Source organism: Massilia sp. UYP34, from assembly GCF_056279385.1.
In genome coordinates this window covers 1-115343 of sequence record NZ_JBWBRF010000009.1, presented here as the reverse complement: position 1 = coordinate 115343, position 115343 = coordinate 1, and the positions used below count along the sequence as shown (strand labels likewise).

Annotated in this window: 99 protein-coding genes and 1 tRNA gene (1 of these 100 running past the window's edge); 15 read left to right on the top strand and 85 right to left on the bottom strand. The window is 67.6% G+C overall.

What is annotated here, in order from left to right:
* From acnD to ACZ9AQ_RS15505, 5 genes are all read right to left on the bottom strand, one after another.
* On the bottom strand, positions 1-1294 hold the start of the coding sequence (acnD, locus tag ACZ9AQ_RS15525; protein ID WP_429204375.1) for a Fe/S-dependent 2-methylisocitrate dehydratase AcnD. It extends 1325 nt beyond the left edge of the window; only the first 1294 of its 2619 coding nucleotides appear in the window; the start codon lies at positions 1292-1294; its stop codon lies beyond the left edge, outside the window.
* Positions 1295-1305: 11 nt separating this feature from the next.
* Positions 1306-2466, bottom strand: a complete 1161-nt coding sequence (gene prpC / locus ACZ9AQ_RS15520) for a bifunctional 2-methylcitrate synthase/citrate synthase (protein ID WP_429204374.1) — start codon at positions 2464-2466, stop codon at positions 1306-1308.
* 15 nt (positions 2467-2481) lie between these two features.
* On the bottom strand, positions 2482-3372 hold the full coding sequence (gene prpB / locus ACZ9AQ_RS15515; protein ID WP_429204372.1) for a methylisocitrate lyase: 891 nt from the start codon (positions 3370-3372) through the stop codon (positions 2482-2484).
* A gap of 308 nt (positions 3373-3680) precedes the next feature.
* On the bottom strand, positions 3681-5342 hold the full coding sequence (locus ACZ9AQ_RS15510; RefSeq protein WP_429204452.1) for a cation acetate symporter: 1662 nt from the start codon (positions 5340-5342) through the stop codon (positions 3681-3683).
* Entirely contained in the window at positions 5342-5650 is a 309-nt protein-coding gene (locus ACZ9AQ_RS15505; protein ID WP_429204370.1) for a DUF485 domain-containing protein, read from the bottom strand. The genes ACZ9AQ_RS15510 and ACZ9AQ_RS15505 overlap by 1 nt, the downstream gene beginning before the upstream one ends.
* 161 nt (positions 5651-5811) lie before the next feature.
* Here ACZ9AQ_RS15505 and prpR point away from each other — a divergent pair, with 161 nt between their 5' ends.
* Entirely contained in the window at positions 5812-7431 is a 1620-nt protein-coding gene (gene prpR / locus ACZ9AQ_RS15500) for a propionate catabolism operon regulatory protein PrpR (protein WP_429204369.1), read from the top strand.
* On the opposite strand, the gene ligK is transcribed toward prpR, so the two are convergent.
* The 15 genes from ligK to ACZ9AQ_RS15425 form a co-directional block, all read right to left on the bottom strand.
* Positions 7419-8102 carry a 4-carboxy-4-hydroxy-2-oxoadipate aldolase/oxaloacetate decarboxylase gene (ligK, locus tag ACZ9AQ_RS15495; protein ID WP_429204450.1) on the bottom strand — a complete coding sequence of 228 codons (684 nt, stop codon included), beginning with the start codon at positions 8100-8102 and terminating at the stop codon, positions 7419-7421. The genes prpR and ligK overlap by 13 nt on opposite strands.
* 16 nt (positions 8103-8118) lie before the next feature.
* Positions 8119-9144 (bottom strand): amidohydrolase family protein, encoded by a 1026-nt coding sequence (locus ACZ9AQ_RS15490; protein ID WP_429204448.1) that lies wholly within the window; start codon positions 9142-9144, stop codon positions 8119-8121.
* Between the two features lie 30 nt (positions 9145-9174).
* Entirely contained in the window at positions 9175-10296 is a 1122-nt protein-coding gene (locus ACZ9AQ_RS15485) for a 4-oxalomesaconate tautomerase (RefSeq protein WP_429204367.1), read from the bottom strand.
* Entirely contained in the window at positions 10293-11525 is a 1233-nt protein-coding gene (locus ACZ9AQ_RS15480; protein ID WP_429204366.1) for a gallate dioxygenase, read from the bottom strand. Before ACZ9AQ_RS15480 ends, ACZ9AQ_RS15485 begins: the two co-directional genes overlap by 4 nt.
* A gap of 30 nt (positions 11526-11555) precedes the next feature.
* Positions 11556-12692 (bottom strand): Rieske 2Fe-2S domain-containing protein, encoded by a 1137-nt coding sequence (locus ACZ9AQ_RS15475; RefSeq protein WP_429204364.1) that lies wholly within the window; start codon positions 12690-12692, stop codon positions 11556-11558.
* 21 nt (positions 12693-12713) lie between these two features.
* On the bottom strand, positions 12714-13127 hold the full coding sequence (locus tag ACZ9AQ_RS15470; protein ID WP_429204362.1) for a nuclear transport factor 2 family protein: 414 nt from the start codon (positions 13125-13127) through the stop codon (positions 12714-12716).
* Entirely contained in the window at positions 13114-13851 is a 738-nt protein-coding gene (locus tag ACZ9AQ_RS15465; protein WP_429204361.1) for an alpha/beta fold hydrolase, read from the bottom strand. The genes ACZ9AQ_RS15470 and ACZ9AQ_RS15465 overlap by 14 nt, the downstream gene beginning before the upstream one ends.
* 7 nt (positions 13852-13858) lie before the next feature.
* Positions 13859-14815 carry a PDR/VanB family oxidoreductase gene (locus tag ACZ9AQ_RS15460; protein WP_429204359.1) on the bottom strand — a complete coding sequence of 319 codons (957 nt, stop codon included), beginning with the start codon at positions 14813-14815 and terminating at the stop codon, positions 13859-13861.
* A 34-nt stretch (positions 14816-14849) separates the two neighbouring features.
* Positions 14850-16046, bottom strand: coding sequence for a formaldehyde dehydrogenase, glutathione-independent (gene fdhA / locus ACZ9AQ_RS15455; protein ID WP_429204357.1), 1197 nt, complete (start codon positions 16044-16046; stop codon positions 14850-14852).
* 62 nt (positions 16047-16108) lie between these two features.
* Positions 16109-17227, bottom strand: coding sequence for a porin (locus ACZ9AQ_RS15450; protein ID WP_429204355.1), 1119 nt, complete (start codon positions 17225-17227; stop codon positions 16109-16111).
* Positions 17228-17338: 111 nt separating this feature from the next.
* Positions 17339-18064, bottom strand: a complete 726-nt coding sequence (locus ACZ9AQ_RS15445; RefSeq protein ID WP_429204354.1) for an ABC transporter ATP-binding protein — start codon at positions 18062-18064, stop codon at positions 17339-17341.
* Complete coding sequence (locus ACZ9AQ_RS15440; protein WP_429204352.1) at positions 18057-18806, bottom strand: ABC transporter ATP-binding protein; 750 nt, start codon at positions 18804-18806, stop codon at positions 18057-18059. The genes ACZ9AQ_RS15445 and ACZ9AQ_RS15440 overlap by 8 nt, the downstream gene beginning before the upstream one ends.
* The gene (locus ACZ9AQ_RS15435) at positions 18803-19822 is read right to left on the bottom strand and encodes a branched-chain amino acid ABC transporter permease (protein WP_429204351.1); all 1020 of its coding nucleotides are present in this window, start codon (positions 19820-19822) and stop codon (positions 18803-18805) included. The genes ACZ9AQ_RS15440 and ACZ9AQ_RS15435 overlap by 4 nt, the downstream gene beginning before the upstream one ends.
* Positions 19819-20694 carry a branched-chain amino acid ABC transporter permease gene (locus tag ACZ9AQ_RS15430; protein ID WP_429204350.1) on the bottom strand — a complete coding sequence of 292 codons (876 nt, stop codon included), beginning with the start codon at positions 20692-20694 and terminating at the stop codon, positions 19819-19821. The genes ACZ9AQ_RS15435 and ACZ9AQ_RS15430 overlap by 4 nt, the downstream gene beginning before the upstream one ends.
* 171 nt (positions 20695-20865) lie before the next feature.
* Positions 20866-22041 carry an ABC transporter substrate-binding protein gene (locus ACZ9AQ_RS15425; RefSeq protein ID WP_429204348.1) on the bottom strand — a complete coding sequence of 392 codons (1176 nt, stop codon included), beginning with the start codon at positions 22039-22041 and terminating at the stop codon, positions 20866-20868.
* 325 nt (positions 22042-22366) lie between these two features.
* On the opposite strand from ACZ9AQ_RS15425, the gene ACZ9AQ_RS15420 reads away from it, so the two are divergent.
* The 4 genes from ACZ9AQ_RS15420 (at position 22367) to ACZ9AQ_RS15405 (ending at position 26997) form a co-directional block, all read left to right on the top strand.
* Positions 22367-23398 (top strand): aromatic ring-hydroxylating dioxygenase subunit alpha, encoded by a 1032-nt coding sequence (locus ACZ9AQ_RS15420; RefSeq protein WP_429204347.1) that lies wholly within the window; start codon positions 22367-22369, stop codon positions 23396-23398.
* A gap of 20 nt (positions 23399-23418) precedes the next feature.
* The gene (locus ACZ9AQ_RS15415) at positions 23419-24216 is read left to right on the top strand and encodes a GntR family transcriptional regulator (protein WP_429204345.1); all 798 of its coding nucleotides are present in this window, start codon (positions 23419-23421) and stop codon (positions 24214-24216) included.
* A 223-nt stretch (positions 24217-24439) separates the two neighbouring features.
* Complete coding sequence (locus ACZ9AQ_RS15410; protein ID WP_429204343.1) at positions 24440-25819, top strand: pyridoxal-phosphate dependent enzyme; 1380 nt, start codon at positions 24440-24442, stop codon at positions 25817-25819.
* A complete protein-coding gene (locus ACZ9AQ_RS15405) occupies positions 25816-26997 on the top strand; it encodes a trans-sulfuration enzyme family protein (protein ID WP_429204341.1) in 1182 nt (393 codons plus the stop codon). The genes ACZ9AQ_RS15410 and ACZ9AQ_RS15405 overlap by 4 nt, the downstream gene beginning before the upstream one ends.
* A 113-nt stretch (positions 26998-27110) precedes the next feature.
* Here the strand turns inward: ACZ9AQ_RS15405 and ACZ9AQ_RS15400 are convergent, their stop codons facing one another.
* The gene (locus ACZ9AQ_RS15400) at positions 27111-28694 is read right to left on the bottom strand and encodes a methyl-accepting chemotaxis protein (protein ID WP_429204340.1); all 1584 of its coding nucleotides are present in this window, start codon (positions 28692-28694) and stop codon (positions 27111-27113) included.
* Between the two features lie 218 nt (positions 28695-28912).
* On the opposite strand from ACZ9AQ_RS15400, the gene ACZ9AQ_RS15395 reads away from it, so the two are divergent.
* Positions 28913-29881, top strand: a complete 969-nt coding sequence (locus tag ACZ9AQ_RS15395) for an IS1595 family transposase (protein ID WP_429204339.1) — start codon at positions 28913-28915, stop codon at positions 29879-29881.
* 79 nt (positions 29882-29960) lie between these two features.
* Here the strand turns inward: ACZ9AQ_RS15395 and clpA are convergent, their stop codons facing one another.
* Together clpA and clpS are read right to left on the bottom strand one after the other, a co-directional pair.
* On the bottom strand, positions 29961-32261 hold the full coding sequence (gene clpA / locus ACZ9AQ_RS15390) for an ATP-dependent Clp protease ATP-binding subunit ClpA (protein ID WP_429204338.1): 2301 nt from the start codon (positions 32259-32261) through the stop codon (positions 29961-29963).
* Positions 32258-32560 carry an ATP-dependent Clp protease adapter ClpS gene (clpS, locus tag ACZ9AQ_RS15385; protein ID WP_020653505.1) on the bottom strand — a complete coding sequence of 101 codons (303 nt, stop codon included), beginning with the start codon at positions 32558-32560 and terminating at the stop codon, positions 32258-32260. The genes clpA and clpS overlap by 4 nt, the downstream gene beginning before the upstream one ends.
* A 317-nt stretch (positions 32561-32877) precedes the next feature.
* Between clpS and cspE the strand changes: the two genes are divergently transcribed.
* Entirely contained in the window at positions 32878-33081 is a 204-nt protein-coding gene (gene cspE, locus ACZ9AQ_RS15380; protein WP_020653506.1) for a transcription antiterminator/RNA stability regulator CspE, read from the top strand.
* 53 nt (positions 33082-33134) lie between these two features.
* On the opposite strand, the gene ACZ9AQ_RS15375 is transcribed toward cspE, so the two are convergent.
* Together ACZ9AQ_RS15375 and icd are read right to left on the bottom strand one after the other, a co-directional pair.
* Positions 33135-33452, bottom strand: coding sequence for a hypothetical protein (locus ACZ9AQ_RS15375; RefSeq protein WP_429204337.1), 318 nt, complete (start codon positions 33450-33452; stop codon positions 33135-33137).
* A gap of 28 nt (positions 33453-33480) precedes the next feature.
* Complete coding sequence (gene icd / locus ACZ9AQ_RS15370) at positions 33481-34746, bottom strand: NADP-dependent isocitrate dehydrogenase (RefSeq protein ID WP_429204336.1); 1266 nt, start codon at positions 34744-34746, stop codon at positions 33481-33483.
* 322 nt (positions 34747-35068) lie between these two features.
* Between icd and ACZ9AQ_RS15365 the strand changes: the two genes are divergently transcribed.
* On the top strand, positions 35069-35614 hold the full coding sequence (locus ACZ9AQ_RS15365) for a pseudouridine synthase (protein ID WP_429204335.1): 546 nt from the start codon (positions 35069-35071) through the stop codon (positions 35612-35614).
* Positions 35615-35666: 52 nt separating this feature from the next.
* Here ACZ9AQ_RS15365 and ACZ9AQ_RS15360 read toward each other — a convergent pair whose 3' ends face one another.
* Positions 35667-37898 carry an NADP-dependent isocitrate dehydrogenase gene (locus ACZ9AQ_RS15360; protein ID WP_429204334.1) on the bottom strand — a complete coding sequence of 744 codons (2232 nt, stop codon included), beginning with the start codon at positions 37896-37898 and terminating at the stop codon, positions 35667-35669.
* A gap of 400 nt (positions 37899-38298) precedes the next feature.
* Positions 38299-38565 (bottom strand): 30S ribosomal protein S20, encoded by a 267-nt coding sequence (gene rpsT, locus ACZ9AQ_RS15355; RefSeq protein WP_005669248.1) that lies wholly within the window; start codon positions 38563-38565, stop codon positions 38299-38301.
* A 258-nt stretch (positions 38566-38823) separates the two neighbouring features.
* On the opposite strand from rpsT, the gene murJ reads away from it, so the two are divergent.
* Positions 38824-40380, top strand: coding sequence for a murein biosynthesis integral membrane protein MurJ (murJ, locus tag ACZ9AQ_RS15350; protein WP_429204333.1), 1557 nt, complete (start codon positions 38824-38826; stop codon positions 40378-40380).
* Between the two features lie 13 nt (positions 40381-40393).
* Here murJ and ACZ9AQ_RS15345 read toward each other — a convergent pair whose 3' ends face one another.
* Genes ACZ9AQ_RS15345 through gspG form a run of 13 tightly spaced genes read right to left on the bottom strand, consistent with a single transcriptional unit; the run spans position 40394 to position 52705 of the window.
* The gene (locus ACZ9AQ_RS15345) at positions 40394-41026 is read right to left on the bottom strand and encodes a redoxin domain-containing protein (protein ID WP_429204332.1); all 633 of its coding nucleotides are present in this window, start codon (positions 41024-41026) and stop codon (positions 40394-40396) included.
* Between the two features lie 23 nt (positions 41027-41049).
* Positions 41050-43206: a protein-disulfide reductase DsbD family protein gene (locus ACZ9AQ_RS15340; protein ID WP_429204331.1), complete on the bottom strand. Its 2157-nt coding sequence runs from the start codon at positions 43204-43206 to the stop codon at positions 41050-41052.
* A gap of 31 nt (positions 43207-43237) precedes the next feature.
* The gene (locus tag ACZ9AQ_RS15335; protein ID WP_429204329.1) at positions 43238-43894 is read right to left on the bottom strand and encodes a type II secretion system protein; all 657 of its coding nucleotides are present in this window, start codon (positions 43892-43894) and stop codon (positions 43238-43240) included.
* On the bottom strand, positions 43894-44268 hold the full coding sequence (locus tag ACZ9AQ_RS15330) for a type II secretion system protein (RefSeq protein ID WP_429204328.1): 375 nt from the start codon (positions 44266-44268) through the stop codon (positions 43894-43896). Before ACZ9AQ_RS15330 ends, ACZ9AQ_RS15335 begins: the two co-directional genes overlap by 1 nt.
* A 5-nt stretch (positions 44269-44273) precedes the next feature.
* Positions 44274-44741 (bottom strand): type II secretion system protein, encoded by a 468-nt coding sequence (locus ACZ9AQ_RS15325; RefSeq protein WP_429204327.1) that lies wholly within the window; start codon positions 44739-44741, stop codon positions 44274-44276.
* Positions 44742-44758: 17 nt separating this feature from the next.
* Positions 44759-46813: a secretin N-terminal domain-containing protein gene (locus tag ACZ9AQ_RS15320; protein WP_429204325.1), complete on the bottom strand. Its 2055-nt coding sequence runs from the start codon at positions 46811-46813 to the stop codon at positions 44759-44761.
* Between the two features lie 29 nt (positions 46814-46842).
* Positions 46843-47388 carry a hypothetical protein gene (locus ACZ9AQ_RS15315; protein WP_429204324.1) on the bottom strand — a complete coding sequence of 182 codons (546 nt, stop codon included), beginning with the start codon at positions 47386-47388 and terminating at the stop codon, positions 46843-46845.
* Positions 47385-47969: a hypothetical protein gene (locus ACZ9AQ_RS15310; RefSeq protein WP_429204322.1), complete on the bottom strand. Its 585-nt coding sequence runs from the start codon at positions 47967-47969 to the stop codon at positions 47385-47387. The genes ACZ9AQ_RS15315 and ACZ9AQ_RS15310 overlap by 4 nt, the downstream gene beginning before the upstream one ends.
* Positions 47954-48499: a PilN domain-containing protein gene (locus ACZ9AQ_RS15305; protein ID WP_429204320.1), complete on the bottom strand. Its 546-nt coding sequence runs from the start codon at positions 48497-48499 to the stop codon at positions 47954-47956. The genes ACZ9AQ_RS15310 and ACZ9AQ_RS15305 overlap by 16 nt, the downstream gene beginning before the upstream one ends.
* Positions 48496-49335 (bottom strand): hypothetical protein, encoded by an 840-nt coding sequence (locus ACZ9AQ_RS15300; RefSeq protein ID WP_429204318.1) that lies wholly within the window; start codon positions 49333-49335, stop codon positions 48496-48498. Before ACZ9AQ_RS15300 ends, ACZ9AQ_RS15305 begins: the two co-directional genes overlap by 4 nt.
* A complete protein-coding gene (locus ACZ9AQ_RS15295; protein WP_429204317.1) occupies positions 49328-51034 on the bottom strand; it encodes a GspE/PulE family protein in 1707 nt (568 codons plus the stop codon). Before ACZ9AQ_RS15295 ends, ACZ9AQ_RS15300 begins: the two co-directional genes overlap by 8 nt.
* A complete protein-coding gene (locus ACZ9AQ_RS15290) occupies positions 51031-52221 on the bottom strand; it encodes a type II secretion system F family protein (RefSeq protein WP_429204316.1) in 1191 nt (396 codons plus the stop codon). Before ACZ9AQ_RS15290 ends, ACZ9AQ_RS15295 begins: the two co-directional genes overlap by 4 nt.
* A 37-nt stretch (positions 52222-52258) precedes the next feature.
* Positions 52259-52705, bottom strand: coding sequence for a type II secretion system major pseudopilin GspG (gene gspG, locus ACZ9AQ_RS15285; protein ID WP_429204315.1), 447 nt, complete (start codon positions 52703-52705; stop codon positions 52259-52261).
* Positions 52706-53112: 407 nt separating this feature from the next.
* On the opposite strand from gspG, the gene ACZ9AQ_RS15280 reads away from it, so the two are divergent.
* Both ACZ9AQ_RS15280 and ACZ9AQ_RS15275 read left to right on the top strand, forming a co-directional pair.
* The gene (locus tag ACZ9AQ_RS15280; RefSeq protein WP_429204314.1) at positions 53113-53844 is read left to right on the top strand and encodes an NF038120 family PEP-CTERM protein; all 732 of its coding nucleotides are present in this window, start codon (positions 53113-53115) and stop codon (positions 53842-53844) included.
* Positions 53845-53895: 51 nt separating this feature from the next.
* Positions 53896-57042 (top strand): S8 family peptidase, encoded by a 3147-nt coding sequence (locus ACZ9AQ_RS15275; protein ID WP_429204312.1) that lies wholly within the window; start codon positions 53896-53898, stop codon positions 57040-57042.
* 112 nt (positions 57043-57154) lie between these two features.
* Here ACZ9AQ_RS15275 and ACZ9AQ_RS15270 read toward each other — a convergent pair whose 3' ends face one another.
* Positions 57155-57568 carry a hypothetical protein gene (locus ACZ9AQ_RS15270; protein WP_429204310.1) on the bottom strand — a complete coding sequence of 138 codons (414 nt, stop codon included), beginning with the start codon at positions 57566-57568 and terminating at the stop codon, positions 57155-57157.
* Positions 57569-57882: 314 nt separating this feature from the next.
* Here ACZ9AQ_RS15270 and ACZ9AQ_RS15265 point away from each other — a divergent pair, with 314 nt between their 5' ends.
* Positions 57883-58218 carry a hypothetical protein gene (locus ACZ9AQ_RS15265; RefSeq protein ID WP_429204309.1) on the top strand — a complete coding sequence of 112 codons (336 nt, stop codon included), beginning with the start codon at positions 57883-57885 and terminating at the stop codon, positions 58216-58218.
* Positions 58219-58240: 22 nt separating this feature from the next.
* Here the strand turns inward: ACZ9AQ_RS15265 and ACZ9AQ_RS15260 are convergent, their stop codons facing one another.
* From ACZ9AQ_RS15260 to ACZ9AQ_RS15205, 12 genes are all read right to left on the bottom strand, one after another.
* Positions 58241-58861, bottom strand: coding sequence for an NF038129 family PEP-CTERM protein (locus tag ACZ9AQ_RS15260; protein ID WP_429204307.1), 621 nt, complete (start codon positions 58859-58861; stop codon positions 58241-58243).
* 12 nt (positions 58862-58873) lie between these two features.
* Complete coding sequence (locus ACZ9AQ_RS15255; RefSeq protein WP_429204305.1) at positions 58874-61855, bottom strand: ExeM/NucH family extracellular endonuclease; 2982 nt, start codon at positions 61853-61855, stop codon at positions 58874-58876.
* A 185-nt stretch (positions 61856-62040) separates the two neighbouring features.
* Positions 62041-62766, bottom strand: a complete 726-nt coding sequence (locus tag ACZ9AQ_RS15250; protein ID WP_429204303.1) for a PEP_CTERM-anchored TLD domain-containing protein — start codon at positions 62764-62766, stop codon at positions 62041-62043.
* Positions 62767-62820: 54 nt separating this feature from the next.
* The gene (locus ACZ9AQ_RS15245) at positions 62821-64239 is read right to left on the bottom strand and encodes a mannose-1-phosphate guanylyltransferase/mannose-6-phosphate isomerase (protein WP_429204301.1); all 1419 of its coding nucleotides are present in this window, start codon (positions 64237-64239) and stop codon (positions 62821-62823) included.
* Entirely contained in the window at positions 64236-65408 is a 1173-nt protein-coding gene (locus tag ACZ9AQ_RS15240; protein WP_429204299.1) for a nucleotidyltransferase family protein, read from the bottom strand. The genes ACZ9AQ_RS15245 and ACZ9AQ_RS15240 overlap by 4 nt, the downstream gene beginning before the upstream one ends.
* A gap of 16 nt (positions 65409-65424) precedes the next feature.
* Entirely contained in the window at positions 65425-66423 is a 999-nt protein-coding gene (gene galE / locus ACZ9AQ_RS15235) for a UDP-glucose 4-epimerase GalE (RefSeq protein ID WP_429204297.1), read from the bottom strand.
* A gap of 93 nt (positions 66424-66516) precedes the next feature.
* The gene (locus ACZ9AQ_RS15230; RefSeq protein ID WP_429204295.1) at positions 66517-67263 is read right to left on the bottom strand and encodes a WecB/TagA/CpsF family glycosyltransferase; all 747 of its coding nucleotides are present in this window, start codon (positions 67261-67263) and stop codon (positions 66517-66519) included.
* Positions 67264-67310: 47 nt separating this feature from the next.
* Positions 67311-69371 (bottom strand): heparinase II/III family protein, encoded by a 2061-nt coding sequence (locus ACZ9AQ_RS15225; protein ID WP_429204293.1) that lies wholly within the window; start codon positions 69369-69371, stop codon positions 67311-67313.
* A gap of 10 nt (positions 69372-69381) precedes the next feature.
* Complete coding sequence (locus ACZ9AQ_RS15220; RefSeq protein WP_429204291.1) at positions 69382-70482, bottom strand: glycosyltransferase; 1101 nt, start codon at positions 70480-70482, stop codon at positions 69382-69384.
* Positions 70483-70593: 111 nt separating this feature from the next.
* Positions 70594-71886, bottom strand: a complete 1293-nt coding sequence (locus tag ACZ9AQ_RS15215; RefSeq protein WP_429204289.1) for a phenylacetate--CoA ligase family protein — start codon at positions 71884-71886, stop codon at positions 70594-70596.
* Positions 71886-73106, bottom strand: a complete 1221-nt coding sequence (locus ACZ9AQ_RS15210; protein ID WP_429204287.1) for a glycosyltransferase — start codon at positions 73104-73106, stop codon at positions 71886-71888. Before ACZ9AQ_RS15210 ends, ACZ9AQ_RS15215 begins: the two co-directional genes overlap by 1 nt.
* A gap of 139 nt (positions 73107-73245) precedes the next feature.
* Complete coding sequence (locus tag ACZ9AQ_RS15205; RefSeq protein ID WP_429204285.1) at positions 73246-73758, bottom strand: MgtC/SapB family protein; 513 nt, start codon at positions 73756-73758, stop codon at positions 73246-73248.
* 157 nt (positions 73759-73915) lie between these two features.
* On the opposite strand from ACZ9AQ_RS15205, the gene ACZ9AQ_RS15200 reads away from it, so the two are divergent.
* Positions 73916-74344 carry a VOC family protein gene (locus ACZ9AQ_RS15200; protein WP_429204283.1) on the top strand — a complete coding sequence of 143 codons (429 nt, stop codon included), beginning with the start codon at positions 73916-73918 and terminating at the stop codon, positions 74342-74344.
* A gap of 22 nt (positions 74345-74366) precedes the next feature.
* Here the strand turns inward: ACZ9AQ_RS15200 and ACZ9AQ_RS15195 are convergent, their stop codons facing one another.
* The 32 genes from ACZ9AQ_RS15195 to ACZ9AQ_RS15040 all read right to left on the bottom strand — a co-directional run bounded on the left by ACZ9AQ_RS15195 (position 74367) and on the right by ACZ9AQ_RS15040 (position 111784).
* Positions 74367-75224 (bottom strand): beta-1,6-N-acetylglucosaminyltransferase, encoded by an 858-nt coding sequence (locus tag ACZ9AQ_RS15195; protein ID WP_429204281.1) that lies wholly within the window; start codon positions 75222-75224, stop codon positions 74367-74369.
* A 153-nt stretch (positions 75225-75377) separates the two neighbouring features.
* Entirely contained in the window at positions 75378-77612 is a 2235-nt protein-coding gene (locus ACZ9AQ_RS15190; RefSeq protein WP_429204279.1) for a heparinase II/III domain-containing protein, read from the bottom strand.
* Positions 77609-77926 (bottom strand): hypothetical protein, encoded by a 318-nt coding sequence (locus ACZ9AQ_RS15185; protein ID WP_429204277.1) that lies wholly within the window; start codon positions 77924-77926, stop codon positions 77609-77611. Before ACZ9AQ_RS15185 ends, ACZ9AQ_RS15190 begins: the two co-directional genes overlap by 4 nt.
* Positions 77907-78701 (bottom strand): glycosyltransferase family 2 protein, encoded by a 795-nt coding sequence (locus tag ACZ9AQ_RS15180; RefSeq protein ID WP_429204275.1) that lies wholly within the window; start codon positions 78699-78701, stop codon positions 77907-77909. The genes ACZ9AQ_RS15185 and ACZ9AQ_RS15180 overlap by 20 nt, the downstream gene beginning before the upstream one ends.
* Complete coding sequence (locus ACZ9AQ_RS15175) at positions 78637-79914, bottom strand: glycosyltransferase family 4 protein (protein ID WP_429204274.1); 1278 nt, start codon at positions 79912-79914, stop codon at positions 78637-78639. The genes ACZ9AQ_RS15180 and ACZ9AQ_RS15175 overlap by 65 nt, the downstream gene beginning before the upstream one ends.
* A 23-nt stretch (positions 79915-79937) precedes the next feature.
* The gene (locus tag ACZ9AQ_RS15170; protein WP_429204273.1) at positions 79938-81572 is read right to left on the bottom strand and encodes a lipopolysaccharide biosynthesis protein; all 1635 of its coding nucleotides are present in this window, start codon (positions 81570-81572) and stop codon (positions 79938-79940) included.
* Positions 81458-83038 carry an O-antigen ligase family protein gene (locus tag ACZ9AQ_RS15165; protein WP_429204272.1) on the bottom strand — a complete coding sequence of 527 codons (1581 nt, stop codon included), beginning with the start codon at positions 83036-83038 and terminating at the stop codon, positions 81458-81460. The genes ACZ9AQ_RS15170 and ACZ9AQ_RS15165 overlap by 115 nt, the downstream gene beginning before the upstream one ends.
* 18 nt (positions 83039-83056) lie before the next feature.
* On the bottom strand, positions 83057-83824 hold the full coding sequence (gene epsI, locus ACZ9AQ_RS15160) for an exosortase-associated protein EpsI, B-type (RefSeq protein ID WP_429204271.1): 768 nt from the start codon (positions 83822-83824) through the stop codon (positions 83057-83059).
* Positions 83821-84855 (bottom strand): exosortase B, encoded by a 1035-nt coding sequence (xrtB, locus tag ACZ9AQ_RS15155; RefSeq protein WP_429204270.1) that lies wholly within the window; start codon positions 84853-84855, stop codon positions 83821-83823. The genes epsI and xrtB overlap by 4 nt, the downstream gene beginning before the upstream one ends.
* Position 84856: 1 nt before the next feature.
* Complete coding sequence (epsG, locus tag ACZ9AQ_RS15150) at positions 84857-85726, bottom strand: chain length determinant protein tyrosine kinase EpsG (protein WP_429204268.1); 870 nt, start codon at positions 85724-85726, stop codon at positions 84857-84859.
* A 64-nt stretch (positions 85727-85790) separates the two neighbouring features.
* Positions 85791-87200, bottom strand: a complete 1410-nt coding sequence (epsF, locus tag ACZ9AQ_RS15145; protein WP_429204267.1) for a chain length determinant protein EpsF — start codon at positions 87198-87200, stop codon at positions 85791-85793.
* Between the two features lie 283 nt (positions 87201-87483).
* Positions 87484-88272: a polysaccharide export protein EpsE gene (epsE, locus tag ACZ9AQ_RS15140; protein WP_429204266.1), complete on the bottom strand. Its 789-nt coding sequence runs from the start codon at positions 88270-88272 to the stop codon at positions 87484-87486.
* 141 nt (positions 88273-88413) lie between these two features.
* A complete protein-coding gene (locus ACZ9AQ_RS15135) occupies positions 88414-89523 on the bottom strand; it encodes an EpsD family peptidyl-prolyl cis-trans isomerase (protein WP_429204264.1) in 1110 nt (369 codons plus the stop codon).
* A 34-nt stretch (positions 89524-89557) separates the two neighbouring features.
* Positions 89558-90610 carry a GDP-L-fucose synthase gene (gene fcl / locus ACZ9AQ_RS15130; protein ID WP_429204262.1) on the bottom strand — a complete coding sequence of 351 codons (1053 nt, stop codon included), beginning with the start codon at positions 90608-90610 and terminating at the stop codon, positions 89558-89560.
* Positions 90611-90894: 284 nt separating this feature from the next.
* Entirely contained in the window at positions 90895-92277 is a 1383-nt protein-coding gene (locus tag ACZ9AQ_RS15125) for an undecaprenyl-phosphate glucose phosphotransferase (protein WP_429204260.1), read from the bottom strand.
* Positions 92278-92295: 18 nt separating this feature from the next.
* Complete coding sequence (gene epsL, locus ACZ9AQ_RS15120) at positions 92296-93519, bottom strand: XrtB/PEP-CTERM-associated polysaccharide biosynthesis outer membrane protein EpsL (protein WP_429204259.1); 1224 nt, start codon at positions 93517-93519, stop codon at positions 92296-92298.
* A gap of 36 nt (positions 93520-93555) precedes the next feature.
* A complete protein-coding gene (locus tag ACZ9AQ_RS15115) occupies positions 93556-94281 on the bottom strand; it encodes a CAAX prenyl protease-related protein (RefSeq protein ID WP_429204258.1) in 726 nt (241 codons plus the stop codon).
* A gap of 58 nt (positions 94282-94339) precedes the next feature.
* Positions 94340-96268, bottom strand: a complete 1929-nt coding sequence (locus ACZ9AQ_RS15110) for an ATP-binding cassette domain-containing protein (RefSeq protein ID WP_429204256.1) — start codon at positions 96266-96268, stop codon at positions 94340-94342.
* Between the two features lie 125 nt (positions 96269-96393).
* Positions 96394-96468 (bottom strand) — tRNA-Arg (locus ACZ9AQ_RS15105).
* Positions 96469-96713: 245 nt separating this feature from the next.
* On the bottom strand, positions 96714-97241 hold the full coding sequence (locus ACZ9AQ_RS15100; RefSeq protein ID WP_429204254.1) for a MarR family winged helix-turn-helix transcriptional regulator: 528 nt from the start codon (positions 97239-97241) through the stop codon (positions 96714-96716).
* Between the two features lie 8 nt (positions 97242-97249).
* Positions 97250-98878: an AMP-binding protein gene (locus tag ACZ9AQ_RS15095; protein WP_429204252.1), complete on the bottom strand. Its 1629-nt coding sequence runs from the start codon at positions 98876-98878 to the stop codon at positions 97250-97252.
* Between the two features lie 117 nt (positions 98879-98995).
* Positions 98996-99736, bottom strand: coding sequence for a response regulator (locus ACZ9AQ_RS15090; protein ID WP_429204251.1), 741 nt, complete (start codon positions 99734-99736; stop codon positions 98996-98998).
* Positions 99737-99819: 83 nt separating this feature from the next.
* Entirely contained in the window at positions 99820-104163 is a 4344-nt protein-coding gene (locus ACZ9AQ_RS15085) for a hybrid sensor histidine kinase/response regulator (RefSeq protein WP_429204249.1), read from the bottom strand.
* 189 nt (positions 104164-104352) lie between these two features.
* Positions 104353-106209, bottom strand: coding sequence for a gamma-glutamyltransferase (gene ggt, locus ACZ9AQ_RS15080; RefSeq protein ID WP_429204247.1), 1857 nt, complete (start codon positions 106207-106209; stop codon positions 104353-104355).
* A gap of 65 nt (positions 106210-106274) precedes the next feature.
* Positions 106275-107033: a 3-hydroxyacyl-CoA dehydrogenase gene (locus ACZ9AQ_RS15075; RefSeq protein WP_429204245.1), complete on the bottom strand. Its 759-nt coding sequence runs from the start codon at positions 107031-107033 to the stop codon at positions 106275-106277.
* Positions 107034-107165: 132 nt separating this feature from the next.
* Complete coding sequence (locus ACZ9AQ_RS15070) at positions 107166-107684, bottom strand: hypothetical protein (protein WP_429204243.1); 519 nt, start codon at positions 107682-107684, stop codon at positions 107166-107168.
* A gap of 213 nt (positions 107685-107897) precedes the next feature.
* Positions 107898-108554 (bottom strand): adenylate kinase, encoded by a 657-nt coding sequence (gene adk, locus ACZ9AQ_RS15065; protein ID WP_429204241.1) that lies wholly within the window; start codon positions 108552-108554, stop codon positions 107898-107900.
* A 184-nt stretch (positions 108555-108738) separates the two neighbouring features.
* Entirely contained in the window at positions 108739-109503 is a 765-nt protein-coding gene (kdsB, locus tag ACZ9AQ_RS15060) for a 3-deoxy-manno-octulosonate cytidylyltransferase (protein WP_429204239.1), read from the bottom strand.
* 9 nt (positions 109504-109512) lie between these two features.
* Positions 109513-109683, bottom strand: coding sequence for a Trm112 family protein (locus ACZ9AQ_RS15055; RefSeq protein ID WP_005669111.1), 171 nt, complete (start codon positions 109681-109683; stop codon positions 109513-109515).
* Complete coding sequence (lpxK, locus tag ACZ9AQ_RS15050) at positions 109664-110689, bottom strand: tetraacyldisaccharide 4'-kinase (RefSeq protein ID WP_429204237.1); 1026 nt, start codon at positions 110687-110689, stop codon at positions 109664-109666. Before lpxK ends, ACZ9AQ_RS15055 begins: the two co-directional genes overlap by 20 nt.
* A gap of 49 nt (positions 110690-110738) precedes the next feature.
* On the bottom strand, positions 110739-111176 hold the full coding sequence (locus tag ACZ9AQ_RS15045) for an ExbD/TolR family protein (protein ID WP_429204446.1): 438 nt from the start codon (positions 111174-111176) through the stop codon (positions 110739-110741).
* On the bottom strand, positions 111176-111784 hold the full coding sequence (locus ACZ9AQ_RS15040) for a MotA/TolQ/ExbB proton channel family protein (RefSeq protein WP_429204235.1): 609 nt from the start codon (positions 111782-111784) through the stop codon (positions 111176-111178). Before ACZ9AQ_RS15040 ends, ACZ9AQ_RS15045 begins: the two co-directional genes overlap by 1 nt.
* Before the next feature lie 1064 nt (positions 111785-112848).
* On the opposite strand from ACZ9AQ_RS15040, the gene xseA reads away from it, so the two are divergent.
* Together xseA and ACZ9AQ_RS15030 are read left to right on the top strand one after the other, a co-directional pair.
* Entirely contained in the window at positions 112849-114210 is a 1362-nt protein-coding gene (gene xseA, locus ACZ9AQ_RS15035) for an exodeoxyribonuclease VII large subunit (RefSeq protein WP_429204234.1), read from the top strand.
* 104 nt (positions 114211-114314) lie between these two features.
* The gene (locus tag ACZ9AQ_RS15030; protein WP_429204233.1) at positions 114315-114893 is read left to right on the top strand and encodes a superoxide dismutase; all 579 of its coding nucleotides are present in this window, start codon (positions 114315-114317) and stop codon (positions 114891-114893) included.
* Positions 114894-115343 lie beyond the last annotated feature (450 nt).

The following is a 115343-nucleotide window of genomic DNA, read 5'->3' as shown; positions in this document are numbered from 1 at the left end:
CGCGGTTGGCGTTGCGCGCCAACAGGCCGGCGGCGATCATGTTGCGCGGATTATTGGTGTTGGTGCAGCTGGTAATCGCCGCGATGATTACGGCGCCGTCGGGCATCAGGCCCGGTTCGGCCTGCACCCGGTTCTCGGCCGTGTGGGCGATGCCGCGCGCCGCCAGTTCCGAGGTCGGCACGCGCTTGTGCGGGTTCGACGGCCCGGCGATATTGCGCACCACGCTGGAGAGGTCGAACGACAAGGTGCGTTCGTACTGGGCAGTGGCGAGGCTGTCGGCCCACAGGCCGGCCTGTTTCGCATAGGTTTCGACCAGGTGCACGGTCGCGTCCTCGCGGCCGGTCAGGCGCAGGTACTTGATGGTCTGCTCGTCGATGTAGAACATCGCGGCGGTGGCGCCGAATTCCGGCGCCATGTTCGAGATCGTGGCGCGGTCGCCCAGGGTCAGCGCGGAGGCTCCTTCGCCATAAAACTCGAGGTAGGTCGATACGACCTTCGACTGGCGCAGGAACTCGGTCAGCGCCAGCACGGTGTCGGTGGCGGTGATGCCGGGACCGGGTTTGCCGGTCAGTTCGACGCCGACGATGTCGGGCAGGCGCATGTACGAGGCGCGGCCGAGCATCACGCTCTCGGCTTCCAGCCCGCCGACGCCGATCGCGATCACGCCCAGCGCGTCGACCATCGGCGTGTGCGAGTCGGTGCCGACCAGCGTGTCCGGATAGGCCACGCGCCCTTCCACCTGGATCACGGGCGACATGCGTTCCAGGTTGATCTGGTGCAGGATGCCATTACCGGGCGGGATCACGTCGACGTTCTGGAACGCTCGCTTGGTCCAGTCGATGAAATGGAAGCGGTCTTCGTTGCGGCGATCCTCGATCGCGCGGTTCTTGGCGAACGCGTCCGGGTCGAAGCCGCCGCATTCGACGGCCAGCGAGTGGTCGACCACCAGCTGGGTCGGCACCACCGGATTGACCAGGGCCGGGTCGCCGCCTTGCGCCGCGATGGCGTCGCGCAGGCCAGCCAGGTCGACCAGCGCGGTCTGGCCCAGGATGTCGTGGCAGACCACGCGCGCCGGATACCAGGGGAAGTCGCGCTCGCGCTTGCGTTCGATGATCTGCCCCAGCGCCTGGTTCAGGAGGGCTGGATCGCAGCGGCGCACGAGGTTCTCGGCCAGCACGCGCGAGGTGTAGGGCAAGCCGTCGTAGGCGCCGGGTTCGATGGCGTCAACCGCGGCGCGCGTGTCGAAGTATTCCAGGTCGGTGCCGGGCAGCGGTTTCAGGTGATTCGCATTCATGACAAACCTCTTTATTTGCGCTCGGCCAGCGGCACGAACGCCAGGTCTTCGGGGCCGACGTAGTTCGCGCTCGGGCGGATGATCTTGTTGTCGATGCGCTGCTCGATGACGTGGGCGGCCCAGCCCGAGGTGCGCGCGATGACGAACAGCGGCGTGAACATGGCGGTGGGCACGCCCATCATGTGGTACGACACGGCCGAGAACCAGTCCAGGTTCGGGAACATCTTCTTGACTTCCCACATGACCGATTCGAGGCGCTCGGCGATGTCGAACATCTTCATCGAGCCGGCTTCGAGCGACAGCGAGCGCGCCACTTCCTTGATCACCTTGTTGCGCGGGTCCGAGATCGTGTACACCGGGTGGCCGAAGCCGATCACGACTTCCTTGTTGGCCACGCGGTTGCGGATGTCGGCTTCGGCTTCGTCGGCGTTTTCGTACCGCTTCTGGATGTCGAGCGCCACTTCGTTGGCGCCGCCATGCTTCGGACCGCGCAGTGCGCCGATGGCGCCGGTGATGGCCGAGTGCATGTCCGAACCGGTGCCGGCGATCACGCGGGCGGTGAACGTCGACGCATTGAATTCGTGCTCGGCGTACAGGATCAGCGAGGTGTGCATCGCCTGGACCCAGGACGGGCTCGGCTTGAAGCCGTGCAGCAGGTGCAGGAAGTGGCCGCCGATCGAATCGTCGTCGGTTTCCACCTCGATGCGGCGGCCGGCGTGGCTGTAGTGGTACCAGTACAGCAGCATCGAGCCGAACGAGGCCATCAGGCGGTCGGCGATGTCGCGCGCGCCGGCGAGATTGTGGTCGTCCTTCTCGGGCAAGGCGCAGCCCAGGACCGACACGCCGGTGCGCATCACGTCCATCGGGTGGGCGCCGGCCGGCAGCGCCTCGAGCGCGCTTTTCACCGCCTGCGGCAGGCCGCGCAGCGAACGCAGCTTCGCCTTGTAGCCACGCAGCTCGGCCTCGTTCGGCAGCTTGCCGTGCACCAGCAGGTAGGCGATCTCCTCGAATTCGCAGGCGTCGGCCACGTCCAGGATGTCGTAGCCGCGGTAGTGCAGGTCATTGCCCGATTTGCCGACCGAGCACAGCGCGGTATTGCCGGCGGCGACGCCGGACAGGGCCACGGATTTCTTCGGCTTGAAGGTCGGGGTCTCGTTGCTGATGGCGCTCATGTCCTGGTCTCCTGATTACTTGGCGTTGTTCTGGGCGAACAGCGCGTCGAGCTTCTGTTCATAACGATGGTAGTCGATGCGGTCGTACAGTTCGGCGCGCGTCTGCATGGTGTCGAGCACGTTCTGCTGGGTGCCGTCGCGCCGGATCGCGCTGTACACGTTCTCGGCCGCCTTGTTCATGGCGCGGAAGGCCGACAGCGGATACAGCACCAGGCCGACGCCCGCGCCCTTGAGCTCGTCGACGGTAAACAGCGGAGTCGCGCCGAACTCGGTGATGTTGGCCAGCACCGGCACCTTGACCGCATCCGCGAACCGTTTATACATCTCGAGGCTCGTCATCGCCTCGGGGAAGATCATGTCGGCGCCGGCTTCCACGCAGGCCACGGCGCGCTCGATGGCGGCGTCCAGGCCCTCCACTGCCAGCGCATCGGTGCGCGCCATGATCACGAACTCGTCGTACGGGCGTGCGTCGGCGGCGGCCTTGATGCGGTCGACCATCTCGTCCTTGCTGACGATTTCCTTGCCCGGACGGTGGCCGCAGCGCTTGGCGCCGACCTGGTCTTCGATGTGGCAGGCGGCGGCGCCGGCCTTGGCCAGGGTGCGCACGGTACGCGCGACGTTGAAGGCCGATGCGCCAAACCCCGTGTCGACGTCGACCAGCAGCGGCAGGTCGCACACGTCGGTGATGCGGCGCACGTCGATCAGGACGTCGTCCAGGTTCGAGATCCCGAGATCGGGCAAGCCCAGCGAACCCGCCGCCACGCCGCCGCCCGACAAATAGAGCGCCTTGAAGCCGGCGCGCTTGGCCAGCAAGGCGTGGTTGGCATTGATCGCGCCAACCACTTGCAACGGGGATTCTTCCTGGATTGCCCTGCGAAATGCTGCGCCGGCGGAGATGGAGGCCATGCTGTGTCCTTTCTGGTTCAGTCGATGTCGCCACTAGATATGCAAGCGGCGTGCCAGCGACAACAGGATGGCCATTGACTGAGTTTTTACTGTGAAATCAATGACTTGACCTGCCCATCATGAAGAGAATGGCGGCCGCGCTCCGTGCCGCCTGTGCATTCGTTTCAAATTGAAACGCCGATGTGAAATTGAAACACGGGCCTTCCCGCGCTTGAGCCCCGTAAGCGCACCCATTGATTCCAGCGACCGGGCGCACAATGAAAAAGGCGGCCCGCAGGCCGCCCTCGTTACCTCATGCTGCGCTGCGTTCAGTGTCCCGACGCACCCGCCGCTCCGATACCGGTCTCGGCGCGCACTTCCTGCGCCTCGAAGCCGGCGCGGTCGATGCGGGCACGCGGACCCTTGTCGGTGATCGAGAACAGCCAGATACCGAAGAAGCCCACCGACATCGAGAAGATCGCCGGCGAAGCGTACGGGAAGATCGCTGCGCTATTGCCCAGCACGTCGACCCAGACCGACTTCGACAGCACCGTCAGCACGACCGCGGTCGTCAGGCCCAGGAACCCGCCCACGGTCGCGCCGCGGGTGGTGCAGTCTTTCCACAGCACCGACATGAACAGCACCGGGAAGTTGGCCGAGGCGGCGATCGCGAAGGCCAGCGACACCATGAAGGCGACGTTCTGCTTCTCGAACGCGATGCCGAGCAGCACGGCGATGACGCCGAGGCAGAGGGTGGTGATCTTCGACACCTTCAGCTCGTTGGCGCTGGTTGCCTGGCCCTTCTTGAACACGGTGGCGTACAGGTCGTGCGAGACCGCCGAGGCGCCCGACAGGGTCAGGCCGGCCACCACCGCCAGGATGGTCGCGAAGGCCACGGCCGAGATGAAGCCCAGGAAGACGTCGCCGCCCACGGCTTGCGCCAGGTGGACCGCTGCCATGTTGTTGCCGCCCAGCAGTGCGCCGGCAGCATCCTTGAAGGCCGGGTTGGTGCCCACCAGCACGATCGCGCCGAAGCCGATGATGAAGGTCAGGATGTAGAAGTAGCCGATCCAGGTGGTGGCCCACAGCACCGACTTGCGCGCTTCCTTGGCGCTCGGGACGGTGAAGAAGCGCATCAGGATGTGCGGCAGGCCGGCGGTGCCGAACATCAGCGCCATGCCGAACGAGATCGCGGAAATCGGATCCTTGATGAAGCTGCCCGGGCCCATGATCGCGTCGCCCTTGGCGTGCAGCTCGGTGGCGGTCTGGAACAGCAGCGACGGGCTGAAGTTATAATGGGCCAGCACCGAGAACGCCATGAACGAGGCGCCCGACAGCAGCAGCACGGCCTTGATGATCTGCACCCAGGTGGTGGCGGTCATGCCGCCGAACAGCACGTAGACCATCATCAGCATGCCGACCAGCACCACCGCGATCCAGTAGTCCAGGCCGAACAGCAGCTTGATCAGCTGGCCGGCGCCGACCATCTGCGCGATCAGGTAGAAGGCCACCACGACCAGGGTGCCGGACGCCGCGAACACGCGGATCGGCTTCTGGGCGAAGCGGTACGAGGCCACGTCGGCGAAGGTGTAGCGGCCCAGGTTGCGCAGGCGCTCGGCCATCAGGAAGGTGATGACGGGCCAGCCGACCAGGAAGCCGATCGCATAGATCAGGCCATCGAAGCCGTCCAGGAACACGGCGGCGGAAATGCCCAGGAAGGACGCGGCCGACATGAAGTCGCCCGCGATCGCGAGGCCGTTCTGGAAGCCCGTGATGCCGCCGCCGGCGGTGTAGAAGTCGGATGCCGAGCGGGTCTTGCCGGCGGCCCATTTGGTGATGTACAGGGTGCCCAGCACGAACACGCCGAACATGATGATGGCGGTCCAGTTGGTGGCTTGCTTGACGCCCTGGCCGAGGTCCGGGGCGGCCTGGGCGATGCCGGCGACGGCAAGGAGAGCCAGAGCGGCTGCGGTATGGAAGCGTTTCATCATCATGCACCCACTTTCGCTTTGATGGCGTCGCTCAGTTCGTCGTATTCGCGGTTGGCGCGGCGCACGTAGATGCCGGTGATGACGATGGTGAACACGATGACGAACAGGCCCAGGGGAATGCCCCAGGTCATGACGCCTTCACCGATGCGGGAACCCATGAACTCCTTGTTGAAGGCGACCAGCAGCGTGAAGCCGTAGTACACGATCATCATGGCCCAGGTCAGCGTCCAGCCGAACCGGGAACGGGTTTCTTTGAGCTTGAGGTAATTCGGGTCGCTCTTGACCCTTTGTACGATATCTTGGTCCACTTTTGTCTCCTGATTTTTCTGGTATTGCCTTTTCGGCTGAGACCCATCCTACGGCTGGCCCCTTACCGGATTCTTACGGCATGGAAGTAAATGACCGTTCGCTTTCAGCTCCAGCCGTTTCAAATTGAAACCTGACGCTGAAAATGCACTAAACTTGAAACATGAACGCATCCCGCCCACCGCTCGACGCCGGTGACAAGCCCGTCATCTGGACCGTCTCCGTCTCGCGCCTGTCCGACCTGTTCCGCGACATCACTGTCGAATACGACCATGTGGCTTCGATCGAACCGCTGCACCTTGGTTTCGACGATGCGGCGAAACACATCCGCGAGCGCCTGGCGCTCGAACACTGCGACGTGGTCATCGCGGCCGGCTCGAACGCCGCCTGGCTCAAGGGCCGCGTGTCGGTGCCGGTGGTGGCGGCCAAGGCCAGCGGCTTCGACGTGCTCAAGGCGCTGGCGCGGGCGCGCCGCGTCTCCCACCGGATCGGCGTCATCAGCTACCAGGCGCCGCTGCCGGAACTGGGCGACTTCGCCGCCACCTTCGGCCTGGACCTGGCCCAGCGCACCTACGTGACGCGCGAGGATGCGCGCGCCGCGGTGCACGAGCTCAAGGCCGAGGGCATCGCCGTGATCGTCGGCGCGGGCCTGATCACCGACCTGGCCGAGGAAGCCGGGCTGACCGGCGTGTTCCTGTATTCGGCGGCCTCGATCCGCCAGGCCTTCGACGACGCGCTGGAGCTGGCGCGCCTGACCCGGCTCGAGGCCGGCCGCGGACGGCGCAAGGGAGCGGAACAACGCCCACGGCGCGGCATCAACGACCTGCGCGGCGACGCTCCGGCGATGGAGCGCCTGCGCCAGACCGTGGTGCTGTACGCGCGCTCGCCCAGCACCGTGCTGATCGAGGGCGAGACCGGCAGCGGCAAGGAACTGGTGGCGCAGGCGATCCACCGCGAGAGAGCGCGGCGCGGCGCCGACCGCCCCTTCGTGGCGGTGAACTGCGGCGCGATCGCCGAGTCGCTGCTGGAGTCGGAGCTGTTCGGCCACGAGGAAGGCGCGTTCACCGGCGCGCGCCGCGGCGGCCACGCCGGCCTGTTCGAGGCCGCCAACGGCGGCACCCTGTTCCTGGACGAGATCGGCGAAATGCCGCTGGCCCTGCAGACCCGCCTGCTGCGCGTGCTCGAAGAACGCGAGGTGATGCGGGTCGGCGGCACACGCCCGGTGCCGATCGACCTGCGCGTGATCAGCGCCACCCACTGCGACCTGGAAGCGCGGGTGCGCGAGGGGCGTTTTCGGGCCGACCTGTTCTATCGGCTGGCGGTGCTGCGCCTGCCCTTGCCGCCGCTGCGCGCGCGGGCGCAGGACATCGCGCCGCTGGCCGAATGGTCGCTCAAACACGCGCTGGCCGCGCTCGATGCGCGCCCGCATCCGAACCTGGCGGCCGAGATCGCGGCGTGCGCGCCCCTGCTCTCCTCCTATGCCTGGCCCGGCAATGTGCGCGAGCTGCGCAACCTGATGGAGCGGGTTGCGCTGTTCCTGGCGGCCGAGCCGCTGCAGTCGCTCACGCCCGCTTTCCTGCTGTCGGTGGCGCCCGAGCTGGGGCGCCAGCCGGCGCCGCTCGTCGCCGCCCCGCCGCGCGCGCCTGATGCGCCCGCGCTGCGCGAATCGGCGGCGGCGGTGCTGGCGCGCTTCGGCGGCCAGCGCGACCTGGCCGCGCGGCACCTGGGCATCAGCCGCACGACGCTCTGGCGGCGGCTCAGGTCCGAAGCTCAGTCGATATAACGCAGGCCGGCCTTCTCCAGGGGGCCGCGCATATCGTACATATCCAGGCCCAGCACGCCCGCGGCCAGCCTGGCGCGCTTTTCTTCCTCCAGGCTTTCGCGCTGCTCCGCCACGTGCGCGACACGCCCGGCGTCCTGGCCCGGCACCACCGCCACGCCATCGTCGTCGGCCACGATCACGTCGCCCGGATTGACCAGCGCCCCCGCGCACAGCACGGGAATATTGACCGACCCCAGGGTCGCCTTGATCGTGCCCTTGGCGCTGATGCACTTGCTCCAGACCGGAAAACCCATCTCCTTGAGCACGCGCACGTCGCGCACGCCGGCGTCGATCACCAGGGCGTGCGCCCCGCGCGCCATGAAGCTGGTGGCCAGCAGGTCGCCAAAGTAGCCGTCGCCGCATTCGGCGCTGATCGCCGCAACCACGATGTCGCCGGGCTGGATCTGTTCGGCCACCACATGCATCATCCAGTTGTCGCCAGGGTGCAGCAGCACCGTCACCGCCGAGCCGGACACCTGGGCGCCCGGCCAGATCGGGCGCATATACGGCTTGAGCAGGCCGACACGGCCCATCGCCTCATGCACGGTGGCGCTGCCCAGCTTGCCGAGCAGGTCGATGGTGGCGCGATCGGCGCGCGTGACATGGCGCTTGACCACGCCCAGCTGGTTCATCAATGGAACGGTCATCTCAGTATCCTTTCCGGGTGAGGAAGGCGTCCAGGCGCGGATATACATGGCGCGCGTTGCCCTCGAAAATCTGGAAACGGTCCGCGTCCGACAGGCTTGCCGCCTGCACGTAGCGTTTCGTATCGTCGTAGTAGTGGCCGGTGTCGGGATCGATGCCGCGCACGGCGCCGATCATCTCGGAAGCGAACAGCACGTTCTTTACCGGGATCACCTTGGTCAACAGGTCGATGCCGGGCTGGTGATAGACGCAGGTATCGAAGAAGATGTTGTTCAGCAGGTGTTCTTCGAGCAGCGGTTTCTTCATTTCCTGGGCCAGGCCGCGGAAGCGTCCCCAGTGGTAGGGCACCGCCCCGCCGCCATGCGGGATCAGGAACTTCAGGGTCGGGAAGTCCTTGAACAGGTCGCTGGTCAGGCACTGCATGAAGGCCGTGGTGTCCGCATTCAGGTAGTGCGCGCCGGTGGTATGAAAGCACGCGTTGCAGCTGGTGCTGACGTGGATCATCGCCGGAATGTCGTGCTCCACCATCTTTTCGTAGATCGGATACCAGTGGCGGTCCGATAGCGGCGGCGACGTCCAGTGGCCGCCCGATGGATCGGGATTCAGGTTGATGCCGACCATGCCGTATTGCTTGACGCAGCGCTCCAGCTCGGGAATGCAGGTCTTCGGATCGACACCGGGGGATTGCGGCAGCATCGCGGCGCCGATGAAGTGGTCCGGGTACAGCTGCGACACGCGGTAGCACAACTCGTTGCAGATCGCGGCCCAGGTGGCGCTGGTCTCGAAGTCGCCGACATGGTGGGCCATGAAGCTGGCGCGCGGCGAAAAGATCGTCAGGTCCGAGCCGCGCTCTTTCATCAGACGCAGCTGGTTCGTTTCGATCGACTCGCGCAGCTCGTCGTCGCTGATCTTGAGCTCCGACGCCTTCGGCCCCTGAGCCGGGGCGCCCAGGCTGGCGACCTGGCGCTGGCGCCACTCTTCGAGCGCCTTGGGCGCGGTCGTATAGTGGCCGTGGCAATCGATGACCAACGGCCGCCGTCCTTGATTGTGCAGCATCTTCTATTCTCCTTGTTCGGCGCGGACCAGTACCTCGCCGCGCATGATGGGCCGCGCGGTGCGCAGCAGCGCCGCGCGCGCGACGACTTGCGGATCGTGTTCGTCGAGTTCGAGTTCGACGCTCAATTCTCCGGTCGGATGTTCGACCGAGACGGTCTTGCGGCGCCCGTCCGGCACCTGCGCCAGCCCGGCGCAGACCGATCCGTCCAGGACCGCGGCAGTGGCCACCGTCACCGCGGCCAGCACGCCGATCGCCTCGTGGCACACATGCGGTATGAAGCAACGCGTGGCCAGGCTGCCGCCGGCGGCCGGAGCGGCGACCAGGCACATCTTCGGATAGCTCTTGCTCGTCACGTCGCCCAATCCCATCAGGGGACCGCAGGCCAGCCGCAGCGCCTCGACGCGCGCCCGCAGGGCCACGTTGGCGTCGAGGTCGGCGACCGATTCGTAGCCGCTCGCACCCAGGTCGCAGGCGCGCACCAGCACCATCGGCATGCCGTTGTCGATCAGGGTCGCCTCGATGGTCAGGGGATCGGCGCCGCCGAGCGCGATCGTGTCCTTCACGCGCCCGCTCGGCAGCAGCGCCGGGCATACCGAGCCGGCCGTGTCGAGGAACGCGATCGTGACCGGCGCCGCCGTGCCCGGCACGCCATCGATGCGGGCGGTTCCGCCATACTGCAGGCGCCGGCCCGGGGTGGGTACGGTCACGTCGCACTGCATGCCGGTATTGAGCGTCAGGATGCGCGCCGTCGTGGCGCCATCGGCGGGCGCCAGCAGGCCGCGCTCGAGCGCGAACGGCAGCACGGCGGCGAGCATGTTGCCGCAGTTGGGCGTGACGTCGACCGACTCGGCATCCGGCTGCAACTGGGCGAACAGGAAGTCGAGGTCGACGCCGGGCGTGGCGCTCTTGCGCACGATGCCCACCTTGCTGGTGAGCGGGTGGGCGCCGCCAAGGCCGTCGATCTGGCGGTGGTCGGGCGAGCCCATGGCCGCCAGCAGCACGCGATCGCGCGCCGCCACGTCGGCCGGCAGGTCCGATTCGAGAAAGAACGGACCGCGCGAGGTGCCGCCGCGCATCAGGATGCAGGGCACCGGGACCAGGTCGGATGCGGGCGCGCCGTTCATGCCGACTCCGGCACGCGCCGCGTCTTGAGGAAGTCTTCCAGCGATTCGCCGCGCATGATCGCATACACCTGCAAGTTCGACACCCGCAGCACGCGCGCGAATTTCTCGAGCACGAAGAAGCTGACCCCGTAGCGCACCAGGCCCAGCCAATCCTGCTTGCGCACCAGCGCCCGTTCCTCCGGCGTCAGGTGCGATTCGTCGAAAGCGGCCTCGAGATCGTCGACCACCAGCGCGCGAAACGCCGGCTCGCGATGGCGCCAGAAGAAGCGGTTCAGGTTGACCGCCTTGACGCTGGCGCGCACGTCGAACGGATAGGTGCCGTCGATCTCCTCGATCCCCGCCAGTTGCGCATTCGGCCGCGGCCTGGGCGCGGCCGGCGGCGGGCCGCTCGCTTCGACCTGCTCGTAGATCGTCACCGCCATATTGGTGGTGGTGGCGAGATACTGGTTCTGGTGCACGCAGCGGATTTCGTCGGTCAGCGCGCCGCGCATCGCCAGCCACATGATCACCTCGGCGCTCTCGGCGCCGCCTCGCCTGACCAGCTCGGCATGCGTCAGCGCGGTCATCTCGTGCGGCGCCTCGACGAACAGGCGCAGGAACTCGTCATCCCAGTCGGTGTCGTTGAAGCCGGTGCGCTCGCCGTGGATCTGGTGCGACAGCCCGCCGGTTCCGACCACGACCACCTTCAGGTCGTCCGGGAAGGATTGCACCGCGCGCCGTACCGCCTGCCCCAGCTTGAAGCAGCGCTGCGCGGTCGGCAACGGGTATTGCAGCACATTGATCGCGATCGGCAGGATCGCGCCCGGCCACGCCGGCTCGTGCGGCCACATCAGGCCGAGCGGAGAATTGCAGCCATGGTCGAGGGGGCGGTCCTGGAACACCGCCATGTCGAATTCCTCGTTGACCAGGCAGTCAGTGACGTGCGCCGCCAGGCCCGCATGGCCGCGGATGGACGGCAGCGGACGGCGGCCGGCGCCTTCGTCGGCCATGTCGAACTGGGGCGACACCCCGATCGAGAAGGTCGGATAGCAATCGAAGAAGAAGCTGTTGGCATGGTCGTTGTAGAAGAACAGCAGCACGTCCGGCTTCTTTTCGGCCAGCCATGCCGCTACCGGCTTGTAGCCCTCGAACAGCGGCGCCCAGGCCGGGTCATCCTGGCGCTTGCGGTCATAGGCCAGGCCGATGGTGGGAACGTGCGAGGTGCCGATGCCCCCGATGATGTGTGCCATATGGATTCCTGATGGTGATGGTGATCGTCTTCAGGCGGCTGCCTGATTCTCCGGCGCATCCCGTGTTTCGGCCTCGGCCAGGCGCAGCAGGATCTTGCGCATCGCGATGCCGGGCCGGTCGGGGCCGAAGCTGAGCTCCTCGAACGGCTCCGTCTCGCGCTCGACCACTTCCTGGATCCAGCCCAATGCATCGACGTCTTCCTGGTAGGCCTTCACCGACGATTCGACCAGGAAGCGGTCGGTCTCGGGGTCGTCCAGGTAGGTGTCGCGGCTGTTGAACCACCAGTAGTGGATCGTGCCCTGGGTTTCGGGCGTGTAGACGTGGGTGATCGTGTAGCGGTACTCGATCCGCTCTCCCGCGCGCGGCGCCTTGTTGACGATGCGCGCATGGGCGTAATGCAGCGCCGGACTGGCGAACCAGCCGTCCGAATGGCGGTCGACGATGCGGTCTTTCAGGCGCGCCGGGATGCCGTAGATGTCCGGCGCCGGCGCATCGAGCAGCGCGCGCACCAGGTGCACCCGGTCGCCGTCGACCCGCACGTCCATCGTCGAGCGCGAATACTCGGGGGTGCCGATGCCGGTGCCCGCGTGCAGGATCGGGAAATGCGTCTGGTCGAGCAGGTTTTCGTGCATCGCCACGTAGTTGGTCCGGACGTGGAACCGGCCGTTCACGGTCTTGTACGCCGGGTCGGACAGCCACGGCGTCTCGGGCACCAGGGCCGGATCGGCCCGGTCCGGGTCGCCCAGCCATACCCAGACCAGGGGCGAGCGTTCGACCACCGGGTAGGAGGCGATCCGCACGTGCGATGGCGCGCGCGTGAGCGCCGGCATGAACACGCACTGGCCATCCGGCGTGAAGTTCATGCCATGGTAGCCGCACACCACCCTGTCGCCGTCCAGGCGCCCTTTCGAGAGCGGAAAATTGCGGTGCGGGCAGCGGTCCTGCATGATGACCGGGTCGCCCGCCAGGGTGCGGTACATCAGCACCGTCTTGCCCAGCAGCGTGCGCTGCTTCAGGTCGCGGTTGATTTCCCCGCTCATGCCGGCGACGTACCAGGCGTTCCTGACGAGCGGGGTGGCATGGTCGGCCATCGCCTGGCGCTTGCCTGGGGTTTGCGGTGCTTGCGTGTCATGCGTTGCTTGCGGTGCTTGCGGTGCTTGCGACATGCCGTTCTCCTCGGTTCGTGGTCAGATGACGAGCGCGCCGCGCCGCTGGCTGAATTTCCAGCCGTCCGGCGTCGATACGACCGTATCGTGGAAGGTGCCCGCCACCGGCGCCTTGTTGCTGCCCGCTTCGCCGCGGGTCGCCGCGAACATCAGCATCTTCGAGCGGACCTGCACGACGCCCGCGGCGGATGCCTCCACCAGCACGTCGCTGGTGACGTGGAAGGTGACGACGCTGTCCGGGCGCTTGCGGAAGGCCTCCAGGATCGCCGCGCGGCCCCGGATCGGCTGGTCCGGGCTCGATGGCCGGAACAGGGTCGCGTCCTCGGTGAACAGGTCGGCCAGCTCCTCATAGCGGCGCTCGTCGTTGAGCAGCGCATACAGGGCGATGAGCTCGGCGCAGGCCTGGCGCACCAGCAGTTCTTCAATGGCGTGCATGGTCGTCGCTCCCCGTCGTCGATCCGGCCGGCAGCGCCAGCCATTCGCGCAGCGCCGCCAGCACGGCGGCGGGCTGCTCCATCATCGCCATGTGGCCGCACTCGTCGAGCAGGCGCAGCAGCGGTGGCCGCGGCAGCAGTGCCGCCATCCTTTCGTGGCGTTCGGGCGGGCTCCAGCCGTCCTGGCGGCCGCACAGCACCAGGGTCGGGCAATCGACGCCCTGCAGCACGCCGGTCGCGTCCGGCCGCGACAGCAAGGCGCGGGTCTGGGCCGCGTAGATCGCGCCCGTCATGCGCCCGACCATGTCCAGCACCGGCTGCACCACGGCGGGGTCGTCGCGCCGGTGCGGCGCAAGCATCGGCAAGCCCCAGGTGCGGGCGATGGCCGCCGTCCCCTGCGCGAGCGCCTGCTCGACCAGCACCGCGCGCCGTTCGACCTCGCCCGGGACGGCCGCCTCGTAGCCGGTGTCGAGCAGGGCCAGGCGCTCGACGCGGTGCGGCGCCTGGCGCATCACCTCCAGCGCCACCCGTCCGCCCATCGAATGGCCGGCCAGCGCGAAGCTGGCCGGCGCCCCGGCCAGCACATGGGCGGCCATCGCCGCCAGCGAATCGTGTTGCAGGAAGCTGATCACGCGCACGTCATGGTCGCGCGCCAGTTCACGGGCCTGCGCCTCCCACACGACGTCGTCGCACAGCAGGCCGCACAGCAGGTAGATCGTCTTCATCGCATCCTCACAGGTCCAGCACCAGCAGGCCGGTCTTCGCGCGCGAGCAGCACGGCGTGAACTGGTCGTTGGCGGCTTTTTCTTCGTCGGTGAAATACAGGTCGCGGTGGTCGGGCGTTCCCTCCAGCACGCGCGTGATGCAGGTGCCGCACACGCCCTGCTCGCACGAGATCGGAATGTCGATGCCGTGCTCCAGCAGCGCGTTGCAGACCGATTTTCCCGCCGGGATCACATAGGTCTGGCCGCTGCTGGCCAGCTTCACCTCGAACGCGGCGTCCCCCGACGCGTCCTGCGGCGCGGCGCCGAAGTATTCGAAGTGGATGCGATGCTCGGCCCATCCGGCGCCGCGCGCGCTGCCGGCGACGTGGTCGATGAAGCCCTGCGGACCGCATACATACAGGTGGGTGCCGGCGCCGGCCTGCGCCAGCAGCGCTGCCATGTCGAATTTCTGTCCGGCGGCGCCGGAATCGAAATGCAGGTGCACGCGGTCGCGAAACGGCGCGCCCGCGATGCGATCCAGGAAGGCGGCGCGCTCCGGCGAACGGGCGCAGTAATGCATGGCAAAGCGCGCGCCTGTCTTTGCCAGCCGCTCGGCCATGCACAGGATCGGGGTCACGCCGATGCCCCCGGCAAGCAGCAGGTAGTCGTCCGCGGGGCCCAGCTCGAAGTGATTGCGCGGCGCGCCGATCTGGATGACGTCGCCCTCGCTGAGCCGCTCGTGCGCCGCCTGCGAGCCGCCGCGCGAGGCCGGATCGCGCAGCACCGCGATCCGGTAGCGATGCCGTTCGGCCGGATCGTTGCACAGCGAATACTGGCGCACCAGCCCGTCGGCGATGTGGACGTCGATGTGCGCGCCGGCCGAGAACGGCGGCAGCGCCTGCCCGTCCTCGCTGGCCAGCTCGAAACCGGCGATGTCCTGTGCTTCCTGCGTCTTGCTGACGATTCTGACTGCGATAGTGTTCATGGCGTGACCGTATTTCAAGTAAACAAGGAGGGCTTCAGGCGGCCAGCATCCGGTGTGGATCGATGACGAATTTCTTCGCCACCCCGGCATCGAATTCGCCGTAGCCCTGCGGCGCCTCGTCCAGGCCGATGACCTGCACATTGACCACCTCGGCGACGTTGATGCGGTCCCACAGGATCGCCTGCATCAGGGCCCGGTTGTACTTCATCACCGGCGTCTGGCCGGTATGGAAGCTGTGCGACTTGGCCCAGCCCAGGCCGAAGCGGATCTGCAGGCTGCCGTGTTTGGCTGCCTGGTCGGCGGCGCCCGGATCGTCGGTGACATACAGGCCCGGAATGCCGATCCTGCCGGCCGCGCGCGTGATTTCCATCAGCGAGTTGAGCACCGTGGCCGGCGCCTCGCTGCGTGCGCCGGACTGGCCATGGCCGCGCGCCTCGAAGCCGACGCAGTCGACCGCGCAGTCGACTTCGGGCGTGCCCAGGATCGCGGCGATCTGCTCGCCCAGCGGCGCGTCCTGCGACAGGTCGACCGTCTCGAAGCCGACCGACTTCGCATGCGCCAGGCGGAGCGGATTGACGTCGCCGACGATGGTGACGGCCGCGCCCAGCAGGCGCGCGGACGCCGCGGCCGCCATGCCGACCGGTCCGGCGCCGGCGATATAGACGGTGCTGCCCGGGCCGACGCCGGCGGTGACGGCGCCGTGATAACCGGTCGGCAGGATGTCCGACAGGCAGGTCAGGTCGCGGATCTTCGCCATCGCACGGTCGCGATCGGGGAATTTCAGCAGGTTGAAGTCGGCATACGGCACCAGCACGTATTCGGCCTGGCCGCCGATCCAGCCGCCCATGTCGACGTAGCCGTAGGCGCCGCCGGCGCGCGACGGGTTCACGTTCAGGCACACGCCGGTGTCCTGCTCCTTGCAGGTGCGGCAACGGCCGCAGGCGACGTTGAACGGCACCGATACCAGGTCGCCCTTGCGCAGGGTTTCGACGTCGCGCCCGACTTCCAGCACTTCGCCGGTGATTTCATGGCCCAGCACCAGTCCGACTTGCGCCGTGGTGCGGCCGCGCACCATATGCTGGTCCGAGCCGCAGATATTGGTCGACACCACGCGCAGGATCACGCCATGCTCGATCTTGCGGCCGTGCGGGTCTTCCATCTTCGGAAACGGGATGTTCCGGACTTCGACCTTGCCCTGCCCCATGTACACCACACCACGATTTTCTGCCATTGCTTCCTCCGTTGTCGTTTGCTTGTCCGCAGGTGCGCCACCACGGCGCACCGCTGTCTGGCTCAGAACGCGTGCTTGATGCCGGCCATCACGCCGTTCTGGGTTCCGCCGGCACGCGTCGTCGCGCCCGCGCTGAGGGCGACCGCCGCTGCGCCGCTGTTGTCGACCTTCCCGCCCATCAGGTACACGGTGGTGCGCTTCGAGAAGTTGTACATCCCGCGCAGCACGACCATATTGGTGTCGTTGCCGCTGTCGCGGAAGTCCAGGCGCAGCACCTGGCCGTCGATCGTGATCATCGGCGTCACCGCGTAGGCCGCGCCCAGGTAGGACAGGGTGCTGCGCGGGGTCAGGGCGTTGCCTTCGTTGTCGCGCCAGAAGCGCCCCCCGCTCACCTTCCAGTCGCCCAGCACCACGTACGCGCCGAGGTTGATCCGGGTGTCCGACAGCGCGCTGCTGGTCGGACTGAACGCCGCCGCCGCGCCCGGACCGCCGTTGTAGGTGTCGTAGGCCAGCGCCGCGCCCCAGCGCTTGCTGTCGTAGCGCAGCATGGCGCTCCAGGCGCGGCAGGCCTTGTCGTCGGTCGCGCTCTCGCCGCCGCAGCCGGTGGCGGACGGACCGCCGGCGGTGGCCGCATCGCGTCCGAGGCTGTAGGTGGCGCCGACCGTCACCCCGCTGAACGTGCCCTTGTACGCGATCGAATTGTCCTTGCGGTCGTTCGGCAGGTAGAGGTCGAGCGAGCCCATCGAGTATTGCGAAGGCCCGATGATGTCGGTGTCGAAGCGCGAGAAGAACAGCATGCTGTAGTTGCGGCCGACGGTCACGGCGCCCCAGTCTCCGCTCAGGCCGACCCAGGCCTGGCGCCCGAACAGGCGGCCGCCCTGGTTGACGCCGCCGGCGTCCGGGCCGAAGCCATTCTCGAGGGTGAAGATGGCCTTCAGGCCGTTGCCCAGGTCCTCGCTGCCGCGCAGGCCGATCCGCGACGGGAACATGCCCCCCGACAGGTTCGGCATCCGGGTCAGGCTCTCCCCATTCGGTCCGGCGTTCGACAGCCGCTCGATGGCGGTGTCGATGATGCCGTACACCTGGACCGACGATTGCGCGAGGGCCGGCGCCGCGCCCGCCATGCACAGCATTCCCGCCAACAGCGCGGCCTTGTTCTTCTTCGCTACCTTGTTCTTCATCTGTATGTGTCTCCGTTATGGTCTTATGTCATGCAGTGACGATCGTGTGCTGCTGATTCGGTGTCTCGTGTCGCCGTTCCTCCCTTTCGCGGATTTCGTCTGTCGGATGCGTCAGGCCGTCGCCAGCCGGGCGGCGCCGTCGCCCACGCCGAGCAGTGCGCCCAGGCGCGCGTCGTCGCGCAGCAGATCGCTGCTGACGCCGTCATGCACGATGCGGCCGCGGTCCAGCACCACCACACGGTCGGTGACCTCGAGCGCCATATGGGCGTGCTGCTCGACCAGGACCAGGGTCTGGCCGGCGTCCTTGAGCACGCGCGTGGCGTCGAGCAGGACGTCCATCATGATTGGCGACAGCCCTTCCAGCGGCTCGTCGAGCAGCAACAGGCTGGGGTTGCCGACCAGCGCGCGGCCCATGGCCAGCATCTGCTGCTCGCCGCCCGAGAGCTGGTTGCCGAAGTTCGTCCGGCGCTCGGCCAGGCGCGGAAACAGCCGGTACACGGCCGCCAGGTCCCACTGGCCGGCGCGCGCCGCGACCTCCAGGTTCTGGTGCACGGTGAGCGAGTGAAAAATCTCGCGCTCCTGCGGCACGTAGCCCAGGCCGGCCGCGTTGCGCTGGTGCGGCGCCAGCGCGCCGATGTCGGCCCCATTCATCCGCACGCTTCCCTTGAAGGTGGTGGTCAGTCCCATCAGGGTCGCCAGCAGCGTGCTCTTGCCCACGCCGTTGCGGCCCAGCAGGGCCACCGCCTCGCCCTTGCCGATCGCCAGCGACAGGTCGTTGAGAACGACCGCATCGCGGTAGCCCGCGGTCAGTCCGGATAGTTCGATCAGCTTAGTCATGGCGCCGTCCCAGGTAGACATCCCGCACGCGCGGGTCGTTGCGGATCTCGTCGACCGAGCCTTCGGTGAGCACCGCGCCCTCGACCAGCACGGTGATGCGCCGGGCGAAGCGGAACACCAGGTTCATGTCGTGCTCGATGAAGACGATGGCCAGTTCGGCCGGCAGGCGCTCGAGCAGCTCGAGGACCATGCCGCTCTCGCCGTTGGGGATGCCCGCCGCCGGTTCGTCCAGCAGCAGCACCTTGGGGCGCAGCGCCAGCGCGATGCCGATTTCGACCAGGCGGCGCTGGCCGTAGGCCAGTTCGACGATCTTCCTGGCGGCCAGCGCGCCCAGGCCCAGCTGCTCGAGCAGGTGCGCCACCTCGGCGCGCACGGCGCCGTCGCTGCCGGTGCGGCCCCATGGCTTCCAGCTGCGGCCCAGGCGCTGCGCGACCGGGATCGCGAGGTTCTCGGCCACCGTCAGGTGGTTGAACAGGGTGTTCAGCTGGAAGGTGCGCACCAGCCCGTGGTTGACGCGGCGCTGCGGCGAGGCGCGCGTCAGGTCGCTGCCGCCGACCAGGATCGCGCCTGCGTCGGGCGCCAGCACGCCGGTGCACAGGTTGATGAAGGTGGTCTTGCCGGCGCCGTTCGGGCCGATCAGCGCATGGCGCGCGCCCTGCTCGATCTTGAGGCCGACGTTCTTCGTGACCTCGACCGCGCCGAAGCGCTTGCACATGCCCCGGGTTTCCAGTGCGTAGTTCATGCGCCCTCCGTGGTCGCGGCCGGACGGGCCTGGCGGCCGAACGACTTGAACAGCCCGCCGTCGCCCAGCGACATCAGGCCGCCCGGCGCGAACCGCACCAGGAAGATCAGCATCAGGCCGACCGCGAACATCCAGTGGAAGGGATTGATGGCCGCGGCCCGGTCCAGCATCAGCATGTACAGCGGGATGCCGATGAAGGCGCCGTACATGCGGCCGACGCCGCCGATGATCAGCATGATCAGGATGTCGCCCGACAGCTGGAAGGTGAGGCGGTCGAGGCTGACCGTGCGCGTGAGCTGGGCGCCCAGGCCGCCGGCCATGCCGGCCAGCACCGCCGACAGCGTGTAGACCGCGACCAGGCGCAGGTGCACCGAGGCGCCCACCAGGCCCATGCGCCTGGCGTTCTCGCGAATGCCGCGCAGCGACAGCCCGAAGGGCGAGTTGACGATCGTGCGCACCACCAGGAACGCCAGGAACAGCACGCCGAGCGCGTACAGGTAGGCCGTGGTGCCGTACAGGTCGAACTCGAAGCGGCCGAACAGCGGATCGACGGCGATGCCGGACAGGCCGTCGGCGCCGCCGGTCACGCTGCCCCAGGCGTTCGCGACCTCGTGCAGCAGCACCGTGATCACCATGGTCAGCATCAGCAGCGCCAGGCCATGGGTGCGCAGCACCAGTAGGCCGCTCAGCACGCCGATGACGCCGGCCGCGCCGCCGGCCACCAGCAGGCCGCTCAGGGGCTCTTGCGAGAAATGCAGGTTGTAGTAGCCGGCCGCATAGGCGCCCACGCCGAAGAACGCGGCGTGGCCCAGCGTGGTGATGCCGGCGAATCCCAGCACCAGGTCGAGCGACAGGCCGAACATCACCATCACCAGGATTTGCGCACCCAGCGACAGGTAGGTGTCGAAACTGAAGAAGGCGGCCATGGCCACGATCCAGGGCAGGACGTCCATCGGGCCCAGGCGATAATGCGGCAGCGCATTGGCCGCCAACGGCGTGTTGAATTCGTGTTTCATGCTGGCCTTCCGAAAAGTCCTTGTGGACGCAGCAGCAGCACCACCAGCGTCGCGAGATAGATGACGATCCCGCCGCCGACCGGCAGGTAGTAGCGGCCCAGGGTATCGACCAGGCCGAGGAGGATGGCGGCGCACAGGGTGCCCTTGATGCTGCCCAGGCCGCCGACCGACACCACGATCAGCACCAGCACCAGGTAGTGCAGCGCGTAATAGGGCTCGAGCGGGAACATGTCGGCGCCCAGGGCGCCGCCCAGGCCGGCGAAGCCGCAGCCGATGGCGAAGGTGACGGCGAACAGCGCCTTGACGTCGATGCCGATGCAACCGGCCATGCGCGCATTGTCGACCGCCGCGCGCAGGCGCGCGCCGACCGCGGTTTTCTCCAGTCCCAGCCAGATCGCGACGCCGCAGGCGGCGGCCACCACGATCAGGAACAGGCGGTACACCGGCAGTCCCAGTTCGCCCAGTTGCACGGTACCGCGCAGTCCGGCCGGCACCGGGACGTTCTGGATCGACGAACCGAACAGCGCGTTGGCGCCGGCGATCATCACCATCACCAGGCCCATGGTCATCAAGACCTGCCCCAGTTCGCTCTGGCCGTAGATCCACGAATACACGGTGCGCTCGAGCAGCGCGCCGATCAGCATCGTGCCGAGCACGGCCAGCACGATGGCCGCCCCATACGGCAGGCCGGCCATGGTGGTCAGGGCGACCGTCAGATAGCCGCCGATCATGGCAAAGCCGCAGTGGGCCAGGTTCACGACCCGCATCACGCCCATCGTGATCGACAGGCCGACCGAGATCAGGAACAGGATCATGCCGAACGAGACGCCGTCGAACAGCACCATGACCAGCGAGGCGAAGGCGCTAGACATGGCTGCCTCCACGATGCACAAGGGCGTGCGCGGCCACGCCGGGGGCCAGCCGGCCCCGGTTGAGTGAATATGACTGCAAGATGATTCTCCAAAGCGTGCGCCTGCCCGCGGCGGGCGCGTTATCAGGGTTGAAGCCGGGGGTCGGTGGCGCCTGGATGCGCCGCCACGGTCTTACTCGACCTTGACGCCAGGGTCCTTGATCGCCTCATAGGTTTTGAAGGTCTTGTTGACGTAGGCGCCGTCGACCTTTTCCACCTTGCGGATGTAGACGTTCTGGACCAGTTCACGCGTGACCGGATCGACCTTCACCGGCCCGCGAGGACTCTCCCAGGCCAGGGTCTTGATCGCCGCCATCGCCTTCGGCCCATCCTTCTTGCCGTCGGTGGCCTTGATCATCTGGTAGATCATGTGCATCGAGTCCCAGGCCGACACCGAGGCCACGTTCGGGATGCGCGTGGCGCCGGCCTTCTTGCGCAAGGCGGCCACGAAAGCCTGGTTGGCGGGCGTGGCGCTGGTGGCCGAGTAGTGCAGCGCGGTGACGATGCCGGAGGCGGCGTCGCCGTAGCCGGCCAGTTCGCTTTCCTCGGTCTCGGCGGTGGCCAGCAGCTTGATGCCGTCCTTTTCCAGGCCGCGTTCCACGTAGGCCTTGATGAAGGCGACCGACAGCGGGCCGACCGGCATGAACATGTAGACGTAATCGGGCCTGGCTTCGCGCACCTTCTGCATATAGGTCGAGAAGTCGGCGGTATTCAGGGGCACGCGCATTTCGCCGGCAATCTTGCCGCCGGCCCCGACGAAGGACTTGCGGTAGGCGGCGATGGCGTCGTGGCCGGGCGCATAGTCGGCCGCCGCCAGGAACACGTTCTTGCCGCCCGCCTCGGCCGTCCACTTGGCCAGCGGCGTGGCCACCATCCATTGGGTATAGCCCGAGCGCAGCAGGTAGGGGGAACGCGACAGGATGCCCGAGGTGCCGGAATTGTTGATGATGACCGGTACCCGGGCCTGGGTGGCGACGTCGGCCACCGCCAGCGCGGTCGGGGTGAATTCGATGCCTGCGATGTACTGCACCTGGTCGCGCACCACCAGCTCTTCGGCCAGCTGGCGGGCGCGCGCCGGGTTGTTGCCGCCAACGTCCTTGTAGATGATCTTGACGGTGTGGGCGCCGGCCTTGCCGCCGTGCTGGGCGACGTAGGCTTCCGTCGCTTCTTGAATGTACTTGCCCCAGTGGCTATATGGACCGCTGAACGAGGCGATGACGCCCACCCGCACTTCGGCAGCACTGGCCACACCCATGCCGCATACCATCAGGCAGCCGGCCGCCAGGACCGACGCTTTCCATTTGCTCATCTTCACTGTCTCCTCCGATTTTTATTAACGACATGCTGCGGGGGGCTTCAGCGACCGTCTTGCGCGGTCTTGCTTGCATCTTCGCGTCAGCCATGCAGCGGCATCTCCGGGAACTGCACCGCCTGTATGCAGAACCGGGCTGGTGTGATCCAATTGTATACATGCTTTAGAAATATGACCACAATTTTGCAGAGAATTGGCATATTTTCTCGGTATACATCCCTCGATATGGAAAAACGCGAAAAAGCTGTATACACTATGTATACAAACTGAAACCAGTGCCCCCCCTTTGGCTAGCGGCACGACTAATGAACGGAGACCGTACGTGTACCCAAAAAACGCTTGGTATGTGGCTTGCATGCCGGAGGAAATCGCCGATAAACCGCTGGGCCGCCAGATCTGCGGCGAAAAAATGGTGCTGTACCGCGGCGTCGAAGGCGCCGCCAAGGCGCTGGAAGACTTCTGCCCTCATCGCGGGGCGCCACTTTCCCTCGGATTCGTACGAGACGGCAATCTGGTGTGCGGCTATCACGGCCTGGAAATGGGTTGCGACGGCAAGACGGTCGCCATGCCGGGCCAGCGCGTGCGCGGCTTCCCCTGCATCAAGAGCTTCCCTGTCATCGAGCGCTATGGCTTCATCTGGGTCTGGCCGGGCGATCCGGCGCAGGCCGACCCGGCCAAGTTGCCCCACCTGGCGTGGGCCGAAAGCCCCGATTGGGCGTATGGCGGCGGCCTGTACTACATCAAATGCGATTACCGCCTGATGGTCGACAACCTGATGGACCTGACCCACGAAACCTATGTCCACGCCTCCAGCATCGGCCAGAAGGAAATCGACGAAGCGCCGGTGACCACCAGGGTCGAGGGCGACGAGGTGATCACCAGCCGCCATATGGAAAACATCACTGCGCCGCCCTTCTGGAAGATGGCGCTGCGCGGCAACGACTTGCCGGACGACCAGGCGGTCGACCGCTGGCAGGTCTGCCATTTCACGCCGCCCAGCCACGTGCTGATCGAGGTCGGCGTGGCCTTGGCCGGCAAGGGCGGCATCGACGCCCCGCAGAACGAGAAGGCGGGGTCCATCGTGGTAGACTTCATCACCCCCGAGACCGAGACCACGCACTGGTATTTCTGGGGCATGGCGCGCAACTTCAAGCCGCATGACAAGGAACTGACCGCCTCGATCCGCGAGGGCCAGGGCAAGGTGTTCGGCGAAGACCGCGAGATGCTGGAGCGGCAGCAGGAAAACCTCCTGAAGCATCCCGAACGCAAGCTCCTGATGCTCAATATCGATGCCGGTGGCGTACAATCGCGTCGCGTCATCGACCGCCTGCTGGCCGCGGAACGCCCAGCCTGAACCACCCACCTGCCTGCCCCATGAACGAACCGACCACGCCCACCCCGCACGACCTGAAGAGCGCCCCAGCGGGCAGCCAGCCGGCGGCCAGCCGCGACGCCTCGCAGACCGAGCGCGCGATCCTGGGCTTGCGCGATGCGGTGCTGCGCGGCCATTTCGTCCCGGGCGAGCGCCTGTCCGAGGTCGAGGTTGCCGAGCACCTGGGCGTGTCGCGCACGCCGATCCGCGCCGCCATGCAGCGCCTGGCCGAAGAAGGCCTGCTGGACGCGGCGCAGCCGTCCGGCTACGTGGTGCGGGTTTTTTCCCAGCACGACATCGCCGACGCGATCGAGGTGCGCGGGACGATCGAGGCGCTGGCCGCGCGCCTGGCGGCCGAGCGCGGCGTATCGCGTTTCGTGCTGCAGCAGATGCGCGACTGCGTCGAGCGCCTGGATGCGACGGTCGACAGCGACCTGCCCGAGATCGAGAAACTCGAACAGTACGCCGTGTTCAATGGACGGCTGCACGACCTGATCCTGGAGGCTTCCGCCAGCAGCATGGTCCAGCGCGCGCTGCTGCGGGTCGCGTCGATGCCGTTCGCGTCGCCGAACGCGTTCGTCATCGCCCAGGCCGTACTGCCCGGCTCGCAAATGAACATGAAGCTGGCGCAGATGCAGCACCACGACATCGTCGACGCCATCGAAGCGCGCGCCGGCGCCCGGGTCGAGGCGCTGGTCAAGGAACATTCCCGCATTGCCCAGAAGAACCTCGAACTGGCGCTGCGCAACACCGATGCGCTCGACCGTATCGTCGGCGCGGCGCTGATCCAGCGAGCCTGAGCTGCCAGGCCGCCAGCCCTCTCCCAGCCCGGCAACCGGGTCGCACGGCGTCGTGATGAAACTTTGACCACCTCAAGTGCAGCTCCCGGCAAAACCTCGTATGATGGTTCCTTACCAAGGCCTGGCGCTGAATCGTCGCCGGGACGTCGTAGCATGCCGGCCGCCGGGCACCCGCCCTCACTGGCGTTCACTGCGCCGCGCGTGCCGACCCATCGGAGGCAATATGCAACATGCATCGCAAGCTGCACTGTTTTCGCTGATCGGCGATACCCCGCTGGTGGAAGTCACCCGGATCGATACCGGTCCCTGCCAGCTGTTCCTCAAGCTCGAATCCCAGAACCCGGGCGGCTCCATCAAGGACCGCATCGGCAAGACCATGATCGAGCAGGCCGAGCACGACGGCCTGCTGCAGCCCGGCGGCACCGTGATCGAGGCCACGGCCGGCAATACCGGCCTGGGCCTGGCGCTGGTGGCGCGCATCAAGGGCTATCGGGTGGTCCTGGTCGTGCCCGACAAGATGGCGGCCGAAAAAGTCCTGCACCTGAAGGCGCTCGGCGCCGAGATCCACCTGACCCGCTCCGACGTCGGCAAGGGCCACCCCGAGTATTACCAGGACTACGCGGCGCGCCTGGCCAGGGAGATCCCCGGCGCCTGGTTCGCCGACCAGTTCAATAATCCGGCCAATCCGCGCGCCCACGAAACCACGACCGGCCCCGAGATCTGGGACCAGACCAACCACAAGCTCGACGCCATCGTGGTCGGCGTCGGATCAAGCGGCACCCTCACCGGCCTGTCGCGCTACTTCAAGAAAACCCAGCCCCTGCTCGAATTCGTCCTGGCCGACCCGAAAGGCTCGATCCTGGCCGAATACGTCGAGACCGGCCACGTCTCGCAACACGCGGGCTCGTGGGCGGTCGAGGGCATCGGCGAGGACTTCATCCCCGGCATCGCCGACCTGTCGCGCGTGAAGACCGCATACACCATCAGCGACGAAGAAAGCTTTTCCACCGCGCGCCTGCTGCTGCAGCGCGAAGGCATCCTGGGCGGCTCCTCCACCGGCACCCTGCTGGCGGCGGCGCTGCGCTATTGCCGCGCGCAGACCCGCCCCAGGCGCGTGGTCACCTTCGTCTGCGACACCGGCACGCGCTACCTCTCCAAGGTGTACAGCGACGGCTGGATGGTCGACCAGGGCCTGATCACGCGCCCCAGAATGGGCGACCTGCGCGACCTGATCGGCCGCCGCCACGACGCCGGCGAAGTCATCACGCTCGCGCCCGAGGACACCCTGCTCACCGCCTTCAACCGCATGCGCTCGAGCGACCTGCAGCAACTGCCGGTGGTCGACGCCGGCGGCCGGCTGCTGGGCCTGATCGACGAATCCGACCTGCTGCACCAGGTGACGCAGGATACCGCGCGCTTCAATGCGCCGGTGTCCGGCACCATGACGTCCGAGCTGCAAACCCTGCATCCGGCGGCGAGCATGGGCCAGTTGCGCGAGATCCTCGACCGCGGCCTGACCGCCGTCATCGCCGACGGGCCGACCTTCTATGGCCTGATCACGCGCTACGACCTGCTCAATCATTTGCGAAGGACCCTGTCTTGACTACTCCCATCGAATTCAAGCGTCACCTGGCCACCCGCGTGATCCACGGCGGCCAGGCGCCCGAACCGGTCACCGGCGCCGTGATGCCGCCCATCTTCGCCACCTCGACCTTCCGGCAAGAAAGTCCTGGCGTGCACAAGGGCCTCGACTACGGCCGTTCGCACAACCCGACGCGCTGGGCCCTCGAGCGCTGCGTGGCCGACATCGAGGGCGGCCGCGCCGCCTTCGCCTTTGCTTCCGGCCTGGCCGCGATCGCGGCGGTGCTCGAACTGCTGCCGAGCGGCTCGCACATCGTGGCCGGCGACGATATGTATGGCGGCACCTACCGCCTGTTCGAGCGCGTACGCCGCGACAGCGCCGGCCTGTCGTTCAGCTACGTCGACCTGTCCGACCCCGACGCGCTGGCCGCCGCCATCAAGCCCGAGACGCGCATGGTGTGGGTCGAAACCCCGACCAACCCGATGCTGAACCTCGCCGACCTGACCGCGATCGCCGGCCTCTGCCACGCGCGCGGCATCATCAGCGTGTGCGACAACACCTTCGCAAGCCCGATCAACCAGCGTCCCCTGGCGCACGGCTTCGACATCGTGGTGCACTCCACCACCAAGTACATGAACGGCCACTCGGACGTGATCGGCGGCGTGGCCGTGGTCGGCGCCGGCGACGCCCAGACCGGCCTGGCCGAGAAACTCGGCTTCATCCAGAACGCCGTGGGCGCCATCCAGGGCCCGTTCGACAGCTTCCTGGTGCTGCGCGGGATCAAGACGCTGGCCCTGCGCGTCGAGCGCAGCAACGCCAACGCCCTGCTGCTGGCCAGCTGGCTCGAGCAGCAGCCGAAAGTACGCAAGGTGGTCTACCCGGGCCTGGAATCGCATCCCCAGCACGCGCTGGCGCGCCACCAGATGCACGGCTACGGCGGCATCGTCGCGCTCGACCTCGACACCGACGTCGCCGGCGCGCGCCGCTTCCTGGAAACCTGCGAGGTGTTCACCCTGGCCGAGAGCCTGGGCGGCGTGGAAAGCCTGATCGAGCATCCGGCCCTGATGACCCACGCCAGCATTCCGCCCGAACGTCGCGCCGAGCTGGGCATAGGCGATGGGCTCATCCGCCTGTCGGTGGGCATCGAGCATGTCGACGACCAGCGCGAGGACTTGCGGCGCGCATTGGCCGCGATCTGAGCAGCGTAGGGTTGGCGGCGCTGCCGCCGACGCGGTGATCGTTACCGGCTCCGATATCGAGCCGGATGATCTCGCGGCCAACCATCACCGCGTCGGCGGCGTAGCCGCCAACCCTACGCGTGCAACGGCCCGGTCGTGGGCGCGGCCATTGCGCTGCGCAGCTTGAAGGTCGCCACCAGCGCCGAGAGTTCCGCCGCCTGCCGGCGCATCGACGCCGCCGCCGCCGCGGCTTCCTCCACCATCGCCGCGGTCTGCTGGGTCGACGTGTCGATCTCGGCGATCGACTTGCTGACCTGGGTGACACCCAGGGCCTGGTCCGCGCTGGCGGCATGGATCCGGGCCAGAATGCCGGCCACCTCGTGCACGTGCCGCAGCATCGCGCGCATGGTCGAGCCGGCCGATTCGGCCATGCCGGTGCCGGCCTCGATCTCGCCTGACGACTCCTGGACCAGCTTCTTGATTTCCCTGGCCGCCCCGGCTGAATGCTGGGCCAGGTTGCGCACCTCGCTGGCCACCACGGCGAAGCCGCGGCCTTCGCTGCCGGCGCGCGCCGCTTCCACCGCCGCGTTCAGCGCCAGGATATTGGTCTGGAAGGCGATGCTGTCGATCATGCCCGTAATGTCCACGATGCGCGCGGAGGATGCCTTGATCGCCCCCATGCGCGCCACCAGCTGCTCGACCGCCCGCGCGCCTTCGGCGACCACGCCGGACGCGGCCTGGGCCAAGGCATTGGCTTGGCGCGCATTGGCGTCGTTGCTGGCGATCGCTTCGCTCAGCTCGTCCATCGCGCTTGACGTCTGGCGCAGCGCGTCGGCCTGACGCTCGGTGCGGGACGACAGGTCCTGGTTGCCTTCGGCGATCTCGCTCGAGGCCGCATCGATCGCCTGGGCGCCGGCCAGCACCTGCGACACGGTGCCCGACACGCCATGGGTCATGCCGTTGAGGGCGTCGAACAGGCGGCCGATCTCGTCGCTGCGCCGGTGCCCGATGGTCGGACGCAGGTCGCCCCTGGCGACCTGCTCGGCCAGCATGGCGGCCTGCCGCAGCGGCGCCACCAGGTTGCGGCTCAAGGCCCAGGCCAGGCCGGCGCCGACCAGCAACGCCGCGCTGCCCAGTCCCAGCAGCAGGGTCTTGCTGAAGTGCGACGCGGCGGCCGTTTCGTCGGCCAGGCGGTGCGCCTCGCTGCTCTCGTAGGCGAGCAGGGCTTCGAAGGCGCCGACCCGGGCCTGGTAGCCCGGCTCCCATTGCCTGGTCAGGATCTCCTCGACCCGGCCGGTCTGCCCCAGGTCCTTGGCCTTGAACAGCGCGTCCTGCACCGTGCCCAGCGCAGCCTTGTGGCCGGCCGCGTCCTGCAGCAGTGCGCGCTCGCGCGCCGACACCGGCAGCCTGGCCAGCCTCGCCTCGATGGCGGCGATGTCGTCGCGGCCTTGCTCCAACTGGGCCTGGAAGTAATCGGCCAGTTCCAGGCTGTCGCTGCGCGCGATCGACACCGTGCGCGAACCGTTCAGGCGCTCGATGCCGAGCAGGTCGGACACCAGCTGCTGCTTGGCCAGCTTGTCGTCGACCAGGTTCGCGGTGATCACGTCCGCCGCGTGCATGCGCCAGACCGCGACGGCGGCGATGGTCACGATGACGAGGGAGAGGATGCCGAAGGCGCCGGTGAGCTTGGCGAAGGTATTGAGCGGTGCGAGTCGCATGGGCGGTCCATGATGAGATTGGGCAACGATGCGTGCATTGTAGGAATGCTATATGACACCGTCATGAACCAATCTTCCAGGAATGACCACCCGGCGCGCTCGCCGTACAAATAGAATGTACAAATAAAAAGGCGCTGTAATCGTTAGCTGTGGATGAGCACTGAACTGCTGAGCTGATCCGCGGTCCAATCCCGGTCGTCATCGATCGGGAGCGTACGATGAAAGCGCCGCAGTTTGCACGGTTGTTCACCCAGCTGCCAAAGTTGAACCAGCCACAGCGCCGGCAGGTGCTCGCCGCCCTGCATCCGGCAGCCGGACTGGACCGGGTGACCGCCCTCATCGGTGAGATCCGGTCAACCGGGCGGCGCTGCCCGGACTGCGCCTGCGAACGCTGCCACCGGCACGGCCAGGCCAACGACCTGCAACGCTATCGCTGCTGCGCGTGCGGCCGCACCTTCAACGACCTGACCGGCACGCCGCTGGCGCGGCTCAGGCTCAAGGGCAAGTGGCTCGCCTATCTGGAAGCGGTGCTCGATTCCCGCTCGGTCCGCTCTGCGGCCAAGCGTGTCGGCGTGCACCGCAACACGGCATTTCGCTGGCGTCATCGCTTTCTCGATCGGGTCAAGGACGACCGCCCGGCACGACTGATCGGCATCGTCGAGGCCGACGAGATGTTCCTGCTCGAATCGCAAAAGGGTTCGCGCAAGCTCGATCGCCAGCCGCGCAAGCGCGGCGGCAGGGCTGCCCTGCGCGGGATCTCGCATCACCTTGACTGCATCCTGGTGGCGCGCGACCGCAGCGGCCAGACCATCGACGCCGTGACCGGACGCGGCGCCCTGAAAGCGGCGCAGCTGGTCAGGCACCTGCGGCCGAAACTCGACCCGCAGGCGCTGCTGGTAACGGACGCCAACGCCGCCTATGCCGCCTTCGCCCGTGCGCATGGCGTTGCGCACCAGGCCGTCAATCTCAGCGCCGGTGAACGAGTGCGCAAGGGCGCCCAAGGCGCCATCCATGTGCAGAATGTCAACGCCTATCACCGGCGCTTCAAGGAATGGCTGGCGCGCTTTCATGGCGTGGCGTCGCGCCGCCTGCCCAATTACCTGGGCTGGCACTGGGCGCTCGATGGTGGGCGGGTACCTTCTGTCGAGCAATTGCTGCGCATCGCATTCGGGGTCATCAACAGCTAATGGGTACAGCGCCAATAAAAAAAGCCCGCGGCACACGTGCACGCGGGCTTCCTGCTCGGAGCGCCTTGCGGCGCTCGTCTTACTCGATCTCGACCGTTTCGGCCGGGGCCGGTGGCGGCAGTGCGTCGCCTTCCGGGAACTCGAGGACCACGTCGTCCTTCTCGTTCAGGTCCACCGTCACGCGGCCGCCGTTGACCAGGCGGCCGAACAGCAGCTCGTCGGCCAGCGCCTTGCGGATCATGTCCTGGATCAGGCGCGACATCGGACGCGCGCCCATCGCCGGGTCGAAGCCCTTGTGGCCGAGGAACTTGCGCAGCTTCTCGGTGAAGATCGCCTCGACCTTCTTCTCGTGCAGCTGTTCTTCGAGCTGCATCAGGAACTTGTCGACGACGCGCAGGATGATGTCCTCGTCCAGCGCGCGGAAGCTGATGATCGCGTCCAGGCGGTTGCGGAACTCCGGCGTGAACATGCGCTTGATGTCGGCCATCTCGTCGCCGGTCGCGCGCGAATCCACGAAGCCCAGCGACCGCTTGGTCAGGCTCTCGGCGCCCGCATTGGTGGTCATGATGATGATCACGTTACGGAAGTCCGCCTTGCGGCCGTTGTTATCGGTCAGGGTGCCATGGTCCATCACCTGAAGCAGGATGTTGAAGATGTCCGGATGGGCCTTCTCGATCTCGTCCAGCAGCAGCACGGTGTGCGGCTTCTTGGTGATGGCCTCGGTCAGCAGGCCGCCCTGGTCGAAGCCGACGTAGCCCGGCGGCGCGCCGATCAGGCGCGACACGGCGTGACGCTCCATGTACTCGGACATGTCGAAGCGCACCAGCTCGATGCCCATGATGAAGGCCAGCTGTTTCGCCACCTCGGTCTTGCCGACGCCGGTCGGACCGGAGAACAGGAAGGAGCCGATCGGCTTGTCGGTCTTGCCGAGGCCCGCGCGCGCCATCTTGATCGCGGCCGACAGCGCCTCGATCGCAGGGTCTTGGCCGAACACGACGTTGCGCAGGTCGCGGTCGATCGTCTGCAGCTTGCTGCGGTCGTCCTGGTTGACCGTTTGCGGGGGAATCCGCGCGATCTTGGCGATGATGTCCTCGATCTCGGTTTTGCCGATGGTTTTCTTCTGCTTCGACTTCGGCAGGATGCGTTGGGCCGCGCCCGCTTCGTCGATCACGTCGATCGCCTTGTCCGGCAAATGACGGTCGTTGATGAAGCGCGCCGCCAGTTCGGCCGCGGTCGACAGCGCCGACGCCGAGTATTTCACGCCATGGTGCTCTTCGAAGCGCGACTTGAGGCCGCGCAGGATCGCCACGGTCTGCTCCACCGACGGCTCGTTGACGTCGACTTTCTGGAACCGGCGCGACAGTGCATGGTCTTTCTCGAACACGCCGCGGAATTCGGTGAACGTGGTCGCGCCGATGCACTTGAGCTGGCCATTGGCCAACGCCGGCTTCAGCAGGTTCGACGCGTCGAGCGTGCCGCCCGAGGCCGAACCGGCGCCGATGATCGTGTGGATCTCGTCGATGAACAGGATGCCGTTCGGCGTGTCCTTGATCTGCTTGAGCACGGCCTTCAGGCGCTGCTCGAAATCGCCGCGGTACTTGGTGCCGGCCAGCAGCGCGCCCATGTCGAGCGAGAACACGACGGCGTTCTGCAGGATCTCGGGCACGTCTTCTTGCACGATGCGCCATGCCAGGCCTTCGGCGATCGCGGTCTTGCCCACGCCCGCCTCGCCCACCAGCAGCGGGTTGTTCTTGCGGCGGCGGCACAGGATCTGGATCACGCGGTCGACTTCTTCCTCGCGCCCGATCAGCGGATCGATCTTGCCGTCGGCGGCCGCCTTGTTCAGGTTCTGCGTGAACTGGTCCAGCGGCGACTCCTTGGCTTGGCCTTCGACCTGCGCTTCTTCCACGCCTTCGGACGCCTTCTGGGTGTCCATCTGCTGGTCCTTGCGCACGCCGTGCGAGATGAAGTTGACGACGTCGAGACGGGTCACGCCCTGCTGGTGCAGGTAGTAGACGGCGTGCGAATCCTTCTCGCCGAAGATCGCGACCAGCACATTGGCGCCGGTGACTTCTTTCTTGCCGTTCGAGGCCGACTGCACGTGCATGATCGCGCGCTGGATCACGCGCTGGAAGCCGAGCGTCGGTTGGGTGTCCACCTCGCCCGTGCCAGGCACGGTCGGGGTGTTGTCACCGATAAAATTAGTCAAGGTCTTGCGCAGGTCTTCAATATTGACCGCGCACGCACGCAGGACTTCGGCGGCCGATGGATTATCGAGTAGCGCGAGCAGCAGGTGTTCCACGGTGATGAATTCGTGGCGTGCCTGTCTCGCCTCGACAAAGGCCATGTGTAGGGATACTTCAAGTTCCTGCGCAATCATACTTCCTCCATCACGCACTGCAGGGGGTGCCCGGCCTTGCGCGCATGCGTTAAGACAAACTCCACTTTGGTACACGCTATATCTTTGGAAAACACCCCACACACCCCTTTACCATGCCGGTGAACAGAGAGCATGATCTGGGTTGCGGTCTCGCGATCCTTGTTGAAGTATTCCTGGATCACGGCGACCACGAACTCCATCGGCGTGTAGTCATCGTTCAGCAGCGCCACCTGGTACAGCGGAGGCGGTTTGACGGTCTGCCGCTCAAGCAGTTGTTCAGTATCGTGCTTCGTTGCCATGGGGTTATTCTAATACTTCCGGGGTTGGTGCCAAGCGTAAACATCAGCTCGTTTTCTGGTGCTTCCATCTTACGCGTTTTCAGATATTTGCGCAGATGGCGTTCCGATTGCCGAAATCAAGACCGTGGATGGGTTAGGCCGGAAATATTTGGCAATAGGCATGTAAAAGCGCTTGACTTCAGTAATTATTCCACCAACAATGCAGTTGTTGACATTGTACTTATGTACTTGTTGATAAGAAATAAGCAGGCTGAGGAGGGGCAAGAGGCTTCTTGCTTTTATGGCTCGTGTGATTTGTTAAATTTGAAAGTTCTTTTATGGCAACTGGTACTGTTAAGTGGTTCAATGATTCCAAAGGCTTTGGCTTCATCACTCCTGATGACGGCGGCGAGGATCTGTTTGCTCACTTCTCCGCGATCAACATGAACGGTTTTAAGACCCTCAAAGAAGGTCAAAAAGTCCAATTCGAAGTCACGCAAGGCCCTAAAGGCAAGCAAGCTTCCAACATCCAGGGTATGTAATCACTCCCCTCCCGGAAGCGAAGAACCCCGCGACCAGCGGGGTTTTTTTTCGCCTAGCGCCCGCGCCCTTCCCCATGTGTCCAGCCGCTCTGTTCCACGAACGCCTGCACGTCGGCCAGGATCGCCTGTAATTGGTCGTCGCTCACCGTATCCGGCATGCCCGCCAGGCTATTGCGCTGAAGCGCCTCCAGCGCCTCCAGCGCCTCATCGTAACGGCGCAGCAGCGACGCCGTACGTTCGGCCAGGTCGGGCGCCAGCGCAGCGGTCGCGGCCGCCGCGCGCAGCTGCTCCGGATCGGCATGGCGCTGGAAAGCAACAATAAAGCGTCCGATTCGCTCGTATCTGGCCTGGGTGATCGATTCTTCGCTCACGACCTCTCCTCATCCAATTGAATGACACCTACATGTTCTCGATCATGACCTCGCCGAAGCCCGAGCACGAGACCTGGGTCGCCCCTTCCATCAGGCGCGCGAAATCGTAGGTCACCTTCTTCGAGGCGATCGCCCGGCCCATCGCCGTGATGATCAGGTCGGCCGCTTCGCTCCAGCCCATGTGGCGCAGCATCATCTCGGCCGACAGGATCAGGGAACCGGGATTCACATAATCCTTGCCCGCGTATTTCGGGGCCGTGCCGTGGGTCGCCTCGAACATCGCCACCGAATCGGACATGTTCGCCCCCGGCGCGATGCCGATGCCGCCGACCTGGGCGGCCAGCGCGTCCGAGATATAGTCGCCATTCAGGTTCAGCGTGGCGATCACGCTGTATTCCGCCGGACGCAGCAGGATCTGCTGGAGGAAGGCGTCGGCGATCGAATCCTTGATCATGATGTCGCGCCCGGTCTTCGGATTCTTTACCTTGCACCACGGGCCGCCGTCGAACAGCTCGGCGCCGAATTCCCTCTGGGCCAGCGCATACCCCCAGTCGCGGAACGCGCCTTCGGTGTACTTCATGATATTGCCCTTGTGGACCAGGGTCACCGAGGACTTGTCGTTGTCGATGGCGTACTGGATCGCCTTGCGCACCAGGCGCTCGGACCCTTCGCGCGAGACCGGCTTGATGCCCAGCGCCGAGGTGTCCGGGAAGCGGATCTTGTTCACGCCCATTTCCTCGGCCAGGAAGGCGATCAGTTTCTTCGCGCCTGCGGAACCGGCTTCCCACTCGATGCCGGCGTAGATGTCTTCGGAGTTCTCGCGGAAGATGACCATGTCGGTCTTTTCCGGCTGCTTGAGCGGCGACGGCACGCCGGCAAAGTAACGCACCGGACGCAGGCATACGTAGAGGTCGAGCTCCTGGCGCAGCGCGACGTTGAGCGAACGGATGCCGCCGCCCACCGGCGTCGTCAGCGGGCCCTTGATCGAGACCACGTAGTCCCTCAGCACCTCGAGCGTCTCGTCCGGCAGCCAGGTGTCCGCACCGTAGCGCTGCGTCGCCTTCTCGCCGGCGAAAATCTCCATCCAGCTGATCTTGCGCGCGCCGCCATAGGCCTTCTCCACCGCCGCGTCGACCACCTTGATCATGACCGGCGTGATGTCCACGCCGGTGCCGTCGCCCTCGATATAGGGAATGACCGGATTGGACGGGACGTCCAGGGTGAAGTCGGCGTTGACGGCGATCTTGCGGCCGTCGGCCGGGACGGTGATATGCTGGTACTTCGGCTGGTGCATCGCGTGTTCTCCCAGGTGGATGGCGGCCGGTGGGACGGACTCGATTACAATATCGCCCCGGCCTGCCCATGGTTCGCCACTCTTCTATAAGACATAAGGGCACCTCGAAAAACCGTCGCGAGCGGCAGCAGTTTCGGTCGAGAAGCGCAGCTGTACTAGAGTACAGCGAGCATCGCAGACCGAAAATGCAACGCGCAGCAGGTTTTTCGACGTGCCCATAAGATGGCGTGTTTTCATTATGCCTCAGTATTCTGCCATATCGGCACGCTATTGACCCGGCGCTCTCCCTGTCCGCGCCAATGCGCATATTAGCTATTTTTCGATGCCCCTGATCCTTTTCAATAAACCGTTCCAGGTCCTGTGCCAGTTCTCGCCGCAGGAGGGCCGCGCGTCGCTGGCCGATTATCTCGCTATTCCAGGCATTTATCCGGCCGGCCGGCTGGACGCCGACAGCGAGGGCCTGATGCTGCTGACCGATGACGGCAAACTGCAGCACAAGATCGCCCACCCCGACCACAAGGAGGCCAAGACCTATCTGGTGCAGGTCGATGGCGTGCCCGACGCCGCCACGCTGGCGCGCCTGCAGGCCCCGCTCGACCTGGGCGACTTCACTACCCGCCCTTGCCGCGCGGTGCGCATCGCCGAACCCGAATGGCTGTGGCCGCGCGATCCGCCGATCCGTGCGCGCCAGGACAAGCCGACCGCGTGGATCGCGATCACGCTGGAAGAAGGCAAGAACCGGCAGGTGCGGCGGATGACGGCGGCGGTGGGCTTTCCCACGCTGCGCCTGGTGCGCAGCAGTATCGGCCCGTTTTCGCTGGCGACGCACCCGTTGATGCCTGGGGAATTTACCGAAGTAACGATGTAAAAAAACCCGCCGACCTGACGGTACGGCGGGTTTCATTATCGCGGCAGGCCGCTTATGCCAGCGATTGCAGCGCGGCGTTGAAGGTCGCGCTCGGACGCATCACCGCGCCCACCTTGGCCTCGTCCAGCTTGTAGTAACCGCCGATGTCGACCGGCTTGCCCTGCACTTCCAGCAGTTCGGCGACAATCTTGCCTTCGCTCTCGCTGAGCTGCTTGGCCAGCGGCGCGAACTTGGCGGCCAGTTCGGCATCCTCGGTCTGTGCGGCCAGCTCTTGCGCCCAGTACATCGACAGGTAGAACTGGCTGCCCCGGTTGTCGAGCTCGCCAGTCTTCGGCGATGGCGACTTGCGGTTGTCCAGCAGCTTGCCGGTGGCCGCATCCAGGGTCTTGGCCAGCAGCTTGGCCTTGTTGTTGCCGGTCTTGATGCCGAGGTCTTCCAGCGAGACGGCCAGGGCCAGGAACTCGCCCAGCGAATCCCAGCGCAGGTGGTTCTCTTCGACCAGTTGCTGCACGTGCTTTGGCGCCGAACCGCCGGCGCCGGTCTCGTACATGCCGCCGCCCGCCATCAGCGGCACGATCGACAGCATCTTGGCGGACGTGCCCAGTTCCATGATCGGGAACAGGTCGGTCAGGTAGTCGCGCAGGATGTTGCCGGTCACCGAGATGGTGTCCAGGCCGCGCGAGACGCGCTCCAGGGTGTAGCGCATCGCGCGCACCTGCGCCATGATCTGGATGTCCAGGCCGCTCGTGTCGTGATCCTTCAGGTACAGCCTGACCTTCTTGATCAGCTCATTCTCGTGCGGACGGTACGGGTCGAGCCAGAACACGGCCGGCATGCCCGAGTTGCGGGCGCGCGTCACGGCCAGCTTGACCCAGTCGCGGATCGGCGCGTCCTTGACCTGGCACATACGCCAGATGTCGCCGGTCTCGACGTTCTGGCTCATCAGGACTTCGCCGGTGGCGAGGTCGGTGATGTTGGCCACGCCGTCTTCCGGGATCTCGAAGGTCTTGTCGTGCGAGCCGTATTCCTCGGCCTGCTGGGCCATCAGGCCGACGTTCGGGACGGTGCCCATGGTCTTCGGATCGAAGGCGCCATGCCATTTGCAGAAGTTGATGATCTCCTGGTAGATGCGGGCGAAGGTGCTTTCCGGGATGACGGCCTTGACTTCCTTCAGGCGGCCATCGGCGCCGTACATCTTGCCGCCGGCGCGGATCATCGCCGGCATCGACGCGTCGACGATCACGTCGTTCGGCGAGTGGAAGTTGGTGATGCCCTTGGCCGAGTCGACCATGGCCAGTTCAGGACGGTGTTCCTGGCAGGCGTGCAGGTCGCGGACGATTTCCTCGCGCTGCGACGATGGCAGGTCGGCGATCTTGTTGTACAGGTCGGCCATGCCGTTGTTGACGTTGATGCCGAGGCTGTCGAACAGGGCGCCGTGCTTCTCGAAGGCTTCCTTGTAGAACATGCGCACGCAGTGGCCGAACACGATCGGGTGCGAGACCTTCATCATGGTCGCCTTCACGTGCAGCGAGAACAGCATGCCGGTCTGGTGCGCGTCTTCGATCTGCTGCTCGTAGAACGCCAGCAGGGCCTTGCGGCTCATGAACATCGAATCGATGATCTCGCCGGCCTGCAGGGCGACCTTCGGTTTCAGGACGATGTTCTTGCCGCTCCGGGTGATCAGTTCCATCTTGACTTCGCGCGCCGCGTCGAGGGTCATCGACTTCTCGCCGTGGTAGAAGTCGCCATGGGTCATGTGCGAGACGTGGGTGCGCGAGGCCTGCGACCATGGGGCCATCGAGTGCGGATTCTTGCGCGCGTATTCCTTGACGGCGCGCGGCGCGCGGCGGTCCGAGTTACCTTCGCGCAGGACCGGGTTCACCGCCGAGCCGATGCACTTGCCGTACTTGGCCTTGACGGTTTTTTCTTCGTCGGTCTTCGGGTCGGCCGGGTAGTCGGGGATGTTGTAGCCCTTTTGCTGCAGTTCCTTGATCGCGGTGATCAGCTGCGTGACCGAGGCGCTGATGTTGGGCAGCTTGATGATGTTGGCGTCCGGCGTGAGCGTCTTCTTGCCCAGTTCGGCCAGCGCATCGGGCACGCGCTGCTCCGGAGTCAGGTTCTCCGGGAAGGCGGCCAGGATACGGGCCGCGACCGAGATATCGCTGGCCTCGACCGTGATGCCGGCCGGCTTGGTGAAGGTGCTGACCACAGGCAGGAAGGCGTGGGTCGCCAGCAGCGGCGCCTCGTCGGTCAGGGTGTAGATGATGGTCTGATCACTGCTCATGCACATTTTCCTCGGTAGTCGCGAACGCTGTCGCGAGTATAAAACTGACAATTGGCCACAGGCCAAGACCCTGGCGCTCCGCCTTGGCGCACCGCGCTGACGCCGGACATTCTACCCCTCCCAACCCCGGATGGGCAGATCGCGAAGGGGTGTTCAACACCACCCCCCTGCGGCGTCGCGGCCTGGCGCCGAGGTCTTCTATAAGACATAAGACGCGCCATATTATGCCCGAGCTTTGCACGGGTTACCAGTTTTTAAGCGCTTGACAAGCTTGCCGGGCCGAAGCGTGGGAAAATGCAGCGCCAAGCAAAAAAACCCGCCGGGACCGAAGTCGGGCGGGTCTTTCCAACTGCACAGAACTTTGCCGTCGCGGCCCACGGGCCGCGTCGCACGCGGGCTATTAAGCCGACAGTGCTTTCAGGGCAGCAGCCAGGCGGCTCTTGTGGCGCGCTGCCTTGTTCTTGTGGATGATCTTCTTGTCAGCGATGCTGTCGATCTTCGACACGGATTGCTGGAAGATGGTGGTCGCGGCAGCCTTGTCGCCAGCCTGGATGGCTTTGCGGACGGCCTTGATTGCGGTGCGCAGGGTCGAACGCTGCGACGAGTTGTGTGCGTTTTGCTTAACTGCTTGACGAGCGCGTTTGCGCGCTTGTGCGGTATTTGCCATGGAATTTCCTAAATCGGGGTCAAGTTGCGTTTGCAAACATTAGCGACTGTCAAACTGGCGCCGGGGTTGGCTTGCGGTGCCTGCCCAACGATTAGTGTCTGCTAACAGAATTCAGTACAGCCCACGATTATAGCGAAGGTTTCAATTCGGAGCAATTCAAAATTCGAGGACTGTCGGTTTACCGTCCTTGCGGGCCTATAGGGCAGCACGTTGAAACATAGCGGATTCCAGCGAGTTGCCCAAGTATAATCTTGCGCCATGAACCTGCTCAGAACCCTCGCCGCCATTTCCAGCATGACCATGCTGTCGCGCGTCACCGGCCTGCTGCGCGAAAGCCTGTTCGCGCGCGCCTTCGGCGCCTCGGCCTATACCGATGCCTTCATCATCGCCTTCCGCCTGCCGAACCTGCTGCGCCGGCTGTTCGCCGAAGGCGCGTTCTCCCAGGCCTTCGTGCCGATCCTGTCGGAATACAAAACCCAGCACGGCGAGGCGGCCACCAAGACCCTGGTCGACCACGTCGCCACCGCCCTGATCTGGGCCACGGTGCTGACCAGCATCGTCGGCATCGTCGGCGCCCCGCTCCTGATCACGCTGCTGGCCGGCGACCTGCGCGAGACGCCCGGCGCCTACGACGCCTCGGTGATCATGACGCAGATGATGTTCCCGTACATCGCCTGCATGTCCTTCGTGGCCCTGGCCGGCGGCATCCTGAATACCTGGCGCCAGTTCAAGATTCCCGCCTTCACGCCGGTATTGCTGAACCTGTCCTTCATCTTCGCCTCGCTGGTGCTCGTCAACTACCTGGAGCAGCCGATCTATGCGATGGCGATCGCGGTCGTCGTCGGCGGCCTGTTGCAGGTGGCGATCCAGATCCCGTCGCTGGTCAAGATCGGGATGCTGCCGCGCATTTCGATCAACCCGCTGCACGGCCTGCGCGACGCCGGCGTGCGGCGCATGCTCAGAAAAATGGGGCCGGCCGTGTTCGCGGTGTCCGCCGCCCAGATCAGCCTGTTGATCAATACCGGCATCGCCGCCAGCCTGGCGGCCGGCGCCGTCTCGGCCCTGCAATATGCCGACCGCCTGATGGAGTTCCCGACCGCGATGCTGGGCGTGGCCCTGGGCACCATCCTGCTGCCGTCGCTGTCGAAAGCCAATAGCGAAGGCAATACCGAGGAATATGCGGCCCTGCTCAACTGGGGCCTGCGCCTGACCTTCCTGCTGGCGCTGCCGGCGGCGGTGGGCCTGGCGACGCTGGCCGAGCCGATGATCGCCACCCTCTTCCACTACGGCAAATTCGACGATGCGGCGCTGGCGAACTCGGCCTCGCCCCTGATGGCCTACAGCGCCGGCCTGCTCGGCATCATCCTGGTGAAGATCCTGGCGCCGGCCTTCTATGCGCGCCAGGACGTCAAGACGCCGGTGCGCATCGCGATCATGGTGCTGTTCGCGACCCAGCTGATGAACGTGCTGTTCGTGTTCGTGTTCGACCTCGGCGTCGCGGGCCTGGCCCTGTCGATCGGCCTGGGCGCCTGCATCAACGCCACCTGCCTGTACATGGGCCTGCGCCGGCGCGGCATCTACACGCCGCAGCCGGGCTGGCTCACATTCTTCCTCAAGCTGGCCGTCGCGGTCGGCGTGATGGGGCTTCTCGCCTGGTTCGGCCAGGCGCAGTTCGACTGGGCGGCGATGAAGGCGACGCCTGGTTTGCGCATCGGCGCCCTGCTCGGCATCATCGGCGCCTGCGCCTTCGCCTATTTCGCCGTGCTGGCCGTGCTGGGATTCCGGCCGCGCGACTTCCGGCGCCGCGCGGTGTGAGATTGACCACGCTTCAAGACTTGTACTTGACGTTGCAGCCGTAAGGGCGGGTAGTGGCCTGGGCCACGGTCTCGCCCTTCACGACCGCTTCCATCGCGGTCTTGAACAGCGGGCTGGCCTTCTCGATGTCTTCCAGCCTGGCTGACGCGATGCTGTCGATGCCGCCCGCGTAGCGCAGCACGCCCTTGGCGTCGATCACGTACATATGCGGGGTGGTGCGCGCGTCATAGGCCTTGCCGACCGTGCCTTGCGGGTCGAGCAGCACCGCGCCCGGCGCGGCATTGCGGCTGGCCGTCAGCTCGTCGGCCTTCTTGCCGTCCACATGGCCCTGCTCTCCGGGCGCCGACGAGATCACGCTCAGCCAGACCACGCCGGCATCCCTGGCCTGCTTTTGCAGGGCGGGCATGTTCGCCTGGTAATGCTTCTTCACGTAAGGACAATCGTGGTTGGTCCATTCCAGCACCACGACCTTGCCCTTGTAGTCGGCCAGGCTGTGCTGCTTGCCCTTGCTGTCGAGCGCCGTGAAGGCGGGCGCCGGCTGGCCGATGACGGGCGCGGCCAGCGCGGGCGTCGCAGCGGCGCCCAGCAACAGGGCGGCCATCGATACCGTGGTGCGCAGCATGGCGCGACGAGGGGAAGCTTTCATGATCTCTCCTTGTGAGTAAATGATTACTGCTCGAACGACTCGATGACGATGGCCTGGGTCAGCACCGGCGGCAGGAGCACCGGCGCCGATCCGGCCGGATAGAAGGCATAGAACGGCAGGCCGTCGCGCTGGAACGATTGCAAAAACGCCGTGATGGCGGGATCGCGGTTGGTCCAGTCGCCCTTCATGTAGACCACGCCGCGCTCGCGCATGGCCTGCTGGACGGGAGCGGTCGACAAGGTCGTGCGCTCGTTCACCAGGCAGGTGATGCACCAGGCGGCGGTCATGTTGACGAACACCGGCTTGCCTTCGGCGCGCAAGGCGGCCAGGCGCGCGGCGCTGTAGGGTTCGGCCTGCGCGGATTGCGCCGGGGCCGCGGCGGCCGGCGGCCCGGCGCCATGCAGCGCCGCCAGCAGGCCGACGATGCCGGCGCTACCTGAGACGACACCGGCCAGCGCCGCGCCGCGCGGCCGCCACGTCCAGTTCGGACGCTGCTGGCCGAGGCCGACCAGCCAGGCCACCAGGCCCACCAGCACCAGCCCGGCGAGGGCCATGCGCAGGCCGGCCTCGCCCGCCTGCTGGGCCAGCACCCACAGCAGCCAGGCGGCGGTTGCATACATCGGGAACGCCATCGCCTGGCGCAGCGTCACCATCCACGCGCCGGGCCGCGGCAGGCGCCGGGCGAGCGCCGGGAACATCCCGAGCAGCAGGAACGGCAGCGCCAGGCCGAGGCCCATCATCGCGAACACCACCAGGCTCACGTAGGCGGGCGCCACCAGCGCCGAGCCAATCGCGGCGCCCATGAACGGCGCGGTGCAGGGCGTGGCCACCACCACCGCCAGCAAACCGGTGAAGAAGCTGCCGGCATGGCCCTTGCGCTCGGCGAGGCCCTGGCCGGTTCCCGCCAGCTTCGCCGCCAGCGTCCCGCCCACCTCGAACACGCCGGACAGGTTCAGGCCGATCGCCAGCATCAGCCATGACATCGCCGCCACGAACAGCGGCGACTGGAACTGGAAGCCCCAGCCGACCGCGCTGCCCCCTAGACGCACGGCCAGCAGGCCCAAGGCCAGCGCCATGAAGGCGGCCAGCACGCCGAGGGTGTAGAACAGGCCGGACAGGCGGACGGCGCGCCGGTCGCCGCCCGCCATGCCGGCCACGGCTGTGGCCTTGATCGCCAGCACCGGGAACACGCACGGCATCAGGTTCAGGATCAAGCCGCCCAGGAAGGCGAACGAGGCCATCTGCCACAAGGAAAGCGCGGCCGGCGCCCCGACGGCGGGTGCGGGAGCCGGAGCAGGAACGGCGCCCGCCGGCGCGAGTTCGAGCGCGAACCAGCGTTTCTGTCCGCCGCCGTCGGTGATCGCCAGCAGGCCGGTCGATGGCGCGGGCGTGTAGCCCTGGCCCTTGGTCGTCGTCAGCGTGAGCCTGCCCTCTTCCACTGTAAACGCCTGCTCCGCCACGTGGTCGACGACGCCCCAGCTATCCGGAAAGTACAGGGCCGAGCGCACCGAGGCCGGCGAGATGCCTGCGCCCTCGACCGCCAGCTGCAAGGTGGATTCGCCGGCGCGCACCGAGGCGCGCCAGTCGGTCGGCTGCGGCTGGCGCGCGTCGGCGCTCCTGAAGGCGGCCTGGATCGCCGCGTTGGCCGGACGCGCCTGCGCCTCGACCGGCAGCGCCAGGCGGAACTTGCCCTCCTCGGGAATGCACTCCTTTTCGCACACCACCCAGTCGGCATCGGCCTCGAGGACCAGCAGGCTGCCGGGCCGCGCGTCCCGCGGCACCGTGAGCGCCATCGGAAACACGATCTCGTTCTCGTAGCCGTAGCTGGCGACCGGGCCGATGATGAAGCGGTCGGGGCCCGGCCAGGCGATCTCGCCCACCGTGGCGCCGGCTGGCGCCTTGAACGCGATGCCCGGCGGCGAGCCGGCGTCGCCGGGATTCTTCCAGTAGGTGTGCCAGTGCGACGCCAGGCGCTGGCGCAGGCCGATGCGCAATTGCTGGCCCGGACTGACGGCGGCGTATTCGCTCACCAGCGACACCGTGGCGCGCGGACTTTGCTGCACATTGCTTTCTGCGGCCAGCGCCAGGGTCGATGCCAATACGAGGAACAGCGCGCCTGTCAGGGCGCGCCAGGACGTCCGGGCAATGTGTAAATACGGGCGCATGCGATTGTCGGTCATGTCGGGCAGTCGTGCAAAAGTATCACGCGCCTCACTCCCGATCAACCGCCTCGCCCGCCTCGCCCGCCTCCTCGGTCGGCTCCGGCGGTGCGGGTTCGTCTGCCGCTGGAACCGGAATCGGAGCCGGAAGCGGAGGCGGCATCGGAGCACTCTGCGGCGCCGATGGCGCGCTCTGCGCGCCCGGCCCTCCCGACTGCGTCGCCGGGACGACAGGCGCCAGGCTGCGTTCGTTCGCGCCGAAGCGCCACTCCGCTATCCGTTCCTTGTTGTCCAGGCCCTTGAAACGGCTGTCGAAATTGGCGACCTTCAGCGGCTTCGCGTTCGACAGGCTGTGGAGCGCGACCACGCCGGTCTCGCCGTCGCCCAGGTAGACGATGCCCCACTCGGCCTTGCCGGTCAGCGGATCGACGTACACCTTGCGCAGATGGCGCCGCACGGCGGGCGAGCGCGGATCCTTCAACAGTTCGGCCAGCGACGGCGGATAGGGCGAAGCGCCGCGCGGCGTGGCGGCGGCGTAGCTGTCCAGCGCGGCGCTGAAGGCGGCGCCGATCTCCAGCAGTTCTTCCTCTGCCGCGGCGCGCTGCAGGAGCGAGCCGATCTTGAGCGTGGCCGCGCCCACCAGGCCGATGATGGCAACAAAAATGATCAGGCCGAGATAGGTGAAGCCGGCCTGGTGGCGCGCTTTCATTACCACTGTGCGTAGGGACGCCCGCGCCGGTCGTTGCCCGGCGCGCCGCTGCGCAGGTTGGAAAAGCCCCCCTGCTCGCCATCCTGCGGCGCCTCCAGTATCCAGGTGTCGCGGCTTTCGGTGACCGGGTCGAGCGGGATCTCGCGCAGGTATTTTTCTTCCACCAGTTGCTCGAGCGACTCGGGATAGCGCCCGGTGTCGGAGCGGTACTGGTCGACCACGGCGCGCGTGTTGCGCAGGTTGTCGGCCAGGATGGTTTCCCTGGCGCCGTCGATGCTGGGAAAGAAGCGCGGCACGGCGAGCGTCAGCAGCAGGGCCACGATGCCCAGCACCACCAGCAGTTCGATCAGCGTGAAGCCGCATCGTGTTCTCATCGGAATCACCATTTTTGGTAGGGAATACCATTCAGGCCGATGCGCTGCGAGGTCGAATACACGTCGTAGACGTCGTCGCCCTCCTTCGGCTCGTCGGGCTCGCTGGCATAGCTGCGCTTGCCCCAGGTGGCGGCGTCGGACAATGCGGGATCGGGATTGAAGGGGTCGCGCGGCAGGCGCCGCAGAAAATAGATCCTGGCCTGTTTGGGGCTGCGCAGGTCGGGCACGCCCTCGACCAGCAGTTCCAGGCGCTCCGGGTAACCGCTGGCGTCGGCGGCCTTGCTCACGCGGCCTTCGTCGCCTGCCTTCTTGTAGGCGTCCAGGCCGGCGCGGATCTCGCGCAGCGCGCGCCGCAGTTCCTGTTCATCGCGGCGCTGCACCGTGACCTCGGCCACCGGCAGCACCAGGGTGCCCAGCAGTGCGAGGATGGCCAGCGTGACCAGCAGTTCGATCAGCGTGAAGCCTTTGTGCATGCATCGCGCCGGGGCGTTCATCGCTGCGGGATCGGCGGATTGACGCCCGGCGGATAGGCGGCCGGGACCACCTCGGGTTCGGGCGCCGGCGCCGGCGTCGGTTCCGAAGCGGGCGCGGGCTGCGGCGCCGGCGCGCCGGGCGGCGCCGACGGCGGCGAACCCAGTTGCGGCGTGGCCGGCAGCGCCGACGGCGGCACCGAGAAGCTCGGGGTGGGGTCGCTCGGCTGCGCGACCGGCGGCGGCGCGACCGGGGTCGTCTCGACCGGCGCGGCAGTCGGGGGCGAATTCGGGACCGCCAGCGCCGGCGCCGGCGCGCGCACCGCCCCGACAGGCACCCGCACCAGATTGTCGGGGCGGCGGCGGAAGCTGGCCTCGGTGCCGGCGCCGAATTCCGACGCCGACGCCGGCGGGCGCTGCACGGCGCGCACGATGCGCGGCGTGATCGACAGCACGATCTCGGTGCGGTCGCGCTGGTCGCGCTGGCTGCCGAACAGGCGGCCGACGACCGGCAGGTCGCCGATGCCCGGCACCTTGCTGCCGCTGCTGCGGTCCTCGTTGCTGATCAGGCCCGCCAGCACCTGGTTTTCGCCATCCTTCAGTTGCAGCAAGGTGGTGGCCGAACGGGTGCCGATGCGGTAGGCCACGGTGCCGCTGGTGGTGCGCACCGATTCGCCCAGGCTGCTGACCTCGAGCCCGATGCGGATCGCCACTTCATTGTTGAGGTAGATGGTCGGCTCCACGTTCAGGGTCAGGCCGACGTCGATGTAGTTGATGTTTTCGGACGCGAAGCCGCCGATGCCCGAGGACACCGTGGCCGAGATGTTCGGGATCTTGTCGCCGATGACCACCTTGGCCTTTTCCTTGTTGCGCACGCGGATGCGCGGGTTGGCCAGGGTATTGGTGTCGCCGTCGGTCTTGTTGGCGTTGACCGTGGCGCCGATGTCGCTCAGCGCGATATTGCTGCTGTTGAACGTGCGCAGGGAGTCGATCGTCAGCGGCTCGCCGTTCAGCGTCTGCAGCGGCGCGAACGACAGGTTGGTGGGCCAGGCGATGCCGAGGTCCATCACGCTGCTGCGCCGGATCTCGAGCACCTCGACGTCGAGCATGACCTCGGGCTCGGGCACGTCCTGCAGGGCCACCAGCTGGGTGGCGATGCGGATCGCTTCCGGATTGTCGCGCAGGATCACCAGGTTCAGCTTCTCGTCCACCACCACGTCGCGCGCCTTGAGGATGGTCTTGAAGGTGTTGGCGATGCTCTTGGCTTCGGCATTGGCCAGGAAGAAGGTCTTGACCGTCATCTCCTGGTATTCGCGCACCTTGGCCGCCACGTTCGGGTAGATCAGGACCGTGTTGCCGTCCATGACCTGGCGCTCGAGCTGGTTGGTCATCAACAGGTAGTACACCGCTGCCTCGACCGTGCTGTCCTTGAGGAAGATCGAGGTGCGGGTATCGGCCTTGACGTCCTTGTCGAAGATGAAGTTCAGGCCCGAGTGCCGCGCGATGACCTCGAACACCTGCTTGAGCGGCGCCTCGCGAAACTCCAGGCTGATCGGCTTGCGGTAGCTGGCCGCCAGCGCCGCCTGGCCTTTCGGCGCGGCCGCCGCCTTGTCGTCGACTTCCTGCATCAGCTGGCGCGCCGCCTCGTGCGCGGGGCGTTCGGTGAGCACCGCGGCCAGTAGTTGCCGTGCGGTTTCCGGTTCGTCCTTGCCGAGGGCGGCGCGCGCCTCGCCGATGGCGGCCGCGTGGCGGCGCTCGGCCTCGACCTGGCGCAGGCCTGCGCGGGCGCGGTCGTTGACGGGGTCGATCGCCAGCACGCGGCGATAATCCTGGGTCGCCAGCTCGACCTCGCCGGCGGCCAGCGCGCGCCCGGCCTGCTCCACCAGGCGCGCGGTGGCGTTGTCGCGCGCGCGCAGGTAGGCCGCCCGGTAGACCGGGTTGTCCGGCTCGGACGCCAGCGCTTCCTGGTACTTGGCCAGGCCGGCGCCCACCTGGTCGCGGGCCACCAGTTCATTGCCTTCCTGGTAGGCGCGCTGGGCCGCGCACCCTGCCAGCAGCAGTGGGAGCAGCACCATGGCAAAGCCTTGGATCCGGGTTCGCACCATCAGTCGAATACTCCAATATTGAGCTGCTGTCGTTGTTCCAGCGGCAGGTAGGTCAGGGTCAGCACCGGCGGACGGATCGCGTCCACGCGGTAGGTGCCGTCGATGGTGTCGCCATCGTTGACGAGATAGGTGCGTTCGCCGCGCGCCAGGTAGATTTGCCACACGCCGTCCTGCAGCGACTTGCCGATGTAGGTGAACGGCAGCGGCGGCGCGCTCGGCGGCGGCGGCGGGGGCGGCGGCTCGTTCGATGGCGGCGGGGGCGGCGGCGTCCAGTCATGGCGCGCGAACAGGCTGTTTTCTCCCTCCCCGAAGCGATCCCCGCTGGCGCCGATCAGGGTCTCGCGCGGGATCAGGCGCGCGATGGCGACGTCGTCGCCGGTTTTCCCGATGGACGGCGCGGCGCTGCGTGGCGGCGCTGCGGGCGGCGCAGCCGCGGCGCGCTCGACCGGTTCCGCCAGTTCCGTCTGCGGCGCCTTGTCGCCAAACACGGCCAGGCCGGCGGCGAGCGCCAGCGCCACGCCCATGACGATGTGGCGCGGCTTCATGGCTTGCCGCCCTCGGCGAACTCATTGGCAAGATAAAGGGTCAGGCGCAGGCGCGCCTCGACCCCGGCCTCGCCCACGCTGTCGCGGCGGAAGGCCACGTCGTCCAGCGAGGCATGCGGGATCGCGCGCAGCACGTCCATCGCGAACTGCCAGATCGCGCCGTAGCTGCCCTTGACCGGCAGGTTGACCTGGTAGGCGACCAGCTTCGCATTGCGCTCGTCCGTGGCGCGGTATTCGCCCTGGCGCAGCGCCAGGCCGTGGCGCTCGGCCAGCGCGAACACTTGCTTCAACTGGCGCTCCACGCCGCGGCGCTCGCCCAGGGATGCATAGAAGTGCTGCAGGTTCTCGTCGTTGTCGGGCGGCGCCGGCGCGGCGGCAGCCTGCGGCGGCAGCGGCGTGCGCGCCGCGCGCCGCGCCGCCTCGTAGTCTTCGTTCAGTTGCGCGCGCGCCGGCACCAGCGCCAGCTGGACCGCGGCGCCGGCCACCAGCAGCGCCAGCACCAGCGCCACCAGCGGGTCGACGCGCGCCAGCAGCAGGCGCGCGCGCAGCAGCAACGCCCCCGCCTTCAAGAGTCCCCCCACTGCACGCTGACCTGGAACCGCAGCGGGCGGTTCGGGTCCTGCTCCATCACCTCGTGGCGCAGCAGCACCACGCTGCTGAACCATTCCTCGGCCTGCAGGCGCGTGATATAGGCCAGCATCTCGTCGCTCGAGCGCGCCTCGGCGCTGATGCGCACCGTGCGCCGCCTGGCGTCCGGCTCCAGCGCCAGCAGCGCGATCGTGGTCGGCGTGGCTTCGCCCAGCGCCGCCGCCAGGTCGCGCCACGGCAGGTTCAGCTGCAGGATGGCGGCGTTGACGGCGCCGGCCTGGGCCGCCGACACCACGACCCTGGGGGTCGGCGGCGCGGCCACGGGCGCCGGCGCGCTGCGCGCCGCCAGCGCCGCTTGTAGGCTGCGCACTTCGTCCTGTCGTTCAACATAGCGCTGCGTCATGACCAGCGCCGGAATGCACAGCGCCAGCACGCCCGGCAGCGCATAGACCAGGGTTGGCGGCGCGCGAAACAGCGTGCGGCGCAGGCTCGGCGGCGCGAAATCGATGCGGGTGCGCCTCATGCCGCTACTCCCGTGCGCGCCAGGCGCGCCAGTTCCGACCAGTCGTCCGCCTGCTCGAGCAGGCTGCAGGCGAACTTCAGCCGCCCCGGGCTGCTGGCCCAGGCGGCGGGCGCGGCGCCGCTCAACTGCAATCGCTCGGGCCGTGCGATCCCGACCCGCAGCGCTTCGCGCGCAAGATGAGACTCGAGCCACTGGCGGTCGGCCCCCGCCGGGATCGGGCTGCTGCGCACCGCCGCCAGCTTGCGGCCGTCGTAGGCCGCCAGCGACAACACGCCACCATGGACCAGGCCGAACCAGGCGCTGCTCCGCCGTTCGCGGCGCCAGGCGTTCATGGCGGCGACGAATTGCGGACTCACCTCGACCAGGTGGAAGCCGTGTTCGCGGGCGGCCGCCGCCAGCGCGTCGAGCAGGGCCCGGGGCGCCGCCGCGGCCAGGAAGGGATCGACCGCATCCCAGTCGGCGCTGATCGTCCACTCGCTGCCCGCGGCCCCGAACAGGTGCTGGAAGCGCAGCGCGGCGGCCGCCTCCAGGTCGCCCATCCGGGTCGCGCCCGGCGGCGGCGGCACTTGCCACAGGCGCACCAGCTCGTCGGCCAGCACCACGCTCACCGGCCAGCCCTTGACCGGCAGGTCGGACAGCAGCATGCGCAGGCCACGGGCCAGCGCGTCCGGGGCAAACAGGTCGAGCGGCTGCTCGGCCAGGGCCAGCGGCGCGCCGCCGAACAGGCGGCTGGTCTTGACCAGGGCCAGGCCGCCCGCGGCCACCCCCAGGCGCAGTGCCTGCCCCAGGCGCGGCAACGGCGCGGAAAAGCCAGGGGAAAAGCGCAGTCTACGCATGCAGGGTCACCCGCTTGATCTCGTCGATCGTGGTGGCGCCGCGCCGCACCAGGTCGAGCGCCGCCAGGCGCAGGCTGCGGGTGCCGTTGGCGTGGGCCGCGGCCTTGATGCGGCGGATCGGCTGCTTGTCGACGATCAGTTCGCGGATCTCATCGTTCAGGGTCAATATCTCGGCGATCGAACGGCGCCCCTTGTAACCGGTGCCGCGGCAGTCGCCGCAACCCGTGCCGCGCATGAAGACGTAGTCCGCCACCTCGTCGCGCGCCAGGTGCACCGAGGCCAGCTCCTGCGCGCTCGGCTCATAGCGCTCGGCGCAGCGCGGGCAGCACATGCGGATCAGGCGCTGGGCCCAGATGCCGTTCAGCGCCGAGACGAACGCATACGGATCGATGCCCATGTGGGTGAAGCGGCCGAACACGTCGAACACATTGTTGGCGTGGACGGTGGTGAGCACCAGGTGGCCGGTCAGCGCCGACTGCACCGCGATCTCGGCGGTCTCGCGGTCGCGGATCTCGCCCACCATGATCTTGTCCGGGTCGTGGCGCAGGATCGAACGCAGGCCCTTGGCGAAGGTGAGCCCCTTCTTTTCATTGACCGGGATCTGCAGGATGCCCGGCAGCTGGTATTCGACCGGATCCTCGATCGTGATGATCTTCTCGCGGCCGTTGTGGATCTCGGTCAGCGCCGCGTACAGGGTCGTGGTCTTGCCCGAGCCGGTGGGCCCCGTCACCAGCAGCATGCCGTAGGCCTCCCGGGCCAGGTGGCGCAAGGTCGCCAGGGATGGGGCGTCAAAGCCCAGCGCCTCGAGCGTGAGCGCGCCATAGGCCTCGATCATGGCGCGCTTGTCGAGGATGCGGATCACCGCATCCTCGCCGTGGATGCTCGGCATGATCGAGACCCGCAGGTCGATGTCGCGCCCGCCCGCCTCGACCCGGAAGCTGCCGTCCTGCGGGACGCGGCGCTCGGCGATGTCGAGTTCGGCCAGCACCTTCAGGCGCGAGATGATGTGCTCGGCCAGCTCGGTGCCGCCCACGGTGGCGGCGTGATCGAGCACGCCATCGACCCGGTATTTGACGGCCAGCCCGCCGGCGGTGCTCTCCAGGTGGATGTCCGAGGCGCCGGCCTTCAGGGCGTCGTACAGGGTCGAGTTGACCAGCTTGACGGCCGGGCTGCCCGCTTCCGACACCGAGGCGAAGGACAGCACGGTGCCGGTCTTGCCGTCGCGCCGCGCGTCCTGGGCGCCGCCCACCAGCGCATCGACGGCGCGCGCCGACTCTTCCTGCTTCGACAGATAGGCCTGGATGTCGGACTGCAACGCCAGGCACAGGTCCAGCGGCTCCCTGGCGCTGGCGCGCGCCTGGGCCCCGAGCCAGGTCTGCAGGTCGAGGTCGAAGGGATCGGCCAGCACGCCGGTCAGGCGCCCATCCGGATGGCGCAGCAGCGCGCAGTGGCGCGACAGCGCCTGGGCCAGCGGCAACAGTTCAAAGGCCGGAGCCAGCGCCAGCATCGCGCCGGTCTCCATCACCGGCAGGCCGAACGGCGCGGCCAGCTCGCGCACCAATTCGCGCGGGTCGCGCCCGGTCAGGGCTTCGAGCTCGGGCACCAGGCCGCGCCGCGAGACGGCGGCGGCGGCGCGGGCGCGCGCCAGCAGCGCCGTGTCGAAGGGTTCGGCGTGGCCGGCGTCGATCGCGGTGTTCACGACATGTCTCCCGCCAGGTCGAAGATCGGCATGTACAGCAGCACCACGATGGCGCCCACCACCAGGCCGATGGCGGCCATCAGGAGCGGCTCGAAAGTGCGCGTGAAGCGGTCGATCCAGCGTCCGATCTCGCCGTCGTAGAAGGCGGCCGACTGCGTGAGCATCGGGCCCATGTCGCCGGTACGCTCGCCCACGCGCAGCATGCGCAGCGAGATCGGCGTGGTCAGGCCCTGCGCCTCGAAGGCGTTCGACAGCGGCTGGCCGGCCTCGATCGCGGCGCGCGCCGCGGCCAGGTTGCGCGCCAGCTGGCTGGACACCATCGGCTGCACCGTCTCGATCGCGCCGACGATGGTGATGCCGCCCTCGGTCAGCATGCCCAGGGTCAGGTACAGGCGCGACAGCTCGTAGACGCGGGCCCGCTCGCCGATGCCCGGCAGGCGGGCCAGCAGGCGCGCCATGCCGCCGCTGCGCAGCAAATGGCGCACGCCGGCAACCAGGCCGGCGACCAGCAGCGCCGCGGCGACCAGGATCGCGCTGCCGTGGCCGGCAGCGAACTGGCCCCAGTCCAGCATCAGTTGCGACATCCACGGCAGGTCGCGCCCGGCCCCGTGGTAGACCTCGGCGAACTTCGGCACCACGTAGCCGATCAGGAAGGCGCTGACGCCGCCGCCGACCATCAACAGGATCACCGGATAGATCGAGGCGCTGACGATCTTGGAACGCACGGTGTCGATGCGCTGCTGGTAGTCGATATACCGCGCCAGCGCGCGCGGCAGGTCGCTGGTGCCTTCGGCGGCGCGCACGATGCCGACGTACAGCGGCGGAAACAGGGCCGGCTGGGCCGCCAGCACGCTGGAAAAGCGCTTGCCTTCGCGCAGGCCGCCCAGCAGCCGTTCCAGTACGCCGCGCGTGGCCGGCGCGGCCTCCTTCTCGAGCAGGGCCTCCAGGCTTTCGACGATGCCCAGGCCCGCGTTGAGCAAGGCCAGCAACTCCTGGCTGAACAGCACGAGGGAGAGCTTGCCGGCCCTGCCGGGGCGCGCCAGCGCCGCCCCGCGCGCCGGCTCGACGGCGCTGACGAACAGGCCGCGCGCCTCGACCTGGCGGCGCGCGTCCTGGGCGTCGAGCGCGTCGACGACGACGTTCGAGATCGACATATCGGGCGCGAGGGTACGAACGGCGAACTGCATGGGATGCCCGGCGAGGTTGCGGTATGGCGGAAAAAAGTCAGTTCGAGGTGATGTCGGCGTTGTCGCCGGTCCCGCCCGGCTGTCCATCCTTGCCGAGGGACAGCACTTCGTAGTCGCCGCGGGCGCCCGGGGCGCGGTACTGGTAGGGATTGCCCCAGGGGTCGGGCGGAATCGCCTTCTTCAGATAGGGGCCGTTCCATTTGGCGCCGGCGCTCGGCGGCGCCGTCATGAGGGCGGCCAGGCCTTCTTCCGTCGTCGGATAACGGCCGACGTCGAGCCGGTAGGTGTCGAGGGTCTTGTCGAAGGCGTCGATCTGGGCGCGGGCGGCGGTGACTTCGGATTTGCCGAGCTGCGAGAAGTACTTGGGTCCGACGTAGGCGGCGAGCAGGCCGATGATGACGATCACCACCAGCAGCTCCAGCAGCGTGAAGCCCGCGCTGCGCCCAATGCGGACGACGGCGCCCTGTTTCTTAGCAAAAACCATCAAGCGACTCCTAGATTGCTTCTTTGAAATCCTGCCCGTGAAAGGTAACACGCTGCCGAGCGCGGCGACAACTGTTCTTTTCAAAAAAACACCATCCCGATGCAAGACGCAACCGGATTAACAACCCGATTAATTTCGGCCAATAACCTCGCCTAAATTCAGCTGATGCGTATTTCAAACAGGCGCCCACAGGGCGGAAATAATGATTGCCCATAGGAGAAACCGAATTTAATCAATGCAAGTTGTGGAAAGTCAAAATATTGCTTGTTAAACTTTTTTACACTTTTCTTACTGCCATTGATATATTTCTTGGCAACCTGAAACTCAGGTGCCACCCGCAGTGCCCCGCCCTACCCAGGCGAGAGAAATCCCAACCACAAAGGCAAATCATGACTCGGAAATCGCACATGGCATTACCCTCCCTGACCAAGTTCGCCGCCGCCGCCCTCGGCGCCGCGGCGATCGCCGCTCCGGCCCAAGGCGCGAACATCAATTTCGACGCCGGCGCGGGCATGCTGTTCGGCAGCGGCGACAGCTGGCAGGAGCAAGGGTACAGGCTGACCTTCGAAGCCTACAACCCGGCGGACGTGGGCAGCCTGGTCGGCGCGATCGTCGACACCAGCGATCCGGGTTACTGCGTCGGCATGGCGTGCCCGGTCAACGGCGAAGGCGGCTATTACGGCGCCTTCAACGACAGCATCGTCTGGGTCGATTCCGAAGCCGCCGGCGGCTCCTTCATGGTCAAGTCGATCGACGCCAGCTTCATCGGCCTGGATGCGGCCCTGGGCGGTTATCCGATCTATTCCGGCCTGCTGCGGATGCAGGGCTTCCTGGCCGACGGCGGCTATATGGTGCAAGACCTGCTGCTCGACGGCCCCAGCGCGCAAGGCTTCCTGTTCGGCCGCTATTCGCCGTTCGAGACCTTCGCCAACACCGCCTTCGTGAGCATGGCCATGTTCGGCTTTACCTGCGACACCTCCGGCAACTGCTCGGCATTCCAGAGCAACCGCGGCCAGTTCGCCATCGACAACCTGGTGCTCGAAGACGCGCTGGCCGAGGTGCCGGAGCCGGCCAGCCTCGCGCTGTTCGGTCTTGGCCTGCTGGGTCTTGCCGCCCGCGCCCGCCGCCGCAATGCCTGAGCACACCGTCACACCAACGCCGAACCCCGCAGAATCCAAGGACATGCATCCATGAAACTTCGCCCAATTTCCGCCGCCATCCTGTTCGCACTGAGCGGCCTGTCGCTGGCAGTCCAGGCCGACGACGTCCGCCGGCCCTATGTCGTGCAACTGACCGACAAGCCGATCGCCTCCTATGACGGCAGCGTCAGCGGCCTGGCCGCCACCCAGCCGCGCCAGGGCCAGCGCCTTGACCTGAACAGCGCCAGCGTCCAGCTCTACAGCGGCTACCTGGCCCAGAAGAAGGCCGCCGTGCGCGCCGCCATCGGCGGCGCGCCAGTTGTGCACGACTACAAGGTGGTGCTCAACGGCTTCTCCGCCATGCTGACCGACGCCGAAGTGCGCGCCCTGATGGTCCGCGGCGACGTGCTGGCGGTCACGCCCGACGTGCCGCGCGAAGTGACCACCGTGTCCACCCGTGACTTCCTCAAGCTGACCGGCCCGAACGGCGCCTGGTCCAAGCTCGGCGGCGTGACCGAGGCCGGCGAAGACGTCATCATCGGCATCGTCGACACCGGCATCTGGCCCGAGCACCTGTCCTACGCCGACCGCGTGGACGCCAACGGCAAGCCGACCCACGACACCAGCGGCAGCCTGGCCTATTCGGCGCCGCCGGCGCGCTGGCAGGGCGATTGCCAGACCGGCGAAGGCTTCACCACCGCCCACTGCAACAACAAGCTGATCGGCGCGCAATACTTCGACAATACGTTCCTGAGCGTCGGCCGCACCGCCCACTGGAGCGAATTCCGCTCCTCGCCGCGCGATTCGCTCGGCGGCGACGTCGGCGAGGGCAGCCACGGCACCCACACCTCGACCACCGCCGGCGGCAACCATGGCGTGGACGTGACCATGGCCGGCGTCAACGTCGGCGAAATGTCGGGCGTCGCGCCACGGGCGCGCATCGCTTCCTACAAGGTGTGCTGGACCTATGTCGACCCCAGCGTGGCGATCGGCCGCCGCAACAGCTGCTACGTCGGCGACAGCGTGGCCGCGATCGAGAAGGCCGTCGCCGACGGCGTCCACGTGATCAACTTCTCGATCAGCGGCGGCACCAGCGTCACCGATCCGGTCGAGCAGGCCTTCTTCGGCGCCGCCAACGCCGGCGTCGTGGCCGTCGCCTCGGCCGGCAACGACGGACCGGGCAACCAGGTGGCCCACATCAGCCCGTGGCACACCACGGTCGGCGCCTCGACCCACAACCGCGAATTCCAGGCGACGGTCACCCTGGGCAACGGCCAGAAATACACCGGCGCCTCGATGAATACCACGCCGCTGCCGGCCGAGCCGGTCGTCGACGCCTCCAGCGTCGGCCTGCCGGGCGCCAACGCCAACCGCCTCGCCCTGTGCTACAGCGCCTCGTTCAACGGCGGCCAGCCCGTGCTCGACCCGGCCAAGGTGGCCGGCAAGGTGGTGATCTGCAACCGCGGCGAGAACGACCGGGTCGACAAGAGCCGCGCGGTGCGCGAAGCCGGCGGCGTCGGCATGATCCAGGTCGACAACGGCGCCGGCCTGGTCGCCGACAGGCACTCGGTGCCCTCGGTCCACGTCACCCAGGCCGACGGCCAGGCGATCCGCAGCTACGCGGCCGCGAGCGCCGCCAGCGCCACCGCCGCGATCAGCAAGTTCGTGGTCGGCGTATCGAGGCTGAATGCCCCGATCATGGCCGGCTTCTCGTCGCGCGGCCCGAACCGCGCCGACGCCAACGTGCTCAAGCCGGACATCACCGCGCCGGGCGTGGACATCATCGCCGGCGGCACGCCGGGCCTGACCCAGGAACAGCGTGACGACATCGTCAACGGCACCCTGGTGCCGCCGGTCGAGTTCGTGTCGTTGCAGGGCACCTCGATGTCGGCGCCGCACGTGGCCGGCGTGAGCGCCCTGGTGCGCCAGAAATACCCGACCTGGTCGCCGGCGATGATCAAGTCGGCAATGATGACCACCGCGACCGACACCTTCCCGGATACGCTGACCGGCGACATCCGCGGCGGGCTGCCGTTCGCGCAGGGCGCGGGCCACGTCAACCCGACCGCCGCGCTCGACCCGGGCCTGGTGTACGACATCGCCGAAGCCGACTACCGCAAATACCTGTGCGGCGCCGGCGTCGCCACCCAGTGCGCGGGCGGCCAGATCCCCGGCTACGACCTGAACCTGCCGTCGATCTCCGTCGGCAACGTGCTCGGTTCGGTGAGGGTCACCCGTTCGGTGACCAACGTCAGCACCAGCGCGTCGAGCTTCACCTCGCAGATCTCGGTGCCGGGTTATAGCGCCGTCGTGACCCCGGCCACGCTGGCGATCGAGCCGGGCCAGACCAAGTCGTTCACGGTGACCCTGACCCGTAACGGCGCGCCCGAAAACGCCTGGCAGTTCGGTTCGCTGACCTGGACCGGCGGCGGCCATACCGTGCGCAGCCCGGTCGTGGCCCGCTCGGGCAGGCTGATCATCGCCCCGACGTTCATCTCGAGCGACCGCGCCAGCGGCAGCAAGGCCCTGTCCATCACCACCGGCTTCGCCGGCAAGATGGGAGCGACCGTCGGCGGCCTGAAGGAAATCGTGCGCACGGCAAACACCATCGCGCCGGCGCCGGATGGCAGCCTCGACACGCTGAGCCTGATGGCCGACGCCTGCCACCGCGGCCTGTACGGCGCCCGCGTGCTGCCGGTGACCTTCACCGCCGACACGGTGGCGGCGCAATTCGAGCTGTTCGACCGCGATACCAGCGGCCAGGGTGGGGACGACCTCGACCTGGTGATGGTGAACGCGGCCGGCCAGCTGGTCGCCTACTCCGCCAGCTACGGCTCGGACGAAACGATCGCGCTGGCGGCCCCGCCGGCAGGCAACTACCGCGTCTGCACGCTGGGCTACAGCACCGCCTCCGGCGGCACCACCTCGTATGGCCTGCATGCGGTGGTCGTCAATACCACCGACAAGGGCGGCAACCTGCGCGCCATGGTGCCGGCCACCGTGTATGCCGGCGGCAAGGCGACGGTGGCGGTGAGCTGGTCCGGCCTGCCGAGCGGCAAGCGCTTCCTGGGCGGCGTGCGCCTGCTGGACGCCAGCGGCGCGATCGGCTCGACCACCGTGCTGCAGGTCGAGACCAACCAGCCGGTGCCGAAGGCCGAGCGTCCGCAGCGCGTCAAGGAGAAGGACGTCGGCGTGTAATTGAAGGAGACGGGGCCCATGGCCCCGGCCGAATGGACAAAGCGCGCCCCGGCGCGCTTTGTCTTTTTTGGTGGGCTATTTTTGGCGGACTATTGACGGACTGCGGAGCCAATCAGGCTGCCGGCGAACCCAGCTGGCAAGCGCCGGCGACGCAGACGGCGCCCGGGTCGGGGCGGTGGATGCAGATCGACATCTCGCCGGTACGCTGGATCTCGGCCTGGCGCTCGGTCTTCGAACGTTCGGCCAGCGCCAGGAGCGCCTTCCCGTCGGTCGTCGCGGTCGAATACGGCAGGTATTCCTGCGGGCCGCCGCAGGCCAGCGCGCCGACCGGGAGCGAGCGGCATTGCGCATTGTCGCTGCAGGTGGGCGTGCCGATCAGACGCTTGATCTCGGACACGGTGGCGCCGGGCTGGAGCGCGACGACCGGCGCCGCGCCGTCTTTCACCGGCGGCTGGGCCGGATCGTGGGCCTGGGTGGTGCAGGCGGCAGTGGCGCCCAACACGAGGATAAGGAGGAGTTTTTTCATGCCGCCATCTTCGCGCGCACGGTAAGGCTGGTCAAGCGGATCGGATTGACCAACTGTGTCCGGATGTATCGTCCGCCTGTTGCGCACACCTTACGGAACACCACCAAGCCTAATTTATTTCCTAAATACATTTTCTATTTCCATGTAGATATATTTCTCAATTACAGGCAAACGGAGTGAACGTCGCGCATCCCGCTCACATCCCGTATCTCATCCGCTGTGAGCCTAAAAGTTCGCAGACACAAAAATTGACCGCAGGGAAATTTTACTTATTACAATGGCTTCGTTAAAGACGAGCTTGTTCGAGTTCATAGATGACCCTCCTGCGCCCCCTCATCGCCTTCTTCCTGACCTCCCTGCTGGCTGCCTGCGGCGGCGAGTACGACCTCGACACGACGGCCCGCACCGCGGCGGCTGCCACCATTGCTGGAGCATCCGCCTTCGCCGGGACGCCGGCAACCGGACCGAACCCGGCGCCAGGCGCCCCGCTCATTGCCACCACCGCCACCCTCGCCTCGGCGACGATGCCCGCGCCCGACTGCGCCGCCGAAGGCTGCGTCAGCCTGCGCATCATCGACGGCAATGCCGAAGCCTGGCGCATCGATGCCCAGCGCCGCGCCGCGCGCGAGGCCGGCCTGCCCCAGTCCTGAGCTCGGCGCGCCGGCGTCGGCGTTAGCGCCGCGGGAGCGGGAGCGGGAGCGGGCGGCGCGTCGCGGCCAGCAGGAACAGGCCGCTCGCGACCAGCAGCCAGGCGCCCGGCTCCGGCACCTCCGCCACGCTGGCGAAGGCCGGGTCCACCAGTTGCAGCGCGACCGGCTCGCCCGCAACCAGGTTCATCTCGACCACATTGCCGGCGGCGCCCAGGTAATGGTAGGCGTCGTCGATGAAGGCGACGCTGAACAGGGTGCCGTTGACGCCCTCGCCCAGGTCGAACTCGACGTCGAAGCTGAACAGGCCGCCGAACGCGACGAGTTGCTCGAAGAAGTTGAAGTCCGGACCATTGCGCAGCACGACGCCGTTGACGACGTCGCCACTGACGTTGCCCGATGACGGCAAGACGCCGCCGTCCAGGAAGGCGCCGCTGAAGTTGCCGAGGCGGGCCACCGTCGGCGCCGCGTCCAGCGGGCCGTTCAGGCCCAGGTCGAGGTAGCCGACGGCGCCGGCCAGGGCCGAGGTATCGAGCGAGACACGGTACAGCGGACCGGCCAGCGCCGCCGGGGCGCCGAACACGATCGACAGCGCCAGCAGCGCGCGCAGCAGCAGGGGTGCAAGGGATGAGGTGAAGTGCGACATGTCGGTTTTCCTTTAGAGCGAGCCGGAGACCAGCTGCGGCGTATAAGTGAAGTTGCGCTTGGCGCCATTGGTGAATGCGGTGGCGATCGTGACCGTGGCGCCCGGCGCGATGCCGGCCTGCGGCAGCGTGACGTACGGTGCGCCCTCGTGCATGCCGGCCGGGTTGTCGAGGGTGACGCCGGTCGGCAGGCCGCGCAGCACCAGGTGCAGCGGACCGCTCAGGTGCTGGCCGCTCGTGTTGGTGACCGTGACGTTGCCGGTGGTCTTGCCCGTCGCACGATGGATGCTGAAGCCGCCGATCACGATCCTGCTCGACGCCGTCACGTCGGTATGCGAGCCGGTCAGGTTCAGGCTGACCACCAGCGGGTCGTGGTCCGAGGCGCGCCAGGCGTTCTTGCGGTACGGGTCTTGCGCCGTATCGCCCAGGTTGTAGTCGATGGTTTCCGGCTCGTCGGCATTGCTGTGCCATTCGACCGCGCCCGCCACCTGCGGCGCCAGCGAGCCGCTCGCCAGCGCATGGTCGAGGTAGCCCGACAGGCCGTTGAACACATAGGAATACGGCATGCCGTGCGGACGCACGAAGCGTTCGAGCAGGTTGACCATGCCGGCCTGCTGCGTCAGATGATTGATCGGGGTCTCGAAGGCGTACGCATTCAGGTCGCCGATCACGAGCACGTCCGGATCCCCGGCCGCCTTGACTACCTGCGGGATGAAATACTCGGCGAGGCGCCGGGCCTGCTCGGTACGGGTACGGTCCCAGCAGCCTTCGCCGTTGCCCGGGTCGGTGTCGCCAGGACCGGCGCCGCTGCAGCCACCCTTCGATTTCAGGTGGTTCACGATCACCGAGAAGGCGCCGCCGCCCTGCCTGGCCCTGAATGCCTGGGCCATCGGCGGGCGGTTGTTGATCTCGTGGCCGTCCGACAGCGCGCTGCCTGCCAGGCTCAGCCTGGCGGGCTTGTAGATCATCGCCACCCGGATCGCGTCGGTGCCCAGCGCCGCCGGCTTCGGCACCACGGCATAGGCGCCGGGCGTGGTGGCGGCGTTCAGTTGCTCGACCAGGTAGCCGACCGCGACGTCGCCATTGTTCTGGATTTCCATCAGGCCGACCACGTCGGCATCGAGTGCGGCCAGCGAGGCGACGATCTTGTCGCGCTGGCGCACGAATTCGGCGCTGTTGTCGGCGCCGCGGCACTCCCTGGCGGAAGTCGTGTTGCCGATGGTGCAGCCCTGGCCGCTGCGGCCCCAGGCGTCGTGGCCATCGGTGAAGGTGGTGAAGAAATTGAGCACATTGGCGCTGGCCACCTTGATCGCGCCCGGCAGGGCCGGGGCCGGAGTGCGCGGGTTGGCGCGCGCGAAGCTCGGCGCGACGGTCGGCTGCAGCTTGAAGCCGGCGCCGCCGCCGCCCAGCGCGCCATAGTCGACCACGCCGGTCAGGTCGTGCACGGTGTCGCCCACGCGCACGGTGCCGTCTTCCGCCAGATAGGGGATGGTGGCCGGCGCCACGAAGATGCCGTCGTCGAGCACGATCTGGTTGCTCGCATGTTCGCGCGCGAGCGCGAGCGCCTCGGGCGAGCCGAGCGGATACCGGTTGGTCGGATTCTCGCGGCGGCCGTTGGCCAGGATCAGCTCGCCACGATCGCCGAGGTTGCGGTTGCCGTTGACGGTGAGCGGCGTTGCAAAGCGCACCAGCATGCCTTCCACGTCCGCCAGGTTCGCGTTCGGGAGGGTGATATTGGCCGGCACGATGGCCGGGCCGGCGCCCAGCGACACGATGCTGCTGACGTCCTTGAGCTCGGTGTAGCTGCGGGTCGCGCCGCTCGGGCGGTATTCCTCGACCGTGCCGGTCACGCGCACGAGCGTGCCGACCGGCAAGTCCGTGGTCTTGCCATAGATGTACAGGCCATCCGACGTCGATGGATCGCCGTCGCCCTGCGCGTCCTGGATGAAGAAGCCGGCGCCGACCTTGGCGGTGATCACGCCCTGCGTGGTCTGGACGGTGCCGACGTAGGCGCTGGCCGGCCCCGAACCCTGGAGCGTCGGGATGCGCAACTGGCCGGCGACGGCGACGTCGACCGTGCAGCGCTCGGTGTCGCCTTCGGTGTTGGCGAACTCGATCTGGACCGGATAGCGGCCGCCGGCCAGCCTGTCGCCGACCATGAGGCGCGCGGCGGCAGGGCCGCCGATGGCGTTCGACGGCGCGAAGTCGGCCAGGCCAATGCCGGCCACGGCGCCGGCCACGATGGCGGCGCGCGTCACCATGCTGTCGGCGTCGACCGCCGACAGCTGGGCCGAGGACGCGCTGCCCTGGGCGACCTGGAGCGCCGCCGGGCAGCTCGGCACGATCGGCTGGATGCCGGGAGCGCCGCCGCCGTCGCAGGCAGCCAACGGCGAACGGGTGCTGCGCGGACCGTTGACCGGGCCAGCGACGAAGTCGTCGCGGTTGTTGTCGGTGTCCTGGCAGCCCTGGGCCAGGCGCGCGATCGCATTGACGGTCGACGGCGCCGGCGCGGCCGCCCCTTCGAAGCGGTTGGCCGTGCCGAATCCGACCAGGTCGACCAGGTTGGCGCCTTCCGGCGTGGACATCTGCGTGCGTCCATTGACCAGCGCCACCTTGCCCGCGGCACCGGCCATGTCGAGGCCGTTGTTGAACAGATCGCCCTCGCCCACCGCATTCGGACCACCGCCATTGCGGCCCAGGACCAGGAAATACTGGCCGGGCGCCAGGGTCAGGTCTGGAAGCACCGTCACCGCGCCCCAGTTGGCGCCAGTGGCGGACTGGTATTGCAGGCTCATGCCGTCGAGCCGGACCGGGGCCTCGCTACGGTTGAACAACTCGACGAAGTCGTGGCTCCACTGGCCGCCGGCGTTGTTCGACGCGCCATACAGCTGGCTGATCACCACGTCGCCGGGTGCGGCGTGGGCGCCGGCGGCAAGGCCCGCCAGCAAGGTCGCCAGCAGCGTGCGCCGCGGTGCGAAGGATGCAAAAGTCGTCATGGATTCCCCATTAATGATCGCACAAGATGTGCCCGCCAGATTCATTAACAGAATGATAGTAATTGCGGATATTGACAACATGATGACCAGAAATTAGCCACGGAGGGTAATTTCTAGCTTAGCGGCAAACCAACGCGTCGGCGTCGGGTTTCCGCAGGGAATCGGTAAAGAGGATAACGCGGACGTCAGCAGCGGCGGCGCCGGGCGGCCCAGGTGGCCACCCCGAGGCCGCCGGCCAGCAGCGCCCAGGCAGGCGGTTCGGGTACGAGCGAAATCGCGTAGGTCTCGAGCGCCTCGACGCGCCTGAATTGCCCGCCATAGGTGCCGTCGATGATGCTGCGCCCTTCGAAGGCGGGGTCGCCGTAGCTCAGCTGCCACGAAATGGAGGTCGTCAGCCGCTCGTCGACGAAGAGGTCGGGTCCGGCGCCGAAGGTGGGGCCGTGTTCGGGCGAGTTATAGGTCTGGCGCGCGCCCTGGCTGGGCAGGACGTTATCGAGCAGCAGTTGCCGATACACGGCCGCAGTGCTGTAGTTGAACAGGAAAGCGGTGCGTTCCCAGTCACGTTCGGAAACGTGCCAGCCATCCGTGGACGACCAGCTGCGCGGATTGTAGCCGCCCACCACCCAGCTGTCGCCGGTGTCGTTGGCGACCTGCATCAAGGTGAAGTTGCTGCCGCGTCCGTCCGCGGCGGCATGGAAGTCGCGCGCGTCGTCGCCCGCCTGCCGCGTATAGACGTTCTCGAGATAAAGAGGGCCGGCGCCGAGCCAGCGTTCGAGCTGGCCCTTCAGGCTTGGGTCGAGCAGTGGCGTAGCATCTTGCGACACTCGTTGCGCCACTGCCGACGATGCCGCCATGCCGGCGGCTGCAACCAGGATGGCGGCCGCACCGCTCCGCGCCAGGATCTTGTTCATGCAACGTCAGACTGCACGTTGCCGACACTAGTTCCAGGCGCGCGGCGGATCGGGTCAGGCGCGCTTGTAGATGTCCTCGAAGCGGACGATGTCGTCCTCGCCCAGGTAGCTGCCCGACTGCACCTCGATGATGTGCAGCGGCAGCTTGCCCGGGTTCTCCAGACGGTGGTTCATGCCGATCGGGATATAGGTCGATTCGTTCTCGGACAGCAGGCTGACGGTATCGCCGCAGGTCACGCGCGCGGTGCCCGACACCACGACCCAGTGCTCGGCGCGGTGATGGTGCATCTGCAGCGACAGCTTCTCGCCCGGCTTGACCGTGATGCGCTTGACCTGGAAACGGTCGCCCGCATCGATGCCCTCGTAGTGGCCCCATGGACGGTAGACGCGGGTGTGGTGCAGGTGCTCGGTGCGCTCCATCGAGGCCAGGTGTTCGACCACCTGCTTGACGCGCTGCACTTTACTCTTGCAGGTGACCAGCACCGCATCCTGGGTCTCGACCACGACCACGTCTTCCAGGCCCACCACCGCCACGATGCGGCTCTCGGCGCGCACCAGCGAATTCTTGACGCCGTCCAGGTAGACGTCGCCGCGCTGGGCATTGCCGTTGGCGTCCTTGGCCTGGGTTTCCCACAGGGCCGACCACGAACCGACGTCGTTCCAGCCGATATCGGCCGGCACCACGGCGGCGTCGCGGGTATGTTCCATCACCGCGTAGTCGATCGAATCCGCCGGGCAGGCCGAGAACGCGGTGTCGTCGAGGCGGCAGAAATCGAGGTCGCGGTAGGCCGCGTGCATGGCCTGGCTGGCGGCGCCGGCGATCGCCGGCGCGTGCTGCTCCAGCTCTTGCAGATAGCGCGCCGCGGCGAACATGAACATGCCGCTGTTCCAGTAGTAACTGCCCTCGGCCAGGAAACCTTCGGCCGTGGCGGCGTCGGGCTTCTCGACGAAGCGCGCCACCTTGTAGCATTCGCCGCACCCGTCCACCGGTTCGCCGCGGCGGATGTAGCCGTAGCCGGTTTCCGGCGTCCTGGGCACGATGCCGAAGGTGGCCAGCGCGCCCTTGGCCACCAGGCGGGTGGCGCGGTCGACCGCTTCACGGAAGGCTTCGCCGTTCTCGATCACGTGGTCGGCCGGCAGCACCAGCATGACCGCCTCGGGGTCGATCGCCTGCAGGTGGTGGGCGGCGGCGGCCACGGCCGGCGCCGTGTTGCGGCCGACCGGCTCGAGCAGGATGCCCAGCGGCGTGATCCCCACTTCGCGCAACTGCTCAGCCACCATGAAACGGTGGTCATTGCCGCAAACCACGAGCGGCGCCATCATCTCCGGCCAGCCGGCCACGCGCAAGGCGGTTTCTTGCAACATGGTCTTGTTGGCCACCAGCGGCAGCAACTGCTTTGGCAAGACCTTGCGCGACAGCGGCCACAGGCGGGTGCCGGCGCCGCCGGAGAGGATGACTGGATAGATCTTCATGCGCTGACTTTCTCTTTTTCTAATTCGTTGGTGTCGTGATCCGCGACGTCCTTGCGCCGTGAGCGGCGACGATCGCGTGCATTGAGCCATTCCTCCGACGAATATTCGGAGGCGTGCTTCATTTCGCCTTTTCGGTCGACACTATATTCCTTAAAGACAATCATTTCATTCAATGTTACATCATGCAACACGCGGGTGTATTCGAACAGGATGCTGCGCACGATCTCGGCGCCTTCGCAGATATGGCTGCCGTGGCCGATCCAGCTGGGGCCCACGATGCGGGCGCCGGCCTCGACTTTCACCCCGGAGCCGATGTAGACCGGTCCCTCGATGGTCGTGCCTTCCCAGTCGATGCTGGAGTTCAGGCCCACCCAGACGCCGGGCTTGATCTGGATGCCCGGCACGTCCATATTGTTGACTTCGCCGGTGATGACCGACTGCAGCACTTCCCAGTAGTCGCCCATGGTGCCGATGTCGAGCCAGTTGAACGGACGGCCCTGGGCATAGAACGGCAGGCCGCGCTCGGCCAGCAGGGGGAACAGCTCGGAACCGATGTCGAACGGCACGCCCGACGGAATCAGGTCGATGACTTCTGGTTCGAAGATATAGATGCCGGTGGAAATGAAGTTGGACTTCGCGACGTCCTGGCTCGGCTTTTCCTGGAATTCGACGATACGGCCCTGCTCGTCCGAGACCACCACGCCATAGGACGACACCTTGTCCCATGGCACTTCTTTGGTGATGACGGTGGCCATCGCGCCCTTGCGCCGGTGTTCCAGCAGCGCGGCCTTGAGGTCGAGGTCGATCAGGGCGTCGCCGCACAGCACCACGGTGGTGTCGTCGAAGAAGCCGCCGAATTCCTGGATTTTCTTCATGCCGCCGGCCGAGCCGATCGGTTCGGGGACGACTTCGCCGTCGTCCTTCGTATAGCCTTCGAAGGAATAGCCGATCTGGACGCCGAACTGTTCGCCTTCGCCGAAGTACTCTTCGATCTTTTCGTGCAGCCAGCTGACGTTGACCATGATTTCGGACACGCCATTTTTCTTGAGGTGTTCGATCAGGTAAGCCATCACGGGTTTGCCCAGAATCGGGATCATGGGTTTCGGCAGATCGTAGGTGAGCGGACGGACGCGTGTGCCCTTGCCTGCGGCGAGAATCATGGCTTTCATTAGACTATCCTTTGCATTATTTGGCTGTGGTTTGGTAGCGCCATACGTCGGCGCACATTTGAGCGACATCACGTTCGGCAGTCCAGCCCAGTTCCTCGCGGGCCAGGGATGGATCGGCGTAGCACTTGGCCACGTCGCCGGGACGGCGGTCGACGATCTGGTAGGGGACCGGACGCCCGCTGGCGGCTTCGAAGGCGCGCACCATTTCCAGGACACTGTTACCGCGGCCAGTACCCAGGTTGTAGGTGACGATGCCCGGGCCCTTGTTCAGGCGATCCAGGGTCTTGACGTGGCCGATCGCCAGGTCCACCACGTGGATGTAGTCGCGCAGGCCGGTGCCGTCCGGGGTGTCGTAGTCGCCGCCGAACACCGACAGCTTGTCGCGCTGGCCGTTGGCGACCTGGGCGATGTAAGGGACGAGGTTGTTCGGGATGCCGCTCGGCTCTTCGCCGATCAGGGCGCTCTCATGGGCGCCGACCGGATTGAAGTAGCGCAGCAGCGCGATGCGCCAATCGGGCTCGGCCTTTGCCAGGTCGCGCAGGATGTCTTCGATCATCAGCTTGCTGCGGCCATAGGGATTGGTGGCCGACAGCGGGAAGTCCTCGCGGATCGGCACCGAGGCCGGATCGCCGTACACGGTGGCCGAGGACGAGAACACCAGCGATTTGCAGCCGAACTTGGCCATGGTCTCGAACAGCACCACGCTGCCGTTGACGTTGTTGTCGTAGTAGCGCAGCGGCTGCGCCACCGATTCGCCGACCGCCTTCAGGCCGGCGAAGTGGATCACCGCCTCGGGCTTGTGCTCGGCGAACGCGGCTTCCATCGCCGCGCGGTCGCGGATGTCGGCCTGGACGAAAGCGAACGGCTTGCCCGTGATGCGCTGGACGCGCTCGCAGACCGAGCGCTGAGCGTTCGACAGATTGTCGACCACGACCACGTCGTGCCCGGCGCTCTGCAGTTCGACGACGGTATGCGACCCGATATAGCCCACACCGCCAGTAACCAGAATCTTCATGTCTTTCGCTCTCTGTTAATCATAGTTTGATGCTCCATGGACCGCTTGCGGCCCGTTGTCCTGTCGGCGCAACGCTGCGCCGCGATCCCGCTGTCACTCATCCTTCCTGGCCGCTTCCTTGATCAAGAGCCAGAGAAACGCCATGTCGTCGATAAAGTAACGCCGAAACATCCGGCGCGGTTCCTGCAGGAAGCGGTAGAACCACTCGAGCCCCGCCGTCTGCATCCACGCCGGCGCCCGCTTGACCCGGCCGATCGCCACGTCGAAGCTCCCGCCCACCCCCATCGCGAACGGTATCCGCATCTCGGCCTGGTACAGGCCGAGGAAACGTTCCTTCCTGGGCGAGGAAATCGCCACGAACAGCAGGTCGGCGCGGCTCTCGCGCACCTGGCGCACCACCTGCGCTTCCGCGCCCTCACCCTGCCAGTAGCCGTCATGCAGGCCAGCCAGCACCAGGCCCGGATAGCGGCGGACATAGGTCGCGGCCACCTCGCGCACGACGTCGGGACGCGCACCGAGCAGGAACACCCGCCAGCGTTTCTGCGCCGCGCGCCGCATCAGGGCCTCGAACAGGTCGATGCCGGCCACCCTTTCCTTGAGTGGCTTGCCCAGCAGGCGCGAGGCCCATACCACCGGCATGCCGTCCACATTCACCAGGTCGCATTCGTTGATGATGCGGCGCAGGCCCTCGTCGCGGCTGGCCTTGACCAGCTTATCGACATTGACCACCACATGCTGGTGCGGCCGCCCCGTGCGCACGAAACCGTCAATCCGCTCCAGCGTCTCTTCCATCGAAACGTTATCTATATTACAACCAAACAGCGTGACGCGCTCGTTCATGCGTGCCTCCGGTCCGGTGTCTGACGTTTCCTGCGATTAATTATTTATTAATCGGTAAAAGTGATTGTAAACCTGCATTCGATGGGAACGGCGGACGATACGGTCGTGATGCGCAGCACTTCGCACGGCGTCTTCGATTCATACGCGGCCGAATACCAGCCCAGGGGCGGATTTTCGGCGCCGCGCACCAGTTCCAGGTGCAGGTCTTCGCCGCTGGCCTGCATCTGCAGCACGAAGCGCTTGCCGCGCACCGACAGGCCGTGGCTGGTCAGGCGCACGTCCAGGCCCGGCGCGAAGTGCCAGAACGTTTCGACCTTGTGGGGCTTCCTGGCCGCCACCTCGTCGCGCACGGTCAGGGTGTTGCTGGCGCCGTCGAAGCGCACGCTGCGCAGGTGCAGCACCGGGTCCGGCAGGCGCGCATAGCCGTCGTGCGAGCCGCGGAAGTCGAATTCGTGGGGGGACGCCGGCATGCGCTCGATGCTGGAGCGCGCCTTGCGCAGCCACATGAAGCGCCCGCCGGGCGTCGACTGGTCGAGGCCGTCGACGCGCACGGTGTTGTGGCTCGAGGTGCCGCGGAAATAATCGCGCCACTTCTGTTCTTGCCAGTAAGAATACGTGCCGGAATCGACCAGGCAGGCTTCGCCCGCCACCGACAGGCTCAAGGCAAGCGCATCGGCGTGGCCGTGGGCGGCGATGCCGAGATAGCCCAGCGGGCCGCAGTCGAGCACGCCCTTGATCTCGTTGGCTTCGCCGAAGTGATTTCCGAACAACAAGTAACCGCCGTCGGGGAAGGACCACCCGGAATCGGCTTCGTGCGGATCGCAGTCGGGCCGCCCGCCCGGCAACGCGTGCAGCAGCCAGCGCACGCCCGGGTGCTGGTCGTGCTGGCCGCCGAACACGGTGTCGCCCAGCGCCAGCAACTGCGCGGCGCGGTCCGGGCCCGGGCGCCCGGTGCCGGCGTGCAGGCGGAACAGGCAACCGTCGTCGGCGTCGCCGACCATCGGCAGGCCGCCGTCGACGTCGCGCACCGAGCGCAGGAAGCGCAGCGCGCGCTGCAGCACGGCCCAGTAACTGCGCGAGAAAGGCTGACTGTGGGGCTGACTGTGCGAATGATCGTGAGGCTGATCGCGCGACTGGCTGCGGAACTGGCTGCGGGGCTGACTGCGCTGCTGGCTGCTGGCCTGGCCCAGGAGCCCGGCCACGAACAGGCATTCGCTGGAAAACATATGGTAGGAAAACGCCTGCTCGCGGTTGACGCCGTCGCGCGAGAACTGGGCCTGCGCTTCGTGCTCCAGTTCGCGCTGCGCCTGGGCTTCCCAGTCCTTCGATTCCTTCCAGCACGGCCAGGTAACGGCGCCGGCGTACAGGCCGGTCAGTTCGCCGATCAGGTGGTTGTTGGCCGACGAATGGCGCGACAGGTGGCGCGCGATGGTGCGGCAGTGCGCATGGATGCTGTCCAGCCAGTCGGCGCGCAGGCGCTCCCCGGCGGCGCCCTCGAACAAGGCGCTGCGCTCGCCACCCACCAGCTGCCAGATCAGGCTCCAGTTGACGAGGCGGATGCCCAGCTCCATCGAGCTGGTCCAGTTGGGTCCCGTGAGCGGCGGGCAGGCTTCGAACCAGCTGCGCAGGTTTTGCGCCAGGGCCTGCAGCCAGCGCGGATCGCCCGTCAAGGCCCAGGCCTGGGCCAGGGTCACCAGGTGCAGGTGACGGTTCAATTCCCATACGTGCTTGATGTCGCCTACCAGTTCGCGGTCGCCAATGGCGATGTCGCCGCGGTACAGCGACGGCGCGACGACGCCGGTCTCGGGATCGCGGTTCCAGGCGGTCGGCACGCCGACGTCGAAGCGGCGTTCGGCGAACAGCACCACGTGGCCGGCCTCGATGCGCTCGGCGTCGAGCAGCAGTGCATCGACGTCGGCCTGCTCCAGCGCCGGCGCGCCGCGCACGCCCAGGCTCAGGGTGCGCGGCAGCGGCGGCGGCGCGGCAAGGCCGACGGAGCGGCGCCCCAGGCGGATCGTCGCCGCCTGGCGCAGCCGGTAGGCCATTTCAGGCACCGACATGCAGCGCAGCCGGTTGACCAGCCATGCCATGCGTACTGTTGCGTTCATCAAATTTCCTTCACCGTTTTCTGGATTGCGTCTTTTCGTCCAGCAATTGCGCGTACAGCGCAGCCAATGTGCCGCACACCACGCCGGCCGCGTAGTGCCGTTCGGCGGCGGCGCGCGCCGCGCGCGCCAAGCGCGCACGCAATCGCGCGTCGTCCAGCAATCGTTCGATGGCGTCCGCCAGCGCCGCCGCGTCGCGCGGCGGAACCAGCAGGCCGAGTTCGCCGTCGGCCAGCGCTTCCGGAATGCCGCCGACGCGTGTCGCCACCACCGGCGTCCCGGCCGCCATCGCCTCGAGCACCGACATCGGCAAGCCTTCGGCATGGGACGGCAGGCAGAACAGCCAGGCGCGCGCCAGCTGCGCGTCGCGCGCGGCCGCATCCAGCCAGCCCGGCGTCTCGACGCGGCCGGCGATGCCGAGCTCGGCGGCTCGGCCGCGCACCCAGTCCAGGTCGCCGCTGCCGCCCAGCACCAGGCGCAGCCCCGGGTGGCGCGCGGCCAGCGCGGCGCAAGCCTGCAGCAGTTCGTCCACGCCCTTGGCCGGGTCGAGGCGGCCCAGGAACAGGATGCGGCCGGCTTCGGCCCGTGCACCCGCCGCGGCCGACGTCGGGCGCACCGGATTGGGCACCACGACCACGCGCGCGCGCGGCGCGCATTCGCGCACGCAGGCGGCCCAACCGGGCGACAGCGCGATCACGCGCGAGCTCGCCTCCAGGGTGTGCCGGATCCAGCGCCGCAGCAGCGGCCCGGCCTCCGCCAGCGCATAGCGCCGAAAGCCGCCGCCATGCAGATGAAACACCGTGCATGCGCCGCCCATGCGCGCCATGAGCAGCACCAGCGACTTGCGCAGGAAACTGGCGTGCGATCCGGCATGCACGTGGACGATGGCCGGACTTGCCCCGGCGCCGAGGCAGGCCCGCGCGGCGCGCCACAGGCCGCGCAGCGCGCGATCGAGCTTATGCAGGCGGCGCCCCTCGGCGTGGGTGGCGACATAGGCGACGCCTTCGCGCTCGAACAGGCCGTCGGCGCGCAGCACCTCGACCACGCTGGCGATGCCTCCCCTGCCCCCCAGCGCGGTTCCGACCATCAGCACGCGTGGGGGCGCCATGGTCATGCAGGCGCCCCTGGGAAATGTGTCGCAATCCTGTTCATCGCTATATGTACTTATGAAAGGGGCAATATTTACGATCATACAGGGCAACTTGTTGATCTAGCGCACGATTCGTCAGTCGACGGCAATGAACTCGAACTTGCCGTTGGCGCCGCGCGGGATCGCCTCGACCCGCTCCACGGCGACCTGCACGCCGGGCACCCGCTGCAGGAATCGTTCGCGCAGGGCGGCCTCGTCGCGCCCGCCGAAACCGTCGGCCGCGACCACGCGCAGGGTGAAACGGGCCTGGCCGTGGTAGCGCACCTGGCCCTCGAGCAGGCGCAGGTCGCTGCCCTGGAACACGCGGTCCAGACGCGCCACCATGCGGCCATCGGGCAAGGTGAGGATGCGCTCCTGGCGTCCCATCACGGCCTCGAGCGTCGGAAACACGCGCCCGCAGGGGCAAGGCGCCGGCTGGTCCAGGCTGCTGCCCACGCGCACGGTGTCGCCCGTGCGGTAGCGCGCCAGCGGCATCGCGGCGTTGTTCAGGCTGGTGCCGACGAGTTCGCAGCTGCCGTCTGGCAGCGCCAGCAACTCCACGCCGCCGTAGTCGGTCAGCAGGTGGTAGCGGCCGTGCTCGCAGGTGCCGATGGCCGCGACCCGCTCGGCCTGCCCATACCAGTCGAACACGGTCACGCCGAAGGCGCGCACGACGGCCGCGCGCACGGCCGGCTCCAGGGTCTCGGACGAGGTCATCACGCCGCGCAGGGCCCGGCCGCCATAGCGGCGCCCGGCCGCTTCCAGCCAGTGGGCGATGGCCCCGATCGAGGACGGATAGGCGTGGATCACCACCGGATCGTAGGCTTCCAGCGCCGCCACATAGGCGCCGATGGTCGCGTTGGACAAGTGATAGGACGACATCACGAGCAGCTTGCCGACCGGGTCGCGCCGCCAGTAGCGGCCATCGGCGGGCCGTTCGTCGCACACGAGGTCGCCGCGGATCCAGGCCCGCCGCCGCCCCGGCCGCCAGCCGATCCAGCGCAGCTGGCGCTGGACGAAGGCTTCCTCGCGGATCACGGCGCCGAGCGACTGCACCAGGGTCAGGGGCGAACCCGAGGTGCCGCTGGTGCGGATCGTGTTGCGCAGCAGCGAGCCGAAGCGGCGCGGCCGCAGGTGGCGCGCCGGGTCCTGGCGCAGGGCCGGCTTGGCGAGCAGGAAGGCGCCGGGCGGCACCGCATGCAGCCGGGTCGCGTCCGGCGGCGCCGCGACGCCGAGGCGCCGTGCGCGCCGCGCCACGTAGGCGTTGAGGGCGACGCCCGAGCGCTCGTTGCGCAAAAGAGACGGCAACACCAGCAGCCGCGCCGGCAGGCCGCGCGCCAGCAGGCGGCCGAGCGACCTGAGCGCCAGGGCGAGCGTGCGCGCATCCATCAGGCGCCCCGCCCGCCCAGGATGCCGGCGTAAGCCTGCGCCACCACCCGCCCCAGGATCGCGTAGCTGCGGTGGGCCCTGACCCAGGCCGGCCCGCGCGCGGCGCAGGCGGCGGCCAGGCCGGGTTCGTGCAGCAGCCGGCGCACGGCGGCGGCGAAGGCCGGCGCCTCCATCGGCGCGCACAGCCCGGCCCCGCTCTCGGCCAGCACCCGGGCCTGGTCCGGGATGTCGTTGGCCACGCCGGGGATGCCCAGCGCCAGGTATTCGAGCAGCTTGGTCGGCGAAGAAACGTCGTACAGGACCCCGCGCGGGATCGGCGACAGGCCGACTTCGGCCCGCACCGCATAGCCGAGCGCCACATCCCGCGGCAGCCAGCCGGTCAGCAGCACGCGCCCGTCCAGCCCGCGGCGGGCGATCTCGGCGCGCATCCAGGCCATCTCGTCGCGCGAGGGGGCGTCGCCGGCGATCACCAGCAGGATATCGGGCACATCAAAAGCGAGCTGTTCGACGACATCGAGCAGGAAGCCGGAGCCGCGCGCCTGCGCGACTCGGCCCAGGTACAGCAGCACGCGCCGTCCGTCCAGGCGCGGGTCAAGGCTGGGCGCGACCAACCCGCGCTCGCACAACGCGGCATCGACGCCCATCGGCACCGCGGTCATGCGCGCGCGCGCGACGCCCTTGCCTGCGAGCCAGTCGGCCATCGCCTCGCTCTGCACGAACACATGGCGCGCGCCCGGCAGCACCAGGCGATAGAGCAACCAGCGCGAGGCGGCGGCGCGCGCCGCATGCGCCAGCCAGCGCGGCCCCCGGCCGCGGCGCGCGATCTCGTCGCGCCGCGCCGCGAAGCCTTCGACGATCGGGAACGACATCCAGTACAGGAATGGCACGCCGAGCGCGGCGGCGGCCAGGCGCCCCAGCAGAGCGGACGCGATTTTGTCGCGCACCTGGATGCCGTCCGGCTTGCGGCGGCGCCAGGCGCGCGCCAGGCCTACCAGGTCCCAGGCGGGCGCCAACACGCTGGCAAAGCGGCTCTCGATGCTGCCGACGACGTGCATCCCGCCGCCGCCCCACCCCACCGGGCCGGCGCCGCCGGACTGGCCGACCAGCTCGCTGCCGACGCCATGGCGCGGCATCTCGGCGCCGAACAGGGTCAGCAGGTCGGCGCGCACCGGCGGCAAGGGGTCGCGCACGATGAAGGCGATGGACAATGGCTTGCGCATGGCGCCTCGTACCCAGGGGGAACCTACGATACTAGACCGGCGCGGCGCGCAAACGTTCAGCTATCGCAGGGATGGGCGCATGGGAGGCGCATGGGCGAGGTGCATGGGCGAGCTGCATGAGCGAGGTGCATGCGCGACGCTAGCGCTCGGTCTCGCGGTCCGCCTTGGCATATTCTCCCGCCTTCTTGGACGGTGCGCGCAGGATCGACAGGATCACCAGCCCGAACAGCGCGCTGAGGATGGCCGTGGCTTCGCGGCCCATGCCGGCGGACACGCCGATGGCGGCCGTCATCCAGACGCTGGCGGCGGTGGTCAGGCCGCGCACGTCGTTGTTCTCCTTTTGCTTGAGAATGGCGCCGGCGCCCAGGAAGCCGACGCCGGCCGTGACGCCCTGCAGCACGCGCGACAGGTCTTCGATCTTCATGCCGCCCTGCAGTGGAATCAGCACGAACAGCGCCGAGCCGACCGAGACCAGCATATGGGTGCGCAGGCCGGCCGAGGCCCCCACCGATTCACGCTCGTAGCCCAGTATGCCCCCCACCAGAGCGGCGACCAGCAGGCGCACCACGATGACGGTCACGTCTTCGGCATTGCCCAGGTCGGAAAATTCGCGCTGTATCGTCAGCCAGCTTTCTGTCCACCACAATTGCATTGCGCCACCCTTTGTCCGGTTTTGATGTCGGACAAATCATGCCATCCATGCAAGATGCGTGTCGCCACGCTCAGCCATTCCATCAGGTATCGGCGCGCGCACGCCGGGCCGGCTTTCGTATAATCGGCTGCCCAGCCAACGCTTCGAGGAGACCCCGATGGAAACGATGGAAATCTACCGCGGACGCCTGATCGACCACATCCAGCTGGTGGTGCGCGACCTGCCCGCGTCACGCAGGTTTTATACGGCCGTGTTCGAAGTGCTGGGCATTCCGCTGGCCGGCTCGGGCGATGATTATTTCTGGGCCGACGAGCTGTTCGTCTCGACGCCCGACAGCTCAGCAGCCCAGGGCCAATTGACCGGCCGCCATCACCTGGCCTTCCAGGCGCGCGACCGCGCCATGGTCGACGCCTTTCATCGGGCGGCGCTGGCGGCCGGCGGCAAGGATAATGGCGCGCCGGGCGAACGTCCCTACCACCCGGGTTATTACGGCGCCTTCGTGATCGATCCCGACGGAAACAATATCGAAGCCGTGCACCACGGCGAAGCGACCTTCAGCGCGCGCGAGATCAGGATCACTTTCTGACCAACGAGCTACGCGGCGCGGCCTACGCGGCGCGGCCGTCCTTCCACGCCAGCAGCCTCGGCAGCAAGGCGGCGCTGGCATGGCTGTCGAGCTTGCGGCAGAAGTGGGCGCCGGACGCCTTGAGTCGCTCCAGGTCGCCTTCGTCCAGCACCCTGGGGTGGCAGGCGCCGCCGTCCGGCCAGGCAATGTAGCGAAAGTTGTTTGACAGCACCCGGCCGGCGTGGCGGGAATGCATCACCAGGGTCTGGAAGAACAGCTCGTCCGGCGACTGCACGCTGCGGCAAAAGCGCAGCAGGCGCGGATGCGCATCGGCCAGGGCCAGCATGTCGCGCAGGCAGTCGCGCGACAGCGCCCACCAGCACGATCCGCCATACGGCGTGAACCCGCCGGGCAAGCGGCGCGTGCGCCGCAGCAGGCGCAGGACGCGGTTGGCGGCAACGCAGGCCAGGCGCTCGGCCGGGTGGCCGCCAGCGCGATGAAAATAGGCATAGCGGTGCATCACGCGCCAGCCGTCGGGCGCGATCGGCGCGGTCTCGATCAGCTCGCGATCGCGCAGCCGCGCCAGGGCCGCCTTCAATAGCGGATTGGGCAATAGCGGGAAATCCTGGGCCGACAGCAGCACGAGCTTGTCGAAGACCGGCGCCTCGGCCAGGATCTGCCGCACCGACGTCAGGGTGGCCTCGACCTGGGATACCTGGCCCCAGCGCACGGCGACGCGCTCGCGCACGGCGCGGGCATGCGGATGCAGGCGCGCCGGGTCGAGACCGCTCTTGCGGTCGAGGTGCACATAGACCAGGAAATCGGGATCGCACAATTGCTCCACCAGCCGGTTGAGCTGGTCCAGGTCCTTGTGCGCGCAGATCAGGAATGCCTGTCTCATCGGTGGCCCGGCGAGCGCCTTGCTCATGCGCGACGAGGCTAGCACGGCGCACGCACGGGCCGCGCCAGCGAGACATGAAGCCATTAATGCTGAGCTATTAATGTTGCACTATTAGTGCAGCGTTTTTAATGCCGCACTATTGGTGCCCGACTATTAATTCAGCGTCACGCTCTGGCCGGCGACGGTCACGGTGCGCACCGTGCCCGAGGTGGCGATGTCCACCCGCGGCCTCTTGCAGCCGACGTCGAGCAGCACCAGGAACTCGGCGGTGGACTTGCCATCGTTCTTGAGGTAGAAGGCGCCGTGGTCCTCGATCACCCTCGCCTTGGCGGCCGGCCCGGTCCACTTGGCGAAGCTGGCTTGCGCGTTCAGCGAGCGCAGGCACAGCGACTGGCCGCCGGCCGACACCGTGACATTCTGCGCGTTCTCCACCGTCATGACGACCGGGGTGTGGACATTCCACTCGTAGGTGCGGGCGACCGTGCTGGCCAGGCGGTCGCGCACCAGGATCGCATTGCCGGCGTTGCGCAGGTGCCAGACCTGGCGCCTGGCCATGGTCAGCTGGCCGCCATAGGCGGCGGTGGCGTCGCCCTCGACGAAATCATAGGCGGGCTGGGCGGCGAAGCCGGTGATCCTGCCGTTGCGCTGCAGCTGTTCGCGATAGCCCGTCACCAGCTGGCCCTTGCCGCCGTCGAAGGTGACCGCGTTCTGCGAGCGGGTCTGGTGATACCAGTCGGTCCAGTAGGGCGAACCGTACCAGTCATACCAGCCGGCCTTGACCAGCAGCGGCTGACCCGCGCTCGACAGCAGGATGCCGTTCTGGTCGCCATGGCTGTGGTTGAACGAGCCGTAGGGACTGGACTTGAAGTACAGCGAGGACCGCGTGGCCGAGCCGATGTCGGTATGCATCGACGCCCAGCCGATGCTCGGATAATAGGCCGAGTTGGTTGGCGGCGTCCTGGACCTGGTGTCCTTGACCGGCATCGGGTAAGGCGCTTGCAGCAGGCTCAGCGTGTCTTCGGCGCCGCCCAGGCTGGCGACGTACCAGGCCGCCCGCGGCGAGACCATGCGCGAGCCGAAGGCGTGCCAGACGCGCGGGTCGGGCCTGGTCTCGGAGCCGTCGCCGAAGGCGTGTACGCGCGCGCCCGGCGGCGTGAACTGGGTGGCGAAGTCGAGCAGGCCCTGGGCCCAGGGCTTGGCATAGAAATTCACGCCGGACGCCTGCGACATCGGATCCCACAGCGCGACCAGGTAGCCGGCCGCGTATTCGGCATACGCGGTGCCGTTGGCGTAGCCGCCTTCCTGGCCGCTCCAGGGCGACGGCGCGTTGGCATAGGCGCGAAACGAGAAGTCGAACCACTTCTGCGCCTCCGGAATGTCGCCCAGCGCCAGGGTCGAGATCAGCGCCAGGAAGACCAGGCTCGTGTTGCCGTGCGAATCGAACGGATACTGGTCGAGGCGGCCGTTATCGCCCGCCAGATTGCCGTAGATCACTTCGGTGCGGGTCCTGACCGTGTTCAGCCAGCGCGCGCGGCGCGGCGCGTCCAGGTCGGCGGCCAGGATGTCGACCGCCTTGATCAGCGAAACCGCGATCTGGCGCGTGGCCTGGTCCTGGTTGGCGTAGCTGGTGGGCCCGGCCGGGTCGAGGGCCGCGATCTGGTCGCCGCGGCGCAGCGCCTCGTCGAGGAACAGGCGGTCGCCCTTCATGCGCCACATCAGGGCGGCGGCTTCGAGCTGGCGGCTGGCCTCGTTGATGCGCTGGCGGATGTCGGTCTGCTGGCTGGCCATGGCGGCCGTCAGCGGCGAACTGATCACGATCGGCCAGCGTCCATCGGTCAGGGGCGGCACCGCCTTGATCTGCAGCTTGATCTCGTTGATCATGCGGCTGACGTAGGGGTCGAGTTCGGCGCGGCGGGCAGCGTTCCAGCTGGCGTACGGCGTGAACGAGGACGGCAGCCCGCGCGGCCGCGCCCTGGCCGTGATGCGCGCGCGCAGCGTGGCGTTGTCCGGCACCTCGAACAGGTTCGACCTGCTGGTGATCGAGAAGCCGCGCGGCATCGACCAGTCATTGCTGCCGACCGGCCGCACGCGCCAGCTGTACTTTCCCAAGGCCATGGCTTTCGGTGGCAGGTACCAGTTCCGTTCGGTGATCACCTTGCCCGGCGCCCCGCCTTCCGGCGTGATCTCGAGCTCGTAGGCGGCAGGGCCCCTGGCGTGGCGGGCCCAGGTGAATCCGGGCGGATTCTGCGCCTGGACCTGGTTCAAGTTCGGGCTGGGCTGGACCACCAGCGGGTCAAGGGACCGGGCCCAGTCCGCGCGCGCGCTCAGGGACAACAAGAGCGACGTCAGCGCCAGCGCGCAGACCAGGCCTTTCCGGTGAAAATTCATGCTGAAGCTCCGAGAGAACGAGGATTGTCCAGAATCGCACCGCGCTCGGGCGCTGGCACGACATCTGCCGCAGGCATCGGGGATGCTTGCTTGAGGAAAACAATGTTATCGCAGGTTTTTTTGAACAAAATCAAATTCCCTAAGGAAATTATTGGTTTGCCTGTTTTGGCGCCCGTCGTTCGCACAAATCCAACACGAACGATTCGACCTGTGGCGAGCAGGATGTTCTGTGCTGTAACTGTCGTGCCCGGTATGGAGAACAGTGCGGTAACCAGCGGCCTGCGCGGCAGCCCCCTAGGCTTGGGCTTGGCCATCTTCGCCGCGTTCAAGCCGCCGCAAGGCCCGCATGCGCTTCAGGTAGCGCAGGCAAAAGATGCCGAACGATAGCGGCGCCTTGCCCGCATGGCGCCGGCGCACGGCGAATTCCTCGCGCCGCGCCGCGATCCGGTTGCGCGACGAGACGCTGCCGGCATGGTCGCGAAACACGGCCAGCACCGCGTCCACCAGCGCCGGCTGGCTGAGCGCCCCCAGCCGCAGCCACAGGTCGACGTCCATCGCATAGCGCAGGCGTTCGTCGAAGCCGCCGACCAGCGCGAACATGTCGCGCCGCACGAACACGGCCGGATGCGGCACCCAGGCGCGGCCGGCGGCGTAGGCGCGGTAGGAAAACGGCGGCATCGGGTTCGGCGGCAGCAGGCGGCCTTCCTTGAGCACCTGGATGTTGCCGACCACCCAGGCCGGCGGGCAGCCGCCGGAGCGCGCCTGTTCGATGCGCCGCCCGACCGTGGCCAGGACCGCCGGGCCGGCGTAGTAGTCGTCCGAGTGCAGATGAGCGACGTAGCGGCCGCCCGCCGCGGCGACGCCCCGGTTCATGGCGTGGCCGATGCCGCCGCGCACCTCGCGCAGCACGCGTTTGTTGCCGGGATAGGCGGCGATCATGTCCAGGGTGGCGTCGCTCGAGCCGGCATCGACGAAGACGTGCTCGAGATCGCGGCAGGTCTGGTCCTGGACCGACGCCAGCGTGTTAGCCAGCGTGGCCGCGCTGTTCCAGGTGCAGGTGACGATCGAGAAGGTCGGCTGGTTCGGCATACAGCTCCAGTAAGGTGGGCAGCAGGCGGGCGGCGTCGGCCCCGAACCCTGCTGGCGGGGCGACGCGCATCGGCGGCGCCGCGAGCAGGCGCGCGAGCCGCGCGACCAGCGCCGGCATGGTGGCGGCCAGCGCCAGCTGGCCCGGATACTGGACGTACTGCGCCAGCTCGGGCGTGCCGCCGCGCGCCAGCGCCAGGCAGCCGCGGCCCAGCGCCAGCGCTTCGAGCACCGTGGTGCTGCAGGCCTCCTCGCAAACCGAGGGCACCACGCACAGGTGGGCGCGCGCGGCCAGGACCAGGGTCGCCGCATGGTCTTGCCAGCCGAGGAAGCGCACCTGCGCTCCGGCGTGGCGCCGCTCCAGCGCCGCACGCTGCGGGCCGTCGCCGACCACGGTCAGGCGCGCATGCGCCGGCAGGCGGCCGGCGGCGGCGTCGAGAAATTCCGCCACGCCCTTGCCGGTGTCGATCCGCCCGGCCAGCACCACCTCGCCCGCCTGCGGCCCGGGGGCGGCCAGGGCCAGGGCGCGCAGCAAGGCGTAGTCGACCAGGTTGTGGATCACGCGGCTGCGCGACAGGTCGGCGTCGGGCACCGCGCGCAGGAAACGGCGGCGCAGGAAGTGGGACACGAACACCGTCTTGTGGCGGGCGAAGGCGCGCGCAGCCTGGCTGCGGTAGCCGCTCACGGCGAGCGCCGTCAGCGCCGTGCGCACCGATCCCGGACCTGGAGTGGCGTGGCGCGCGCTGCACGCCGTGCACGCGCCCGGGGCCAGCCGCTCGCACACGGCGCCGTCGACGAAGCGCAGGTGGGTCAGGCATTCGCTGCCCTGGTCGTGGCGCGTCTGCACGAAGTTGATGCCGTCCCGGACGTACAGGCCCGTCATCGGCAGGTGGCCGTGGTAGTGAACCACGTCGAAGCCGGCGGCGTGGGCATCGATGGCGCGCGCGATGCCGCGCGCCAGCCAGGGCCGCTTGAGCGGATTGAACGCGCCCAGCTGCGCCTCTTTCCAGCCGGGGCGCGCGATGGCGAAACCGGGCCGGAAACGGCCGCCGAAGCCGATCTGGCGCGCGGGATCGGCGCCCGGCCGGTCGCTGCGGCCCAGGATCTCGACGGCATGGCCCTCTTGCAGCAGGCGGTTGGCCAGCGTCACCACGTGCTTGCCCAGGCCGCCCACTTGCTCGCCCGGCAAATCCTCGGACACCATCAGGATGCGCATGCTCCACCCCTCCCCGGCGGCCCTCAGCCGGCCCGGGCGCGCACCGGCTGGCGGCGCGTCTTGAGGCGGGCCCAGGCCAGGTCGCGGTCGCCGCGCTCGAGCACGAACAGCGTCCCATGCAGGGCCAGCAGGAGCACGGTCGCGGCCAGGATCGCGAGGAAGGCGCGCAGGCTGTCGTCCAGCAGGGTCTCGGCCGCGCCGGCGGCGACGGCGACCAGGGCGATCCCGGCCAGCCCCGGCGCATAGCCATGGACCAGCAGGCGGCGCAGCGGGGTCGGGACCGTGCGGCCATGGACGTAGGCCAGGAACGCCGTGGCGCACAGCAGCGAGGCGGCCAGGTGGCCCCAGGCGGCGCCGACGATGCCCCAGGCGGCCACGCCGGCATACACGGCGCCCAGCCCGGCCAGCGCCCGCACCACGGCGAACAGGCCCGAGACGCGCGGGTGGCCCATGCCGTCGTTGACCAGCGACGGCAGGCTGGTCAGGGAATCGACGAATTGCGCCAGGGCCATCAGCGCCAGGATGGCGGCGCCGTGGCGCGCGAAGGCGGCGTCCATCCAGTACAGCAGGATCGGATAGGCGAACACCGCCAGCAGCAGCAGGATCGCCGCGTTCAGGTAGACCACGTAGCGCGTCGCCTTCAGGTAGACCGCGTCCAGGCGCGCCAGCTCGCCCCTGGCCGCGAGCGCGCTGGCGGCCGGAAAGGCCACCGCCGACAGGCGAAAGCTCAGCCCCAGCACGCGGTTGGCCAGGGTGGCGGCAACCGTGAAATACGCCAGGCCCGCGACGCCGACCAGGGCCCCGATCACCAGCTTGTCGGCGTGGGCGTACGACAGTGCGGCAAAGCGCGACAGGAAAGTCCAGCCCGAGAAGCGCAGCAGGGCCGCGCGTACGCCTGCGGCCGGCCAGCGCCAGCGCCAGTGCGGCAGCAGGCGCCGGATCGCCCGCCACAGCAGCAGGGCGTGCAGGCTGCTGGCGACCACGCGCAGCAGGATCACCTCGAACAGGCCGAAGCCCAGGGCCAGCACGCCGACCGTGGCCAGCGGCACCAGCGCGCCGAACGCCATCTCGAGCCGGCCCGAGATATCGTAGCGCATGAGCGACTGCGGCACGCTGTTCAGGTAACTCTGCAGCTGGCCGCACAGGAAAGCGAGCGCGGCCAGTTGCAGGGTCGCGCCCGCCTCGGGGCGCAGGGCCGCCGGCACGGCGAACACGGCATCGACCAGCCAGGCTGCGCACAGATAGATGCCCAGCGCGCCGACGAGGCCAATGGCGGCGTAGGTGGCCAGGCCAAAGGACAGGGTCTCGGCGACCTGGCGCGCGTCGCCGTTGGCCCGGTGCTGGGCGATGTACTTGACCGAGCCGGCCGTGAGGTTGATGTCCATCACCGCGAAGTAGCCGACGATGGCCGTCACCAGCGAATAGACGCCATAGCCGGCCTCGCCCAGGCCACGCACCACCAGCGGCACCGTGGCCAGCATCACCAGCGCGGGGACCGCCGCCCCGAGCAGGTTGGACCAGGCGTTGCGGGCCAGGCGCAGCTTCATGCGCTTGGCGCCGGTTGCCGGCCCGATGCGCGCCGCGGCGCCGGCCGCCAGGCCGGCCGCGACGGCGCTGCCTGCGCGGCCGCCAGCGCCAGGTAAGGCAGGCTCAGGCATAGCGCCAGCATCTGGGTGGTGCGCACCTGCGGGAACGGCGTGCCGATCAGCAGGTCGGGAATCATGAACGCCAGTCCCGCCGCACCGGCCGCGCCCAGCCCCAGCAGCTCGGGCGGCAGGCTGCGCAGCGCGCGCCGCGCACCCACGATGAAGGCGGCGATGGTGCCGGCCAGCAGCACCATGCCCACCAGGCCGCTCTTGAGCGCGATGTGCAGCACCCCGCTGTGCAGGAACAGGCCCCCGTCCGGGTTGCCCTGCCACGAGATGGCCTGGTAGCCGTGATAGCGGCCCCAGGCGCCGATGCCGGCCAGCGGGTGCGCCAGGAAATCGGCGAAGCCCAGCTTGAGCTCCAGCACCCGCTCGCTTTCGGGACCGAAGCGGCGCGACTGCATGTCGTGCAACAGGCCGCCGAGCGCGCCGCCTCCGCCTTCCACCGCGCCTTCCACCGCGCCTTCCACCGCGCCTCCCCCCGCGCCGGCCGCGCGCGTCTGCCCCAGGCGCCGCCCCGCCACGAAGGCCATGGCCGCGCCGGCCAGCGGCACGGCGGCCAGGCCCAGCTGCAGGCGGCGCGCGGGCGGAAAGCGCAGCAGCACGACCGCGTACGCCAGCAGGAAGCCGACCCAGGCGGTGCGGCGATAGGACAGCACCACGCACAGCGTGGTCGCGACCAGGGTGGCCCACGCCAGCGCGCGCCACGCCCGGCCCTGCGCCGGCATCGCCGTACCCGCCGCGCCCGCCGGCGCCTGGAACAGCGCGACGGCGGCGATCGCGAACGCCAGGACGCATAGCAGGCTGTCGTTGATGTCGAAAAAGGTCAGGCGGATCGGGATCGCATTCATGTTGGCATACACGTTGTTCGGATCGCCCCCCGATACCGCCCAGCGGCCGAGGCCGAACAGCGCGCGCGCGAGACCGGCCAGCATGATGAAGCGCGCCAGTTCGCGCGCCTGCTCACGGGTGCGAAAGGCCAGCAGCATCAGCGAAACGAGCGGCGCCATCCAGACGATATTCGAAAACCCCGACGGCGCCAGCGACGCGGCCAGCGGCACCCCGGTGGCCAGCCCGACGCCGACGTGGGCGGCCAGCAGGGCGGCCCAGGCCAGGAACCAGGGCCGCAGATTGCAGGCCGGCGCGCCCGCGCGCCGCGGGCCGGTCGCGAGGTGGTTCGCGTAGGTGTCCATGAAACTGGCGGAGATGCGGGCGCAGAGCCAGGCGCCGAGCACGTACCACAGCACCACGCCGAAGAACAGCATGCCCGAGCCGCGGCTGTAGATGCTGCGCGACGCAAACACGGCCAGGTTGCCATAGCTGGTGGAGTTGACCCAAAAAAAGACCAGCAGATAGGGATAGACTAGGAAGCGCGGCCATACCATCCCGACGCCGATGCCCAGCACGGCCGCGACCGACAGGCCGGCGACGAACAGCCACGGCAGCGAATAATAGAGATAGGGCAGGATGTCGTTCATCGCCGCGCCGTCGCCGTGTCAGTGGGGTGCGCTGCCGGCGGCGCGGGCTGAGACGTCGGCGTCGGCAGCGCGGGCCGCGCCCGCCACGGCGGACGCGCTGTCGGCGCCGATCAGGCGGGCGCGGTCGGCCGGCGCCAGCACCGCGAGCAGGTCGGCCACGAAGCGGTCCTGCACCCGCCAGGCGGCGTGCCGGTCGGACCCGATGGTCGATACCCGCACCAGCATGCCGTCCGGGATCTCGCCCGACAGGCCATAGGCGAGGCGGCGCAGTTTTTGCTGGATGCCGGCCTTGGTCGCCTTGTCGCCGATGGTGATCCAGTAGGTGATCGGCTCGTTACGCTCGCTCAGGCGCGCCACCAGGCGCTTGACCGGCAAGCGGCCATGGCGGGTGGGCAGCAGGTCTTCGCTGTCCTCGACCAGCTCGAAGCCCTGGGCCACGTAGCAGACCTCGGGCAGGTGCAGCTGCAATGCCTTGCTCTGGTCGCCGCCATAGGCGATCGACAGCATCACCCGCTGGCCGCGCGGGTCGATATACGTGCGCGACAGGGTCTGGTCGTAGATCTTCGCGAGCACGCCCTGCTGCTCCGGATTGGGCTGCAGGGGCACGACGCCCGGGTCGACCGTCCAGGCGCCGAAGCGTTGCGGAATCATCTGCTCCAGGCTGAAGCGCTCGTGCGGCAGCGGCGCGCGCGGCGTCGGCATCAAGGCCCCGGTCAGCGCCGAGGTGGCGGCCATGGCCAGGCCCAGCACGATGCTGACGGCCAGGCGGCGGCGCGCCGGCTTCATCGGACGCCCCCGCGGATTGGACCGGGTGGGTTCGGCGAGTGCGGCGAGTATGGCGCGTGCGGCGAGTGCGGCGAGTGCGGCCGGAGGTCGCCGGGATGACGCCGCCCCTCCCGGGACTTGATCGACCATTGCAGGGCCGAGTCGAGCGCCAGGATCATCAGGAGCGCCGTCACGAACAGCACCATGCCGGCAAAGTCGTGCAGGAAGCCCTGCCCGGCCGCGTCGCCGAAATAATAGGTGATCAGGGTCAGCGCGATCACGCGGATCACATTCGCCGTGAACGAGACCGGCACGATCAGGATCGCCAGCGCCACATTGCGAAAGGCGGAAGGGTGGCGCATCAGGTTCAGGTAGAACAGGCCCAGCGCCTCGAGCGTCAGCAGGGTCTGCAGGCCGGCGCAGGCATCGGCCACCAGCAGCTGGTACTGGCCGATCTGCAGCACCACGCCGGAGCGCGAGATCGGATAGCCGGCCGCGAACAGCAGGTGTTCGGTGGCCCAGGAGACGGCCATCTTCATCGGCATCGTCACCGCCGCCACCAGCTCGCTCGGCAGGGGCACCATGAACAGCATGAAGAAGAACGGAAAACACAGCACGCGCAGGGCCCGCGCGCCCAGCTTGAGCAGGACGGTTGCCGCCAGCACCGCCACGATCGAGGCCACCTCGAACATCAGAATCTGTTGCGACCGGCCCAGCAGGTGGATGCCCAGGCCGAAAGCCAGCACCGCCCAGCCGGACGGGTGCGGCCGCGCCGGTGCGGTGGCCTGCCTCACCTCGGGCCACTTGCGCCAGATGAGCCACAGCGACAGGAAGAAGATGATCGGCCCGTGGCCCTGCTCTTCGCCGATCCAGGCGCCGGTGAACAGGTCGTGGAAGGTCGGGCCGAACAGCAGGGCCAGGCCCAGCATGACCGGCCACCATTCGGGCAGGGCCTGGCGCAGGCCGACGGCCGGGCCGGGACCAGAGCCGGAGCCGGCATGCGGGCCGGATTGCGGACCGTGCCGCGGGTCCATCTCGCGCCCGGTCGCCATGCTAGAACTCCATCACCACCGAGCCGACCACTTCGGCGCCGGCCTCGGCCATCTGCTCGGCCATGCGCGCCACGTCGGCGATGCGGGTGCGGTGCTTGCGGGCCACCAGCAGCACGCCGCCGGCGCGGCCCGCCACCGCCAGGGCGTCGGCGCCGGCGCTCAAGGGCGGCAAATCGACCAGCACGACGTCGTGGCGGCTTTCCAGCTGCGCCGACAGGCTGCGAAAGCCGGGCCGCGCCAGCAGTTCTTGCGGATTCGGCGGCAAGGTCCCGGCCGGCAACAGCGACAGGTCGGCGAAGGACGGCACGCGCAGTATGGCGTCCAGGTCGGCCCGCCCCGCCAGCAGGTCGGACAGGCCCTGGCGCGGCCTGAGCCCGAACAGCTCATGCTGGCGCGGCGCGCGCAGGTTGGCGTCCACCAGCAGGGTCTGCTCGCCGAGCTGGGAAAACACGAGCGCCAGATTGGCCGCGAACAGGCTGGCGCCGTCGTCCGGATCGGCGCTGGCGATCGCCAGCGCGCGCCGCCCGCGCGCGAACCAGCGCAGGATCAGCTGGCTGCGGATCGCGCGCAAGGCCTCGGCCTGGGCCGCGAACGGCTCATACGCGGCGACCAGCCTGGGCGACAGCCCGGCCTGCCCTTTCTGCACATAGGGATAGGCGAACTGGCGGGCCAGCGCCTGCTGGATGTCGTCCTCGCTCACCAGGCCGAGGCGCAGCGCCGCTTCACCGAAGCGGATGCCCAGGTCTTCGTGGACACGCAGCACGCGCTCGGCGTCATCGACGCTGAGTTTGCCCGCATCGACCAGCAGCGTTCCCATGCTGGCGTCGCGGCCGGGGCCGCTGTGCAGGGCGGATAGCACGGATGAGTTCATGGCGCGTCCTCGGCTCGGTTCAGCTCAGCTCAGTTCAGTTCAGTTCAGTTCAGCTCAGTTCAGCTCAGTTCAGGCGCGGCTGGCGCACCGGCGCCATCAGCCTGCGAATGGGGCCGGCCCGCGCCGGCGGCGGTTGCCAGGCGATGGCGCCCAGGACCGGAATGCCCAGCAGGTCGTGCAGGTCGTTGCTGGAACGCACCGGGCGCGCCAGCAATTCCAGCAGCAGCGCCACGCCGACGCCGAGCACGGCGCCGAGCACGATGCCAGCCAGCGTATTGAGCAGGATGCGCGGACCGCTCGGCGTCGTCGGTGGCACGGCCGGGTTGAGCACCGAGACATCGGATTGCTCGGACTGGGCCTCGATCCGCGTCTGTGCATGGCGCTGGCTGGCCGAATCGAAGGCGCGCTGCGCGCCTTCGAGGTCTTTCAGCAAGGGACCGAGCTCGTCGCGGGTGCGGTTCAGCTCCAGCACGCGCGCCTTCTGCGCCGCCAGCTCGCTGCGCAGCTGGGCTTCGCGCTGGCGGTAGACTTCGGCATTGGCGCCGACGCTGCGGGTGACGCTGCCCAGCGCGCTACCGAGCTCGGCGCGCAGCTTGCCGGCTTCGGCGGCCGCGGCCTGGTATTGCGGGTGGTTGCGCCCGAAGCGTGCGCCGGCCTCGGCCAGCTTGGCCTCGGCGCTGGCCAGGTTCATGCGCAGGTTCTGGATCAGGGCATTGTCGGCGACGTCGGGCGAATCGACGGCGGCGCCGGCGGCCCTTTCACGCGAGCCCGCTTCCATGGCCGCGGCCTGGGCCACGACCAGCTGGGCTGCCAGGTCATTCAGGCGCGACAGCTCGACATCGACCCGGTTGTTGTCGAGGCTGACGATGCCTTTTTCTTGCTGGTACTTCGACAGGCGCGCCTGGGCCGCCTCGAGGTTGTCGCGCAACTGCCTGGTCTGCTCGTTGAAGTACAGCGAGGCGTTCTTGGCCGGCTCGGTCTTGAGCTGCACGCCGACCCGCCGGTACTCCTCGGCGAAAGCGTTCGCGACCGCGGCCGCGAACACGGGGTCGGCGCCGCTGAAGCTGATCTCGACCACGCTCGACTCGCGCGACGGCATGATCTCGAGCTTCTGGAGCAGCAGGTCGGCCAGCCAGTCGCGCACCGTCCCCCTGCCCTCGCTGGCTTCCTGGAATTGCCGGAGGGCTGCCGGGCTGGACGCCAGCCGCAGCGTGTCGACGACGCGCAGCGCCACGTTCTTGCTGCCGATGATGTCCATCTGGGTCGCCATATACCCTGGCATCAATTGCCCTGGCATCGTCAGGCCGGTGAGCGGATCGACGCCCTTGTAGTTGAGCAACACCGATGCCGTGGCTGCATAGGTTTTTTGCTGCACCATGCTCCAGCCGAGGGCAAGCAGCACCGTGCACAGGAGCGTACCCAGGATGATTTTCTTACGAGCTAGCAAGATCAACAGAAATTGATACACGCTCATGTCTCACCTCTGCATGGGGTCCGGAATCACATCCCGCCAGCATCCCGTAGGGTGGACGGCTTTGCCGTCCACCGTCGATCGTCACGGCTGCGCTTTCGCGCCGGATGATCGAGCTGCCAGCCATCACCGCATGAGGCGATTCGGTCCAGGACCGAATCACAGGCCGTCCACCCCGGCATGCGGCGCCGGTGACGCGCCGGATGATCATGGGGCCAACCCATGGGGCCAACCATCACCGCGTGGAGCGATGCGCTCCAGTGGACCGAATCACGCGCCGTCCATCCTAAAACCAGCTTTCGCGCACCACGATCACGTCATCGATCTGGACCGTATCGCTGGCCTCGACGTCCAGCGTGACCGGTTTGCCGCTGGCGTCGCGGCGCGTAACCTTGATGCCGTTGTCGCTGCCGCGCGGGCTCAGGCCGCCACCAGCCGAGATCGCCTGCTGGACCGTCATGCCACGCTCCAGGCGGAACGGGCCCGGACGGCTGACTTCGCCGGTAACGTAGGCGCGCGGCGCCCGTTCCACGAAGATGATGTCGCCGCCGGCGACCTCGTAGTCCTTGTCGAGCTCGCCCTTGCGCACCATGTCGACCACGTCGATGGTCTCGCGCGTCGTCTTGCCGTCGCGCGTGCGCACCAGGCTGATCATGTCGCCGCCATCGCCGTGGATGCCGCCGGCCAGCGCCAGCATGTCGAGCACCTTGCGCCTGCCTTCGACCGGATAACGGCCCGGCCGGTTCACCTGGCCCAACACCGACACCTGCTGGCTGGCCAGCGTGGTCACCAGCATGTTCACCTGGGCCCGCTTGATGTAGCCGCCCTTCTCGAGCTGGCCGGCGATCTTCTTTTCGGCGGCGGCCACCGACAGGCCGCCGACAGCCACCTGGCCCAGCAGCGGGAACGTGATGTGGCCGCTCTCGCTGACGCGGGTCTCGATCGACAGGTCGGGACTGCCATACACGGACAGCCTGACCACGTCGCCGGCGCCCAGGAGTACCTCGGTCGCACCGGCCACGCTCATGCCCAGCATGAAGGCAACCCCCGTTATCCACTTGATCCAGCGTTTCATCGTCAGTCTCCAGGCACGTCGTTGGGAAATCTTTCGAAAGCCCTGCTTGAAACCGATCCCGGCAGGTGGGAGTCGCTCCAGGCGCGCATGTCGCCTACGCGCATGTCGCCTACGCGCATGTCGCCATGCGCTTCCCCCTACCTAGCGGGACAGGTTCCCGAGGCCGGCCACGCCGCGATCGAGCGCCGCCTTGTCGGCGCGCGCGTTCTCGTCCACGGCGCCGGACGTCGGCCCGATGTCGCTGTCGCCGTTGCCGTCACCCACGGCCGGCTCCGCTCCCGGTCCGGTATCCGGCGCCGCGCCCGGCAGCCCCGCCAGCGCGGCCGGCGCCGCGGCCGGCAGCGCACCGGGCGCGGCGGCGTCGGGCGCCAGGTCCTTGTTCAGGTAGTCGATCTTCGCGGTGGCGCGCAGGCGCTGGATCTCGGCCTCGGCCAGTTCCTTGTTCTTGCGGTTGGCGAGGTATTGCGCGATCTGCGGCGCGGCGATCGCCAGCGACACCGGCGCGTCGCGCACTTCGTCGACCGCGGTCAGGAGCGCGCGCTGCCCTTCCTGCACCAGGAACAGCTGGCCCTTCGGCATCGACAGCAGCTTCGCGGCCAGCTCGGGCTTGAGGTCGGCGGTGCTGCGGGTGACCTGGGCGCGGCCGTAGGCGACCTGCCTGGTGTCGAGATAGGCCGCCACTTCCTCGAGCGACCGGGCCTTGTCGGCGACGGCGCGCAGCGCGGGCGTCACGGCGGACGCCGGCATCACGAGCTGGTTCATCGCCAACTGGCGGCGATTGGCAAAGAACTGGGGATGCTTGTTGAAGTAGTCCTCGATCTCGGCCTCGGTGGGCCGCCCGGCGTCGCCCACCCGTTTCTGCATATAGGCCTGGGCGAGGATCAGGGAGCGCGCGCGCTCGATCGCCTGCATCACCTTGGGATCGCGGTCGATCTTTTCCTTGGTCGCGACGCTTTCGAGCAGTTCGCGGTCGATCAGGGCTTGCAGCAACTGCTTGCTGGCGGTTTGCTGCTGGGCGGCCGGGACGCCGGCAAGCTGCATTTCTTCATTGAGCTGCAGTAGCGTGATCTCTTCGCCATTCACGCTGGCCAGCGCCTGGCCGGGCCTGGCCTCGGTCGCCGGCTGGTCCCGGTTGCAGCCCGCCAGCGCAACGCCGGCCAGGACCAGGGCCGCGCACGCGGCCCGCAGCGGGGTGAGCCTCGGTGCGGAGGAAAGCGGCAAGTCGGTGGCGTTCTGGTACGGGCTCTGCATGGTGTTCTCCGGCGTGGTTGGACAGGATTGCCCCTCAGGCATGCGCCGTCCGGGGGGAAATCTGCCATTCTGGACCGCTTGCGCCATCTGCTCTGTTGTGCAGTTCACATCGTGCGTCGATACCGGCGCCGCCGGCGAGGTGATCGAGATACCCGAGATAGGCGCGCTGCAGGCCCTCGGCCAGCGGCGTACTGGCGCGCCAGCCCAGCGCCGCCAGCTTGGAGACGTCGAGCAACTTGCGCGGCGTGCCGTCGGGCTTGCTGGCGTCGAAGACGATGGCGCCCCGGTAGCCCACGGTCTGGCCCACCAGGCGCGCCAGCTCGGCGATGGTCACGTCGTGGCCGGTGCCGACATTGATGTGCGAATGCATGGGATCGGTAGCGGCCGCATACGCCTCGGGCGCCAGCTCCATCACATGGATGCTGGCGCTCGCCATGTCGTCGACGTAGAGGAATTCGCGCATCGGCTTGCCGCTGCCCCAGATCACGACCTCGGGGGCGGCGCTCATCCTGGCCTCATGGAAGCGGCGCAGCAGGGCGGGAATGACGTGGCTGTTCTCGGGGTGGTAATTGTCGCCGGGACCGTACAGATTGGTGGGCATCACGCTGCGATAGTCGGTGCCGTACTGGCGGTTGTAGCTCTCGCACAGCTTGATGCCGGCGATCTTGGCCATGGCGTACGGTTCGTTGGTCGGCTCGAGCATGCCGTTCATCAGGTATTCCTCGCGGATCGGCTGCGCCGCCATGCGCGGATAGATGCAGGACGACCCCAGGAACAGCAGCTTGCGCACGCCCGCGCGCCAGGCCTCGTGCACGACATTTGCCTGCACCATCAGGTTGTCGTAGATGAACTCGGCCGGATAGGTGTTATTGGCGTGGATGCCGCCGACCCTGGCCGCGGCCAGGTAGACCTGGTCGATGCCTTCGCTGTGGAAGAATTCGCGTACCCGCGCCTGATCGGTCAGCTCGAGTTCGGCGTGGCTGCGGGTGACGATCTCGGACTTGCCGGCGGCGCGCAGCGCACGCACGATGGCCGAGCCGACGAGGCCGCGGTGACCGGCAACGTAGATGCGTGGCTTGTCGTGCACATGGCCTCCCGTGATCAATGTCGATGCCTCGCCGCCCCGATCGCAGCGGCGACATCGGCCATTGTTCTTGCATTCTGATTAACGATTCTACCCAGCCCGGATGGCTGCGCAAGCTCGTCGGCAGTCGTCCAGATCAAAGAGCTCGTCGATTGGCGCTCATCCGTTTCCAGGCCAAAATTAATTGGCTCGAAAGCGCCGTTGGAATCGCCGCCACCCTGCCATTCGATGCGCGCGAAGCCCAACGGTTCACTTTTCTCGCACAGGGATTGGCGCGCGATGCGCGGCTAATGCGCGTTCTGGCGCGTGAGAACGACCTTGACGGTCTTGAGGATGATCCACAGATCGAGCCACAGCGACCAGTTGCGCAAGTAATCGAGGTCGTACTGGATCCGCGCCTCCATCTTGTCGAGGGTGGCCGTCTCGCCGCGCAAACCGTTCACCTGGGCCCAGCCGGTAATGCCCGGCTTGACCTTGTGGCGCAGCATGTAACCCTTGATGAGCTTGCGGTATTCCTCGTTGTGCGCGACCGCATGCGGACGCGGTCCGACCACGCTCATGCGTCCTTGCAGTGCATTGATAAATTGAGGCAATTCGTCGAGAGAAGTGCGGCGCAGGAAGTGGCCGAGCCGTGTGATGCGGCAATCGCCGGGCCTGGCCTGGACGATGGTCGGCCCGTCATCCAGCACCGTCATGGAGCGGAATTTATAGATATGGATCTCTTCGCCATACAGGCCGTAGCGGCGCTGCTTGAACAGCACGGGTCCGGGCGAGTCGAGCTTCACGGCGAGCGCGATCAGCAGCATCAGCGGTCCCAGCAGCAGCAGGGCCAGCACGCTGACCACGACGTCGGTGCCGCGCTTGAGCACGCTGTTGAAGCCCATGAACGGCGTTTCGCTGATCGCGATCACCGGCATGCCGCCCACGGTATCGAAACGCGCCTGCATCAGGTCGAACACGTATACGTCGGGCAAGAAATACACCGAGGCGGTGGTGTCCTTCAATTCGTCGACCAGCTGGCGAATGCGCGGCTGGGCCGAGACCGGCTGGCTGATGAAGATCATCTTGATGTTCTTGCGCCGCACGTAGGCGGCGACGTCGGCCATCTTGCCCAGCATCGGATAGCGCAGGCCAGGCGGCTTGCGCCCGTCGGTACGGTCGTCGAAAAAGCCCTGCACCTGCATGAACAGGTTCGGATGGCGCTCGCATACGCCGGCGAACCTGATGCCGGCAGCGTTGGCGCCGACCACCACGATCGAGCGCAGTTCCCCGGCATGCCTGCGGCCCGTGGTGGCAAAGCGCACCGCGATGTGGCTGGCCAGGATCGTCAACGGCGTCGCCACCGCCCAGGCCAGCAACACCCGCTCGTCGTAGTAGACCTTCATGCCGCTGGCCGAGCCGACGAAGTACAGCACGGCGAGCGTCAGGCACCAGCCGAACACCGTGTCGCGCGCATAGGCCAGCATGCGGCCGCTGCGCCAGGTGCGGTAGGGATCGATTTGCTGGTAGACGGCCGACGAGATCAGGAAGGCCAGGATCATCAGCACCAGGCAATAGCCGGAGAACGGTTCGCCAAAGACCAGGGTCGCCAGGTACAGGCTGCCCATCACGATCAGCGGATCGAGCACACGCTGGAAGAAAGAGATGATGGGAATGTCGTTGACCGTCATGCGCCGCCACGTCCATCATCAGAACAGCACATTGGCGCTCAGCTGCACCATATTGGCGTCGAACTTGCCGGTGCCGAGCGCCTGCGAGCCCGTGCGCGACTCGTAGGCGTAGCCGGCTATCACTTGCACCTTTCGGCGGACCTGCCATGACGCCCGCACGGTGGCGCTGCGGATCGCGTCGTTCAGGTCTTCCAGGCCGGCAAACGCAGAGCGCGCCGTGTAATCGCGTTTTTCGTAGGCGGCGCGGGCGTCCACCCTGATGCGGTCGGTCGCGCGCCAGGTGGCTTGCAGGCTCGCCCCCTTGTTCAGGGTCGTGCTGACCCGCGTGCTTTCGATCGGCGCGAACTCGCGCCACAGCGACGCGCCGTAGCTGATCTTGCCTCGCGGCTCATACAGCCAGGTGACACGGCCATTGACGCCGCCGGTGCTGCCTTCGCCGTACGACGGCTGGTCGCGCCGCGCATAGCCGACCAGCGCCTGCAGCGTGGTCGATCCGCCCGCCAGCCACTCGACCCGGGCCTTGAGTTCGTCCTGGGTGAAATCGTCGGTGAGGACGCTGTCGTTGTAAGGCCGCCGGTACGGATAGGTGCCCTCCAGGCGACGCGCGACGAGGCCGACCGTGCTGCCGCTTTTCGGCCGGTACTGGAGTTCGACCTCATAGGCTTTTTCGGTGCGGTCGTTGTAGCGCTGGGCCACCAGCTCGTAGGTGTACTTGTCGCGCGCGGCGCCGACGCGCAGCTTCCAGCTCGGGTGCAGCTTCCAGCCGGCATCGAGCAACTGGCGCCGCTGCCGGCGCAGGTTGCGCTCGTCGCTGTCGAAGTCGGTGTACGGCGCCAGCGTCTTGATGTACAGCGCTTCGACACGGCCCTCGAACTGCTTGCCGGCCTGCCACAGCCAGCTCGCCTGCAGGTCGCGTCCATCGTAGTCGAGCTGGTCGAAGTGGTCGAACTTGACCTTCGACACCTTGGCGGTGGCCGTGATGCGCTGGCGGCTGACGGTCTTGTCGAGCACGACGCCGGCATCGAGCGTGCGGTAGGAATCGCTGCGCCGGCCGTCGAACGGTTGCTCGTCGTCGGCCACCCGCAACAGATTGTCATCGTAGGCCCAACCGATGCCGCCTAGCAGCCGCAGGCCGTCTTCTTGTTGCCCATCGTTCGGCGCGGACACTGCCGGGAAAGAACACAACACCGTCGCCAGGGCCGCCACGGTCCGAAGCCGATGCGATACAGGGTTGAAAGGCATGTTCTACATTTCCCGGTAGATGCTGCGCCGATGGAATTACCAGAACTGCCAGCCTCCGGTATGCACCACCCAGACTCCCAGCAATCCATTGGTGACAGCGTGAGCCAGTATCGGCGACCACAGCTTGCGGTGCCGCATATACAGCAAGCCATAGGCGACGCCGGCCATGACGCCGGCCAGCCAAAGATGGTGTTCGAATCCGAACAACAGGCATGGAATCACGAAAGCCCTGAAGCCGATTCGCGCCGGATCAAGCGACATGAAATCGGATCGCTCGACCCAGCGCATCAAGAAAGAGCGCCAGAATAATTCTTCCATCACGGGGACGACCAGGGCGGCGCCGGCGATGCGGATCGTCACCAGCAGCCAGTCGATCTGGCCATGGGTGCGCGGGTCGTAGCCGGGCGCGCTGCCGATCGTCATCCAGGGGGCGTCGAGATGGACCCACAAGACCAGCACCACGATGCCCGCGGCGCCGGCGGCCAGCACCTGCCTCGGCGCCAGCGCAAAGCGGTGCAGCTCGTCATAGCTGCGCCAGAACACGGCCAGGAGCGCGAGCACGGCGCCGACCTGGACCGGATATAGCCAGCGCAGCTCGGCGCGGCCGACACCGATCCGCTCGAGCACGTCGCCCAGGACGATGAAGAAAATATAGGTGCCGAAAGGCAGGATCCGCACCCAGGCGGCGCGCTCGAGGAAGGGTTTTTCGGCCGCGCGTGCGGCCGGTGGCGGGACGGCAGGTGAATCATCGTGTTCGGTCATCGATGCCGCGTCCCGTCATTGCCTCATTGAAGGTCTGTTGACGTCTGCTTGGGTCTGCTCACTCGCCTCTGGCGCGCGCCTCGATGCGTTCCCAGCGGTCGAGCGCGTCGAGCAGCAGGTCGTCGATCTCGGCAAACCGCGCATTGATGCGCTTGGCGTCGGCCGGATTCGTCTTGTAGAAGTCAGGCGCGTTCAATTGCTGCGTGATCGCGGACTGCTCGTCTTCGAGCGAAGCGATCAGCTGGGGCAGTTCTTCGAGCTCGCGCTGTTCCTTGTAGCTCAGCTTGACCTTCTTGCCCGCGCCCTGGGCCGGCGCTTCTTCCACCCTGGCGGCGCCGGCCTTGGCCGCGTTCGATGCAGATGCCGGCGCAGCCGCCTGCAGCGCCGGGGCCGTCGCCTTGACGCGCTCCCAGTCGGTATAGCCGCCGACAAATTCGCGCCACTTGCCGCCGCCCTCGGCCACGATGACCTGGGTCACGACATTGTCCAGGAACGTGCGGTCGTGACTGACGAGGAAGACGGTGCCGGTGTATTCCTCCAGCAATTCTTCCAGCAATTCGAGGGTGTCGATGTCGAGGTCGTTGGTCGGTTCGTCCAGCACCAGGCAGTTGGCCGGCTTGGCGAACAGGCGTGCCAGCAGCAGGCGGTTGCGCTCGCCGCCCGACAGCGACTTGACCGGCGAACGCGCCCGCTCCGGCGAGAACAGGAAGTCGTTCAGGTAGGTCATCACATGCTTGCGCTGGCCATTGATCTCGACCCAGTCGCTGCCGGGCGCGATGGTCTCGGCCAGGCTCGCCTCTTCGTTGAGCTGGGTGCGCATCTGGTCGAAATAGGCCACGTTCAATTTGGTGCCCAGGCGCACGGCGCCGCTGTCGGCCGCTTCCTCGCCCAGGATGATCTTGAGCAGGGTCGTCTTGCCGGCGCCGTTCGGTCCGATCAGGCCGACCTTGTCGCCGCGCATGATGGTGCCGGTGAAATCGTCGACGATGACCTTGTCGCCGTAGCGCTTCGACACGCCTTCCAGGTCGGCGACGATCTTGCCCGAGCGCTCGCCGGTGGCGACGTCGAGCTTGATCTGGCCCTGCTGGTCGCGGCGCGCGGTGCGCTGCAGGCGCAGCGCTTCCAGGCGGCGCACGCGGCCTTCGTCGCGGGTGCGGCGCGCCTGCACGCCCTTGCGGATCCAGACTTCTTCTTGCGCCAGGAATTTATCGAACTTGGCGTTCTCGACTTCCTCGTTGGCCAGCAGTTCGCGCTTGCGTTCCTGGTACGTCGAGAAGTTGCCCGGGAACGAGAGCAGCTTGCCGCGGTCGAGTTCGATGATGCGGGTGGCGACATTGTCCAGGAAGCTGCGGTCGTGGGTGATGAACAGGACCGAGCCGCGGAACTCGCGCAGCAAGCTCTCCAGCCACTTGATCGAGGTAAAGTCCAGGTGGTTGGTCGGTTCGTCGAGCAGCAGCACGTCCGGCGCCGACACCAGGGCCACGGCCAGCGCCACCCGCTTTTGCATACCGCCGGACAAAGTGCCCATCTTCGCTTCGCCCGCCAGGCTCAGGCGGCCCAGCGTCGTCTCGACCTTGTTCGCCAGGTTCCAGCCGTCGGTGGCGTCCAGCCTGGTCTGCAGCACATGCATGCGCTCCATCAGCGCATCGTCGTCGCCCTGGCCGAACTTGCCGGTCAGTTCTTCATATTCGGTCAGCATCGCCTGCTGGTCGCCCATGCCGAGCGCGACCACGTCGAACACGGTCATCTGCGGGTCGAACACCGGTTCCTGTTCCACGTAGGCGATGCTCACGCCCTGCTGCATGACCAGGAGGCCGTCGTCGAGTTTCGAGCGGCCCGAGATGATCTTCAGGAGCGAGGATTTGCCGGTGCCGTTACGGCCGATGAGACCGACGCGCTCGCCGGATTCGAGCGAAAAGTCGGCGTGGTCGAGCAGCGGGACGTGGCCGAAGGCCAGTTGCGCGGAAGTGAGGGAGATGACTGCCATGTTCGGTCTGAGGCCCGGTGCCGGGCAAAAGCATGAGTTGATTGAGTAAGGCGCACATTGTACCGACTGGGCGCGCGCCCGACGCCAATTCTCACATATTCTGGGGAAACTGCTGGAGGGGAGAATGGTATCGCCAGCAGGAATCGAACCTGCATCTAACCCTTAGGAGGGGCTTGTACTATCCATTGTACGATGGCGACACGCGAGGCGCATTGTACCAGCGGTTGCCATGGTCTGTCAGTTCGGCAATGCAACAGTCAGGCGCCCGGCGGCACATAGAGCCTATCCCGGTAGGTGGGGGGAAGCGCATGCTGATGCATGGCGGGCGTGAGCAAGGCGCGAGGAGGCCGCATGGCGAGCCACGGGTTTGCCACTGCGCGACGATCAACGCCGCGCACGCCCGCCAGGCGCGGCAGGGGCGACTCCCACCTACCGGGATAGGCTCTTATTCACCGTCCTCCACTCGCAGCCGCCGCTTCATGGTCGACAACAAGGCGATCATGCTGGCCTTGTCCTCGCCCGACACATCCGCCAGCATCTCCTCGATCCAGCGCTCGTGCACCGCCGCCATCGCGGCGAACGTCTCCCTGCCCGCTGCGGTCAGCTTGACCGCCGACGCGCGCCGGTCGCGCGCATCCTGCACCCGCACCACCAGTTGTTCGCGCTCCAGCTGGTCGGTGATCCCGGTGATATTGCCCCCGGTAACCATCATGCGGCGGGACAGCTCGCCCATGCGCAGGCCTTCCGGATGGCGCTCGAGCTGCGCCATCAGGTCGAAGCGCGGCAAGGTGATCCCGAACGTGGTGCGCAGGCGGCTGCGGATCTCGTTCTCGATCCGCGTCGTGCACGACAGCATGCGCAGCCACAGTCGCAGCGACTGGTGGTGCGCGTCCGTCAGGCGGCTTTCCAGGTCCAGGTCGGACGCCCCTCCCCTGTCGGCGTCGGCAGCCCGTACGTGCCTGTCGTCATCCATCTCAACCCTCAAACCGCATCCGTGCGTAATTTAAACCGCTGCAGTTTACCGGTTTCGGTGCGCGGCAGTTGTTCCTTAAACAGAATTGCTCGCGGGTATTTATACGGCGCGATCTGGCCCTTCACGAATTCTTGCAGCTCATGGGCCAGTTCCTCGGTTCCCACGTGACTGCCTCGTAACACGACATGGGCTTCCACGACCTGCCCGCGTTCGGGGTCGCGGCGTCCCACCACGGCGCATTCGGCCACCGCCGGATGGTGCAGCAGCGCTTCTTCGACCTCGGCGCCGGCGATGTTGTAGCCGGCCGAGATGATCATGTCGTCAAGGCGCGAGCGGTAATGAAAATAGCCGTCCGCATCCATCTCGTAGGCGTCGCCGGTCAGGTTCCAGCCATCCTGCACGTAATGGCGCTGGCGCTCGTCGGCCAGGTAGCGGCAGCCGGTCGGCCCCTTCACCGCCAGCCGGCCGATCACGCCCGGCCCCAGCTGCCTGCCCTGGGCGTCGAGGATGCAGGCCTGGTAGCCCGGCACCGGTTTGCCGGTGGCCCCTGGCCGGACGTCGTCGCCCGCGCTCGCGATAAAGATGTGCAACATCTCGGTCGCGCCGATGCCGTCGATCATGGCCAGCCCGGTCGCCGCCCGCCAGGCCTCGCGCGTGGCCACCGGCAGCGCTTCGCCGGCCGACACGCTGGCGCGCAGGCTGGACAAGTCGAAACGGCCAGCCTGCGCCGCCATCTGGCGATAGAAGGTCGGCGCCGTGAAGCACACGGTGGCGCGGTGTTCGGCGACCGTCGCCAGCAGGCTTTCGGGACTCAGGCGCTCGATCAGCACCCCGGCGGCGCCCACCCGCAACGGGAACAGCAGCAGGCCGCCCAGGCCGAAAGTGAAGGCCAGCGGCGGCGTGCCGACGAAGACGTCGTCGGCCTGCGAACCCAGGACGTGGCGCGGGAAGCAGTCGCAGATCGCCAGCAGGTCGCGATGGAAGTGCATGGTTCCTTTCGGCACGCCGGTGGTGCCGGAAGTGAAGCCGATCAGGCAGACGTCGTCCTGCGCCGTGTCGGCGGCGGCGAACGGCTCGCCATGGCGCGCCATGCGTTCTTCGAGGGCATCCGGCACGGGGGCGTCATACACCAGCACCGGCACGGCCAGGCCCAGCGCGTCGACCTCGTCCACCAGGGCGCCGGCGCACAGCACCGCGTTCACGCGCGCCTTGTCGGCGATGGCGCCGAGTTCGCGCGCGCGCAGCAGCGGCATGGTGGGCACCGCGATGCAGCCGGCCTTGATCACGGCCAGGATGCAGGCCGCCATCATCGGGCAGTTGGCGCCGCGCACCAGCACCCGGTTGCCGCTGGCCAGGCCCAGGTCGTGGCGCAGCACGTGCGCGATGCGGTCGACCCGATCCAGCAGCGCGGCATAGGTGAGCCGCTCGCGCGCGCCGATCAGCGCCGTGCGCCCGCCCCAGCCGCGCTTGACGGCGCCGTCGAGCAGGTCGGCGACGCAGTTCAGGCGCGGCGGGTAATGCAGTTCGGGCAGGTCGAACAGGAAGTCGGGCCAGGCGTGCGCCGGCGGCAGGTTGGCGCGGGCGAAACCGTCCGAGTGGCCGGACGGGAACAGCGTTGCGATGGTGGCGTCGTTCATGAATGGTCCCGGATGGGTAAGACGAGGCGACGGCAAAAAGCGCTCGGGCGACAATCCGGGAATACTTTAAATCTAAAGCAAACCATCGGCAAGCGGATTTGCCAGCGCCTCTTGCGCTCAGCCATGGGCGGCGCGACCGGCCTGGCGCGCGACCGCCGCGCTGGCCGTCGCCAGCGCCGCCGCCACGTCCTGCGGCGCCGGGGAACCGGCGACCGCCACCCTGGCCAGCGCCGCGGCGGCGCCGTACAGGCCAAGCGTCTTGCAGCCTTCGTGCAGGCGGTTCAGGCGCGCCGCCGATCCTTCGTCGCCGGCCGGGGGCTCGTGCATGGCCACCTGCAGCTGGCGCGCCAGGCCGTCCAGGTAGAGGCGCAGGCGCGCCTGATCGATGCCGAGCCGGCGCGCCACGTCGAATGGCGCTTCGTCCGGCGCTTCGTCTGGTTCTTCGTCCGGCGCATCGTCCGGCGCGTCGTCCCGAGCTCCGGCGCCGGCGGCCGCCGGAAACAGGCGCTCGAACTGCCCGCGCACGTCTTCGTGGCGGAACGGCTTGACGATGTAGCCGCTGGCGCCCAGCGCCGCCGCCTCGTCCAGCGTCGCGGCGTCGGCCGCGGCCGACACCAGCACGAAGGGCAGCGCGGCCGTGTCCGCGCCGGCGCGCACCCGCTGCAGCAGCTCGAGGCCGGACAGGTGCGGCATGCGCAGGTCGCAGAACACGATGTCGGGCCGCAGGCCGGCTTGCAGCTGGCGCCAGGCGTCGGCGCCGTCCTCCGCTTCCAGGATCGCGTGGTTGCCGCAGCTGTCGACCAGATGCATCAGCATCATGCGCGCCACGATGTCGTCGTCCACTACCAGCACCTTCATTCGCTCTCCGCCAGATCGGTCAATACCTGCATTATAGGCAGGTGCGGTCGCTCGGTTGCAAAAATGCAAGATTGCCTGCGGGATCAGCGCGACGCGAAGGCGTCGAGCAGCGCGTGCAGTTGCGGCAGGCCGGCGCGCAGGCGCGCGTGGTCGCCGGCGTCGGCCGCCGCTTCCAGCGCCTTGCACAGCGCCTCGAGCGCCGGCTCGGCCAGGTGGCCGGCGCTGCCGCGCAGGCCGTGCAGGATGCGGCCGGCCGCGTCCAGGTCGTCCGACGCGACCGCGGCCGCCAGCTCGCGGCGGCGGCGCGGCAGGTCGGCGCGGAAGGCGGCGCGCAGGCGCACCGCCAACGCGTCGTCAAGCGCGGCCGCCGGTGACGCAAGCGCCGCCGCCGCTTGCGCAGGCGCCGCTTGCGCAGGCGCCGCTGCCGGCTCCCGCTGGCGCGCCGCCGCCGGCTCGTCGAAGGTCACCTCGAACATCGCGTCCAGCGCCGCCATCGCCTGCGCGCGGCTGTCGGACGCGCCTTGCGCCGGCGCCGGCTCGAGCGGCACGCCGCGCTGCAGCTGGCGTTCGATCGCGCGCGCCAGCTGGACGTGCAGCGCCGCCTGGTCGATCGGCTTGGTCAGGAAAGCATCCATCCCGCAGGCCAGGTAGCGCGTGCGGTCCTCGTCGGTGGCGTTGGCGGTGAGCGCCACGATCATCAGGTGCGGATCGGCTACCGGCGCATCCGGCGGGCCGCCGGCGCGGATCAGGCGGGTGGCGCTGGCGCCATCCATCTCGGGCATGCGGCCGTCCATCAGGATCAGGTCGTAGCGCTTGCGCGCGCAGGCGGCCACCGCTTCCAGGCCATTGTCGACGATGTCGATCGCGTGGCCCATCTCCTCGACCATCAGCCGCGCGATGATCTGGTTGGTCGGGAAGTCCTCGGCGCACAGGATCCTGAGGCGGTGGCTGTGCGGCGCGCGCGGCGCATGCTCCACCTGCACCGGCGGGGCGCCGTCCGGCAGCGGCAGCAGCACGCTGAACACGCTGCCCTTGCCTTCCTGGCTGTTGACGCCGATGGTGCCACCCATCAGCTCCACCAGCTGGCGGCAGATCGCCAGGCCGAGGCCAGTGCCGCCATAGCGGCGCGTGGTGGTGGAGTCGGCCTGCTCGAACTTCTGGAACAGGCGCGGCAGCGCATCGGCCGGGATGCCGACGCCGGTGTCGCGCACCGTGAAGCGGATCATGTGCATGCCCGGCGGGCGGTCCTGGTCGCCCGGCCGGCATTCGACCTGCACCGTCACGCTGCCCGACCTGGTGAACTTGAAGGCGTTGCCGATCAGGTTCACCAGCACCTGGCGCACGCGGGTCGGGTCGCCCACCAGGAAACGCGGCACGTCGTCGTCGACCCGGACCGAGAAGTCCAGGCTGTAGCCCGCGGCCTGCTCCTGGAACAGGCTGGCCACGCTGCGCATCTTCTCGTGCAGGTCGAAGTCGATGCGCTCGACCGTCAGCTTGCCGGCCTCGATCTTCGAAAAGTCGAGCAGGTCGTTGATGATCGCCAGCAGCGCTTCGGCGTTGGCCTGGCCGCGCAGGATCTGTTCGCGCGTGTTGTCCCTGAGCGCCGCGTCGCGCAGCGCGAACCCGAGCATGCCGATCACGCCGGCCAGCGGGGTGCGCATCTCGTGGCTCATATTGGCCAGGAACTCGGACTTCTGGCGCGTCGCGTCCTCGGCGCGCTCCTTGGCCTGGCGCAGGACTTCCTCGTTCTCCTGCAGCGCGCGGTAGGCGCGCGCCAGTTCGTTGCTCTGGTGGCGTCCGCGCCGCTCCTGCTCGCGCAGTTCCTGGGTCTGCAGCTCGAGCATGCGGTTCTGCTGCTCCACCTGCTCGGTGCGCGCGCTCACCTGGTGCTCCAGCCGGTCCTTGTGGCGGCGCAGGCTGGACAGGCGCATGCGCAGGCCCACGTAGGCGCCGCTGCACACCAGCAGGATCATGGCGATCCGGGCCCACGGCGTACCCCAGGGCGGCGGCTCGATGGTCAGCGCCAGCGCCGCCACGTCCTCGCTCCAGACGTCATCCTTGTTGGCCGCGCGCACCCGGAACACGTAGGTTCCGGGGTCGAGGTTGGCGTAGGTGGCGAAGCGCTGGTCGGCGTCGGCGCTCATCCAGCCCTTGTCGAAGCCGTCCAGCCGGTAGGCAAACTTGTTGCGCTCGGGCGCGGCGAAGTGCAGCGCCGCGAATTCGAGGGTGATCACGGCGGCGTCGGCCGGCAGGGTCACGGCGCTGGCGGTCTCGATCGGTCCGGCCAGCAGGCCGGGGAAGGCTTGCTCGAGCGGCCGGTTGAAGACCTGCAGGCCGGTGATCACGGGCCGCGGCGCGATGCGGTTGTCGCGGATCGCGCGCGGGTCGAACGCGGTGATGCCGTTGAAGCCGCCGAAGTACAGGGTCCCGTCCCTGGTCCGCGCCACCGCGGCGTCGAAGAAGGCCCCCTCGGTGATGCCGTCGGCCGCCGTGTAGCTGCGCCAGCGCCCGCTGGCCGGGTCGAAGCGCGAGAGGCCGCTCGCCGTGCTGGCCCAGATGCGCCCGTCCTGGTCTTCCACGATCGCCGCCACCGAATCGTCGACCAGGCCGTCGCGCGTGGTGTAGCGGGTGAAGCTGAGCGCGCCGTCGCGCCCGGTGACCATGCGGTTCAGTCCCACCGCGGTGCCGATCCAGATGTCGCCGCGGCTGTCTTCCATCAGGTGGTGCACCTCGTCGTGGCTGATGCTGTTCGGGTCGTAGGGATCGTGCCTGAAATGCCGGAACCTGCCGCTGGCGCGATCCAGCAGGTCGAGGCCGGCGAAGGTGCCGACCCAGAAGCGGCCATGCCGGTCTTCCAGCATCGGCCGCGCGATGTCGTCCGACAGGCTGGTGAACTTCGACGGATCGTGGCGGTAGCTGGTCACCGCGCGCGTGCCTGGGTCGAGCCGGTGCATGCCGCCGTGGGTCGCGATCCAGACCATGCCGGCGCGGTCGAGCAGCATCGAGCGCACGTTGTTGGCGTCGGCGTCGCCCGGCAGGACCTGGCGCCGGAACCGGCGCGTGCGGGGATCGAACGAGGTGACGCCGGCGCGGCTGCCGATCCACAGCAGGCCGGCGCCGTCGCGCACGATGGCGGACGCCGGCACGTCGATCAGGCTGTTCGGGTCGTCCTTGCGGTGCCGGAACACCTCGGCCTTGCCGGTGCGCGGATCGAGGCGGTGCAAGGCGGTGGCCGAGCCGACCCACAGCCGCTCCCCATCCTCAAGCAGCGCGCGCACCTTGTTGTCCGCCAGCGAATCGCCCGCCGCGCCGGCCACGCCCGGTCGCGCATTGATGCGCGCGAAGCCGCCGCTGCCCAGGTCGACGCGCGAGACGCCGCCATACCAGGTGCCGGCCCAGAAGGTGCCGGTCCGGTCGCGGTACAGGGCCGAGACGTGGTTGTCGACCAGGCTGTGGCGGTCGGTGACGACGTTGCGAAAGGCCTCGAAGCGCTCGTCCGCCGCGCGCCAGCGCAGCAGGCCGTCGTCATGGGTGCCGGCCCACACCGTGCCGTCGGGATCCTGGTACAGCGCGGTGATCCAGGCGTCCCCGACGCCGTCGGCGGGCCCGAAGCGGCGCAGCTTGCCGGCGCCGGGCCCGCGCAGTTCGCGCCGTTCCAGCCCGCCGTCGCGCCCGATCCAGAGCCGCTGCCCGGCGTCGACCAGCAGCGCGTGCACCGGCCGCGAATGCGGGCCCGGCGGCAGGCCGGGTTGCGAAGGATGGTGCTCGATCGTCCGGCGGTCGGGGGCGAGGCTGTCCAGGCCCGCCGCAGTGCCGATCCACAGCCGCCCGTCGGCGTCGAGCGCCAGCGCCTGGATGCCGTCGTCGCGCAGGGTGCGCTCGTCGTTCGGCACGTGGTGCCAGACCGTGAACTTGCCGGTGTCGGGATCGAAGTGCTGCAGGCCGTCGGCGGTGCCGATCCACAGCCCGTCGCCGCCGTCGCCGGTCAATGCCTTGATCTGGCGGTTGCCGGTGCCGCGCCGGGTGGGCTCGTGCGGCGCATGCAGGGTGAAGCTGCGGGTGACCGGATCGTAGCGGTTCAGCCCGCCGTCGGTACCCAGCCACAGGCGGCCGTGGCGGTCCAGGTGCAGCACCCGCACCCAGTTGCTCGCCAGGCTGCGCGGGTCGCCGATCTCGCTGCGGTGGTGCACGAAGCGGTAGCCGTCGTAGCGCGACAGGCCGGACTGGGTGCCGAACCACATGAAGCCGTCGCGGTCCTGGATGATGGACAGCACCGATTCCTGGCCCAGGCCCTGCTGCACCGACAGGTGCTCGAAGCGCAGGGTCGGTTCGGGCGCCGCCGCGCGCAGCGGCGCCGAGGCCGCCAGCAGGAACGACAGCAAGACGAGCGACAGCAAGACAGGCAGGCACCGGCGCGGCATGGTCATGCGGCGTGAAAGCCGGCGCGCGCGGCGGCGCCGCGCGTTCCCGCTCTCATCTGGATCGATCCGGTTTTCTGTTTGCTGTCCACGGCGACAGGTTAGCAAACTCTGCTTGACTTGAGGCAAATATGGGGCGGGAATCGCAACAAATTCTCGCCAATTGTCGCTTCCTTGCCCCCACCCGGCGGCCGCGCGTCAGTCGCCCTTGGCGACTCCCTCGCGGCGCGGATCGGCGCCACCGAACCAGATCGGCACCCCGTGCACCCGGATCCGCTCGATGCCGTGCAGGCCCGAGGTCAGCTCGCTGACCCGGATCGCGTGACCACGCGCGCGCAGCAGGTCTTGCGTGGCCTGCGGGAAGCGCCCGCGCTCCAGCTCGGTGGGACCGTTGCGGCTGCCGAAATTGGGCAGCGCGATCGCCTGCTGCACGTCCAGGCCCCAGTCGAGCGTGCCGACCAGCACCTTGGCCACGTAGTTGATGATGGCCGGGCCGCCCGGCGAGCCGACGGTGAGCACCAGCTTGCCGCTGTCCTTTTCGAACACGATGGTCGGCGACATGGCGCTGCGCGGCCGCTTATTGGCCTCGACCCGGTTCGCCACCGGCCCGTCGGCGTCACGCGCGCTGAACGAAAAATCGGTCAGCTGGTTGTTGAGCATGAAGCCGTCGACCATCTGGCGCGAACCGAAGGCGTCCTCGATGGTGGTCGTCATCGCCAGGCCGCGGCCGTCGGCGTCGACCACCGACAGGTGCGAGGTCGACGGCGTCTCGATCGCATTGTCCGTGCCCCACGCGACTTCCATGCCCGGTGGGGTGCCGGCCCTGGCCTCGCCCATCGAACGCTCGCCGATCAGGGCGGCGCGCTGCTTCAGGTAGCCCTTGTCGATCAGGCTCGGGATGCCGCGCCCCGGCAGCGGCACGAAATCGGTGTCGGCCGCGTAGCGGTTGCGGTCGGCGTAGGCCAGGCGGCCCACTTCCGAGAACACGTGCACGGCTTCGGCCCCGGGCACGCCGTCCTTTGGGGCCAGCGCCTTCATGTCGAAGGTCTCGAACATGCCCAGCATCTGGGCCACTGCGATCCCGCCCGACGACGGCGGCGGCATGCCGCACACCGTATATTGCCGGTAATCGCTGCAGACCGGCGTGCGCACCTTGGGCCGGTAGTCGGCGATGTCCTGCGCCGTGAGCAGGCCCGGATTGGTCGGATGCCGCGCGACCTTGTCCGCGATGGCGCGCGCGATGCGGCCGGTATAGAACGCGTCGGCGCCGCCCTCGGCGATCGCGCGCAGCGTCCTGGCCAGCGCCGGGTTCTTGAGCACATGGCCGACCGGCCACGCCTGGCCACTCTGGTCGTAGAAGTAGGCGGCGGCCACCGGGTCCTTGCGCAGGTGGGTCTCGCCGGCCAGCATCTTGTGCATGCGCGGGCTGACCGCGAAGCCCTGCTCCGACAGCCGGATCGCCGGCTCGAACAGCGTCTTCCAGGGCAGCTTGCCGTGCTGGCGGTGGGCCAGTTCGAGCATGCGCAGCACGCCCGGGGCGCCGACCGAGCGGCCGCCGACCACGCCCTCGGTGCGCGACAGCGGCGTGCCGTCCGGACGCTCGAACAGGTGTTCGTCGGCCCTGGCGGGCGCGGTCTCGCGGCCGTCGAAGGCCTGGGTCTGCCTGCCGTCGTAGTGGACCATGAAGGCGCCGCCGCCGATGCCCGACGATTGCGGTTCGACCAGGGTCAGCACCAGCTGGGTGGCGATCGCCGCGTCGATCGCGCTGCCGCCGCGGCGCAGGATCTGGTAGCCGGCTTCCACCGCCAGCGGGTTGGCCGCGGCCACCATGTATTTCCGGGCCGGCCAGCCGGGTTTTTCGGCATAGCCGGTGGCCGCCTCGGGCGCGGCCTGCAGCGAATCCTGGGCGGCGGCAGGCAGGTAAAAAGCGCCGGCCAGGGCCAGCGCAGGTACCAATGCGCGGGCAAGCGTGTTGAACTGTTTCAATCGATTCTCCCAAAAGCAGACGGGCGCGCCGTCGCACGACAGCGGCAACGCGCCCGAGATCGCAGACATGCTACCTCATGTCGCGCGAGCTTGCTTCCAGGACAATGCCTGAGCTATTACCGAGCGATGAGAGACTACTTCGGCTGCATGCGGATCGCGCCGTCGAGGCGGATCGTTTCGCCATTGAGCATCACGTTCTCGATGATGGCCTTGGCCAGGTGGGCATACTCTTTCGGCTGGCCCAGGCGCGGCGGGAACGGCACCATCTTGCCCAGCGAATCGCGCACTTCCTGCGGCATGTTCATCAGCATCGGGGTCTCGAAGATACCCGGTGCGATGGTCATCACGCGGATGCCGCTGCGCGCCAGGTCGCGCGCCATCGGCAGGGTCAGGCCGGCCACGGCCGCCTTCGACGCGCCGTAGGCCGCCTGCCCCATCTGGCCGTCGTAGGCCGCGACCGAAGCGGTATTGATGATGACGCCGCGCTCTCCGTATTCGGCTTCTTCGGTCCTGGCCATGGCGTCGGCCGCCAGGCGCGCCATATTGAAGGTGCCGACCAGGTTGATGTTGACGGTGCGCTGGAACAGGTCGAGCGGATGCGGACCGTCCTTGCCGACGGTCTTGGCGGCCGGCGCCACGCCGGCGCAGTTGACCAGGCCGCGCAGGGTGCCCAGCGCCACCGCCGCCTCGACCACCGCCTTGCCGTCCGCCTCCTGGGTGACGTCGCACTTGACGAACTGGCCGCCGAGTTCCTGCGCCAGCGCGCGGCCGGCGTCCTCCTGGAGGTCGGCGATCACGACTTTGGCGCCGCTGTCGGCCAGCATGCGCGCGCTGGCCGCGCCCAGGCCCGAGGCCCCGCCGGTGACGATGAAGACGTTGTTCTGGATCTGCATGGTGTGTCCCTTATAAAAGTTCTGGTTGCCGCACGTTGCCGCATGTCTCATGCCTGCGCTTACGTTAACGTAAACGTAAACCTGCATTGTAGCGAACTTTCAAGGGGAAACGCCATGGCGCCGCGCAGGCTTTCAGAAGCACTGCATCGTATTTCCGGTACGGTTGCACAGGCGGCCGGCGCTGTTGACGCTGGCGTTGCCGACCTGGCCGGACGTGGTGGCGCCGCTGGCGTCGGTGCAGGTGGCGCCGGTGCAGGCGCTGACCGGGCTCGCGGTCGGGCCGGCCGGGGCGGTCGATGGCGCGACCGTGGGCGCCGATGGGGTGACGGATGCGCTCGGCAGCACCGCCCCGCCGACACGCGGCGTCGGGGTCGGGGTCGGCTGCGGACGCACGTTCTGCGGCGCCGGGTGGATGGCCGGGTCGATGTCCTTCAGGCGCGACGGTTCCTGGCGCCCGGTGGCCTTTTCTTCCTGGGTCATGGGACGCATGTCGATCGTCGGGGCCGGCGTCGAGGTCTGTTGGCCGTCGAGCGTCGGACGATAGGTCGCGCCGGTGGCCGGCTGGCCCTGGGCGACGCCGGTGGTCTGGGCGCCGGCGCCGATGGCGCTGACGGCGAGCAGGACGGCAAGAATGGTTTTCGACGTGTTCATGGTGCACCTCTCTCCGGATTGACTTGATCGATGACCCATTATCGTCTTGTCAACCTTCGTACGGCGCACGAGAAACAATTTCTCACATAATCATGATGACCAATACCGTAAACGCATCAGTGCTGCCACTGGCAGCACTGATGTCACGCGAGAAGTCGTCACTGCCAGCGGCAGTCACGACGGGGACTGCGACCTGCCTCGCGGGGGCGGCGCTTACTCGGACAGCGCCGCGAACGCGGCGTCGCGCACCTGCTCGACCGGGCCGACGCCCGAGATCTTGCGGTATTTCGGCGCACCCGGCAGGCCCGATTCGGCCCACTTGCCGTAGTAGCCCAGCAGCACTTCGGTCTGGTTGTGAAAGACTTCCAGCCGCTTGGACACGGTCTCGGCCTTGTCGTCGTCGCGCTGGATCAGCGGCTCGCCGGTGACGTCGTCGACTTCGTCGACCTTGGGCGGGTTGAACTTGACGTGGTACACGCGGCCCGAGGCCGGGTGCGAGCGGCGCCCGGTCATGCGTTCGAGGATCAGTTCGTCAGGCACATCGATCTCGAGCACGTAGTCGATGTTCACGCCGCTGTCCTTCATCGCCTCGGCCTGGGCGATGGTGCGCGGGAAGCCGTCGAACAGATAGCCGTTGGCGCAGTCCGACTGCTTCAGGCGCTCCTTGACGAGACCGATGATGATGTCGTCCGACACCAGTTGGCCGGCATCCATGACCTTCTTGGCAGCCAGGCCCAGTTCGGTTCCTTCCTTGATCGCGGCGCGCAGCATGTCGCCGGTCGAGATTTGCGGAATGTTGAACTTTTCCTTGATGAAGTTTGCCTGGGTGCCCTTACCGGCACCGGGTGCTCCTAACAGAATGAGACGCATGAGTTTCCTGAGATTCTAGAAAATAATGAAAATTGCTGGGGATTGTATAAATTATGTTTGATGCTGCCAAGCCTTCTTGACACGGAAGTTACCACAGAAGTTGGCTTTCAAGCCAGTTTTGGGGCGCTGCGAACAGGATTATTGATCCTGCGCAGACGGCCCCATCACTCCCCTGGGGTTAACATCAAAATGGGAAATGCAGGCGTACCCGCGCCAGGTCATCCGGCGTGTCGACGCCGCCGGGTGGCGCGTCTTGTGTGACATGCACGGCGATCGGGTAGCCGTGCCACAGCACGCGCAGCTGTTCGAGCGCCTCGATGCCTTCGAGCGGCGAGACCGCCAGTCTCGGATAGGCTTGCAGGAAGGCGTTACTGTAGGCATACAGGCCGATGTGGCGCAGCGGCGGGTGGCCGTCGAACCGGTCCAGCGGCAGGGCGTCGCGGGTGGCCGCGAAGGCGTCGCGGTGCCACGGAATGGTGGCGCGCGAGAAGTACAGCGCGCGGCCGCGCTTGTCGAGCACCACCTTGACGATGTTCGGGTTGAAGACCTCGGCGGCGTCCAGGATCGGATGCGCGCAGGTGGCCATCGGGGTGTCGGCGTCGATGCGGGCGGCGCAAGCCGCGAGCAGCGCCGGATCGATCAGCGGCTCGTCGCCCTGCAGGTTGACCACCACGTCGTCCGGGCCCAGGCCCAGCACCTGCGCCACTTCGGCGATGCGGTCGGTGCCGGACGGGTGATCGGCGCGCGTGAGCACTGCGGAGACGCCATGCGCGGCGCAGGCGCCGGCGATGTCTTCATGGTCGGTGGCGACGATGATGCGCGCCGCGCCGGATGCACGCGCGCGTTCGGCCACGCGCACCACCATTGGTTTACCACCCAGGTCGGCCAGCGGCTTGTTCGGCAGACGGGTCGACGCCAGGCGCGCCGGGATGATGACGGTAAAGCTCATCGGGCAGCGTCAGGCCGGTTCGATCTTGCGCGCCTGGTCGGCCCACATGATCGGGATGCCGTCGCGGATCGGATAGGCCAGGCGGTCGGCGCGGCAAGTCAGTTCCTGCGCCTTTTTGTCGAGTTCAAGCGGACCCTTGCACAACGGGCAGACCAGGATATCAAGCAAGCGAGCGTCCACGACATTTCTCCACGATTTGTTCGGCCAGGCGCGCGTCGAGCTGCGCCGTGACCGGCACGACCCACAGCCGTGGATCGTTCTTCAGATGATCAATTTGCCGACATTTTACTGCATCCTTCTCGGTGATCAGGATGACATCGGCATCGACCCCGGCAAACGGGTCGTCGAGGAAGTCGTGATGGTCGGGCAAAGGCAGCTCGCCGACCGTCAGCCCGGCCGCGCGCAGCATGGCGAAGAAGCGCCCGGGATTGCCGATGCCGGCGGCGGCCACGATGCGCTTGCCGGCCAGGCGCGCCAGCGGCAGCCGTGCGCCGCCCTGCAGCGGCTCGGCATGCTCGCCCGCCAGGTGCATGCGCCACGGCTGGCCGCCGACCGCCTGCGCCAGGCTCGGGGTGATCTCGGGCGCGTTGACGACCGTGAAGTCGCGCCGGCGCGACGGCGGCTCGCGCAAGGGGCCGGCCGGCAGCAGCCAGCCGTTGCCGACGCCGCGGCCGTCGAACAGGACGATCTCGACGTCGCGCGCCAGCGCGTAGTGCTGCAGGCCGTCGTCGGCGATCAGCACGTCGACCGCGGGATGCGCCTGCAGCAAGGCCTTGCCCGCTGCCACGCGGCGGCGGCCGACCACGACCGGGCACCCGGCGCGGGCCGCGATCAACAGCGGCTCGTCGCCTACGGCGCGCGGATCGGACTGCGGGGTGACTTCGAGCGGCGCGCCTTCGTGGCCGCCGTGTCCGCGCGAGATCACGCCGGGGCGAAAGCCCGCCGTGCGCAGGCTCTCGGCCAGCCAGATCGTCAGCGGCGTCTTGCCGGTGCCGCCGATAAAGATATTGCCGACCACGATCACCGGCACCGGCAGGCGCTCCGCGCGCTTCAGGCCGGCGCGAAACAGCAGCCGGCGCAGGCCGGCGAGCAGGCGAAACAGCAGCGCCGGCGGCAGCAGCAGCCAGGCGAGGACCCCGCGCCGAAGCCAGGCGCGGGTCAGGGTCGATTCGAGTCGGGAAGCCATGCGGGAAGAAAATGAACAGCCGGCGCGGCGCGCGCGGCGCGCCCCGGGATTATTTGGCGGCGCCGGTCTGGGCCGCGAAGGTCAGCTTGTCGTAGCCGGCCACGCGCGCCGCTTCCAGCACATTGATCACCATCTGGTGCATGGCGAACTGGTCGGCATTGACGATCACCACCGGGCTGGCCACCACCTGGCCGTCGGGCCTGCGCGCGGCGTTCTGCATGTCCTGGGCCAGGCCGGCCACGCTGTGGAAGGTCACCGGCGTATTGTTGATCGTGTAGTTGCCCTTGGCGTCGACCGTCACGTTGATCTCGAACGGTTTTTCCGCCTGCTTCTCGGCCTCGGCCGTCGGCAGCGTGATCTGCAGCTCGGTGAACTTGCTGTAGGTGGTCGAGACCATCAGGAAGATCAGGATCACCAGCAGCACGTCGATGAACGGGATCAGGTTGATCTCCGGTTCCTCGCGCCTGCGGCCGCGGCGAAAGTCCATCATTTGCGGGCACCGTGGACGACGTCGACCAGTTTCACCGCCTGCAGTTCCATGTCGACGACATAGGTGTCGACCAGGTTGCGGAAGTGGCGGTAGAACACCAGGGCCGGCATGGCGATCGCGATGCCGAAGCCGGTGTTGTACAGCGCCACCGAGATGCCGTGCGCCAGCTGGGCCGGGTTATTGCCGCCGGTCGGGGTCGCGGCGCCGAAGATCTCGATCATGCCGACCACCGTGCCGAACAGGCCCATCAGCGGCGCCAGCGAGGCGATGGTGCCGAGCGTGGTGAGGAAGCGTTCCAGGCCCTGGGCCACGCCGCGGCCGGTTTCCTCGATCGATTCCTTCATCACGTCGCGCGGGGCGTCGACGTTGCGCAGCGCCGCGGCCAGCACCGCGCCCAGCGGCGAATTCTGTTCCAGCTTGTCGACCACCTCGGGCGTCACCTTGCCGCTGCGATAGACGCGGATGACTTCATCGAGCAGGTTGCGGGGCAGGATCTTCTCGCGGCGCAGGGTGATCAGGCGTTCGACGATGAGGGCGACGGCGACGATCGACGCGACCAGCAGGAACCAGATGGGCCAGCCTGCGGCTTGGAAAATGGCGAGCAAGAGAGACTCCAGAGATGAAAAAAATCAATTCGGCAATGTAGCAAGTTGGCAGCGAAGCGGCAAGTAGAGTTCTTCACATCTTCTGTGGATAAAATTGTGCGCAATGGCCGCGAGGTGGAACAAGCACCTTGATTTGTAAGGGCTTTCTGCGTCTGCGCAAGAAAATGGCAGTCTCATGACTTGGCTCAAGCAGGCTCTGGCTTGATGGCTTGTCCACTTGCACGGTGTAGTTGCGAACAAATTCTGTGGACAAAATTGTGCGCAAGGGGCGCCGGACTCGACTAAGTGATTGATTCCATACAAATAAATGATCAAGCCTAAATCGCAGGCAGCCAAACTCAGCTGTACTTCGCCTGCGCTTGCTTGAGGTTCCGCACACTTTTTGTGGACAAAAGTGTGAGCAATGCGCACTTCGCGAAAGTAAGCCTTTGATTTATATCAATAAAACGCTGCTGCACAAAATATTAGCATATGGCATTTTTTGCCAATAAACCGTGCCTGGATGGGCATTCCTGCCCCGATTGTTTGGCTTGCGACGGCCCTGTGCATACAATATTCGCTATCTGCACAATTTTTGTGGATAAGAATGTGCGGAAGATCGAACTTTACTAGTCAAGTGCTTGATTTCATTGGAATTACCTCAGGCTGCCTCAAAAACAGGCAGCGCAGAAACCGGTCCCTCCGGCGCGATCGTGCGCCGATCGACCACGTTGCGGTCCCTCACCGCACCCGAAAAGTTTGCACAGATTCTGTGGACAACTTTGTGATCAAGATTCCGGTCACGAACTTAAGTCATTGATTTGTAACAATTCTACTTCTCCTGCCCAATTGCTACGCACGCTCCCACGGATCACATGAGTTCCCCACAGTTTTTGTGGATAAATGGCCCGAAATCGACATTAGTCAGATACTAAGCGATTGATTCATAAGGGATTTCAACAGTTTGCATTGAAAAACAGCAACATTGACCTCGCTTCCCTTCCCGCTGCCGGTCACGGGCCGCGCACCATCTGCCCCAGCCGATAGAGGATAATGCTCGCTTTCGCCATTTTCGCCAGAGCGCCATGCAAGCACCGAACGACGCCGATCCCGCCTTCGCCACCCCCGCCGTCCTGAGCGTCACCGCCCTGAACCAGCAAGTGGCGCGCCTGCTGGAGCGCTCGTTCCCGCTGGTGTGGATCGGCGGCGAGCTCTCCAACTTCACCCGGGCCGCCTCCGGCCACTGGTATTTCACCCTCAAGGACGATGCGGCCCAGGTGCGCGCGGTGATGTTCCGCAGCCGCGCGCAACTGGCCGGCTTTACCCCGCGCGAAGGCGACAAGGTCGAGGTGCGCGCCCTGGTCACCCTGTACGGCGCGCGCGGCGACTACCAGATCAACGTCGAGGCGATCCGCCGCGCCGGCGTGGGCCAGCTCTACGAGGCCTTCCTGCGCCTGAAGGAAAAGCTGGCCGCGCAAGGGCTGTTCGACGCCGAGCGCAAGCGCGCGCTGCCGCTGTTCGCGCGCAGCATCGGCATCGTCACCAGCCCGCAGGCGGCTGCCCTGCGCGACGTGCTGACCGCCCTGCGCCGGCGCGCCCCGCACGTGCGGATCGTGCTCTACCCTGCCCCGGTCCAGGGCCAGTTCGCGGCCGACAAGATCGCCGAAGCCATCATGACGGCCTCGCGCCGCGCCGAGGTGGACGTGCTGCTGGTCTGCCGCGGCGGCGGCTCGATCGAAGACTTGTGGAGCTTTAACGAGGAATGCGTGGCGCGTGCCATCGACGCCTGCGCGATCCCCGTGATCTCGGGCGTCGGCCACGAAACCGACGTCACCATCGCCGACTTCGCCGCCGACGTGCGCGCCGCCACGCCGACGGCCGCCGCCGAACTGGCCGCGACGCCGCGCGCCGACTGGCTGGCCTCGCTCGAAGGCGACGCCCTCGACCTGCAGCGCGCCATGGAGCGCCGCCTGCACGACGCCGGCCAGGGCCTCGACAACCTGAGCCGGCGGCTGCTCAGCCCCTCGGCCCAGATCGGCCACCAGCGCCTCAAGTTACTGTCGCTGGCCACGGCCATGACGCACGCGGTCAAGCTGCCGGTGAATCGTCACGGCCTGCTGCTGGCCCAGCTGCAGCAGCGCTGGTCGCGTCACCGCCCCGACATGCGCTCCTTGCGCGCCCGGCTGGCGTCGGACAGCCGCCACCTGAACGCGAGCCTGTCCAGCCAGCTCAGGGCGCGGCGCGAGGCGCTCAACGCCCTGGCCGCCCAGCTCGACCTGCTCGACCCGCAGCGCACGCTGGAGCGCGGCTATGCCATCGTGCGCGACGGCAAGGGGAAGATCGTGCGCGACCCGGCCCAGATCCACGCGCGCGACACGCTGACGGTGCGGCTGGCCAATGGCAGCGCCGAGGTGGGCGTGGCGCAAGTCCAGGCCGTGCTGGAGTGACGGCACAGCGGATGGCGATACTTGTCTGCAACCGCGCAGCAGACCGGCTAGAATAGCGACGCTATAAGAACAGCAACCTTTCCCAACCACTAAGGAACGCACACATGGAACACACCCTGCCGCCGCTGCCGTATGCAAAAGACGCCCTGCAACCGCACATCTCGGCCGAGACCCTGGAATACCACCACGGCAAGCACCACCAGACCTATGTGACCAACCTGAACAACATGATCAAGGGCACCGAGTTCGAGAACCTGTCCCTGGAAGAGATCATCAAGAAGTCGACCGGCGGCGTGTTCAACAACTCGGCCCAGGTCTGGAACCACACCTTCTTCTGGAACTGCATGAGCCCGAACGGCGGCGGCGCGCCGACCGGCAAGGCGCTGGACGCGATCAACGCCAAGTGGGGTTCGTTCGACAAGTTCAAGGAAGAGTTCAACAAGTCGGCACTGGGCAACTTCGGCTCGGGCTGGACCTGGCTGGTGCAAAAGGCCGACGGCAGCGTCGACATCGTCAACACCTCGAACGCCGCCACCCCGCTGACCACCACCGACGTGCCGCTGCTGACCGCCGACGTATGGGAACACGCCTACTACATCGACTACCGCAATGCACGCGCCAAGTTCCTGGACGCGTTCTGGAATGTCGCCAACTGGGAATTCGTGAACAAGAATTTCGCCTGACGCCAGGGCCGTGTTTCGTCGTAATTAAGTTCGGAACCATTTAATTAAGATTGGAACAACGGCTTCTCGCTACGGATTCCAACTATAAAGAAGTTCGGAACATATCGAGACCCCGCCGCATCCAGTCGATGCGGCGGAAATTCTTCGCTCCCTCATTTAGCGATCTCGTACCTTGAAGGGCTTTCGCAACACAGGTAGGTTCCGGAAGGCAGCTACATCGTTGCGCCCGGCACAGACGTTGGCACTGGGTTGACCGTCCAGGAATACGCCCCAGCGACAACAAGCTCCACACCAATTTGAATACGACCGCTGACCTGTGGGAGCTTGGCAGACTAACCGATTCGTTTGCCCCTAAGTGTCAAGTCCCGCCTGTTCATAAACCCGCTTAACGAATAATTCCGGCCGTCTTTGTTGCCATTCCTTGAGTGCGAGGATGGGCGTCTTTGCATC

Coding starts and splice junctions, on each gene's coding strand:
- prpR (WP_429204369.1), top strand. CDS start 5,812: ATGAACGCATCCCGCCCACCGCTCGACGCCGGTGACAAGCCCGTCATC.
- ACZ9AQ_RS15245 (WP_429204301.1), bottom strand. CDS start 64,239: ATGAAGATCTATCCAGTCATCCTCTCCGGCGGCGCCGGCACCCGCCTG.
- xseA (WP_429204234.1), top strand. CDS start 112,849: ATGCAAGCACCGAACGACGCCGATCCCGCCTTCGCCACCCCCGCCGTC.
- ACZ9AQ_RS15280 (WP_429204314.1), top strand. CDS start 53,113: ATGGCATTACCCTCCCTGACCAAGTTCGCCGCCGCCGCCCTCGGCGCC.
- ACZ9AQ_RS15185 (WP_429204277.1), bottom strand. CDS start 77,926: ATGGCCAAGCCCAAGCCTAGGGGGCTGCCGCGCAGGCCGCTGGTTACC.
- cspE (WP_020653506.1), top strand. CDS start 32,878: ATGGCAACTGGTACTGTTAAGTGGTTCAATGATTCCAAAGGCTTTGGC.
- ACZ9AQ_RS15075 (WP_429204245.1), bottom strand. CDS start 107,033: ATGCAGATCCAGAACAACGTCTTCATCGTCACCGGCGGGGCCTCGGGC.
- lpxK (WP_429204237.1), bottom strand. CDS start 110,689: ATGGCTTCCCGACTCGAATCGACCCTGACCCGCGCCTGGCTTCGGCGC.
- ACZ9AQ_RS15335 (WP_429204329.1), bottom strand. CDS start 43,894: ATGAAAGCGCGCCACCAGGCCGGCTTCACCTATCTCGGCCTGATCATT.
- ACZ9AQ_RS15215 (WP_429204289.1), bottom strand. CDS start 71,886: ATGGATGCGCGCACGCTCGCCCTGGCGCTCAGGTCGCTCGGCCGCCTG.
- epsE (WP_429204266.1), bottom strand. CDS start 88,272: ATGAAACGCTGGATCAAGTGGATAACGGGGGTTGCCTTCATGCTGGGC.
- ACZ9AQ_RS15135 (WP_429204264.1), bottom strand. CDS start 89,523: ATGCAGAGCCCGTACCAGAACGCCACCGACTTGCCGCTTTCCTCCGCA.
- ACZ9AQ_RS15440 (WP_429204352.1), bottom strand. CDS start 18,806: ATGAACTACGCACTGGAAACCCGGGGCATGTGCAAGCGCTTCGGCGCG.
- ACZ9AQ_RS15100 (WP_429204254.1), bottom strand. CDS start 97,241: ATGGATGACGACAGGCACGTACGGGCTGCCGACGCCGACAGGGGAGGG.
- ACZ9AQ_RS15210 (WP_429204287.1), bottom strand. CDS start 73,106: ATGCGCAAGCCATTGTCCATCGCCTTCATCGTGCGCGACCCCTTGCCG.
- ACZ9AQ_RS15200 (WP_429204283.1), top strand. CDS start 73,916: ATGGAAACGATGGAAATCTACCGCGGACGCCTGATCGACCACATCCAG.
- ACZ9AQ_RS15340 (WP_429204331.1), bottom strand. CDS start 43,206: ATGACCGACAATCGCATGCGCCCGTATTTACACATTGCCCGGACGTCC.
- ACZ9AQ_RS15240 (WP_429204299.1), bottom strand. CDS start 65,408: ATGAAAGCCATGATTCTCGCCGCAGGCAAGGGCACACGCGTCCGTCCG.
- ACZ9AQ_RS15325 (WP_429204327.1), bottom strand. CDS start 44,741: ATGCACAAAGGCTTCACGCTGATCGAACTGCTGGTCACGCTGGCCATC.
- ACZ9AQ_RS15195 (WP_429204281.1), bottom strand. CDS start 75,224: ATGAGACAGGCATTCCTGATCTGCGCGCACAAGGACCTGGACCAGCTC.
- ACZ9AQ_RS15450 (WP_429204355.1), bottom strand. CDS start 17,227: ATGAAGAACAAGGTAGCGAAGAAGAACAAGGCCGCGCTGTTGGCGGGA.
- gspG (WP_429204315.1), bottom strand. CDS start 52,705: ATGGTTTTTGCTAAGAAACAGGGCGCCGTCGTCCGCATTGGGCGCAGC.
- adk (WP_429204241.1), bottom strand. CDS start 108,554: ATGCGTCTCATTCTGTTAGGAGCACCCGGTGCCGGTAAGGGCACCCAG.
- ACZ9AQ_RS15470 (WP_429204362.1), bottom strand. CDS start 13,127: ATGCACGCCATTGAAGAACTGCTGGTGCGCCAGGCCTGCGCCGAGCTC.
- ACZ9AQ_RS15360 (WP_429204334.1), bottom strand. CDS start 37,898: ATGAGCAGTGATCAGACCATCATCTACACCCTGACCGACGAGGCGCCG.
- ACZ9AQ_RS15435 (WP_429204351.1), bottom strand. CDS start 19,822: ATGAAACACGAATTCAACACGCCGTTGGCGGCCAATGCGCTGCCGCAT.
- clpA (WP_429204338.1), bottom strand. CDS start 32,261: ATGATTGCGCAGGAACTTGAAGTATCCCTACACATGGCCTTTGTCGAG.
- ACZ9AQ_RS15205 (WP_429204285.1), bottom strand. CDS start 73,758: ATGCAATTGTGGTGGACAGAAAGCTGGCTGACGATACAGCGCGAATTT.
- epsI (WP_429204271.1), bottom strand. CDS start 83,824: ATGAAGCCGGCGCGCCGCCGCCTGGCCGTCAGCATCGTGCTGGGCCTG.
- ACZ9AQ_RS15085 (WP_429204249.1), bottom strand. CDS start 104,163: ATGACCATGCCGCGCCGGTGCCTGCCTGTCTTGCTGTCGCTCGTCTTG.
- ACZ9AQ_RS15315 (WP_429204324.1), bottom strand. CDS start 47,388: ATGAAGCCGCGCCACATCGTCATGGGCGTGGCGCTGGCGCTCGCCGCC.
- ACZ9AQ_RS15225 (WP_429204293.1), bottom strand. CDS start 69,371: ATGAACGCAACAGTACGCATGGCATGGCTGGTCAACCGGCTGCGCTGC.
- ggt (WP_429204247.1), bottom strand. CDS start 106,209: ATGTCTGCGATCTCGGGCGCGTTGCCGCTGTCGTGCGACGGCGCGCCC.
- ACZ9AQ_RS15300 (WP_429204318.1), bottom strand. CDS start 49,335: ATGCGTAGACTGCGCTTTTCCCCTGGCTTTTCCGCGCCGTTGCCGCGC.
- ACZ9AQ_RS15115 (WP_429204258.1), bottom strand. CDS start 94,281: ATGACCGAACACGATGATTCACCTGCCGTCCCGCCACCGGCCGCACGC.
- ACZ9AQ_RS15110 (WP_429204256.1), bottom strand. CDS start 96,268: ATGGCAGTCATCTCCCTCACTTCCGCGCAACTGGCCTTCGGCCACGTC.
- ACZ9AQ_RS15255 (WP_429204305.1), bottom strand. CDS start 61,855: ATGACGACTTTTGCATCCTTCGCACCGCGGCGCACGCTGCTGGCGACC.
- ACZ9AQ_RS15180 (WP_429204275.1), bottom strand. CDS start 78,701: ATGCCGAACCAGCCGACCTTCTCGATCGTCACCTGCACCTGGAACAGC.
- ACZ9AQ_RS15030 (WP_429204233.1), top strand. CDS start 114,315: ATGGAACACACCCTGCCGCCGCTGCCGTATGCAAAAGACGCCCTGCAA.
- ACZ9AQ_RS15250 (WP_429204303.1), bottom strand. CDS start 62,766: ATGAACAAGATCCTGGCGCGGAGCGGTGCGGCCGCCATCCTGGTTGCA.
- ACZ9AQ_RS15460 (WP_429204359.1), bottom strand. CDS start 14,815: ATGAACACTATCGCAGTCAGAATCGTCAGCAAGACGCAGGAAGCACAG.
- rpsT (WP_005669248.1), bottom strand. CDS start 38,565: ATGGCAAATACCGCACAAGCGCGCAAACGCGCTCGTCAAGCAGTTAAG.
- ACZ9AQ_RS15480 (WP_429204366.1), bottom strand. CDS start 11,525: ATGGCACACATCATCGGGGGCATCGGCACCTCGCACGTTCCCACCATC.
- ACZ9AQ_RS15485 (WP_429204367.1), bottom strand. CDS start 10,296: ATGAACGGCGCGCCCGCATCCGACCTGGTCCCGGTGCCCTGCATCCTG.
- fdhA (WP_429204357.1), bottom strand. CDS start 16,046: ATGGCAGAAAATCGTGGTGTGGTGTACATGGGGCAGGGCAAGGTCGAA.
- ACZ9AQ_RS15305 (WP_429204320.1), bottom strand. CDS start 48,499: ATGAGGCGCACCCGCATCGATTTCGCGCCGCCGAGCCTGCGCCGCACG.
- ACZ9AQ_RS15190 (WP_429204279.1), bottom strand. CDS start 77,612: ATGAATTTTCACCGGAAAGGCCTGGTCTGCGCGCTGGCGCTGACGTCG.
- ACZ9AQ_RS15090 (WP_429204251.1), bottom strand. CDS start 99,736: ATGAAGGTGCTGGTAGTGGACGACGACATCGTGGCGCGCATGATGCTG.
- ACZ9AQ_RS15510 (WP_429204452.1), bottom strand. CDS start 5,342: ATGATGAAACGCTTCCATACCGCAGCCGCTCTGGCTCTCCTTGCCGTC.
- ACZ9AQ_RS15265 (WP_429204309.1), top strand. CDS start 57,883: ATGACCCTCCTGCGCCCCCTCATCGCCTTCTTCCTGACCTCCCTGCTG.
- kdsB (WP_429204239.1), bottom strand. CDS start 109,503: ATGAGCTTTACCGTCATCATCCCGGCGCGCCTGGCGTCGACCCGTCTG.
- ACZ9AQ_RS15465 (WP_429204361.1), bottom strand. CDS start 13,851: ATGAAGACGATCTACCTGCTGTGCGGCCTGCTGTGCGACGACGTCGTG.
- epsL (WP_429204259.1), bottom strand. CDS start 93,519: ATGCCTTTCAACCCTGTATCGCATCGGCTTCGGACCGTGGCGGCCCTG.
- ACZ9AQ_RS15125 (WP_429204260.1), bottom strand. CDS start 92,277: ATGACGGTCAACGACATTCCCATCATCTCTTTCTTCCAGCGTGTGCTC.
- xrtB (WP_429204270.1), bottom strand. CDS start 84,855: ATGGCGACCGGGCGCGAGATGGACCCGCGGCACGGTCCGCAATCCGGC.
- ACZ9AQ_RS15165 (WP_429204272.1), bottom strand. CDS start 83,038: ATGAACGACATCCTGCCCTATCTCTATTATTCGCTGCCGTGGCTGTTC.
- prpB (WP_429204372.1), bottom strand. CDS start 3,372: ATGGCCTCCATCTCCGCCGGCGCAGCATTTCGCAGGGCAATCCAGGAA.
- ACZ9AQ_RS15070 (WP_429204243.1), bottom strand. CDS start 107,684: ATGAACACGTCGAAAACCATTCTTGCCGTCCTGCTCGCCGTCAGCGCC.
- prpC (WP_429204374.1), bottom strand. CDS start 2,466: ATGAGCGCCATCAGCAACGAGACCCCGACCTTCAAGCCGAAGAAATCC.
- ACZ9AQ_RS15400 (WP_429204340.1), bottom strand. CDS start 28,694: ATGCGACTCGCACCGCTCAATACCTTCGCCAAGCTCACCGGCGCCTTC.
- ligK (WP_429204450.1), bottom strand. CDS start 8,102: ATGAACCAGCTGGGCGTGGTCAAGCGCCATGTCACGCGCGCCGATCGC.
- ACZ9AQ_RS15410 (WP_429204343.1), top strand. CDS start 24,440: ATGCAACATGCATCGCAAGCTGCACTGTTTTCGCTGATCGGCGATACC.
- ACZ9AQ_RS15475 (WP_429204364.1), bottom strand. CDS start 12,692: ATGTCGCAAGCACCGCAAGCACCGCAAGCAACGCATGACACGCAAGCA.
- ACZ9AQ_RS15260 (WP_429204307.1), bottom strand. CDS start 58,861: ATGTCGCACTTCACCTCATCCCTTGCACCCCTGCTGCTGCGCGCGCTG.
- ACZ9AQ_RS15175 (WP_429204274.1), bottom strand. CDS start 79,914: ATGCGCATCCTGATGGTGTCCGAGGATTTGCCGGGCGAGCAAGTGGGC.
- ACZ9AQ_RS15045 (WP_429204446.1), bottom strand. CDS start 111,176: ATGGACTTTCGCCGCGGCCGCAGGCGCGAGGAACCGGAGATCAACCTG.
- ACZ9AQ_RS15345 (WP_429204332.1), bottom strand. CDS start 41,026: ATGAAAGCTTCCCCTCGTCGCGCCATGCTGCGCACCACGGTATCGATG.
- ACZ9AQ_RS15395 (WP_429204339.1), top strand. CDS start 28,913: ATGAAAGCGCCGCAGTTTGCACGGTTGTTCACCCAGCTGCCAAAGTTG.
- icd (WP_429204336.1), bottom strand. CDS start 34,746: ATGCACCAGCCGAAGTACCAGCATATCACCGTCCCGGCCGACGGCCGC.
- ACZ9AQ_RS15220 (WP_429204291.1), bottom strand. CDS start 70,482: ATGACCATGGCGCCCCCACGCGTGCTGATGGTCGGAACCGCGCTGGGG.
- ACZ9AQ_RS15275 (WP_429204312.1), top strand. CDS start 53,896: ATGAAACTTCGCCCAATTTCCGCCGCCATCCTGTTCGCACTGAGCGGC.
- ACZ9AQ_RS15230 (WP_429204295.1), bottom strand. CDS start 67,263: ATGAACGAGCGCGTCACGCTGTTTGGTTGTAATATAGATAACGTTTCG.
- ACZ9AQ_RS15330 (WP_429204328.1), bottom strand. CDS start 44,268: ATGAGAACACGATGCGGCTTCACGCTGATCGAACTGCTGGTGGTGCTG.
- ACZ9AQ_RS15415 (WP_429204345.1), top strand. CDS start 23,419: ATGAACGAACCGACCACGCCCACCCCGCACGACCTGAAGAGCGCCCCA.
- ACZ9AQ_RS15095 (WP_429204252.1), bottom strand. CDS start 98,878: ATGAACGACGCCACCATCGCAACGCTGTTCCCGTCCGGCCACTCGGAC.
- clpS (WP_020653505.1), bottom strand. CDS start 32,560: ATGGCAACGAAGCACGATACTGAACAACTGCTTGAGCGGCAGACCGTC.
- ACZ9AQ_RS15430 (WP_429204350.1), bottom strand. CDS start 20,694: ATGTCTAGCGCCTTCGCCTCGCTGGTCATGGTGCTGTTCGACGGCGTC.
- ACZ9AQ_RS15320 (WP_429204325.1), bottom strand. CDS start 46,813: ATGGTGCTGCTCCCACTGCTGCTGGCAGGGTGCGCGGCCCAGCGCGCC.
- murJ (WP_429204333.1), top strand. CDS start 38,824: ATGAACCTGCTCAGAACCCTCGCCGCCATTTCCAGCATGACCATGCTG.
- ACZ9AQ_RS15290 (WP_429204316.1), bottom strand. CDS start 52,221: ATGCAGTTCGCCGTTCGTACCCTCGCGCCCGATATGTCGATCTCGAAC.
- galE (WP_429204297.1), bottom strand. CDS start 66,423: ATGAAGATTCTGGTTACTGGCGGTGTGGGCTATATCGGGTCGCATACC.
- ACZ9AQ_RS15365 (WP_429204335.1), top strand. CDS start 35,069: ATGCCCCTGATCCTTTTCAATAAACCGTTCCAGGTCCTGTGCCAGTTC.
- ACZ9AQ_RS15270 (WP_429204310.1), bottom strand. CDS start 57,568: ATGAAAAAACTCCTCCTTATCCTCGTGTTGGGCGCCACTGCCGCCTGC.
- ACZ9AQ_RS15445 (WP_429204354.1), bottom strand. CDS start 18,064: ATGACTAAGCTGATCGAACTATCCGGACTGACCGCGGGCTACCGCGAT.
- epsF (WP_429204267.1), bottom strand. CDS start 87,200: ATGAGCGTGTATCAATTTCTGTTGATCTTGCTAGCTCGTAAGAAAATC.
- ACZ9AQ_RS15170 (WP_429204273.1), bottom strand. CDS start 81,572: ATGCCTGAGCCTGCCTTACCTGGCGCTGGCGGCCGCGCAGGCAGCGCC.
- ACZ9AQ_RS15425 (WP_429204348.1), bottom strand. CDS start 22,041: ATGAGCAAATGGAAAGCGTCGGTCCTGGCGGCCGGCTGCCTGATGGTA.
- epsG (WP_429204268.1), bottom strand. CDS start 85,726: ATGAACTCATCCGTGCTATCCGCCCTGCACAGCGGCCCCGGCCGCGAC.